This is a genomic window from Legionella brunensis (assembly GCF_001467025.1).
Lineage (GTDB): Bacteria > Pseudomonadota > Gammaproteobacteria > Legionellales > Legionellaceae > Tatlockia > Tatlockia brunensis.
Genome location: NZ_LNXV01000029.1, coordinates 58,304 through 142,869 on the forward strand (window position 1 = coordinate 58,304; position 84,566 = coordinate 142,869).

Genomic DNA, 84,566 nt, shown 5'->3' on the forward strand with positions numbered 1-84,566 from the left:
ATAAGGATGAACGCTTAAATAGCCTCACCCTTCTTGCAGCCCAAGGGGATTTTACTGAAGCCGGGGAATTAATGCTTTTTGTTACTAAAAGCCAAGTGGCTTTCCTTAAAAACATGATGGGAGAACAAGGGTATCTTGATACCAAACAAATGGCCGGTTCCTTTCAAATGTTGCGTGCCTACGATTTAATTTGGTCCAAAATGGTTCAAGACTACATGCACGGGATGCGGCGTGGGATGATTGATTTAACCGCTTGGAATGCGGATGCCACCCGAATGCCTTATAAAATGCACAGCGAATACCTTGAAAAACTGTTTTTAAACAATGATTTTGCAGAAGGCCGTTATACCGTGGAAGGAAAACCAGTGGCTGCTGAAAACATTCAGTTGCCACTTTTTGCAGTCAGTACCGAAAAAGATCACGTAGCGCCTTGGCAGTCTGTTTATAAAATTCACCTGATGACGAAGGGTGATATTACCTTCGTTCTTACCGGCGGCGGACATAATGCAGGGATTGTGAGTGAACCAGGTCATCCTGGGCGCTCTTATCGTGTTCATGAGAGCAAGAAAGGTGATGCTTACCTCAATCCTGCGAGTTGGCTTGCGATCGCAAAACAACAAGAAGGCTCCTGGTGGCAAGAATGGCATGATTGGTTAGTGCAGCAATCGGCTAAAAAACGCGTCCCTCCACTGGTCATGAATACCTCACTACCCGCTGCACCAGGTACTTATGTACTGCAGAAATAAAAGGGAAGAAAAATGGACAAGGAGTTTCTTGAGAATGTGACTTTTGATGAGCTTACGGTGGGCCGTCAAGCGAGTCTAAGTAAAACACTCACTCAAGACGACATCAATTTATTTGCTGCCATGTCAGGCGATGTGAATCCTGCTCATATGGATCCGGTGTTTGCCCAAAGCGATATTTTTCATGGTATTGTGGGTCATGGCATGTGGTCTGGCTCGCTGATTTCAACACTTCTTGGTACTGTTATACCTGGTCCAGGCACCATTTATCTTAAACAGGACATTCAATTTAAAAAGCCAGTGCGTTTAGGGGACACGATCACCATCACCATCATCGTCAAGGATAAGGGTGCGAATAAGCCCCGTGTGATTTTTAATTGCAAGGGTGTGAATCAGCACGGGGAAACGGTCATCGAGGGCTTGGCAACCGTGCTTGCGCCAACGAAAAAAGTACGGGTTGCACGGACTCATTTACCGTCTATAGAAATACATAACCACGATCGCTTCGAGGCGATAATCAAAGCGTGTCGCTGTATAGGTGCTGTTCGCACGGCCATTGTGCATCCGGTTAGTATGAGTGTCATGGAAGCGGTGAACGATGCGGTAAAAGCAGGGCTCATTATTCCCATTTTGATTGGCCCTTTGGTCAAAATGAAGACTGCAGCTCAAGAGGCAGGTATTGATTTATCACAGTGGGAAACGATTGATACGGAGCACAGCGATGCCGCAGCAAGCAAGGCTGCCGAATTGGCATCTTCCGGCGAGATTGATGCCATCATGAAAGGCTCATTAAGCACTCATGAATTAATGGGGGCTATTGTACCCACCGCCTCGGGCTTACGCACGCAACATCGTGTGAGTCACGCCTACGTCATGGATATCCCTTCTTACCACAAACCACTCATCATTACAGATGCTGCGATTAATATTGCCCCTACTGCCACCGACAAAGCGGACATTTGCCAAAACGCCATTAATCTTTGGCGAGTATTGTTTGGCGAGGACAAGAAGCCCAAAGTAGCCATCCTGGCCGCCATCGAAACCGTCAACCCTAAGATGCAAGCCACGGTTGATGCTTCTATTTTATGCAAAATGGCTGACCGAGGACAGATAAATGATGGCATTCTTGACGGTCCCTTGGCTTTTGATAATGCGATTAACAAGGAGGCAGCCAAAGAAAAAGGGATTATTTCTCTCGTGGCAGGCGATCCGGATATTCTTTTGGTTCCTGAAATCGAGTCTGGGAATATTTTGGCCAAGCAATTGACTTTTTTAGGTCATGCGGATGCTGCCGGAATTGTTTTGGGTGCTCGTGTTCCAATCATTCTGGTGAGCCGAGCAGACTCACTTCGAACGCGGCTTTTCTCTTGTTCCCTGGCTGTTAAGCTGGCGGCAGCTCGAAAGGAAGGACGAATCAAATGACTGCAATCAAAGCAGCCAGTATTCTTGTGATTAATGTGGGCTCTTCCAGCGTCAAATTTCAGCTTTTTTCAAGACAATTAAACCCGCAACTTTTAGCTCAAGGGAAGGTAACTGATATTGGCGGGAGACCTTCCTTTATAGCCACCGATGCCATGCTAAACCCGGAGAATAAGCTGGCTGACAAAAAAATACTTTCTGATAATTGCTCGCACGAAGAGGCTTTACGCCGTATTTTGGATTGGCTTGAGGAGTGGAGTGAACAGTGGCAGATGACTGCAGTTGCTCATCGCATTGTGCATGGTGGAACCCTCTTTAAAAGCAGTGTGCTAATCAATCCACACGTCATGCAGAAATTATGGGCATTAGCCCCATTGGCTCCTTTACACCAACCCCATAATCTCAAAGCCATTGAGTTCATCGGTACTCTGAAACCAGAGGTACTTCAAATTGCTTGTTTTGATACAGCGTTTCATGCCCATCATAAGGCTTTGTTCACCGAGTATGCATTGCCACAAAAGATAAGGGAACAAGGTGTTCGTCGTTATGGGTTTCATGGATTATCGTATGAATGGATTGTTCACACCTTGCGGCGATATGAGCCGTCATTGACTGAGGGACGGCTTATTGCAGCCCATCTTGGCAATGGAGCGAGTTTGTGTGCCATACACCGTGGAATAAGCGTTGATACGACGATGGGCATGACAGCCCTGGATGGATTACCCATGGGAACTCGTTGTGGGAGTCTAGATGCCGGAGCTGTGACGTTTATGATGCGTAATCTAGGTTTGTCTATCAATGAGATTGAGTCCCTTCTTTACAATGAATCAGGGCTTCTTGGTTTATCGAGCCTAAGCAATGATGTCAAAACCTTGCAAGACAGCAAAGATGCAAAGGCTCAATTTGCATTAGAGTATTTCTGTCTTAAAGCTGCCCAATTCATGGGGATGATGGCAGTAACCCTAGGTGGGGTGGATGCCATCGTGTTTACGGGCGGTATTGGTGAGAACTCAGCCTTTGTGCGAAGCACTATCTTGCGTCATGTGACATTTCTTAAGCCTTTTGAAACACGGGTTGTTGCAGCCAATGAAGAACGCATGATGGCAATTCATGCCATGTCACTTCTTGAACGTCAAACGGGAGTAAAAGCTGATGGAGAATAAAAAAGGATTGATTGTTGGAATTGCCAATGAGCACTCCATCGCTTGGGGTTGTGCCAAAGTATTACATGAAGCGGGTGCTGAACTAGCCATCACTTATCAAAATGAGAAAACCAAGGGTTATGTACAGCCTTTGGCTGAAAAAGTGTCATCTCCTATTGTTATGCCTTTGGACGTGACGGATAAGGAACAATTTGATGCCCTATTTCAGAAAATAAAAGACTGCTGGGGTCGTCTTGATTTTGTTATCCATGCGATTGCCTTTGCACCAAAAACTGATTTACAAGGTCGTGTTGTCGATTGCTCGAAAGATGGCTTCATGATGGCGATGGATATTTCTTGTCATTCGCTCATCCGATTGGCAAAAGCCGCTGAACCACTGATGGTCGATGGAGGGAGTATTATGACCATGAGTTATTATGGTGCTGAAAAAGTGGTTAAAAATTACAATCTCATGGGACCTGTTAAAGCGGCTTTAGAAACCTCTGTGCGCTATCTCGCCATGGAACTTGGCAGTAAAAAGATTCGAGTCAATGCCATTTCTCCAGGGCCAATAAGCACTCGTGCGGCCTCAGGTTTAGCTGATTTTGATAAGCTGATGGAACAGGCGGCAAAGGAAGCGCCCTTGCATCAGCTGGTTACAATAGAGGACATTGGTGAAACAGCCTCTTTTTTGGTATCCAATAAAGCCGCCTCCATTACCGGTCAGATCCTTTATGTGGATGGCGGTTATAATATCAAGGCCTAATAAACCAAAAGTAACTCCAAATTGACGCTTAGTTATTTACATGTATTGCCCGCCATTGATATCAAAATTAGCACCCGTGATAAAGCCACTTTGTTCATCAGCAAGAAAAGCGACGACCCGAGCAATTTCTTCAGGCTGCCCTATTCGTCCAACTGGAATTTGGGCAACGATTGCTTCTAAAATATCATCTCTCATGGAGGCGAGCATCTCCGTTTTAATATAACCAGGGGAGACCGTATTCACCGTGATCCCTTTCTTTGCGACTTCTTGCGCGAGACTTTTGGTGAATCCGTAGAGTGCTGATTTACTGGCAGCATAATTACATTGCCCAAATTGACCTCTGCGTCCATTAACTGAAGAAATCGTGATAATACGCCCATAACCATTATCCAGCATGTTGGATAATGCGGTTTTCGTCATATTAAAAACGCTATTTAAATTAGCATTAATGACTTCTTGCCATTGTTCCGGTGTCATTTTTTTCAAGCTGGTATCATGGGTAATGCCTGCATTATTAACTAGAACGTCAATTTTGCCGTACTTCTCTATCACCAAATCCGTTAATTTTTCACAATCATTGAAGGAAGAAATATCCGCATAGGCAATGTCGATATCAAATCCTTGCGTGGATTGTTTTTTCTGCCATTCTCTTGCTAATTCGTGATGGCCATGTTTGAAGTAGCAAGCAATCACTTGATAATTGAGGTTTTGCATTTCTTGACATATGGCTGTTCCAATGCCACCAGTTCCTCCCGTTACTAAAGCAATTCGTTTATTCACCTTCCTTCCTCCTTGATTTGGTTATTTAATTATTTAACGAGTTCAACGTCCTCTGCTTGCGGCCCTTTTTGTCCTTTGCCTACTTTAAACAGAACGGTTGCCCCTTCGGGAAGGGTTTTAAAACCGCTACTTTGTATGGCACTGAAATGGACAAAATAATCCTTGCCACTACTTTCAATAAAGCCAAAGCCCTTGCCTTCATTAAACCATTTTACTTTACCGCGAATTTTATTTGTCATTTTGGTTTTTTCCCTGATGATTTTAGTGCTTTATAGTGTCATGCTACATGATTCTCTGTGTCAATAGTCAGTATTTTAGCTCAGCAATCCTGGATTTTTTTATTCTTTCTAAGTCATGGGGTTTTAAAACCAAAAGACATAATCAAAAGAACTGAGGAGAATTATTGCTTGTCGCATCCCTTTCTCAATTAATTGAATCAGAGGGCTTAGTTTCTTCTTCCATCTTTTTCAATGAAACAACTTTATCACACTGAATCTCAATGGTATTTATTTTACGTGTTGATACACCCCAGCATCTTATCCTTTTTCCATCTATATTCATTGATAGGATATGAATAATCAAATTTTTTCCATAGGTGTTATCTATTTTAATATCTTGAGTATTACTTGTTTTTGTAGTAATTCTCCCAATTGAATTTCCATTACGATGGAACTCTATTAATATCTCGATATTGGATAAAGATACATTTTTTATTTTGGAATCTTTATGATATTTAATATGATAGGATTCCATGCCTGCATAGGCGTTTATTTCTGTGAAGAAAAAAATAACAGTAAGAATAACCTTAAAAAGGCTCATTTTTTCTATTTTAGACAGTCTGATATGCTTCATGCGAGTCATGCCCCCTTATTTTTTTGATATTCCAATAAAAATTTTCATGTGCCCCAGTTCTATAAAGTTAATATTAATCCTTCTTCTGCGTACATATAATCCCTCCAAGTTTAGACTACACAAAACAAATTTTTGAGGGGCAATGAACGTAAGTCTGATTCAGAGTATCCTTTGACAATATATAACCCAATCATTAATGCATCGTATTCTACTCCTCTGTTCTGCGTCACTGCAAAAATGTGCAGTGACGCAGAAAACCAACCTTGATTTTACCCAGTAAAATCAACACATTCAGTCATTTTGTCCTGGCGCGATTCACGCGTCAGGACAAAATTCTTCTCCTTAAACCCTTGCGCAGCAAGCACCGCTTTGATAGTTTTAAATAAAGCATAACTGATGAGCTGGTGCGATTCCGGCGAAACGTCTTCTGACGTCTTATGCAACGCCACTTCATTCCCTAACTCTGTGGCTGGACGTTTAGTCGGGAAAACCATCTAGGAATCTCTGTCATCCGGCAGGGCAACTCCCTCGGGAGTTTAAGTCAATTTATTTCAATTTGACCATGGACTTGTGATAAGGCCCATTGTCTTGTCATTTTTATTAATCAACTAATAAGGAGAAAACACCGACACAAAAAACTGCTGTAAACAGGCGAGATCGTTTGCCATATAACGATTGTTTTGCCCCCCTACTTCGAGCTTACGGCTTTTGCCGGGTTTCATCTTTGAGTGAGCCGCTCGACCAACACTAAACCAGAGACAGGGCAAATGAATTTTCGGATTGGACGATGAGAAAATATTCCTTACGACAAACAGCCAACCGTTATTTACAACTTGATAATAACGGCAGCTACAGAGAGAGAAAACAACGGGCTTACGTCATTCAAAAAATGATAGATGATTTATTTCGTATTGGTGATGTACCTAAATCATGGAATAACTTGGAACAAGAGCATATCAAAAAACTGGTTGAGCATTGGAGAAAATACCATCTGAAAGATGCAACCATCATGCGTCACATGACCATCATTAGAAACTATTTACAGAGTATCGATTGCCCAATACCTAATATAGATAACAAATCATTGCAATTAAACCGTCAAAGACTATCAGGCCAACGCTTAGACTGGAAGCCCAATATCTGGGAATCATTCACTGATAGTACCTCTCAATTAATCATGGCATTGCAAACACAATTCGGATTAACTTTTAGTGAAACATTCCACATCAAACCCGGTATCCATATCAAAGAACAAAAACTCTGGATTACCCGTGATATCGCATTTAACTCTGCTGACAGGATGATTCCCATCAGAAATGAAGTGCAAAAACAAATTCTGTCTGATTTAAACCAACTAACTAATGGTATCAGCCTGATACACTTTTTGGGCTATAAACAAATCCGGTCAGATTGGCACAATACCCTTGCAAAACATGACTTACCAGCAAAAAAATCCTGGCGTTATCTTTATGCCAAGCAAATGTATGAATATCTGCTGCCACTTCTAGGTAACTACCAAACCTACTTGCTCCTACACGATGAAATGGGCATTAAATCTCGAAACACACTATGGTCATACCTGCATGAGTAAATCAAAACTAAAAAACGCACTTTATTCGATAAATGGATGTCTAAAGGATCTCAAAGGATACTCCTACGCCAGCAAGGCAGACATGCGTCATATTCTTAATCGTTGTATTAAAGATCTGCACGAACATGGGTTAATGGTCGCGCATATCAAAGGTTTAAAACCCAAACATATTCATGTCTTAGTTGAGCACTGGAAAAATCAGGGTAAAAACCCTGCCACCATCAAAAATTACATGGCTAAATTACGGAAGGTGTCCGTCCTACTAAATAAACCAGAGCTCGTCAAACCAAGCAATGATCATTATCAAATTAGTCGGCGCAGTTATGCTCCAACCTATAATAAAGCCATTAAAGATGTCGATTTTTCCAAATGCAATGACCCAATGATACGCTTATCGCTAGAAGCGCAGTATCTTTTTGGTCTGCGGCGTGAAGAATCAATGAAACTGGTCATTAGTGAAGCCTGGCAAGGAAATCATTTAGTCATCAAGCCCAGCTGGACCAAAGGCGGTATAGGGAGAACTCTTGATATTATTAGTAATGAACAAAGACAATGGTTAGAGAAAGCCTTTCGTCAAATTCCACACAATCAATCATTAATCCCCAAAGGTAAAACCTATAAACAGCATCTAAGACGATACCAAACTGAGACAGAAAAGATGGGATTAAAAAACTGCCATGGCTTACGCCACGCCTATGCCCAAAGGCGTTATCATGAACTCACCAGTCAATTATCTCCAGACAATAAACCATTTAAATGCCCTATTGAAGGAGGCATCCCATCGAAACATTTACCTGAAAATCAAAAAGAAATAGATCGCAAAGCCCGGGAAATTATAAGCCTTGAGATGGGCCATTCTCGTATCGCTATAGTCAGGGTCTACTTAGGCTGACCCCTTTTGTTTTTAGCATTTCAATACACAATTGCATTTTATAGTGTGGCACAGGATGCCATGAAGCTATAAATTCCCCAATGATTTCAAAACCAGCTTTTTTATAAACATGAACCGCACGCTCATTAGCGATCTCAGGATCTATAAGCACTATTTTGGCATCAGAAAATTGACTTAAGATAAATTCATGAATCATCTTTACGGACAATCCCTTACCGATATAATCCAATCTGCAAATGAATAAATCTAGTGTAACTGCACCATCAGGATATTCTTCTGATTTCTCTATTTCAGAAGTAATTAAATAAGCGAAGGGGATTTCATTATCATAGGCTATCCAATGAGTAGCCCACGGTTCCCCATCGTTCAAAAATTCATGAATGTCTTTTATTGTATTACTTAAACCATCTCCATGAAGCCATTCATTAATATGTGGCTGACTAATCCAATCAAGAACAAGGTTTTCTTGTGTTTTACTCACTGGTTTAAAATGAAATCTGTTCTCATTATTCATGTTCATAATTGATTAAACTCAAATAGTTGGGATAAAACTTTGACTTGTACTTCTGTTATTCACGAATATTTATAATGCCAACGCTGCATTTATATTCCCAAACCTTAATCATTGAATACTTCCGGCATGTTTATTTAAGCGCATTATAATCCTTATAAATTTCATGCAAAACCTCTTTTACATCAGTGCCTTTAATTGGCCAACATAAGGTTTTCCAAAATGCCCATCCTAAAGCTCGTATCCAGGTATCATTATCCAGTTGAACTGCATTTTTAAACACACCCCGTTCTTCACTGGAAAAAAAATTCCATGCTATCACCAAATCACATGCTGGATCGCCTATAGCAATCTGGCCAAAATCTATAATCGCTTGCAATCTTCCACTATGTACCAAAATATTTCCAACCGCTATATCTCCGTGAACCCAAACAGGACTCAAGCGCCATTCAGAAGAAAGTGCATCTTGCCATAATGATACTGCAAGACTTTGTTCATGAGCGTTTTTAATTTTAGGAATTGCAAGTCGCATTTCATGATCATAGGCCTTCAATGAACCTCCCCGATAAAAATTATGTGCACCAGCCTGAGGCCCACCTGTAGCATCTAAAGATTGAAGTTCGTTTAAACAGTTACCCAATGTTTCCGCAAAACACTTTATATCATGAATATTCTGTCTTGAAGCAGATTCCCCTTCAATCCAGCGATTGATACTCCAATGCCATGGATAAGCTGGTGATGGTTTTCCTAGTGCAATAGGTTGCGTGATTTGAAATGAGAGCTGTTTGGAGAGCCATGGCAACCATTGATATTCTTTTTCTATTTGTGGCTCATACTGCTTATCGCTAGGCAAACGAATCACCATTTCCTCACCTAAGTGAAACGTTCGATTATCCCAACCACTTTGAGCAACTGGATGAATAGTCAGTGATTGCCATTGTGGAAATTGCTCAGTAATCAGTTTTTCGACTAAGTGAATGTTAATTTTGACTTTATCCATTAAGGCGGCCTCTATTGCTTCTTTATTGTAGATTTTCGATGCAACTTGTGCGTGATTCCAGCATGCTCAAAATCAAACTCAAATTTAAAACCTAATTTTTCCATAACTCGCAATGATGAATAATTACTGTGTGCTGTAAAACAAATAGTACTGGCCAAATTTAAATGCTTTTCAGCATAATCCAATGATGCTTGCCCCATTTCAAACGCTAAACCTTTTCCCCAGTAGATTTGGGCTATTTGATAAGTTAACTCAACTTCTTCTTTTTCATTTAATACAAATGTCTTTAATCCAGCTCTCCCAACAAAGCCATGGGTTTCCTTGTCATACCACATCCAGGGAGCAAAACCATATTGATTGTAATGCGTCATATCCGATTCCAAACGATTTAAAGCCTGGCCTTCATTGTATGAAACACCATAACATTGAATAAACTCAAGATTTGAAAGCATTATTGCATAGTCTTCGTGACAAGCTACTTGGGGAATAAATGCAATAAGCCGAGAGGTTTCTATGATTGGTTTATTAACTCCAAAATGCAAAAAAGCTTTCTTACCAATAGCCTGACACAATTCACTCTTGGCATTGGCATATTCAATCGTATTGTCATGGATTTTGCTCAAATTGAGCTTAAGTGCTTCATACTCTTTAGCAATACCGGGGTAAACGCGCAAATAATCGCGAAACAACAGATGCTTCGCATACCAAGAAGATGGATAATTAACTAAATGAATCTGATGCGTGCGCTCACCATATTCATTATCTTTTTGGAAATAACGCCGGTGTGGAAAAACTGTTTCAAAAACTTGATTATACCGATAACCCAAGGATTCAATTTTTTGGATATCCTCAGAAGTAAATTCACTCAAAGACTTAACACCAATTAAAATATCAATCACTGGTTTTGCATAAATGCCAGAAATAGCTGTACTGCCAATATGCTCAACTTGGGTTATATTCTTGATACCCAATTGCAATAACTGTTGTTTTTCAATGCTAAATGCTGCTATCCACGCAGGATTATGAGGGAGTAAGGTAATCATATGCTATGTTTTGTATTTAATAACAACCAATATTGGGCTATCTTAGCATATGTCTTAAAAGTGCATTAAAAATATTCATCTTACCGAGGAAAAAATGATTGTGATAAAAAAGCTAGACGAATTGTATATAGATGAACTGTCATCCTATCTCAATCATTATCAAGAAACGACTATGTTCATTAGGAACAATTTGTATTACTCAGGTATAACTTACCAAGATGAGCCATTTCACGGAGAGTATTATGGTTCCTTCGAGAACAACCAACTTAATGGAGTTTTAGCTCATTATTGGAATGGTAATGTGATGATGCAGGCTGAAAATTTTACTGCGTTATCAGCATTAGTTGAAAAATTTAAACTTAAAAGGACAAGGTTAATTGCCGGAATACTAGGTGAAGACTCTCAAGCCAATGTTGTCATTGATAAGCTGGACTTACAATCATCCCTATTCGCTATTAATTATCAGGAAAAATTATTCTCACTTAATCTTGAAAAAATGATTACACCTCAAGTAATTCATTCATATAGCTGCACACTCAAACCAGTGCAGGATTGTGAAATGGATGTCATCAAAGAATGGCTTATCGCCTATCATATAGAAGCACTTGGAGACGATGCTAACAATCCCAAACTTGAAGAATCCATTATTAATGAAATTCAAGATAAACAGCTTAGTCAAAATCGTTGGGTTTTATTTGTAAATAATGCACCCCTTTCACTGTGTGGATTCAATGCCCATTTACCTGATATTGTGCAGCTAGGTCCGGTATATACCCCTCCCTCTTTAAGAAATAAAGGTTTTGCCAGGGCCGCTGTGTATCTTTGTTTAAAGCAAGCTGCTATGAAGAAAGTCAAAAGAGCTATTTTGTTCACCAATGATAATTCTGCTATACGCGCTTATAAAGCCCTTGGCTTTCAAGAAATTGGAAAATATCGATTGGCCTTATTAAAATAAATATTTTCAATTTTTCATTAGTTCGATCACTAGACCACCATGTATCATGATATAGGGATATAGGGATATAGGGATATAGGGATATAGGGATATAGGGATAATAGGTTTATTTTATGTTCTTCATCAAGAAAGTTAACTATTTTGGTTTTCATAATTTCCTCCAGTGCTACACATTACTTACATCTAAACCAATGTGATTTAACACTTGATTACTTCTATTATGAATTAACACTGAATTGGAGAAAATTATACCATGCTTTCAATTGAGCTCATTTAATATCAACAAGAAAAAATCCTTGCTTTCGAGTACTAGCTTGATAATCTGAAAGCAACACAACTGATGAGTCAGCGCAATTCTGACGAAACCTATAGGTCTTGTGATATGCCATCTTGTTCCCTAATTCCATGGCAAAGTGTTTAGCAGGGAAACCCCATCAGGAGTTGTCTTTACGGCTTTGCGCCCGAGGAGTGCTTCGAGCACATCATCATTAATAACCAGGTAAATCAACCGATGTTTCGGTGATCTTTTTTGCATAACCCAATTGGGATGAATTATCCCTTTGGGGCTAATCCTCCCTATCCCAAGGAGCTACCATGCAACAACAGGAACCAGCACATCTTGAGATTGAACATTTGCTATTTGAACTGAATTGTTGTGTCAATGATTTAAGTCGCCATCGACTCCAAATCAATCCTCATGACATTCAGCAAGCAGAGTTAAGTTTGCACAAATTGGAATCCCTGATTTCCTTTGTCAAACAGTTTGATACTCAACGAATTGCTTGTTAATTGAAGCAAATTAAGTCTTATCCGCATAACAGAAAACCACCTGCCTATGCGGATGTTTTTCTGTTATGCGGCTCACATTTAACAATAACAGGAGAATACAATGACTGCATCTTTAAACCGCGTTCAATTAATCGGTAATCTCGGCGCTGATCCTAAAAGCATCACCGGAAAAGACGGACAATCTTTTGTCACTGCCACTTTGGCTACCAATGAATCATTCAAAAAAAATGATGAATGGCAAACCAGAGTGGAATGGCATCAACTGGTGCTTTTTGGAAAACTTACCAAAGTAGCTGAATATTTAAAGAAAGGTTCACAAGTATACCTTGAAGGTAAACTGCGTTCTAATCAATGGACTGACAATGAAGGTAAGACACATCAAACCTTAAGCGTCGTCGTCAATCATATCCAGCTACTCAGTCACTCCAAATCTGCTGATGAATCTAGCAACAAGACCGCAGAGCACCACATGGCGCAAATGCGTGAAATGTTGCAAACCGATTCAGAAGAAATTCCGTTTTAATCATACCCTACCACGGGAGCAAGCTCCTGTGTGGGATTGCTCCCTTAATACAAGGAGATAATCCCATGGACACCCCTTCAATCTACGTCGCGTGTTTAGCCTCATACAACAATGCCATCCTGCATGGTGTTTGGATAGATGCCACACAAAGCGAAGATGACATTATGGAAGAAATCTGGGAAATGCTGGATAACAGCCCTGAACCCAATGCTGAAGAATACGCCATACACGATTATGAAGGATTCGGCAGCATCAAAATCCATGAGTACGAATCAATATGCAATATTGTTGGGTACGCATCATTTATTAAAGAGCATGGGGAACTGGGCTTAGCCCTTCTCTGTGATTATTCGATAGATGAAGCACAAACTATGTTGGAGGAGCATTATCAAGGTTGTTATGATTCAGAGGTTGATTTTTCCAGGCAGTTATTTGATGACTGTTATGCCCATCAAATACCGGATAATTTGATCTGCTATTTTGATTTTGAGGCTTTTGCTCGGGATCTTTTTATTAGTGATTATTGTTCGGTAGAGTTTGGTGGACAGGCATATATTTTTTCAAGCTATTAAGCCCCTCTTTGGGGCTTCTTTTCTACTACTTTAAACTCTAAAATCCCTTTGGAACTTCTATTAGGTTTTAAACAAGTATTATAGCCCGTTGATTCAATGTTACAATAATCGATTATTTAACTCAAAATGAACTAAAATGGGTTCTGGTGTATTTATAATTTTATCCGCAATACTCCATGCAGCATGGAATACATTTGCCAAACGCAATTCAACACCCTATTACGAAGTATTGGGAATTATGAGTTTTGCAACTGTATTTTCGCTTCTATTTATTCCTTTTTTCTCTGGCCCATTGTTTGAAACATCTGATTCCTTTTTATGGGCACTAACCTCTGGTTTATTTGAAGGCGGCTATATAATCACATTAGCTATAAGTCTAAGTCAGTCTTCGCTTGGGAAAGCCTACATTATTATGCGAGGAAGCGCCATGGTAATTGTCTGGTTTATCTCAGCATGCTTCCTTGGTGAAAATATAAATTTATTTAGCATCATTGGTGTATCCTCTGTTCTTTTTGGATTGATACTAACAAGCAAAACTTTTAACCCTGATCAATCAAGACAACTATTATTTCCTATTCTATGTGGCATCTGCATTGCTGGTTATCATTTATGCTATGGTCGTTCTTTAGTATATGGTGCAAACCCAGCAGCGCTCTTTTCTGCAGCTTTATGGATTGCTTTGCCCTGTGTTTTTCTTTTGATGAAGAAAAAACAAAGACAAACATTCAAAGAACAAGTTAAATCCAATTGGAAAATGACTTCTCTAGGAGGAATTATAAGCGCATTATCTTTCTTGCTATTTTTAATAGGATTGCGTCATGCTGAAGCTGGTCTAGCCCTTACTCTTCGTAATACCTCAGTAGTATTTGCGCAAATATTTGCTTATTTTATTGGTGAAAAGATTTCCCAATATCAGTGGATTGGAGCTTTACTGGTAGCTTTTGGTGCTAGCTTAATATATCCATACTAAAAGTGAATGAGTCCATTGATCATTTGTCATCCATAAGTTGACAAAAAATTTCCTTAAATAACTCTATAGAGTTATTTACACTAGCACTTAGCTGTAGTAGATAAGCATTTTCATTATCCCACCAAAGAGCATCATGTGGCCCATAACAATTATTAACACTGGCAATGTATATATTGCTGGAAATCATATCACTCTTCGGGTTTAGGACAGTTAAATTAAAATTACTGTATCCACTAAATGAATTCATATTGGGCAATCTAGAAAGTGGTGGTTTCTTTATTGGAAAAGAGGCTTTATTAAAAACACGAAACCATGCAATTTGGCTTTTCTTTCCATTCTTCGGAAACATAACCAGTTGAATCTCTTCTATTTGATCTTTATTGCCATAAATAATTTGACTATCGGCAATAAAATCCAAATTTAGATAGTTTAAATACTTTAGATTGTGATCTGGCTTGCTTCCACTAAGGATATTATGCATTGGCCATCTTAAATTCCATAAACTTGAAGGTGGTTTATATTCATTTCTATTAATGCATGCATTTTCTACGCAGTTGTTGTAGCGTGACCAATACGATAGTTCAAAAAAGCTCTTTTCTAAGATTTCACTTGATGATGAAAGAGGAGAAAAAAATTTACAAAGTTCTAAGAACTCCTCATCCTTTAAATTTCCTTCAAGTAGACGAAGTTCAATATTAGTCCCATGGGATAAAAAACTTAACGTTTTCGATTTCGAATAATCATAACCAATCCAACAAATACTTTCCTGATTCAAAACGTGGGGGTTCATTTCCCAAACCCAATGATCGTATAAAGCAGCGTGATCTAATGTTGATAAAGGTCCAAAGTCATACAAAAATTGCTTACATCTTAAGAGAGCATTTTTATATTTCACCAAGAAGTAATAAGAGGAAAAATGAGCAGAACACCAAGCAGACCATTTTCTAAATTGATAATGACTTGGTTGTTCATTATACGGAATATCCTCTTCCCTAAGTATAAAATTAGATAAAACTGCCTCATCTGAATTGGGTATCAAAATAACAAAATTTACTTTTTCTTGAGCTAGAATAGGTGTGATTTGATGCAATAAATTCATTTCATAATTCCAAGCATATTCAGATTAGTTATCTATAATTTGGCGGGGGGTAACTAATTCAAATAATTGTTAGATTGAATGTTCATTTTCTGCCCCTTTCGTTTCATTTATTTTCTCATTACTCATAAAAAAACCCGTTATTGATGCCCTTACGTGATTACCGGCTGCATTTTCTACTTTTTTTATGCAGTGCAGAATATTATTTTTAAAAATAACCAACCTATTGGGTTTTGGGACAATATAATATCCAACTCCATCATCAGCATATTTATTCAATTCAGCGCTGTTTAGATGGTATCCTACTTTTTTCTTCTTATTATTGATTAACGTCACTTCAGGATAATCGAAATCAAGTTGAGGAGTAGGATTTATTAGTAGTTCAGCTCCCCAATTTATGTCCCAAGTTGGATGGCAGTAATATACATATGCTCCTGAAATTTTGTACTTACCATCTGTATGCCAAGAAAGTCCTGAGCCTCTAGGATATAGATAAGGTCTAGCATAGAAAAAATCCCAATCTCTATCCTTAAAACCAATTAAATGAGAATAATCAGAAGATCTTGCAATTAATTCATTTATAAATAAATCAATGGTTGTGTCTGTAGGGTAAATTTGCTCTGTTGTGCAAGCTTCCGGCCTAGGATGAGAAATAGTGACGCTGCCCCATAAAGGAGAGCCATCCTCAAGATTAAAAGCATTTACCCATCTAGAAGAGTGAACAAACTTGAATTTTTCAGTTTGAATAAAATTCCAAATTTTTTCAAAAGATGGTTGCTCTAGAAAGTCATCAATGACCGCGAGAACATCATTGTTAAAAACTAATTTCATATCAATATAAAACTATCAAAGGAGATACTTATATCTCCTTTATTTACCAAGGCATATATTCATCTTTATCTTCGTCGGCATCAATTCTATTAGAATAATATACGTTCATAACATCTCCTTATTAATATCCTTGAATAACAGTTCGGATTATAATTTCATTATTTCACCAAAACAATCACATTAAGGAGTGTTTTTTTACACTATGATCCATATAAACCCTCAAAATGATTATTTATCTCATATTTTGTTTATATTTAGATCAACAAATCGCTGCTATTCACTAATTGGCAAAATAAATTCATCATAGTGATTTGATCGACGTTACTTGGTACAGAATCCAGCAACGCTGGAGAATAAACCACAATTGCCATACATTGTGCTCTTGATACCGCAACATTAATGCGATTCTTATCAAAAAGAAAATTTAATCCGCGAGGCGACTCGTTAGCACTGCTTGCGCACATGCTTAGGAACACAACAGGCGCTTCTTGACCTTGGAATTTATCTACACTCCCTACCCTAGCCTGATCCCCAAGAGCCCCTTTGAGTTTATTGACCTGATAATTATATGGAGCAACAAACAATATATCTTTCCAATCAATTATTCTTTGTTGACCGTTTTTAGCATTAAAAGTCCTTCCCAACAATTCATGAGCCAAAACAACAATTTGTTCTACTTCTTCATCACTAGCTTGCGTATTACCTTCATGCATCACAGGTACAGTGATTATTCCAGCTTCCTTGTTCAATACACTATGATACCCGGCAGGTACAGTTATCAATTGCTCATCGTTCTCTGGAGCGGTTTCCAATTTGCCCTCATATATAGCTTCGCTAATGAAGTGGTTTACAGCCGAGTGCATACGGTATGTTGTTCCCAAAAATACACCCATGGAATCAGGTATAGTTGGGGTAGAATGTAACAGATAATCCAAAATCGATAAGCCACTGTCCTCTGGATGGCTTCCTTGTGAAGGCTGACCTAATTGCATCTGATCCCCCATTAAGATGATATTGGAAGTTGATCGACTCATAGCAATTAAATTGGCAACACTAACTTGTCCTGCTTCATCAATAAACAGATAATCAAAGGCATTTTCAAGATCATCTCTGGAAAAACCCCAAGCAGTAGTTCCTACAACACAGCCTGCCTGCAAAAAGCCAGCAATATCTTTATTTTCCAACACACTAATCTTCAAATCATCAATAGCTGGGTCAGTATTACTTGCACAAGCAAAATATCCCGTAATTCCCTCTTTATGGCAGTATTGAGCAGTGCTAATTAATAAATTATTAATCGCTTTATGGCTATTGGAAGATATGCCTACTCTTTTACCTCGTTTAATCAATTCAGAAATTAAATGTTTACCCGTGTATGTCTTACCAGCTCCTGGTGGTCCCTGTATCGTCAGATAACTGTTATCCAGATTAATAACTGCCTGAATGATTTCATTCAATCGTTGTTTCGGATCATGGCTAGGAGCGATTGGCTGACCTGAATTATGTCCTTTGATTCTAGGGATAGATTTACCCAGAAAATCAACTATAGCTGTTTGTGTAAGCGCTCCTTTTAAAAACTCCTCCGCCTGTTTTGTAATTGCTTGAGGTATTGGGTCAGGCTTAATATATTCATTCGGAATCAAAGTAATCGGGCTATCAGGCTCATTTTTTATCTGCAATGCAATAATCCCATGCTCCAAATCACTGCCTTCTGCATGGTAAGCCGCTTTAATGTTTTTACCATCTGGAGTCTCATTCCCTAACAAATAGTAATCTTTTGCATTACCCTTGAATTCCTGAGTTGGATCAAATGAATATTCATAGACTAAATTACGAGCTTTGGGTGTTGGCTTATAAGGTAGTTTTTCAGTTCTATGACAAAAGGCCAGGCAATCAATATCATCTAGTAATTCTTCTTCACTTAACCCTAATCGATCAAACAGACGCCAAAACACAGGTTTTGATTCACGTCTATGAAATTCGATTGACCATGCCATCACAGTATTAATTTTAGATAATTGTTCCTGCCCCTTATTTTTCAATTGCGCAGCTCGTGCTAGCAAATTATCGCGAAGTTTAATACTTTCATTAACTTCTTCTTTAATTTCCGGCTCAACTAATTCTGTTTTACCAAGGAAGCAAATGCCGCTGGATTTCTGCTTGTCTCTTAACCAGACTACTAACTCCTGAGTAGAATTACAGTCATCAATATTGTAAGAACGAATATCATTTAATACCTTGGAGGTTTGCCAGGTATCACCGTCAGGATTTTCTCGCCACCGTTCGTAAAAAACAACCGAATCTCCTCCAGAACCTACCTCCGTATCTCGTTTGGCACGGTACAAATGCTCAACATTTTTAATCGAATAACGTGGTTCGCCTATTAGTAAAGCACCTTTTACAATTTTATATAAATCAACGAATACTTCATTGCGTAGTAACTGATCAACTTCATATTCACACACACCATATCTGCCCATTAGTTTACGACAAGCTGTAATTTCATAGCTGGCATAATGGTATATGTGCATGGATGGATCTTGTTGCCATCGTTGATAAGTCCATTCAATAAATGCTCTGAAACTCTCTTTTTCCTGATCTCTATCATGCGCCCAAAAATCCATGTACTGACGCTGGTTATTATCGTCAAAATAAGTCACACCCCAAAGATACTCCAAACCTCCATCTTCCAGAGGGAATCCTTCAATATCAAAAAAGATATCATTTTTGGATAGTGGGGGTAGTAAAGCCAATCCCTGCTTTTGTCCATCATCATTATCGATTAACTGGTAAGCTGGTATTTCTTTTCCAATACTCTCTTTTTGGATTTTGGCTTGAGCTTTTAGCCGCTCAAATACTTCAGGTTTTATGCCTTTTACAGTGTTACCATTTGCTTCGGCTAAAGCAGTCATGGTATTGATGCCGGCTTTATTCAATTTCTTGATTTGTCCTGAAGTAATGGTAGCGACCTGAATTAAGTGATCGGCTTTTAATAGCAGACTTTCGGCATATGTGCTCCATCTCCCCCAGCCTCTTGATGAGGCTGGATCTGGACATTTAGTTGGCTCAAAATGTAGATGTTCAGATAAAAATTTATGTTTAAGATTCTGGTAGAAATAAAAATTATCATTAAGTCTAAATCGTTTTTGTTCCTTGTTACCTAGAATAATAGTGATATGCTCAGCCTTCGTTTGCTGCATTACACCAAGCATTTCAGCATAACAACATAATTGCACTAGAAAATAAGCCTTAACTGACTTTGCTAATTTGGTATCCCAAATTTCATAACAATAATCTCCAAAAGTACTTTTACCTGGGATCTTAATTAAAAAATCTGCATACCCCCTAAACGGTAACAATTCCAAGTGAGCCTGATAAATAACATCTACCCCATTTTTCATAGCATCTATAGTGGCTTTGTATGAATCAGCTCGCTTGTGCAAATTAGCAATTGTTAACCCTTTAGTTTCAAACGCAGCTAATACTTCTGATTCATGTTGATTTCCCATGTCGTGCAAAACATTCATCAACTCATCGCTTTCATCAGCAGGGGGTATTAAATCAGGATGTATGAGTGCGAAATGTTCCATCCATGAAGCAAAGGGGCTCTCCATAAACTGTGTTAGATCTGATGGTGAGAATACAATTTGCTTGGATTCAAGATACATTTGGTCTCCACCCTGATTTGATTAATGAGTTGTTTTACTAAATTTGGAAAATGTATAAAAGATCACAATGAAATAACATTATATTATAGAGTATGACATAGAGTGTTGTGATTGGATGTAAAGTTGGCCAAGATTTAGAGAATACCCAATGTTACTTTGATATCAATGAATGTCTATCAATTACATTTCAAAACTGGTACCAAAATAGGTACCAAATTTTTACAATTTTTGACTTATGATTTGTAACCCATTGATTTTACAATGCCGCTGCGCGGAATCGAACCGCAGACCTTTTGATTACGAATCAAGTGCTCTACCAACTGAGCTACAACGGCGATGAATTTATTATACCGGGGGAATGTTGTGGTGCAAGCCTCTTAAGAGACTTGCTTTTGTGTTAGGACGACGCCGATGGTCCAGTCAGTGTTTTGGTTTGCTGCCATTAAGTGAACGGTTTGTTGGGGTTGTAAACCGTAGCCATCTACCATCAGAGCATAGTAGTAAGATGGGAAGAGGCAGAAACCATAGAGGTAATCGTTTCCAGGGTATTGGGCAGCTAAAGTAGACCATTGTTGACGGCAAACTTGTGAATCGCCTTGTTCAAGTAGATCTTGATTAGTAAATTCGTTCTGGAATTGAAACGGTTTGCTTTTGGCAAGCTCAGACATTCCACCGATTGCATACCAGTTATTGACTTGATTCGCAGCTATTGCAGGTTGCACCACATGATTAACTTTATGCACAGCATTCATCAAAGAAGATACGTCGCTTTCGCAGGAGTAAGCATCGCCCGCTGCAAACTCCCCTGTAGGAAGCTCGTAATTATTGGCAAAACAAGTAGAGTCATCGAGAAATTGGTGAGCAACTTCTGTTTGTCCCAATCCTAAAAAGCTATGAATAAAAAGCGTAAGGTGACGGCCATAAAGATCAAATTGTCGTATATCCTGAGAATTAATTCCTTCCGTTTTTTGTACAGGGAATATAATTTGAACCGAAGCACCGCCCATATCCATGACACCTGCCAAATCCTGCTCACTCGAGGACAGCACACCCAGTTGATAGTTGACAGAAAGCCAACCAAATAAGCCTTCTTCAGTACCAGTAATAGTTTTTGCTTTTTGCAGTTGCCATCCTGATTGATTAGCAAACCATTGTTGCAGAATGCTATAAAATTGTTGTTGTTTTGGTTGGGGCAGTAAACGCATACCCGCTGTGGCATAAAAATAAACAGGTAAATTGCTTTCAGGAGCACCAGAAAATAAGGTGGTTAAATAAGCATCGATAGTAGCAGCATTAGGTTCGATGGTTGCAAAGCCCGGTTTGATTTTTTTAGACCAAACTTCAGCAATATTAATTGGGCTTTTCGTATTATCTAAATCATAGGAGTAAATATGAATTCGTGAACCTGTACTTCCAGCATCCACTACAACTAGACATTGATGTTGCTGGCAATTAGTCGCTGCATTAGCGCTAAAGGTAATAAGAACCGCTATCAAAGACACCACAAAAGCAAGTGCGCGCATAGGTACCACAATAAAAAAGTAAAGTGGCCACATGATACATTATGTATATTTTGTTGTCAATAAGACCTCCAAAAGAACAATTGTTATTCACTTATGACTTATAAAAACAAACTGGTTCAATATGGCCCCTATCGTTTGGCAATTGTACTGACACCATACCACAATCGGCTGTATTGAATAAGGCAATTTTCTGCTGCTTAAATATGCGTAACGTTTCTTTATGCGGAAAATGATAGCGGTTATCAAAACCTGCTGAAATCAGTGCAAATTGCGGCGCTATTTGTTTGATGAATGACACAGACGAAGAGGTTTTACTACCATGATGAGGTACTACTAACACGTTAGCAGTCAACTGCTTTTTATACCTTGTCACTAGATAATCTTCTGCTAAGCGTTCAATATCTCCTGTTAGAAGCACTCTTTTCCCCTGGCTTTCAATTTGTAAGATACAAGAATTATTATTTTTATTTTTAAAATTCTTATTAATTGCTAAAAATCGAAAATGAACCCCATCCCAATCCCACTCAGAATAGTGATGGCAATTTTTACCACGATGATAAAAAGCAACATTATTCACTAATAATTCGTTAATTTTATAGTTTTCTTCTAAAGACGCGAGACCACCACGATGGTCTAAATCAGGATGACTAATGATTACTTTATCAATTTTTTTAACACCTAAGGTATTAAGAAAAGGGATGATCGCTAATTTTGCCATATCACTTCCTTGATAAAATTTGACCCCCGTGTCGTAAATAAGCAGATGGTTTGTCGTTCTCACAACAATCGCTAATCCTTGCCCCACATCCAATACATTCACTTGAGCCCTCCCCTGTTTCACACTCGTATACCCAGGGAAAAGTGCTGCAATGGTTAACACTATAGTTGCGGGAAGCATCGTTTTGATAGGGAAAAATAAAAGAATAAGCATTACTAACATTAGTCCCAAAGGCGACAGTACGCTGACAAATGAAAAATTTAAGTTTAGTAGAGAAAGCGAATCGATCCACTTTAAATAATAAAGCAAAGTTTTAATAGCCCAATCAACAGGAACAAACAACAAGGAACTATTCCACCACTGAGCTATAACCAGGATAACTAAAGACAAAGGAACAATAACCAACTCAACCAATGGGATAGCCAATAAATTAGCAATAAAACCATTCACAGCCCCATAAGAAAACCAAAATAATGTCAGTGGCATTAAGCCAAAAAGACAAACAAGTTGTAAGCTGATATTTTTCTTAATCCCAGTGACAGATAAGCGTTGACTGCCAAGAAATAAACTCGCTACTGCCAGAAAAGATAAATAAAATCCAGGTGACAAAATATCGTGAGGCTCTAATAACAACACGGCAAATAAAGAATAACGCCAAGCTTGCCAAGACGTGTATCGATGGTTTAAAAAATTTTTTAGCAATAAGAAGAAGCAGGCAAACATTGCTCGTTGCGAGGATGCCGCAAAACCTGCCATCACAGCATAAATAAGTGCCATAAAAAAACTGGCAATGCTGGCAGCCTGTGCAGCAGGATAATAAAGACACAACCGCTTACTTCGAGTCCAGAACCATCTCATTAATGCAAAACTTAAACCAGCCACTAAACCAATGTGCGATCCTGAGATGACCATCAAATGTGTAGTACCAGTTCGCCGAAATAACTCCCATTGTGCTTTATCAAGATGGTTAGTTAGCCCTAATGTTAGCGCTTCAAAAATACCTAAAGTATCAGTGGAAGGCATCAGTTTCCCTACATTAGAGGCAAGATGCTCGCGAGTGCTCAACAAGCTCTTTGGGCTCTTGAGTGTAACGAGTTGCTTTGAATGGTAGGGTTTAATATAACCTGTCCAGGTAATATGGCGCGCATTTAACCAACTGACAAAATCAAAGCTGCCAGGATTACCCAAATTAACCGGTTTCTTAAGCTTTGCCTCAAAATGCCAATGATCACCTACCTTAAATTTTGGACAATGAGTATAACAAGACAATAGGATGGTTGATCTAGCTGGTTTATTATCAAAACGCTCTACCTGAAATTGAAATTGTGATTTAGAAAAACCATTCGTCGGAATGGAGACAATTTCCCCCTCTAAAATAGCCTTTGGAATCACACGTACATTAGAAGGCATAGTGATATCAGCAATCCACCACCCATGTGCCAAACTCCATAAAATAGCAGCAAAAAACCAGCAAGGCAGAGTCCATCGTGGCCTAACAATAAAGCTCATGACAAGGAACATAAGAGAATAGAGCGATTTGGAATAAGCAAATGCTATCCCTGCAAAAAAACAAAGAATTTCCATATTTTATTTGGACTTACTGCAATAAACGCTTACTTTATCGAAATGGTTATCAATATACAATTCTCAGGCAAGCAAAATACTTCTTCAATCTAATTTAATGATGTGATTTCATCATTTTCATGAACTAACTCCATCACATTGTCCATTTACTAATCATTCCTTAATTTTAATTTGATAAAATTCTTGGCATAAATAGCCCGGGTGAAGATATGAAAGTTAAAATTCAGAACATTATTGGGATAGGTAATAAAGGAGAGTTCAATTCAAGTCACGCATTAGCCAGTGGTGATCTGCCTTCTCGTTTACTTTCTCACCTTAAGAATTTAATTGCTTATACGGCAAAAATGCATCTTAAGGTTTTAGCCGAAGGAGCCGATTATGAGCTTATTACCCGACTTACATTAAACGAGTTCAGCTTATATACAAATGAGCGTCCCCTTAGTTTATCGGAATATAAGGCAATCATCTCCGAAATTTCTGCTTACTCAAAAATGCTTCCTCCCAATATTCATTTAGTCCTGGCCTCCTTACCCATTTTATGGTCAGATGGGGAAATTCATAATACAGTTTTACATATACAATCGCCAAGAAAAAAAAATGGTACTCCACTAATTCATCATCTTGATAAAAAAATACCTGACCGTTTTGATCCCAAATATATAAAAGACAGTCCAAAATATCCTCTTTATCGTGAAAATTTTATTGATAGTGAAGCTTATTTAGATATCTATCTGACCCATGAAGGATTATATCAATTATTAGAAAAATCTGATTATTACAATTCGGAGCATTCACCCAATCTATTGTTAGGCGACACACACGTCAGAGTAAATGATATTAATCAACATCGAGGTGCACTTCGGATTAAAACTTCATCGGGAGAAGTCCTTTTGATCACAGTTGAAATCTGTGTTGAGCATAATGAAACAAATCGATTAGGAATTTCTGATACAAAAAGTTTGATACAAAAACTTACCTTAGCTGGAAAAAAAGTACCCTCCATAGGAAACCATGTCCTTACCTCCAATAATGTTGAAATAGTTAAAGAAAATCTGACTGCCACGGTTATCCAGGCAGATCCTAAAAACCCTCCGACAAAGTACAGAGAAACTGCAAGAGAAACTCTCGATAATCCCATTTTTGGTAACAGTTGGTGCTTGTTTACTTATCACCCTAAAAAAGTTAAGCCAATTAAGCAAAAAAATTTAGAAAGAGAGTTGGTAGTTTTTGATAATGTTGGAGATGAGATTGATAATAGCAGTGCGCCCACATAAAATAAAAAAATCCTTTTTATACTTATTTTCTATAAGTGTTGCCTGTTCTCTACATAAAATTACATTACCAATGAAGCTTTTTCCTCTGATTCGCAAGCCTTTTGGATTTCTTGCAGAAGCGTTTCTGTAGTACAATGACTCTGGAATCCTGTTTTGAAAAAATAGAATCCTGTACCGCGATTTATCACTAAACTGTGATCTTTATTTCCAAGAATCCCTTCAACTCGAGCCTTTATCTTATCTATAGGCAATAAAGCTAATTCAGCTGTTAAATATTTAATTTCATTTGCTTTTATTTTAGCTTTGATATCTCCTAAATTGCGGAGTTTATCGGCATACGTTTCTAAAGCATCGATCGCCCCAGTTATCTCAGGAGGAAGAGGTATTTTTTCAGCCTCAGCAAGTTTAATTTCTCCCCTTTGAATGAGGCTTTGTGGCACATCGGCAAAAATATCATGTTCGGCTATATTCTCATAGGGAAGCTTATAAACCGTTAGGAATTTAATTTCACCGTTTACAATTTCCGCGGAATGAAGCAGATGACGCGCCAAGAAATTAACAGCATTTTCACGGTTACTGAATTTTACTATGCCGCAATTATTTTCATAATATTCAATGCCATCACCTACCATTCGAAGACCTGTAGAATGAAAACCCCAATTGCTTACCAGGAAATTAAAATTGAGGGTAGTCTTATCATCCAACTGTTTTAAAAAATTCCAGAGAGCTTGGCGAATTTTTACTTCTTGGCTAACCCAAAAATACCAACCCACTCGCCTGAAAAGAATATCAGCAAAAGTCCAGTTAGTTTTCCACGAACTATATAGTTTTTTATCGGATGCAGAAGACAATTGATCCAATAATCCCTTTGAAGCCAATCGTCCATAACGATGACTATGTCCCCAGCAAAATCCACTGAAATCAGACCCTTTGAAAGGATCATTTGATTGATTAAAGGGAATGAAGTGAGTTGCATATTGTTTTGCAAGCTGAGAAAAATGATCATCTTGGTAATAAAGATCATATGATTCAATTTGCTTTTTCGCAGTCTTCTTAATATCTGTTAAAATGACACTAATTTGCTTTAATATTACGTCATCGGAATTTAGATGGTCTTTTTTTATTGCTCTGATTCCATTATAGACCTTGTTTAACTGCAACAGATCATATTCCTTCCGTAATTCAAACATTGACTTATTGGAGAAAGACTTGCTTTTAAGGTAACTGATAAAGCTAGGTTCATTCGCTGCTTTTTCCAATTCTTTTAGTGATCTTTTCAATTGCGCAGCCAAGGCTTTACTTTTGAGTTTTTTGGTAAGTGTATAACAATCAGAGTAATGCATTTTTTGAGAAGTTTGTATTAATTTGCCTCATTATAACAAAATTAACTTAATCTTTAATGAAGATAATGTCTGGCTCTTTTTTTACTGCGAAAACTTATTAAAAAAACTAGCAATATCAAATCGATTCCAATAGGATAAGATTAGTCTACGGTGAAAAGGACGTTTCTCCATGATTATTTCAGCTTTAAATGAGAGTGACAAAGACACACGAGTTGCCATTACGCCTAATGCGGTAAAGCATTACCTAAAAATGGGATTAGAAGTTACCTTGGAGTCCAATGCAGGCCAAGCCTCAGGTTTTAGCAATGCCGACTACCAAGAAGCTGGGGCTACTATTGTAGCTGATAGAAAATCCTTGTTGGCTAATACAAATATTATTGTCTGCGTGAATGAACCTACCACCAAAGAACTAACTGGCATTAGACCTAAAACTCTTATTATTGGGCATTTTGATAATGAGCCGACAGGTGAATTATTGACCTGGGGTTGTAAGGAAAAAATTAGCCTTTTTTCAATGAATCTTATACCACGAATCAGCCGTGCCCAGAGTATGGACAGTTTATCTTCACAAGCAAACTTGGCAGGCTATCGTGCTGTACTTGAGGCAGTTGTTCACTTTAAACGAGCAATCCCAATGATGATGACCGCTGCAGGTATGATTCATCCCGCTAAAGTGCTTATTCTTGGTGCCGGTGTTGCAGGCCTTCAAGCAATAGCCACAGCAAAACGTTTAGGCGCAGTTGTTTATGCTTTTGATGTTCGCCGCGCAGCGAAAGAGCAAGTCGAAAGTTTAGGTGCCGAGTTTATTGAAGTGAGCATAGAGCAGGATGCAGAAACAAGTGGAGGCTATGCTGGGGAAACTAGTGAGGAATATAAGCGCCTGCAAGCAGAGCTCATTGATCAATATGCAAGACAAACTGATATCACCATTTCTACGGCATTAATTCCTGGCAAAAAGGCTCCTATCTTAATCACAAAAAACACTGTAACAGCAATGAAACCTGGTTCAGTGGTTGTGGATTTGGCCACCTCTCGGGGCGGAAACTGTGAGCTAAGTGAAAAAGATAAAATTATTAAACATGGTGAGGTTACTGTCATTGGCTATAGTAATCTTGCAGGATTGATACCTGCGACAGCTAGCGAATTATACGCAACCAATTTAGTAAATCTGCTTCGCCTTTTAGCACCAGCATCTGCAGAAATTTCTTTTAATGCGAATGATGAAATCATTAAACAAGCCATGCTTTGTCACGATGGTCAGTATCTCCCATTTCAAATGGTCAAGGAAACACAACATGCCTAATATCAATACGCTTGGTAATCCTTATATCGCGATTCTTACTATTTTTGTGCTCGCTTGTTTTGTTGGTTATTACGTGGTTTGGAAAGTAACCCCAGCACTTCACACACCTTTGATGTCAGTAACTAATGCCATCTCGAGTATCATTATTCTCGGTGCCTTAATCGCAGCAGGAGCTCAGCTTACAGGTACCATTACTTTGCTAGGTGGATTAGGAATTTTTATTACTGCGATTAATATTTTTGGTGGTTTTGTGGTCACTCAGCGCATGCTACGCATGTATAAGAAATAACCTTAAAATCAGTATAAAAAAGAAGGGGATTTTACGATTCGATAGCTTTTTGATCAGGCTAGTAGAGTTATAAACAGGCCCTGGAATTTTAGGATAAACCTCTACAGGAAAAGCTTATGACTTCTTTGTTTCCATTTTTATATTTAGTCGCTGCTGTATGTTTTATTATGGCCCTTAAAGGTCTTGCAAGCCCCGCAACATCACGTCGCGGTAACTTATTGGGAATTTTGGGGATGGCTATTGCCATTGGCTCAACCCTGATGATACCTTCCGTCCACCATCATTGGTTACTCATTAGTCTAATCATTGCCGGGGGAATTGTAGGCACTATTATTGCCCTTAAAATTCATATGACCGCCATACCCCAATTAGTGGCCGGATTTCACTCTCTAGTTGGTCTTGCTGCCGTTCTTGTTGCTTTTTGTGCTTTTCTATCACCCATCTCTTTTCACATTGGCACTCCTGGCGCGATTGAAAAAGCCAGTTTAATAGAAATGAGCCTAGGACTTATTATCGGAGCAATTACCTTTTCCGGCTCAATAATCGCGTTCTTAAAGTTACAAGGGTTAATGTCCGGGAAACCAGTTCGCTATCCCGGTCAAAAAATAGGAAATCTAATCCTTGCAATTGTTATCGTTGCTCTTTTTATTTATTTTGTGATTAACCAACCCCTCCATGCCTTTATTTTAATGGCAGCACTTTCATTCCTGATTGGTATTTTATTAATTATTCCCATCGGTGGCGCCGATATGCCTGTAGTTATCTCCATGTTAAACTCCTACTCAGGTTGGGCAGCTGCAGGCATAGGATTTACGTTAAGCAATCATCTGTTAGTAATTACAGGCGCTTTAGTAGGTGCAAGCGGGGCTATTTTGAGTTATATCATGTGTGTTGGGATGAACCGCTCGATTATTAACGTTATCTTCGGTGGCATCAAAGGGGTTGATGCTAATACTGCCGCGGCGCATCATGACAATCAACAAATTCATCAAGCAAATGGCGAAGATGCAGCCTTTCTTTTAAGTAATGCCAAAGACGTCATTATTGTCCCAGGCTATGGAATGGCGGTAGCGCACGCGCAACATGCAGTAAAAGAACTGGTGGATGCGCTAGAAAAACGCGATATTCGCGTTCGCTTCGCAATTCATCCAGTAGCTGGCCGTATGCCTGGGCATATGAACGTACTTTTAGCAGAAGCGAATATTCCTTACGATAGAGTATTTGAACAAAGTGAAATCAATCGCGATTTTGCTACATCCGATGTTGCTTTTGTCATTGGCGCTAATGATATTACAAACCCAGCAGCCAAAACCGACCCTAGCTCACCAATCTATGGCATGCCTGTATTAGAAGTAGAGAAAGCTAAAACGGTCTTGTTTGTGAAACGCAGCCTCTCTCCAGGATACGCTGGAGTTGAAAATGATCTTTTCTTCCGTGATAACACTTATATGCTTTTTGGCGATGCTAAAATGATGACAGAATCAATCGCTAAAGCATTAGGAGAAATCTAATTTTCTCGCGATACCTGCATGCGCCTCTATGAGGCGCTAATACACAGTAAATCCATATCTAAATCATAAGATCGATAACAATAATTGTATTCAGATAGCCATTTTATCAGTAAAAATCTCCTAATTTTTTAATTAAAATTCACTATAAATAATCATTTAAAACAGACACTTATCTCCTTTATTTTTTAAAATTTTTAGCGCCTTTAAAACCCAATTGCTACAAATTACTCCCACCAATAACAAAAAAAAATCATTTGATTTTTATAAGCTTTTTTATATATTTCGAGATATTTCTTCCTGTTTGCCATGACAAAAAAATAAGGGTATCTTAATTGCTTTTTCACGAGGAGATCTTTATGTTACGAAAGCTAGGTTATAGCTTGTTTTGCGCTGGTGCATTATTTAGTGCAAACGTCTTGGCTGTGACTCATAACCTTACTGCAGGGCTCAGCATGGAATATGAATTACCGCCTAACGAGCCTCAAGAATTCGTAAATGCTTGGTTCTGGACCATTACTTCCACTTGTACTATTCACACCCATGATACGATCGATAATATTTTTGTTGAAGTTTTAAAAAAATCCGGGAAAGTTAACGACATTAGCCTTTCAAAAGGGGATACCCTCATAGTGTCTGTTCACGATGGCGATAAGGTCATCATTACTGCTGAATCTGGCGGTAAAGTGAAGTTAATTAATCAAGGCAACAGCACTGTTTCAGCCAGTTGTTCTACCTAATCTAAAAATGCAGGGGAATTAAATTCCCTTGCATCTATCTGCTAGTGCTCACGAGTTGCAGAAAAATGAATCTTAGGATAGCGCTCTTCTGCCATTGTTAAATTAACTCTCGTAGGTGCCAGATACATTAAAGAATCACTACCATCCAATGCCAAATAATCGTAAGCTTTAGTACGAAATTCAGACATTGCTTTATCGTCTTCTGAGTATACCCAACGAGCACAGCTTATATTCACTGTTTCATAGATACAATCGACTTTGTACTCATGCTTCAAACGATGAGCCACTACATCAAACTGCAATACCCCTACTGCACCTAAAATTAATTGATTACTATTTAATGGACGAAATACCTGCGTTGCCCCCTCTTCGGACAGTTCAATTAACCCTTTTAGCAAAGCTTTGCTTTTTAAAGGATCCTTAAGACGTACTAAACGGAACAGCTCCGGTGCAAAATTGGGAATACCCGTAAATTTTAATGTCTCTCCCTGAGTAAAGGTATCGCCAATACGAATAGTCCCATGGTTGTGCAAGCCAATAATGTCGCCAGCCATAGCCATTTCTGCATGCGCCCTATCTCCTGCCATAAAAGTTAAAGCATTGGCAATTTGTACTTCTTTACCAATTCGTAAATGGGATAACTTCATCCCTTTTCTAAAAGTACCGGAGCAAATACGTAAAAAGGCAATGCGATCACGGTGCTTAGGATCCATATTAGCCTGTATTTTAAATACAAAGCCGCTAAAGGCCTCTTCTTCGGGATTCACTTTTCTTTCTACAGTGGCCCGAGACATAGGGCCTGGCGCATACTCTGCAAAATCATCCAAAAGTTCCTTGATACCAAAGTTATTGATTGCAGAGCCAAAATATACTGGAGTTAATTTACCAGAGAGATAATCTTGTAGATTAAATTCATGCGATGCCCCTTTAACCAGTTCAATTTCATCGCGTAACTCTTGCGCAATCTCTCCTAATAATTCATCCAATTGAGGATTATTTAACCCTTTAATTGCCTGGGCATCCTGTTTTTGGGTATTTTTCCCCGGTTGATATAAATAAACCGTGTCTTGATACAAATGGTAAATACCCTTGAAACGCTTACCCATTCCTACAGGCCAGGTGACCGGTGCACATTGAATCCCAAGAACCGTTTCAACTTCATCTAATAAACTAATAGGCTCGCGGCCTTCACGATCTAATTTATTGATAAATGTCATGATCGGCGTATCGCGTAAACGACAGACTTCCATTAGCTTTACTGTACGTTCTTCAACCCCTTTAGCAACGTCGATAACCATTAGAGCAGAATCAACTGCAGTCAATGTACGATAGGTGTCCTCAGAGAAATCTTCGTGACCTGGTGTATCAAGCAAGTTCATTACGTGATTATTGTGAATAAACTGCATCACTGATGTAGTAATAGAAATTCCTCTTTCTTTTTCCATTTCCATCCAGTCAGACGTAGCATGCCTATCGGCTTTTCGCCCTTTAACTGTACCAGCAAGCTGAATTGCTCCTCCGAATAATAACAGCTTTTCAGTTACGGTGGTTTTACCCGCATCCGGGTGAGAAATGATGGCGAAAGTTCGCCGTTTGCAAAAATCCTGGTAAAAATCAGACATAAGAACCTGCTAGAGCACAGAATAGTGTGCATTTTAAGGGAAACAGTCAAAACAGACAATTTTACTATGGAATATAGTTGCTAGAAAATACCTCTTCAATGGTAATTTCTAAATGCTTGTCATGACCTATATAAACTGCGCTCACTATAACCTTAAATTCTAAAACGCAGTTAAAATAAATTACAAATTATATTTGTAGGTTTTCAGCAATATCCTCTCGAATGGTTTGCGTGAACTCATTCATAGCCGCCATTTCTTTAGATGTTTTAAATAAACCCCATGCAGTTAAACCACCGGTCAAAAGACCTAGTGAACCACAAACGCTTACAGTTGTAACTGCAGCCATTTCACCAGCAACAAGACCGCTAATAAAAGCCCCAGGACCTGACCACAAGCCAGCCACATAACCGACGCCAAACCCGATTACTCCAGCTAAAAAGGTCACTAAAACTGCAGCACTGAAAGTAAAAATGGCATTTATAATATTGGGGTGTTCTCCCTCGAGAATGACCTGACATTCTTGCTCAAATTTACTGAGCGCTCTATCAATTTGTCGCACTTGAGAAGCTTTGCCTAAGGCTTTCTCTAAATGGGTTATTTTCTTAGTGATTGCCTCTAGCTTTTCTTGAGGCAAGTTTGCCAACTCAAGTAATAGCTTTTCCTTGGCTTCTTCAAAAACTGACTCTTGTCTCTCAGTAGACTGATTTACCTCTCGCTTCAGCTCCGGTATTAATAAAGTTAATAAATCGTCTGCTCCGTGCGTATTTTTTGCTGAAGTTACAATCGTGTTTTGAAATGTTATACCGACTTTTTCAAGCTCTTTCTCTATCGCTTCCAATTTGGTGGCAGCATCTTCCTGACAAAGATCTGCTTTAGTCCCTACTAAAATTATAGGTGCTTCTGCATTTACACCCCTAAAAATATTTATTTCTTCTTTTATGGATTGTAGCGTCTCCTCAGTCACAGCTTGACTTAAATCAACACAATAAAGGGCTAATTCTTTATTTTGGTAGGAGTCTTTGCGCATATTCACAAAGTGGTTTTTTCTTCCACTAGGATCCCATATTCGTAAATAGGTTTGTGCCTCTTTAAATTTATAAGTCAGTAAACCAACACCTACTGTTTGTTTAGGTTGACCATTGACTCTTCTTTGAGCAAGACGCATTGCAAGCTGTGTTTTACCAGAACCAGCTTCACCCATCATGACAATTTTTAAGTCGCGCATTTTTAGCTCCCCCAATTTTTGCGCACATTTTACTACGATTTCCTTAAGAATTACTTAATAATACATTTAAGAATTGAATAGCTATTTTATAGGCATGAAAAAGACCAATAAGGACACGCAAACCGAGTTTTCAAAAAAGGTACTGGAACTCATTAAAGCTATTCCAAAAGGAAAAGTTGCTACCTATGGGTTGATAGCAGGGCTTGCTGGAAATCGACAAGGGGCTCGAGGAGTAGGCTGGCTTCTTCATTCTTGTGCCCAAAGTCACAATCTTCCATGGCAACGAGTGATAAAATCAAATGGGCAGCTTTCTTTTCCTTTACTAAGCAATACTTATTCCCTCCAAAAAAACCTTTTAGAAAGCGAAGGGGTTACTGTTCTAAATGGTCGTGTAGACCTAAAAGAATATCTCTGGGAATTCAATACAAAATAACGAATTAATTTGAGCCTCAAGACCCAAATTAATTCGAGTCCAACACTTTATATACGATGAGAAGCTGAGGAACACTCATCCAAAGCATCAGCAAAGCCTTTAACAATACTTGCGATGGGACGCGTAACCAAGCTAATTAGACTTAATAGAGGATTAATAACCGCAGAAATTAAAGCAGAAATCGCAGTTAGGAAATGCTGGCCAGCCTCACCAAGCTCATTTTTTGTATGCCCGTCGATTAGACCTGAAGTACTTTGTTGATTATGTGACCAAATATGAAAAGCTTTAAGCAGTGATGCTAAGGTATTTGTGACACTAATAAGTACATCCAATAAAAATACTGGGGCTAAACACACATCAATGACAGGATTTAAGAGATAAGAGGTGAAATCTGAATATTTATAGTTCGTAGATTGAATGGGTTTAAAAACTGTAAAAAACCGATTTTTTGGCCCTACAAATGACCCTTTTTCTTTAGACAAGAAAATATTGTTTTCACTAGTAAAAACCGTATGCAGAATTTCCGCCATAATATACTCCTTAAATTATTGTTTATTCAATGATTAGCGTACTTAATCCAATCATTTTATAGGATTTTCTCAACTCTTAAGCAGGGATTAACTTGAGGTAGCTTGAAATCGGCGGATTTTAACTAGGAAAGCTTAAGGAAATATTAAATTGATTATCAAAATCAGTTGAATTTTGCGGTAATGAAAACTCTGGTTGACATAGACTCTATGTTAGAAATTAATTTATTGATAATTTTTTCACTATATAAACAAGCCTCATTGGCAACTAACACTTCAAGCCGATGATCAAAATGAACTGGGTCAAGCTTATAGGCTTGCTCCAGAAAAACTCCAGGCTTGGATTGAAAAAAATTAGCGAAGGTATTAACCAAATAATTCAGACCAAAACTACTTTCGACCTCTTCTTTTATTAATTCTAAAGCACTTTGTATTTTTATCTCACAAAAAACCATCTTTTGCAGTAACTCTTGCTGCATCCATACAAAATTACGAACCTTGCCTATAGAGATCTTAGCTCCCTTGTCAAATAAAAAAAGAAGAACTTGAAGCGGATTAGTGACACTTCGTGTTTCAGATATCATTTCGTTCAAGAGCGAGGGTATAAAGACATTGGGGTATGCTTCATAAAGAACTTCCAATACGTTATGACAATTCCCCAATACAGCTGCCCTAAAAGCTTTCCTCACTGCAAATAGCGTTAAATTCTTCTCTAATAGTATTTGCAAAATAGCAACCTCTCCATGAGAAGCAGCAATTTCAATGAGATAATTATAAAAGATAATTTCTTCAGCAGGGATATCTGCAAAATAGGTATGCAAACACTTAACAATGTTCACGTGCCCCCTATATGTGGCAATGACCAGTGCATCTTTAATCAATGCAAATGATATACAGGAATGCTGTTCTAGAAGAAATTTGAACAAATTAAAATGACCCAAAATTGCTGCCAACTCAAATAGATGAGTAGGATAATTATTTATGGATGAAGTTTCGGTAAGTTGGCTTGGGATACCATTAGTAATTTGCCTTAATTCACGTTCAGACTGATTACAAACAACAGCCCAAAAAAGACGATTTTTAGGCTCCTCCTTCAATGAAAGCAAATAAAGAATATCCAAAACTGATTGCTGTTGATGTAAACAGATAAAATCGATCAAACAAGAAGAGACACCGTAAGGTTCCTCGAAAAGCTCATAACCATATTTTTGATGACGGTCCTCGTATAAAAGCTCCTCTCCAAAAACATCCCAAAGATTTAGATCGAGTACTTCATTTAAATGGAGCTCATTCTTATTAAGGAATACGTGTAGCAGAGCTGTATTTCCTGTTAAGGCAGCAGCAGTAATTTTTAACTCACGATCGGATAGTAATCTACTAGTTTTAGAGATATACAGTTCATTTTCTTTTAGGCGCTGGTATTCTTTTTTTGTGGCGCCAACCAAATGAAGATAGGTCATTTTCCATGAGTCTCCATTAAGCTCTTTACGTTTTATAGCTTGTATCGCCTTCGAACTAAATTCATTCTCGCAGCGTGATTTCCAAAATACTTGATCATTCGTTATTTCATACCAATGCTTACAAGTCGAAGCAATCTGCAAAACAATATAGGAAGGAAGCTTTTCAAAAATTAACAAAAGTACTTCTTTAGGCAAATCATTTATTGACATCATGCCCCCGGCTCATTGTTAGTACTAATCTAATCTATTGCTTGATCATCAGCAATTTTGATATTTATTTATATGCAAGCCACAATGAGAATTCATTGCTGATTTGGGTGAGTAAAGTAAATAAACGGCTGATTTGCGGCACTAATAATCCTGAATCTGCTCGTTTTAAATCAAAATCTAAACTACTTGCTCGATTAGAAACCCAATCTATTGCTCAACTTAGTTGAAAGTTATAACAATGATTCAACAACGATAGATAAATCTCTTTTTTTAGAAAGATATGTTTAGTTAATTTTACAATAAAATACGATATGGATTAGACTCAATGTCTAATCCATGGACCATTCTCATTCGCTATTACATTTTATTCGGCGATTAAGCAATCAAAATAAGTTCTTCTCGGCATTCAAAATAATCTGCTACTTTTGCTGCTGTCGCTTTTTCCAGATTATTAGGTTGCCAATGAGGCGACTTATCTTTATCCACTAATAAAGCCCTAATTCCTTCGTAAAAATCTGGCTCTCGCATAAACTGGTTTACAATACAATAATCCATAGAAATACATTCGGCCATCGACATTGTTTTTGCTTTTTGAATTTGAGCTAAGGTAACTTTAAGACTTAGTGGTGCTTTGTGGCGTAAACTATTTAGTATTGTCACTGCCCACTCATCTCCTTGTTCTTGTAATGCAGTAAAGATTTCTTCAACAGTAGAAAAAGAAAAGCAACGGCTGATTGCTGCTTGTTGTGAATGAATTGCGGCCTTCTCTTTGGGCATTGCAAACTGGTTCAAACAAGCATCAACTTCCTCATGGGCATTGTTAGATAGATCAGTATTGGCCAAAGCCTCGATACACTCCTGGATTTTAGCCGAAGGAATTATCTGTTTTATCAAACCTAAAGCATAGGCATCTTGCGCTTGAAGTCGATTTCCTGTTAACCCCAAATAAATACCTGTGGCATCAGGACAACGAGCCAGTAAATAACTTGCTCCGATATCGGGAAAAAAACCAATACTTGTTTCGGGCATCGCAAAAATGAAACGCTCTGTAGCAACAGGATGAGAACCATGAAGCGAAACTCCGACACCACCTCCCATGGTAATGCCATCCATTAGTGAAATATAAGGTTTACTGAAACGATGGATATAATGGTTTAAACGATATTCATGCCAAAAAAACTGCATTTGCTCTGGATTCTTACTCAATCCAGCGGCATATAACCAACGCACATCACCACCCGCACAAAATGCTTTTTCACCCTCACCTTGAACTACCACTGCATGAATTGCCGCATCTTTTTCCCACAAGAGAAGCTGTTGTTGCAATGCTTTGATCATGTCCAAAGTTAATGCATTTAAAGCCTGCGGACGATTTAGGGTTACTAACCCCAAATGTCTTTCACGGGCGAAAACAATGTCTGAAGTCATACCTACTCTCCTTTAAAGTCCGCCCGACGTTTTGCTAAAAATGCAGCAACTCCTTCATGTTTATCGGCTGTAGCACAAACTTTGGCGAAATGGATCGCTTCAAGATGCAAAGCATCTGTTAATGAGAGGTCATAACCATGATCAATCACTTCCATCACGCTAGTCACCGCCAAAGGAGCCATTGACAATATTGTGTTTAGGGTACGTTTGCCATGCTCAAGCAATGCTTCAGGCTCAACCAATTCAGTAACTAATCCCCAATTCAAGGCAGTTTCAGCATTGATAAAGCGGCCTGTTAAACATAAATCCATTGCTCGGCCTTTACCAACTAACCGTGCCAAACGTTGTGTACCCCCATAACCAGGAATAACACCTAACTTCACCTCAGGCTGGCCAAACTGCGCAGCAGTAGAGGCAATTCTTATTGTTGCAGAGATAGCAAGCTCACAACCACCACCAAATGCAAAACCATTCACAGCAGCAAGGGATGGTTTACCTAAAGTTTCCAACTGTCTAAATACATCCTGTCCTTCACAAGCGAATTGATAACCTGTTTGGGCATTGCATTCCGCCAAACGAGAAATATCTGCACCAGCGCAAAACGCTTTGCCAGAGCCAGTTAATAAGAGCGCTTTAATTTTTGTATTCTCTTTAGCTGATGAAAAAATTTCTCTTAAAGCTTGGAGAACATCAGAATTTAATGCATTCAGTTTCTCTGGGCGGTTTAAGGTTAAGGTCAATATGCCATTATTATCCAACTCTTTTTCAATCAAATTCATGCAAAACTCCTGTTAATTCATGTTATTAAAAAATTGAAAACAAATCCTTACTGGGGTCTTTGTACAATTCGCTAGCTTTTGGCCAAGATAGTAGAGTTGTAAATAGACCCTAATCAATCACATAGTTCTCGTCTAAGGTTGCTTTAGCAATAATTTCGCGCATAATTTCGTTAGTGCCCTCAAGAATCTGGTGCACTCTCAGGTCACGGAAAATACGCTCAATTTGATAATCATGAAGATAACCATATCCTCCATGCAATTGCATCGCTTTATCACTGATGCGAAAAGCAACATCTGTAGCTAATCGTTTAGCCATAGCACAATACATGGGTGCATGAGGATCATTTTTATCGAGAGCATCGGCTGCACGATAAACCATCAATCGTGCTGCTTCAAAATCCGTTAACATATCGGCAAAATAAAAACGCAAAGCCTGCATTTGTGTGAGCGGTTTACCGAATTGCTTACGCTCATGAAGATATTGTTGAGTCAGTCGTAAACAGGCTGTGGCACCACCCAAAGAACAGGCAGCGATATTAACCCGCCCACCATTTAAGGCATTTAAGGCTATTTTAAATCCCATACCCTCATCCCCGACACGATTTGCAACGGGCACACGGCAATTTTCAAAATAGACCATGCAAGTAGGTTGATTATGCCAACCCAACTTTCTTTCGAGCTTGCCAAAACTTAAACCTGGGGTGTTTTTTTCAATGAGAAGACAAGAGATACCATGGTGTGATTCATCTCCAGTTCTTACCATGCACAAATATACATCACTGACACTGCCACCCGAAATGAACGCTTTTGCACCATTTAAAAGGTAATAATTACCCTCTTTGACCGCTCGGGTTTTTAAAGAGGCTGCATCAGAACCCGATTCAGGCTCAGTTAAACAATAACTTGCAAACGCATCCATAGATGCTAATCGAGGGGCCCAAGTAGTTCGTAAAGGCTCCTGTGCATAGCGATCAACCAAAGAAGTAACCATGTTATGAATGGACAGGTAAGCGCTGGTACTCACACAGCCCGCAGCCAGTTGCTCAAAAATTATTGCTGCATCAAGACGTTTTAAATTAGCTCCCCCGATATCCTCAGCCGCAACAATGCCTGCCATACCCAACGTTGCTGCCTCACGCATTACGTCGATAGGGAAATGATTATGTTCGTCCCAAGCTGCCGCATTAGGGGCTAATTTATTGCGTGCAAATTCAGCAGCCATATCCCGAAAAGCAATATGCTCTTCACTGAATTTAAAATCCATAGCTTTCCTTAACTTAACTAAAATAGTTTAAACCATAACACATATTGTGCTGGTCAAACGAGTACAGTGACTAGAAAATTTACCAGGGGCGTGTTCTCAATTGCTTTATGATATATCTATCTGATGGCGTATTACAGCGCCCTTCTTCGCAAAGATAAAACATCAAATAAAGTGTTAACGCTAGTTTACTAAGAATGCTATTATTGCCAATTTTTCGCGTCCATTAAATAAAAAAAAGAAAGACGTATGGAAACTACGGGACAAGCTGCACCCTTTCATGCAAAAGCTCTTCATGTGTTAAAAGATTGTTTTGGTTTTGATGCCTTTCGTCATCCTCAAGAAGAAATCATTCATGATCTCATCACTGGAAAAGACTTGCTCGTACTCATGCCTACAGGTGGTGGCAAATCGCTGTGTTATCAAATTCCTGCATTGGTGCGACCAGGTATTGCTATCGTCGTTTCGCCTTTAATTGCTCTGATGGAAGACCAGGTCGCAGCCTTAAAATTACAAGGAATTCGTGCCGCCTATTACAATTCGTCTCTAACCAGCGAAGAAGCAAGACAGGTTCTTGGGCAGCTTCACACCAATGAACTTGATCTACTTTATATTGCCCCAGAACGTTTAATGAGTACCTCTTTTTTAGAGCGTTTACAAGAATGCAATCTTGCTTTATTTGCTATTGATGAGGCTCATTGTATTTCGCAATGGGGGCATGATTTTCGCCCAGAATATGCCACATTAGGCTTACTAAAAACTCAGTTTCCTGAAACTCCAATCATTGCTCTTACTGCTACAGCCGATCAGCAAACACGGCAAGATATCATTAAAAAATTAAATTATGCGCCCAAGCAATTCATTGCTTCCTTCAATCGCCCAAATATTCACTATACCGTTGTTATTAAAAATAATCCGATAAAGCAATTGCAGCAGTTTTTACAAACACAGAACCAGCAATCAGGCATTATTTACTGTGGCACGCGCAACGAAGTCGAGCGAGTAGCAGTTAAATTACAAGAGTTGGGGATAAGGGCAAGGGCATATCATGCTGGTCTTGCTTACAATGAACGGCGTGAGGTTCAAAGCTTATTTCGTCATGATCGCATCGACATTGTGGTTGCAACGCTAGCATTTGGTATGGGGATTGATAAACCCAATGTACGATTTGTAGTGCACTATGACTTACCTAAAAACATTGAAAGTTATTATCAAGAAACAGGTCGAGCCGGCCGAGATGGCTTACCTGCCCTAGCGCTATTATTTTACGACCCTGCTGATAGTGGGCGTTTACGTGGTTGGATCGCGACCACTTCAAATGAGGCTCAACAACGCATTGAAACGAACAAATTAAACCATATGCTTGCCTTTGCAGAAGCAACCCACTGCCGTCGTCAAATTTTGCTGCGCTATTTTGATGAACCAATGGAAAATCTCTGTAGTTACTGTGATATTTGCGACAATCCACCACAAACAATCGATGCCACTGAAGACGCACAAAAACTACTTTCATGTATTTATCGATTGCAGCAAAGTTACGGCATGATTTATACCATTGAGGTTCTTCGTGGAAGTACAGCCGAAAAAATTCAAAAAGGCGGCCACCATCAACTAAGTACCTTTGGTATTGGTAAAAATAAACCAGCTAGTTATTGGAAACAATTAGCTTGGCAATTGATTCACCGTGATTATTGCTATCAGGATGTTAACCAGTTTAATGTTCTTCGTCTTACTAAAAAGGCAATTGCCATACTAAAAAATCAGGAAAGAGTTTCACTGTCTCTCCCTCAAGTTGATTTAAAAGCGAAATCGATTAAAACCAAGGAACGTGAGAGTTTTGCTACAGCTAATAGTCCGTTATTTGAGGTATTACGTGCTCTGCGACGTAAACTCGCCGATGAAGAAAATAAACCACCTTTTATGATTTTTAGCGATACCACTTTACATCAGATGGTCAGGGATAAGCCCCAAAACGTGGATGAGCTGCTCAACATCTCTGGTGTTGGTCAGCACAAACTCAATCATTATGGCTTGCACTTTTTGAAAGCCTTGCGGGAATATGAGGAAGCTTAACCGCTATCAACTTACAATTTTCTCCTGCAATAGCAGGAGAAAAGCATTCATGAGTTAATGGGCATGGCAACCAATTTTCAAATGCACTTGATAATATTTACTCTTATTTCCTTCAATAAAACCTCGAGTTTCCATAACTTCATACCAGTCTAATTTTCCATAGTCTTTAGCAGCTTGTGCAATAGCATTATTAATAGCATCTTCAATGCCATCTTCTGAAGAACCTACTAATTCTATTACCTGATAAACACGATTATTCATTTTCACTCCTTGAAATAGTTACACCTCATCATCCTGATCAACATTAGTCTAGACGAATTCCAACTATTTAACACATAAATTTAACAATAGGTAGTTTTTAAATTAAAAAGGGAAACTACCAACTTAGCTTTTTGTCCTAAATCCAAGTAAGTTTCTGCTCCTAAAGGAAGTGGAAAATTGGTAAATCCATGACCAACTCCTTTTATTTGAATGACTGGAATCCCGCAACTTTGTGCAAAACGATCTAGTACAGGTTGAATCAAAGAAGTTCCATCAGGCTCAGTACCGCCAATAAAATCACCCAGTAAAATAGCCCGAGCATTTTTAAACAAATTAGCTTGCGATAAATGCGTTAACATTCTGTCAACACGATAACCCCGCTCTGCAATCTCCTCTAGAAAAATGATTTTATTCTCACTATTAATTTGCCAATTTGTCCCAATACTTGCTTGAATTAACGATAAATTACCGCCAATCACCGTACTTTCAATCCTCGTATTCTTGGTCGCGCAAGCATTAAGAGGGGTTCCATCGAACTCTACTGTCATAGCATCTCCAAATAATAATGCTTTTAACGCAGCAATGGATTCAGGAGAAAACTTATCTACGGCTAAGGCTCCATGGATGCTTGGCCATTGCCATTTAGTTTGAAAATACAGATGTAATGCAGTCACGTCACTCATGCCGATAAAAATTTTAGACGTGGCAGGAGGAGTCATTTTGCTCAACTCAGGGATTAGTCGCATACTGCCATAGCCACCACGTGCACAAATAATAGCTTTCGTTTGTGGATTCTCAAGAGCTCTTTTTAGCGAAGCAAAACGAACTTCATCACTATTAGCACATAGCAAATCCTCACCAAAAATAGCTTCATCGATCAAACAATGGAGTCCCCAAGAGACTAATAACTCCCTAAGATCTTGCAAATGCTTATGGGAACAACGGGACGCGGGGGCAATAATCTCAACACTGTCCCCTGGTTTTAAAATGGGGAGTTTCTGCATTTTTGATTGTCCTCATTGGTAAAGTCAATACCTACGTTATAGACCCCATGGGCAAGCCGCGGGGATGAGCAAAACCCATCGAATTCCCGCGGCTTGACCACTGGATCCAAAAGCTTGCTATAATCCTTGGTCTCGCCAAAGAAATTCACAACCTCCGTGCTAATCAAGACTGCATTTGTTGTTGTGCTTTGGCAATTGCCTTGCGGATCATTTGTGCTTCTTGCGATTGCTCTGGAGCTAACTTTAATAAATGTTGCCAATAATTAATTGCTTGCTGGTAATCATGTGTCATATAAGCATCCATTGCTAACATCGCCAGAGCATCAGGCTGATCCGGATTTTTTTGCAATAGCTCTTTGAACAGGCTTCTGATAGGTTCATCAAATTGCTGCTGATTAAGTTGCCAAAGACTTTGTGCATAGTTCACAGTAGTAGCCTCATCTGCAGGATTTAATTGGTGTGCTTTCGCAAAGGCATCACGCGCCTGAATCCATTGTTCTTGACTCGTATATAATCGGCCTAGCAAATACCAGCCTCGCGCGCTCTCTGGTTCAACCTGCAAGCGGGCCTTCAATTTCTCAATAATTTGTCCAGGGCTTTTTATCGACTGAAGAACAGCCTGCACTTGTTTTTGCTTTTCTTGTTGATTTAGAAAATGCTGCCACTCAGCCATTGCGCCCCAATACCAATAAGCAGCGGTAGTAGCCAGCATTGTCAGTGGTATTAACAAAAAAAACACCCTTTTTGACTGACGAAAAGGATATAAAATTACAGGAATTGCTAGTAATACTAGCAGAATAAGACAGGTCAATAACCACCATTTACTCATGTGAACTTCGCTTTAGACAAGTACGCCAAAAAATAAACAAACCCACACACAAAAAAAGAGCGGGGCCAAACCACAATAGCGCCGTTAACGGTTTTACTGGTGGCTTAAATAAAATAAAATCACCATAGCGAGCAGTTAAATAATCAATAATTTCGCTATCAGCCTTCCCTTCCTTGACTAAATTATACACTTGCTCACGTAAATCTTTAGCAAGGCTCGCATTGGAGTCGGCCAAATCTTGGTTTTGACAAACCAGGCAACGTAATTCTTTTAATAAATATGAAAACTGGGCCTCTTGTTTAGCCGTATCAAGGGGATAAAAGGAATTTGCCATCAGTATTGTCGGTACTACCCACATGCCAACTACAAGCAAGCAAGTTCTAAAGCTTCTCATGCTTCCTCCAGCAATAATTTCATTTGCGGTAAAAATTCTGCACTCCAAGCTTTTTCATCCAAAATACCAACATGTCTATAACGAATTACCCCTTTTTTATCAATTAAAAATGTTTCCGGAGCACCGTAAACACCTAGATCAATAGCAAGTTTTCCCTCATGGTCCTCTCCAATAGCACGGTAAGGATTACCCCATTCATTTAGCCAGCGTTTTGCATTGTTCGTATCATCTTTGTAATTTAAACCGTAAATGGGGACACCTTCACGTGAAAGTCTCATCAAAAAAACTTGCTCTTCAACGCAAGCTGAGCACCAGCTCGCCCACACATTGAGCAAAACCACCTGCCCGCGAAAGATTTCAGGAGTCAATAATTGTTCATTTCCCAATGTCGTTAATTGAAAGTCCGGAAGTAATTTACCAATTTGCGCAGAGGGCAAGGTTTGCGGCTCAAGCGATAAGCCCCGCCAGAGAAAAACCACCAGTGCAGCAAAAATTATCAATGGAAATAATCGCCAGAATTTCATGCAGTAACCTCAGGTGTAATACTAGCAGTTTGACGTCTTTGGTAATAACGTCTATCGCTTAAAGCAAATAATCCTCCTGCCAAAATCATAAAGCCTCCCCCCCATATCCAGCGAATAAAGGGTTTATAATAGAGGCGAACTGACCAGGCTTTGTCATCTAATGGCTCGCCTAATGCTATATAAATATCCCTAAAGGGACTAACATCAATTGCTGACTCAGTCATTGCCATCTGCCCAACATTATAAATTCTTTTCTCCGGGTAGATGACTGTTATTTTATTGCCATGTTGAACTTCAAAACGAGCTTGCGTACCGTGGTAGTTTGGGCCTTTTAAAGTGGATTCATTTATAAATTTCACTTCATAACTGGCAAGTTGTGCTTTATCACCAGGTGCCATTTTTATATCGTCCTGAATGCCGTAATTACTTGAAATGCAGATGCCAATGACCGTCACCGCCACACCGCAATGAGCAATTATCATTCCCCAAAAACCTTGTCCCAAACTTAAAATCCCACGTTGTCTGGCACGAAGCATAATTAATTTCAAAGTACTAAAGATGACCCAAAAAGCCAGAATTAATCCTAATAAAGCAGAAAGATTAATTACCTTGGTCAAACTGCATAAAAGAGCTAGGGAGCAAAGTACGCTTGCCACTAATACACTGCGCAATCGCAGCGTTATTTTGTGTAAACTATCTTGTTGCCAATTTAAATGAATTCCCACGCCCATCAAAATTAGTAATGGGATCATTAAAGGAATAAAAACAGAATTGAAATACGGAGCGCCAACAGATAATTTTCCAAGGCCAAGTCCGTCAATCAGCAGTGGATATACAGTTCCCATTAATACTGTAAGCATCATGACTGCCAGAAAAACATTGTTCAAGAGTAATGCACTTTCTCGAGAAAGTACGGAGGGATTATCACGTTTTTGTAGGGTCTGTGCTCTTGTGGCAAACAAGAGTAAGGAGCCCCCTATAACCATGAATAAGAAACACAAAATAAATAAGCCACGTTTTGGATCTACGGCAAAAGCATGCACGGATGTCAGAACACCTGAGCGAACTAAGAACGTGCCAATAAGACTAAGTGAGAACGCTGTAATCGCCAAGAGAAGAGTCCAGGCTTTAAATTGGTGTCTTTGCTCACTAACAGCAAGCGAGTGTAGCAGTGCTGTCCCAACAAGCCAAGGCATAAATGAAGCATTCTCCACCGGATCCCAAAACCACCAACCTCCCCAGCCCAACTCACGATAAGCCCACCAACTTCCCAGAGTAATACCAGCTGTCAAACAACACCACGCAGCTAAAGTCCAGGGTCTTGTCCACTTTGCCCACGTAGTTTCCACTCGACCGACCCAAAGCGCTGCAATGGCAAATGCAAAAGCCACTGAAAAGCCAACATAGCCCATATAGAGCATGGGAGGATGAAATAAAAAGCCCGGATCCTGCAGTAAGGGATTTAAATCCCGACCTTGTGTTTGCAATAATTGAAATTGCCGTGCGAATGGATTAGATGTTGATAGTAGAAAAAGAATAAACCCTATACTCACCCAACCAAGAACTACCAATACACGAGCACGCATGGCCTTGTCGAGTGTTGAGCTGAAAAAACTGACAGCAAGCATCCATAAACTTAAAATGGCAACCCACAATAGCATTGAGCCCTCATGCCCACCCCATACTGCACACACTTTATAAAACCAAGGCAAAGAGACACTAGAGTTAGTTAAGACGTAAATAACACTAAAGTCATCACGTAAAAAACAAAGCGTAAGAGAAATATAAGCAAGAGCAATAAAAATAAATTGACCACAAGCATACAAAGGAGCGGAAGCTATCCACTGTATGTTATTACGCCACAAACCAAAGATTGGAATAACTGCCAGCAATACAGCAAAAACCAAACCTAATATCAAAGAAAATAAACCAATCTCAGCAATCATGCGTTTCTCTTTTCATCTTGTGATACCGCTTTAGCCAAGGCATCTTTTACTTCTGGAGGCATATAATTGGCATCGTGTTTTGCGAGTACTTCTGTAGCCACAAAATGATGGTTATCAGTCAATTTACCCAGTGCAACAATACCCTGCTCCTCACGAAAAAGATCTGGCAAAATCCCGCGATAGTTAACAGTCACAGTCTGTTTAAAATCTGTTAATTTAAATTCTACAGATAAATCATTAGTTGCGCGCATAATACTATTCTTTACAACCATCCCTCCTAAACGGATGTTATGCTCTTTAGGGGCTTCTCCGCTTACAATTTGGGTAGGTGTGTAAAATAAACTAATATTTTGTCTTAAAGTATATAAAACCAGACCTGTCACTACTCCTAAAACAGAGACAATAAACAACAATAAAAAAATTTTACGCTGACGTATGGGGTTCATTCTTGTCTCTTAAACCATTGCTGCAATTTCTTAATAGTTCGCAAATGCTGCGACTTGATGCCCAGTATATGCATTACCAAAACAGCACAAACCAATCCATATGCAGGCCATACGTAAATAGCATATCCGCCCATACTCCACCATTGGGTCAATTGACTCATACTTCTCCCCTCTCGAACATAGCCTTCACCCATTGTTGCCTACGCTCACGTAGTAAAAGCTCATTTCTGGCCTTGTGAAGAATAATCCAAAGGCAATAAAGCATAAAACCAATTAGAGTCAACAATAATGGATATAACATGGGAGTGGCAATTTTTGGTTTTGCAAATACCGATAAGGTTGATCCTTGATGCAGCGTATTCCACCAATAGACTGAATAATGAATGATCGGTAAATCAATTAAACCAACTAAAGTAAGCACAGCCGCGACTTTATCGCCTTGCTCCTTGTCCTGGAAAGAATTTTTAACAGCTAAAATAGCCAAATATAAAAAGAGTAAAATCAGCTCTGAGGTCAATCGAGCATCCCAAATCCACCAAGTGCCCCACATGGGTTTACCCCAAATACTGCCTGTAACTAACGCAAGAAACGCCATGGAAGCACCAAGTTGGGCAGCCAGTCCCAGTATTAAACCTGCCATTTTAATGCGCCAAACGAGTAAAAGAATTGCTAGAAATCCCATCCAGCTATATAGCGCCATGGATAAAAAAGCACTGGGTACATGGACATAAATAATGCGAAAGGCATCGCCTTGCTGATAATCAGGAGGGGCAAAAACCAACCCCCAAATCATCCCCAAAACTAAAAACACCCATGCACTGACACCTAGCCAACTAAGCCACGTCTTAGTGCGCTGATAAAATGTTTTAGGTGAAGCCATTTGGTATAGAAATTTCCACATAACAAAGTTAAATTCATCTAATGAGTATTAGGCTGTCTTTTCCAAGTCCAATGAACAATCATTACTTCGTTCTGAACGACAACCAGACGTTATAAAAAAACCGCGATTTTATCATAATATTAGTCAGCAAGGCTAATTCGAATAACCGTAGCAATAGCAAAAGGTAAAAAGGCTGTCGCTAAAACTGATATTGCAGCCAATAATGTCAGGTAGCCAGCAACCGGAAATCCATGCATTACGGCGGTCAAGCTGCCACTACCAAAAATCATAATAGGTACAGTTAAAGGTAATAAAACTAATGCCATCAATACTCCCTTTCCAGCACTAAAAGCAGCAGCAAGCCCACATAAAAAAAGGATAGCTGGAGTTCCTGCAATAAGACTGATAATTAAGACAGCTGTTTCATAAGGAGTTAGGTTAAATAATAAGGCTAATAAAGGGCAAAAAATCAACATAGGCAGCAAGTTCAGCAGCCAATGGACGAACAATTTAGCACTGACAATAAGACTCAAGGGGTAACCAGAAATCAACCATTGCTCTATTACACCATCTTCATGATCTTGCTGAAAAAGTCCTGCTGAAGACAACAACATTGCTAATAACATCGCTATCCAAACTACTCCGGGAGCAATAACACGCATCGTTGAGGCTTCAGGGGGCATAGTTAATGGAAAAAAGACTGTTACCATTAAAAAGAACAATACGGAATGAAGCAAGAGCCGTGGCTGGCGAAGATGAAGCAATGCCTCTCGCTGAAACTGTCGCTTGAAAAGAATCGTTAGATTGACCATATCTATATCCACTTTGGCAAATGAATTATAACGAGATATGTCTGAATCATAGACAATACTCCAGACAATCTATTTTACTTGAAGGTAAATTTTGATGGGATGTCAAAATAATCTGCCCCCCCTGGTAAAGATGATTTTCAAGAGTCTGCATAAATCGGTTAATTGCCTCTTTATCCAAGGCAACTAAAGGCTCATCCAATAGCCATAAACGCGCATTAGTCATTACTATACGTAATAACCCCACACGGCGACGTTGTCCCGCAGATAGATGAGCACTAATTTCATCGCGTAAGCCGTGCAAACCAAAATCTTTAAGTAGTGCGCTCAGATCAATATCCCGGCGTCCCCAATGCATGTCAAAAAAGCAATTTTCCTCTACGGTCAATAAAGGGTTGATGCCAGTTCTATGTCCCACATAGCAAAGTTGTTGCTGATACGCGGTGAGATTATTCATTATCGGTTGTCCCTCATAATGAATTTCACCCTCTAAAGGATTTAAAAGACCTGCCAATAACCTAAGTAAAGTCGTTTTCCCGGCACCATTACTACCTCGTAAATGCAATAATTGCCCTGCTTTTAACGTAAATGTCACTTGACTAAGCAAAGGTTTATCTTGGTAGTCAAAACCAAGGGCACGGATTTCAAGCATAAAAAGTAGCTAAAATTAAAAGAGGCAGACTATCTACAATTGGCATTTCTGGCAAGAGAATTTCCTTATAACTCAATCAAAAATGGGTTTTATGAATTGCTAGACTTATCTTTTTCAAGACTATCTCTCCAAGCCATTTCTTCAGACTCAGTTAGGAAAATTTCTTTATCCGTTCTTTTTGTATTTAGATTTTCTCTATCGCCCATATGTTTTGAACCTGCTAAATTACTTGGCTTAGCTTGAATTTTATTTATTTTCTCCACTGCCTGTGGCTGAGGGTTTTGATATATTTTCATGACCAGTCCTTTTTTAAACACTCATACATTAAGTATAGTTATTACAATATTAGTGTCTTTGCCTTTCTTTAACATGGTGTTTTTCTTTCTTGGTAACTCAAATTAATACAGATTAGTTCTAGAAGCGCTTTATTTTCACTGGAAAAAACTTGCACCATAGTGCGGTCATAGCGATAATCGTTTCTTTTCATTAGCTAAGGTAGATGATGGCGTTCTTATCTGAATATGGTTTATTTCTATTAAAAGCATTGACTCTAGTAATCGCCGTATTATTAACTTTTGCCGGTATTGCTGCTTTAAGTCGTAAGCCCAAATCCAAACTGGAAATAACCTCGCTCAATAAACAATATGAAGAAACTAAACAACGAATGTCTCATGATGTAAAAAATCATAAACCTGAAAAGAAGAAGAAAAAAAGCAAAGATGAAAAATCATCGCTTTATGTAATCGACTTTCATGGCGATATAAAAGCAAGTGAAGCAGAGCAACTTCGGGAGGCAGTTACCGCAATTCTTGCTATTGCTGAGCCCAAAGATGAGATTGTTGTACGTTTAGAAAGCCCAGGAGGAGCAGTCAATGCCTATGGCCTCGCTGCTTCGCAATTACAACGAATACGCGATAAAAATATTCCACTTACTGTGTGTATCGATAAAATGGCTGCAAGCGGTGGTTATTTAATGGCCTGTGTTGCTAATACAATAATTGCAGCGCCTTTTGCGATCATTGGTTCCATTGGTGTTGTCGCACAATTACCCAATTTTCATCGTTGGTTGAAAAAAAATGATATTGATGTTGAGTTGTTAACCGCTGGCGAATTTAAGCGTACTTTGACTATTTTTGGCGAAAACACTGAAAAAGGCCGTGAAAAATTCCAGGAAGATATAGAAAAGATTCATCAAGCGTTTAGAGCTTATGTATTAGCCAATCGCCCTCAATTGGACATTGATAAAGTTGCGACTGGCGAACATTGGCTGGCAAAAGAAGCGTTCGAATTAAAACTTGTCGATAAACTAATAACTAGTGATGATTATCTTACAGAAAAAATGACTGATTTTAATGCTTTCAAAATCGCAGTTCATGGTAAAAAATCTCTGGCAGAAAAAATGCTCAAACCAGTTATGAAATTAGTGCATCCCTGGGCTTAATTTCCGCAAGCCGGGTTAGCTTGTCTTCACCCGGCGCCACACCCCATCTGTACAGCCCATTAATCTGCATAACAAACGTATAAACTGTGTTTTTTATTGACACTTTTATGGGTATTCAGTATGATATAGCCACTCAAATTTTGGGATAACTCATCATGCGTCCAGTCAAAATTGTTATTTATGATCAAACACAGATTCAATCCTGGGAAAACGAATTACCCACCCTAAAAAAAGCAATTGATACAGCCTCACAAACAGTGCTAAGAGAAAAACAAACGTTAGAACCGCTTAATCTTCGTCTGTTGACTCTTGATAATGAGATAAATTCTATACAACTACAAATTTTGACTATACAAAGCGAATTAGAGAGACGTCACCATCACCATCATCATGAACATAATGGTCATCACCATAGTCACCCCTCACATAATCATGGTAATATTTTTGAGGGCTTTGCTGACGCAGTTTCAGAACTTAACTTACTACAATTACAAAATCAGCTAAATGTAGTAAAAATACAACGCGGTGAATTGAAAAAAACTATTCAATCTCATCTTGATGAAATTAAACGGGCTGAATCAATCATTGGCGAAACCAGCTCAAAGATAGCGTGGACGGAGGATCACATTAAAGCAGGCAAACAATTTTTAGAAACATTGACCAATAATCCTGCTGAGCTAGTAGAACAGTTACATGAAAAAATACTAAAAACATTTGAAAAATATAGCAATACTCATCCGGCAGGTGTTTCACCACAAGTTCGTTTTTGCCTGTTAAATATTCAAGCTAAACTTGCAGGACTACTTACACCGCCTACATTTGAACTGATTACTCCTTCACCGATTCAAGTAAACCAAATTTACTATCTTCGTCTTTGCGCATTTCTTTGGGACATGTATTATCGTGTAGAGCGAGGAGATAACGATTATCCGTTCAGCGATTTACTGGCCAATCTACTTAAAGCAACACATATACTTGAGAATGGCGATTTGCCAGACCATTTACAAACAGGGCAGTCAGCAAATGTTCACTTCAGTCAAGTAAAAAATAACAATCCATATTTTCAAGATTTAACTGATTACGAATTACTAGCGTATGAAAAACAAATTTTCGACCAAGAAATTTCTCATACGAAAACCAGACTATATCGGCAAAATGCACTTCAGATTCATATCGGCAAAGCAGTAAGCTTAATTGAATTAGAAATTGCAAACAAAAAATCAAAAAAGGAACCCGTCGATTATCATTTTTATACACAGGTCATTCGTGACTTTAACAAAATTCTCTTTCAGGGTTCTGATCCAAGTTTAGTTGATCATTTAGCATTACTTGCTGAGCATGCTTCAGGTTCTTCTTCACTTGGTAAAAAAATCGGCGGTGCGTTGCTTGTTGTCGCAGGACTACTACTTATTGCAGCAAGTGTTGTAGGATTAGTCGCGACATTTGGCAGCAGCGCATTTCTTAGTGCTTTTGGTCTAGCGCTTGCTCTTAGTCTGCTCTCAACATCGACAATTGCTGGTACTGGTCTAACTTTTTTTGGTGGGCGTACGTTTAAAGGTGGCATGCAACAAGGTTTGTCTAAAGAACTACATAATATTCATGATGATTTGCAAAATCCAGAGGTAGCACATACCCAACCACAATACGGCTAGTTTCTGATTAAGGCGTGTACTCAATTGCTTATGAAGCAGAAATTTGAATAATCTGCAGCTGGAGAATTAATTGAGGACACTCCTCCTAACTTCATACTTGATTATTTGTTAAAAAGGACTAAAGTCGAGGTATAATTACTATTAATAATCGCTAATTAATCAATATGGAGTAAATCATGAGTGACTTTAAATCAAAGCTTCCTGATTTTAAGGAAATTACATCAATAGCCGGTAAACTTTTTAAAGATGTTAAAAAAAGCGTCTCAGAAATTATTGACGATTATAAAAAGAAACGCGAGCAGCCTGATACGGGGGATGTGGTAAGTTCCAGCCCTAAAAAAGCTAAAACTGAAGAAGAAGTCGCTGTAGCTGCAAAAAAAACAACTGAGACCGGGGAAGAAGAAGTTACCACTGTTGCTACAGCCAAGAAAAGCAAAACGGCCAAACCTCAATCAGAAGCTTCTGAGACTCAAGATTCTGATCAACAAGAGTAGCCAATAGACCTCTTTCAAAGCTCTACTGCCTTAGGTTATTGCATTTAAGTGATAAGGTGCCCGGATTCTCATGTTACTCCGTGTACAACGTGGCCATGCAGCACATCGCTGTACTTTTCTGCTGCCAAGTTTTAAAGAGGTCCAATATCACTAACTATGCACGATCAGGACGGGTCAAACCATATTTACGCATTTTTTCAACTAAAGTAGTACGTCGCATGTTAAGATAATTAGCTGCATGGGCCACCACCCAATCAGATTCGTTCAATGCTTGGCTAATAAGCGCAAGCTCTGTCTTTACTAAATGTTCCTTTAAATCGATTCCATCACTAGTAATTGCGTCTGGACTTAATATTTCCAATAGAGTTTCCCGTTCGCTATTCAAAACTCCTTGTATTAACAACTTGCTATCTTTTCTAAAACGTCTGGGCAAATCCTCGAAATCTACAATCCCATTAGGAAACAAAATGGATAAGCGCTCAACAAGATTGGCTAGCTCTCGTACATTTCCCGGCCAGCTATAGCAACTCAACGCATCTAGAGCCGCAGGCATAAGACGAACACCAGGCCTGTTTTCGCCTTCAATACGAGAGACAAGTTCGTTTAACAACAAAGGCAAATCTTCACGCCTGGCACGTAAAGGAGGCATATCAATAGGAAAAACATTTAAACGATAAAATAAGTCCTCTCGAAATGTCCCTTCACTAATTGCCTCCTCCAGATTACGATGAGTAGCAGCAATAATCCTAACGTTAACATCAATGCTCTTGTTGCTGCCGACCCGTTCAAAACAGCGCTCTTGTAATACACGCAATAATTTGACTTGCATTGCTAAAGGCATATCCCCTATTTCATCAAGAAATAAAGTTCCACCATTTGCTAATTCAAACCGTCCCTGGCGAGCGGTAATCGCACCAGTAAACGCTCCTTTCTCATGTCCAAACAACTCACTTTCTAACAATTCCGCCGGAATAGCTCCACAATTAATAGGAATAAACGGCTTATTATGTCGTGATGAAAAAGCATGAATATTCCTTGCTACAACTTCCTTACCTGTACCTGATTCACCAAGAATTAATACACTCGCTTCAGTATCTGCAACCTGAGCAATCAATTTACGAACTTGGCGGATAGAATCACTGTTACCTACCAAACTACGAAATAAAGGCGTACGCTTTTTGTTGTATTTTTCAGCCAATAGTGTTTCATTAGCAATCTGGCATTTATGCAAAGCTTCGAGCATTTGAGCATACGTAAAAGGAAAACAGAGATTTGCAAGCACATTACTTACAGAATAATGAGTTTCAGGAAAAGGTGAATCGATAAGGATGATCGGCAATTGTGGCACTATCGTCCTCACATCATTGAGGAACTCAAAGGTATTTTCATAAGATTCTTGCGCCCCAACTACAATTGAATGAACATTCTTAAAAGAGAAAGTTTGCCAATTCAAATAATTAGCTTGAATACAAGTTTCGCCAACAAAATTTAAAATCGTGGTGAGCTTATGAGAACGTTCTTTATTATCATCAATAATGAAAATAGTTTCATTGCGACTCATAGCTCTATCCCTACATCCAGCTTGCCTAATCTGAGTATTGGTTACCAACCAATATACTGTCAAATAAATGACGATTTATTTTATCAGTGTCATAAATAACAAGTCCTAGCGATTGCAGTCAATAGACTCAAAAGCATTACACAACACCCCAAAACATAATTTTTGATTGCCAATTGCTTTAGTAGCCGCAATATGTTTTTGAATAGAGAATCGACGAACATCCAGATAACCCATGCGACGACAAAATGAAAACGCTGCCTTACGTCCGCAACCGCGATGACCATCATAGCACCAATCAACACGATAATTATTAAAACGAGGGTAGACAAAGCGTCTTAAGCGATAATGATAAGCCTTAGGGGGATTATGAGACATGTTTGATACACAACGGATGGTTTTAAACCCATTGCAATGCCAACCTTTACATCTTAAATTGCAGAATAAATAATTCGTTAAACCCACATTATTATCGATAATCTGCTGGTCCGCTCGCTCATAACCCATGAGCCGACAATAGCGATTGGCGACCACAGATCCACACTTACCATCTAACATGCAATAATTTAAACGTTCACCATGGTATTTCGGCATCCAAAAATTTCTATAGAAATCATTACTGCGCGCTCCCATACTCAAATTACTCAAGAGCAAGCAAGCTATAGTCACCAAACCCATTCGTGAAAAAAAAGTCATTATTACAATCCGTTAGCAGCTTTTATGACATGTTAGCCTATGCCCGACAGCAAAAAAAGAGGCAAAACTCCCCTTCGATAATTTTTTGACAGACCGCTGATCATTTAGGTCTAATTCACAACGAACTATTGTCAACTAATAGCTCAATTCAACGTTTTGTTCCCCTAATAGATCGCCAAGAATCATTAACAAATTATCAGTTGGCGTCACTCGCCACTGCTGACCCAAATTTAAAGCAGCAGTGGCGGTTTGACTTGCATAACGAATCTGCACGACACATTCACCCTGATGAGCTTTTAATATGGATTGCAGTGAAGAAATCACCTCATTATCTTTAGGCGATAAGGCAAGGGCAATACATTTGGCAAATCGCGTACGTGCATCTTCAATACTGTAAAGTTGATTAGCAGTCATCTTAACGCCACCACTATACTCATCGGGTGCGATTTCCCCTTCAACAACAAGCATTTGCCCCACTTGTATGTTTGTTTGTTGAGCTTCATAGACCTCGGAAAAAACCACAACATCCAATTTATTAGTGGCATCTTCAACGCCAATAATTGTCAATTTTTTTCCTCGCTTAGTCATGACCCTTCGTAATGTTGTGACCAAACCACATATGCATGTTTTTTTTAAAACACTGGGATTAAGTCTGGCAATAGGAGTAACAAAGGCTTTGAACTCTTGAGAGTACTGCTTTGCTGGATGTCCAGTAATATAAAGTCCTAGCGTTTCTTTTTCACCATTTAGCCGCATTGTGTCTGGCCATGGTTTGCATTCGACATAATCTTCTTGATTAACCGTTTCTTCCAATATTGAAAACAAATCCGTCTGGCCACTATTTTGATTTTGGTGAGTTTTATCGGCTACCTTTAAAGCTTTATCAAGCGAAGTGAATAACACGGAGCGCTCTATACCCCAACAATCCATTGCACCACTTTTGATTAAAGCCTCCAACACTCGACGATTTACTTTACGCAAATCCATTCTTTGACAAAAACTAAATAAACCCGAATAAACCCCTCCACTTATTCTTTCTTCCACGATGTAGTTAATTGCCGTTTCCCCTACCCCTTTGATCGCCCCCAAACCGTAGAGAATTGTTTTGTCATCAGCTACAGTAAATTGGTAATGGGACTGGTTAATTGCGGGCGGTAAAACATTTAATTGCATTTGCACGCATTCATCTATAAAGGTGACTACTTTATCAGTATTATCCATATCCGAAGACATGACCGCGGCCATAAATGCAGCTGGAAAATGTGCCTTTAACCAAGCCGTTTGATAAGCAACTAGTGCATAAGCCGCAGAGTGAGATTTATTAAATCCATAGCCAGCAAACTTCTCCATTAAGTCAAAAATATGCGTAGCAACCTGTTCATCAACACCACGTGCTGTCGCACCTTCAGTAAAAATGACTCGTTGTTTGGCCATTTCCTCAGGCTTTTTCTTACCCATGGCTCGTCGCAATAAGTCCGCTCCCCCGAGCGTATAATTTGCTAAAACCTGGGCGATTTGCATCACTTGTTCTTGGTAAAGAATAACCCCATAGGTAGGCTTTAAAATAGGTTCCAAGTCTGGATGGGGATACTCAACCTTAGCACGCCCATGTTTTCTGTCAATAAAGTCATCTACCATCCCTGATTGGAGAGGACCTGGTCTAAAAAGAGCAACCAATGCAATTATATCTTCAAAACAATCTGGCTGGAGGCGATGAATTAACTCTTTCATGCCACGGGATTCCAGCTGGAAAACTGCTGTAGTTTGGCAAGCCATTAATAGCTCAAAACTTTTTTTATCGTCTGTAGGAATGAGAGAGATATCAATTGGCAGCTCGCCTTGGGCAACCCTTTGTTTATTGATAATTGCCAAAGCCCAATCAATGATGGTTAACGTTCGCAGTCCCAAGAAGTCAAACTTCACTAAACCTGCAGCCTCTACATCATCTTTGTCAAATTGACTAACTAATTGGGTCGAACCTTGTTCACAATAAATTGCAGTAAAATCAGTTAATTTTGAAGGTGCAATCACTACGCCACCAGCATGTTTACCTGCATTTCGAGTAATACCTTCAAGTTTTAATGCTAAATCAATTAACTCTTTGACTTCCTCTTCGTCTTGATAACGTCGTTTTAATTCTTCTTCATCCTCGAGCGCTTTGTTCAAAGTCATTCCTATTTCAAAAGGAATTAATTTCGCTATCTTATCGACAAAACCATAAGGATGACCCAGAACCCGCCCCACATCGCGTACCACTGCCTTTGCAGCCATCGTACCGAAAGTAATAATTTGTGAAACACTTTGTCGTCCATATTTCTCAGCAACATATTCAATAACCCTATCTCGCCCCTCCATGCAAAAATCAATATCGAAGTCAGGCATCGAAACCCGCTCAGGATTTAAGAAACGCTCGAATAGCAATTCATAGAGTAGTGGATCCAAGTCGGTTATTTTTAATGCGTAAGCAACCAAAGAACCTGCTCCAGAACCTCTTCCAGGACCGACTGGGACACCATTTTGTTTTGCCCACTGAATAAAATCTGCCACGATAAGGAAATAACCGGGAAACCCCATGGTATTAATTACGTCTAACTCAACCTGCAGTCTTTTATCATAAGGAGAGCGTAAACTTGTTATAGTCTCTGGAGATTGATCACGAAAAATTTGCTGTAGACGTTCTTCAAGACCCTGCTTGGATAACTCTGAAAGATAACCTTCTACTGTAGACCCTTCTGGAATAGGGAAATTAGGCAAATAATTATTGCCTAAATCAAGTTTAACGGTACATCGTTTGGCTATTTCAACCGTATTTTCCAGGGCTTGCGGTAAATCTTTAAATAGCTCAATCATCTCTTGCGCGGAGCGAAGGTATTGTTGTGGGCTGTATAGCTGGTTTCGTCTGGGATCCGCCAAAGTGTAGCCTTCGTGAATGCACACTCGCGCTTCATGTGCTTCATAATCTTCTTTTTGGAGAAAACGCACATCGTTAGTGGCAACTAAAGGTAAATTTAGCTCCTCCGCCAAACGTACCACGCGTTCATTATATTCGATCTCATCAACTCGCCCTGTTCTTTGTATTTCCAAATAAAAACGATTAGGAAAAATATCCATAAAGGATTTAGCCAATGCATAAGCACTTGTTTCATCATTTGCTAGTAAGGCCTTCCCTATGGCACCGAATCGTCCTCCTGATAAGGCAATTAACCCTTCTGCATGTTCATTAATCCAATGAGATTGAATTCTTGGTTGGCCTTGGTATTGGCCTTCCTGATAAGCCTTGGACACCAAACAGGTTAAATTTCGATACCCTATTTCATTTTGGCATAATAGAACAAGCGAGGTAACCTGTTCAGGGTTAGCGGGATCATAGCAAGGTAAATCACTTCCTAAAATCGGTTTAATACCTGCTTCCAATGCTGCCTTGAAAACTTTCACCGCAGCAAAGAGATTGCAATAGTCAGTAATTGCTATTGCATTCATACCCTTATTAGCAAGTGACTTCATAAGCGGCTTGATACGCACTAAACCGTCTACCATGGAAAACTCTGTGTGTACCCGCAAATGAACAAAACGCGCTTGCATAATGTGAAAACTTTTACTCAAGAGAATGAGTGAACTGTACCGAAGTCAGTTGTTGAGAGCAAGTACGAAATTGGTGACTTTTCTATAAAAAAGCAGCTATGCTCAAGTAGCCTGGCTGCAGCGAACTTAAATAAAAAATCATCTATTTTGGCTCTGTACTTTATTGATTTGTCATTTATTTACAAGTCTATATCCCCTACTCTAGAATAATTTTTAAGAATCAGGTCTAAATTTAGGGACATGAAAAATTGAGGAAAAAAAACTACTACTCTTGGGTGATAAATTACTCAAGGCTGGCTGCAATGCGGTTGATAAAATTGCCCAACCTCTATTTGATCATTTGATTTAACGTTCTTTTCATATAAATTATCAATTAATGATAATTTTATTTTTCTAACCAATAATTATGCCTGGCTTAAAAATTGTATCAATAAAAACTACGTAGAATATCTTTCTTCCATGTAACCGGAACACGATGCCATTCTCTGGGATGCGATTACCAAAGACAGTACTGTTATGCCAGTGTTTGAAGATACCCGACTAAACTTCAATATCGATCATGGATTTACCATTATTAAAAGCAATGAAACACAAGAAGAGCATTTTAATTTTGCAACCACCCGAAACAACTATCAAATAAATGACTTTTACTTGCATCATCAGGAAATTCTGGAACGCTTTATCCTTTATTTTAAAGATAAAGCTCAAAAAATTATTGATATTGCCTGACGCATGCAATCAGCTTGAAAGAACTTGGTTTAATTAAAAACTCGCTTGCAAAGAAGAGTTTTATAGAGAAATCGATTACTTCATAGAAAACACACAGATTAAAACCATCCACCTCTCAGCGAGTGGCAAAAATCTTGATGTAAACTATACCTTAGCTCATACAGGTTATTATTTCCTGCAAGGATTAAGCTATAAACAAATAGCAAATCAGATAATTGAAGGTAATTATAGATCTGTAAGCCATCGCATTACCGCCAAGTACTTATTACTCACTCCCATCTTCTTATTTGCGTTTTGTATATGAAAATTTACCGTTCGTTGCGAAATGCCCAATAGTTTAGCTATCGCATCAATTCGCATATTTTGTGCGGTCAACTTAAGACATTGTTGTTCACGTTTGGTTAATTTCACTGCGAACTTTGAATCCTCTAACAAGAATTGTCTCAGATAATGGAAATAGCATTGGCTTATTGCCAACCAAGCATATTGCTTCTCTTGCCAGTGATCCAAACCCGTTTCGTGAATGCGTTGGTGCAAAACCAGGACAACAAAGTCACCATTTGGCCCATGCAAAGGAATGCATAATCCTTGATGAATGCCAAAATCTTTGGATTCTTGGCGCATACGTAGCTCACGCTTATTCTTGGCACTCGTAAGTTGACAGTCTATATCCCAAAAAATTGGCATCAGCCCCTGCTCCATCGACTCAAGAGTTCTATCAATATCCGCATAATTTTCTCCGAGATAATGCTCATGCCAAGCTCGAAGTTGAGGTGTTACCCAATCGTAAACCAACTTATTACCACTTTTGGTATGTTGCTTATAGTACGTAAAGGCAAGACTTGTGATTCCTTGGCCATAAAAATAGCTTATTACAAGTTGATTTAAATGCTCTATTGACTTTGCAGAAACAAATTTTGAGCAAATTTCATGCATTTTTTTATCCATAACCTGTTATTAAAGACAGGTTTTCAACCCATGTTGTCCTGTTATTATACATATAATTTAATTTATATTCATTGCCACTTGTAAATCCTTAAGACCGCCCAGGCGATGAAAAAATGTGAATGCAGGAGAAAACATGCGAAAACTAACAACAATGATTTTACTGCTGCCTGGAACAGCTATCAGTGCAACAATGACTAATAATATTCATGGGGTGGGACCTAATGGTTCAGTTAAACCCTATATTTGCATTCAAAATGAATCAGGAAATGTCACTTTAAAACTAGCCCCTGGACAATCCGGTGATGCAAATAAAGCCTCAGGAAATCCTTATTATGCTGGAGCAACCTTGCGATATGATGGTTGTGAATCATCTAACAGTTATCTTGGTTATGTTGGCTTTAATATCAGTAACTCTGGTAATAATTCAATCAGCAGCTACTCTGCCCCTACGGGCGTTCATGTTATTTACGAAAAACCAAGCATCAGCAGTCAAGGTCTTGTGGGTGGAGCAATTACTTACACGCCGATCGAAACAAATACACAATTCTCCCCGGCTAAAACACCTAAATCATGGCAGTTTGCTGGCTTTAATTTGTCAGGCTTGGAATTTGGCAAAGTCATTGATCCTATAGTCATACCCAACCTTTCAATCAAAGATAGTGCTAGCGGTAATTCAGACTTAAAAGACACGCAATCACTGATTAATATAGGTATGAATACCGTGCGTATCCCGATAAGCTGGGGCTATGTACAGTTGGATGGAGCTGGCAAAGGAACTTTAAATCTTGCTTACTACAACAATTTTATAAAGCCTCTCCTGCAAACGCTTACTCAAGCAAAAGTTCATACGATTGTCGACCTACACGCCTATATGCGATATTCCAAATTTGGTGAACAATATTCCGGCTGTGGCCAATCAGGCCCCTGCCCCGACGGCACATTAAATTTGGACGAAAAAGCTTATGAGTCAGTTTGGGGACAATTAGCCACCCTAATGCAAAACGATCCAGCCGTTAATAAAGACTACTTATTATTGGATTTAATGAATGAGCCTGTGGATGTTCCTGGCGAGAAAGTATTTACTATTCAATCCTCTATCATCAAGCTATTACGTGGCCAAAAATTTACTGGCTATATCCTGATTGAAGGTAATAGCTGGTCAGGACTTCATTCCTGGACAACTCACCAATGGAACGGTAAAGATGGTCAACGTTATAGCAATGCAGATTTATTTAGTCGCGATAATTTTGCTAAAGCAGGCATAACTGACCTGTCAAAAATACTGATTAATGTTCATCAGTATCTCGATAGCAATTATAGCGGTACCCATGATAATTGTTTGCAGGATTTAACGACCACTGGTGCTAATGGCTTTAATTTGAATGCTTTTATCGATTATTTGCAAGAAAATCGCCTAAAAGCCATCATTACTGAATTTGGTACCGGCAGAAATGCCAGTAGTTGTAGTTCTCCCTTACGTCAGTTTTTACAATACTTACAGGATAATTCCGCTCAAGGTAAAGATTATGGTTTTGCCGGCTGGACAATTTGGTCAACAGGTCATGGATGGGGAGATTATAATTTACGGGTAAAACCAAATTCTTATCAGATAAATATTATCAAGGAATTTTTATAAGTTCTAATCCATGCTAAGAGCAACCTTAGCATGGATTCATTTTATCAAACCTTATGGGCTTGCTCTAAGGACTCTTCCTCCACTGCTTGTTTAGTCTTCTCACTGCCCTGAACCAAAGTTCCTAAGCGCGCTTTATAATTCATGGTACTTTCTTTCCCACAAGTTTTTTTAATAAAATCTTCCTCAATATCTTTAGCGATATAAACCGTATTATCCTTCTGAAATAGCTTCGTTTTATTTTTGTACCCCATAGCATCGCTAAAAGCGCGAGCCTCCTCCGGGGTATTAAAAGTCAATTGCATCGAATAATCGACGACCCCGCGGGTATCCTGCCGTATAGCAGTATCTCTATACTCAATATATGGCGTTTTCGATATTGGTTTTTCAGAGGCAGTCTGTGCTTTTTCTTTGCAGATATTCTGCAATTCGTTTAATTTGGGGCGAGGCAATTTATCATGATTCGGTGAGCTAATTTTTGGTGGACTCATATCTGCCTTCATTATTTTAGCAAATGCTTGCGCAGTAAGATAAACCTCTCCCTCCTTCTGAAATAATTGCTTTCTATCATTGACAGCTATTAAATTTGTAAATTGTCTCGCCTGATTAGCATCACGAAAAGTGAGCTTAGTCATATAAGGTTGTGATTCTTTATCACGATAAGTAACATTAAAATTACCAGTTGTCGCTGTAACATTGCTGAAAACAGGATTCGTTGCCAATTTCGATATTACTGCAGCTTGATCCAGAGCAGCTTGTTTATCTAAAGCTTCCTCTTTTTCTTTTTTATCTTTATCAAATTTTTTAATAAAAGCCTGGTCACAAACATTCATATTCGGTAATGACTGCAATTTAGTTGTTTTATCAGTTGAAATCACTGCATCTACACTAATACCACTACCATCTCTCAAGAATGCACTGTTGTCTTCGCTATGCTCGTAAGCAAGATTACTGTTCAGTGTCCCAAGTTCGGTTGGTAAGGCTGACTTACCCGCATTCATATCTCCGCCAACCACAACTTCAACACCGTGGTTATCCTCAAGAGCACTAATCTCCTTCATTAACTCTTTTAAATTGACACGAGGACAGCGCGTTGATTTCTCGCTTTCAGCATGAACATCCACTAATACACGTTTTTTACCATCCTCTCCTGTCACTAGGCCAATTAATACTTGTCCTTGAGGTGGAGTGGTCCCTTCATATTTTTTTTGTAATTTAGCCACATCATCCTGTAACTTTTTCTCCTCAAGACTGAAGCTAGCTGTAGGGTCAGCATTCCCCTTACGATAGAAAATCAGGTTACCAAACTCATGAGTACCATTTTTGGCATACTTCATCCCTAGCTCTTGTTTAGGATCTAAATACTTCTCAATTGCCGCAATAAACTTATCTTGCTCACCATGAGGTAGCTCTTGTAGCATCCCATTGTCAATGACACCTTCATTCATCTTTTGCGCAATCGCATAAGCTTCCATTTCCAGCCCTTTGGACAACTCATTAGGTGATTTACCTACCCCATTATCTTTATCAAGATTCCAGATAAGTGTTTTGCCAAAAAGAGATGGGTGATGATCTGAATGGAGCTCTTGATCTTGCGTTACAGTAGACTGATCTTTCGTAATCCTAGTAGTTATTGACTTAGCCATTCCTTCAACCTAAATAATTACACTGAGTTTAATTATAATCACTTTTTGAGTACGAAAAGGTTAGTCTTTATGATTTTTTAACAAAAAAACCTCTCTTCAGCCTATTTTTCTTTGCCCTAAAAAACCAATCCCCAAAATTTCTGGTTTAACTATAATAAAATTGTACAAATATTGTTCTTACTAAATTGTAGTCCAATACTACTCGCATTTATAGGATCTGCTGTCATGATGAAAGTAATAAATCTGATGACCGATCTACATTATAAAAATGTCTCTGAAAAGGGGGTCTGTGCAGGATTAACATTAATGTGGGTGCAAGCCTGGTTAAGTGGTCCAGAGGAAGAAACTAAATTTTTTAATCGGTTAAATACAATTATCAACTCAAATAAGAGTAACAAAGATTTAATCAAAGAAATCGAAGCCGTTAGAAAAAAGATTAAAGCAGGTATACCCACCAAGAAGTTAACCACTCAAGAATATGATTTATTGGAAATCATTGCTTTCCTTGATGGTATTCAACTTTACCAAAAACCTTCAAAATATTCGGGATTCTTACTCGATCAACATTTAACCCAAGTAGACATTGAAACCATATCAATGATCACCGCTTCGGACATAATAAAAAATCGGGGCAATTTAAAAAAAATATTTAGTGAGCCAGGAGCCTACGATAAACAAGAATTAGAAGCCTACTTGGATGATCTTTGTGATATCATTGCTGATGAATATGATAAATTGGCCATTTCAATTAGCTCTGGTCAACACCGTTTTGGACTTCGCTTTGATAAACCTTCCAATCAATGGATTATGGTTGAGCAGACACTTTTGGGAGAGAAGATTGAGCATTATAAATTTGATACTGCAGACCTAGCTTCTTTCATAAAGGGAGTTTTCTCTACAAACGATAACATTATTTTTAATATTGATATTTTTGCAACGAATAACCAACTCCCCTCCAACACTGTAATAGAAAAATTAAACCAATTTAGAGAGCAACATCTAAATGAGTTTGATGAACAAAGAGCACAAAAAGAACCTTCTCATAGCAAAATGACAATAGCTCATATTGCAGCTTATTATGGGCATCTTGATTATTTGAAAAAATATAACCAACTTAAAATCCCTCTTGATAAGGCCACAAGCGAGGGATATATCCCCCTTCATTTTGCAGCAAGAAGTAATCAACTCGATGCCATGGATCTTCTTCTGCAATCGACTAGTGCTTTAGACATCGCTGCGAACGATAAAGTAACCGCAGCTTATATTGCTGCAGAAGAAAGCTTTACAGAAATGTTTTGTAAAATTATGGCCCGTGGAGCCAATATTCTTCAAACAGGGCCCGATAATAAATCAGCTCTTGATCTAGCTTTGGAGAATAAGCAAATGAGTCTGATTTTAGCCATTCTTACCAATATAGGCCATCGTGATTTAACCAAAAATCAATTAAACCAATTGCAGCGATACAGAAAGGAATTGCTACATGAATGTATCAAAGTTACTAATAATCTTGATAGAGATAATCAAACCAAATATCTAATTGATATTAGGGATAGCAATAATGCTTTGGGATTTATTTTCAATCATCATAAACCTAGTCATAATCCCTATAAATTATTTAAGCAGGCAATTAATACCAAAACTGATGAGATGATAGAAATTTCAAAAACTTTTGGGGAAATTCTTTCCACCCCAAGACTTTACTAATCGTGTCTTATTTTGCAGTTTAGTTATTCATTGTTATTCTTACCCTTTTCATCGAAGCAAGTTCTTTTACATCATGAAGAAATATCTTTGGACCGCTTTAAAGGCACGCTTACTGTACATTCATGCAAATGAAGGCAAACCATTTAACTGGCTATTTTTACCTGGGGGGCCTGGCCTAGGTTCAGAATCATTAAGTCAACTAACAGCAAGTCTTAAACTACCGGGTACTATTTGGCATCTCGATTTGCCGGGTGACGGTTCCAATACCACATCGGATGACAGTCATTATTTCTCACGATGGGCAGACGCACTTATTGAAGCTGTCAGCTCTTTGGACAATGTGATTTTAGCTGCACACTCAACAGGAGGAATGTATGCCTTATCAATTGCAGAACTAGAAGGCTTACTTACAGGCTTAGTATTAATGGACTCCGCTCCTGACGCATCCTGGCAAACTATTTTTATGGAGTATGTCAGCAAACATCCTATTGATTATCTTGAGCAATTGCAGACACAGTATACTAAAAACCCTGCTAATGACATTCTAAAAAAAATGACGGTTGCTTCCGCCCCCTATTTGTTTACAAGCGCTGGATTAGAAAAAGGAATTTCTGCTCTGAAACATTTACCCTTTAATTACAAAACCTGTGAATGGTCTGCTCAGCATTTTGATTTAGACTACAAAGCCCAATGGATCCCACAAACGATACCAACCTTGATATTCGCAGGAGATAGTGATCGCATAACTCCTTTAAAATTATTTACTCGATTAGAAACATTTAAAAGAAACAATATTCTCATAAGAGAAATCAGCAATGCAGGTCATTATCCCTGGATTGATAATTCCGATGAAATCCATCTTCTCTTTAGAGAATATTGCTCACTGTTATAAGGCCCTAACTTTAAAGGGACTTCATCAAAATTTTAGCTTGCTAATATTACTACTAGCATAGCTTTCTCGTGACGCTATACTATTCATATCACCGCTCTCGGAAGAAGAGTAAATAGTTTCACCCGCGCTATTTTTCGTGGCACTTTCATGAAAGAATACTGTATAGCCTTGTCTTGAGCGGTTAACTTTCTTAGTAGCACTATCCATATGAGTCGTCAATTCAGGAAACTTGGCTTTGACAGCATTAAGTCCCGCAATTAACTTACTTTCGAAAGTACCAGGTCCTTTGGGGATTAATAGTCGCTCAAAGATGTATTGATTAGCATGTTCAAAATTCCTTGTTGAAATTTCTCCATGAGCAAACCGTTTCACTTGTACTCTATGGATAACGTCAGCCACAATTGTAAAAAATTCTTCCTTATGACTATCAAAATCTTGATCCCCATGCTCACTTTTTAGTTTCTCCAATTTGCCATTACAGTCTTGAACAGCAATTTCTATGGCTTCAGTCAATTTCTCATCAGTAAATCGTTTTTTAGTAAAATCGTATTTCTGCCAAAACTCATACCATTCAGGTTGGCGGTGACCCGCACCATTAAGGTATTGAAATCCTGATTTAAATTCATCGATTACTTGCGCTAATAAGGGCATTATTTGATCCTCTTGATAAAAAAAGAGCTATATTACCCTAAGCTTGGTGAGGATCAAAAGCATCTCGCACAGCATCTGCAAAAAGGTTGCTGGCCAATACTAAAATAAACATCAAGACGAAAGCCGATATCATTGGCCACCAGACGATAGGCTCTCTTGCCAATTCTAAACGTGCGCCATTAATCATATTGCCCCAGCTGATTGTCATCGGTGACACTCCCACACCAACATAAGAAAGAACGGCTTCAGCCAAAACAAGGAAACTAAAGTCTAAAACTAACGTAATTAATACAATATGCATCACATTGGGTAAAAGATGCTTTCGTATGATAGTCATAGAACTGCTTCCTAGAGCCCGTGCAGCGGTCACATAATCAATCTCTCTTAATTTCAAAGTTTCAGCGCGTAACAAACGACACAAACTAGTCCAGCTGGTAACGCCAAGGATTAAACAAAGTGCAAATAAACGGCCATCAGCACTTTTACTTAGCGTTGCAAATTGCTGTGGATGATTTGCAATATAGGTTTGCATGGATAAGACTGAAGCAGTAATTAAAAGCACACCGGGAATCGAGCTTAGTGTCGTATAAATATACTGTATGACATCGTCCATCCACCCACCAAAATAGCCTGCAGCAATACCAAAAAATAATGCCAACGGCAGCATAAATAATGTTGTCAGGATGCCTATTACAAGACCTGTACGAATACTTTTAACGGTATAATAAAAAATATCTTGTCCAATTTTTCCTGTACCCAACAGATGGAAGTCGCGAGATAACCAATAGCTTGCAAGTGCTATAAACAAACAAAGAAAAAAAGTAAACAACACACCTGTACCTGATTTACCGGGCAGAATTATCAATTCTTTTTTAAGTATCGAGTAAATTACTACCAACGTCCCCCATAACAACAAGCTCACCAAAGAAACAACTATTAGTGTCCGAAGTAGAATCCGCATAATTCTCTGGTTTCTATCATAATTATTTTTTATGGTATTGGAGACATACTTTAAGCGAGGATACACTTGTTGCACTTTGTCATTCACAAGCATTGTTTCAACACTATATACATTGAGCGCTAAAGGAGCGGAATAAGTTTTTTCATAGACTGCGCCAAGAGGCATTAATATTTTATCTAACATTGAATCATTTTGGCCTGGAGGTGCGTTCTTAATTTCAGTAGAAGATTGATTTAAGTGGATAGAATCCAACACACCAATGACTAAAAAAAATAATAATACAACACCGGCACTAACCGCTAAAGGCCTTTGCGAAATCCGCTTAAAGGCCATTCTAATGTGTTTTTTGCGTAAACTGAAAAGAGTTATCAAAATACTAATAACCAACACCCCCAAAAAACACTTGTCAGTCCATAATAACTCCATAGCTAATTAAACCTCACTCGAGGGTCCACCAAGGTGTATGAAATATCGGTCAATATCAAGCCAACGATGTAAAGGATAGATCCTAAAAAAACCATTGCTCTTACGATAGCAAAATCTTGTTGCTGGATAGCATCAATAATGTAGCTTCCAAGACCCGGAACACCAAAAAAAGACTCTAACACCAAACTTCCCATAAATAGTGAGGGAATTAAAACAACTATCCCGGTGAGAATAGGTAGCATTGCATTTTTTAATACATGGCGAAATAGTACTCGCACTTCAGATAACCCTTTCGCTCGTGCAGTTTTTACATAATCTCGATTCATTTCCTCTAAAAACAAGCTGCGATACCATCTTGCCCCGGACCCCACCCCGGCAAGAACAGCAACCAGGACAGGCAATACTATAAATTTAATACTGTCCAAACCATTATCATAGCCAGAGATAGGAACTAGACGCAGAACTTTACCGAACAGATATTGCCCACCAATAATATAAAATAAACTGGAAATCGACATGAGGATGATACAAAAAACCACGCCACTCAAATCAAGATACGTGGCACGGAAAAAGGCCATTGCCATCGCAAAAATAATATCAGCTATCATCCCCAAGATAAGAATTGGAAGAGCTATCGCAAGACTTGGCCACATGCGATGAGAAATGTCATAACTAATATCACGACCAGCATCAGAAACACCAAAATCAAACGCAAATAGTTTAAGCGATTTTTGGAAAAAAAGAGTTTTCGTAAATTGTCGAAGACCCGACTCTTCTGCATTATAAAATAAGGGTAAGTTGTAACCATGTTGCACTTTCCATTGGATAATAGCAGCTGGTTTTACATGCTTCTCACCTAACTGCATGCGAGCCATATCATCAGGAGTGTTCACCATAAAAAATAAGGCAAACGTAATGATGTTAATTCCCAATAAAATTGGGATTGCATACAAGATTCGACGCAATAGATACTGAATCATGTTTTTACTCTCGGCGCACTTTGTTGTTCTTTTCGGTAATAGGCCAGCAATAGCGGTAATACCAGCAAGACAACGAATAAAAATAATAAGCCGATGGGCCATAGGACAGGCTTGTTCCACTGTTCACGCAATTGGTTGCGTTTTGCCACATCAATGGCCATGTATTTCAAGCCATTAACACCAATTATATTAGGCTTTGTCGGTGATACCCATTGTTGGCTCAAGATTAACGTTTGGGTATTAATTCCCCATGCCCAAGGAGCATCATGCCTGACCATCGCAACCATTTGATCAATTAATTTTTGTCGTTCCAAGTCGTTACTACGATTCTTCATTCGCTCAAACAAGCGATCATAATTAGGGTTTTCATAATTGGCAGCATTTTCACCATTATGTTTGACTTTACCATTAGCTCCGTAAAGCATGAATAGAAAGTTTTCAGGATCTGGATAATCCGCATTCCATCCCCAACTAAAGATTTGAGCATTTCCTGTTCGCATTTTGTCTTGAAAGCGATTGTATTGCGTGGCACGAATATTTAAATCGATACCAATACGGGCAAATTGCTTACGCATCCAATCAAGCAAAGACTTATCATCAGGCCCTCCCGCAAGAGGAGCATCATAATGTAAAATTAAGGCCTTACCTGTTTTGGGATCAATCCCCCCAGGATAACCCGCCGCACGCATCAGATGTCTTGCCTCATGAATTGAACGTCTTTTAGGTTTGCCATTTTCCCATCGGTAAACATAAGGATTTATTCCTTCGATACCCTCTTTATAACCAAAAATCCCAGGGGGAATTGGCCCTTGTGCAGCTTGACCTCGCCCGTTGTAAAAAATAGCAATATTTTCATCAAAATTAACTGCAATCGAAATAGCAAGCCGCAATTTTCGCGCCCTCTCACTGCGGCCACCAACTATAGGGTCCAACATATTAAAACCTAAATAATAGATAGTTGGATCCGTTGTTTGCGTTAAACGTATCTTTTTAGCCTCCATACTTGAAGTTAACGTGGGCGTCCCTATAGAACTTATTTGGATCGCTTGATCAAAACTATCCGTGCTAATTCCTGATAAATCATAATAACCCTGCAAAAATTTATTCCAGCGAGGAATTGATTCTTTTTCTAACGTATAAATGGCTTGATTAATTAAAGGCAGTGGTTTGCCAGCATATTGCAAATAGCCAGCATCTTGATCTTCTTTTGAGCCATTCGCTGGGAATAAGTCATGACGGAAGTTTGGATTTTTTGTGAGAACCATACGTCGATTGGGATTGTTTTCACTGAGGATAAATGGGCCAGTTCCTAGGGGATACCAATCAAAACTTAAATTTTTATCATCCATCCCGGGTTGGGAATAAAAACGATCTGCCTCCCAAGGAACTGGTGCAAAAAACGGCATCGCCAACCAAAACATGAATTGAGAGTATTGACTATTTAGTGTGATTTCAAAAGTATAATCATCAATTTTGCGAAGACCTGCCATGGGATATTTTCTTAAATCAAGAAAACCATGTTGTTGTGCATTATCTGGCAAACTCTTAGCAAAATCACGAAATCCTACAATGTGTTCACTCATTAAGCCATAAATAGGTGAGTTAACGGCCGGACTTGCCAAACGCTTAATTTGATAGATGTAATCATCGACGGTTAATTCCCGTGTTCCAGTCTTTTTAAAGTCTGATAACTTACTAATATCATGATCATTGAGATAGTCTTCAGATAAATTAAGGTATAAATATTCACCTTCTTTGTTTTTAGCAAAGGCTGGATGTGGCTGAAAATAGATACCAGACTTGATACGAACGGTATAAACAGAAAAAGCAATTTCATCTTTTGGATCGTGAACAATTTGATTAAATTTAGTAAGATAGCGCACGGTAGGCATTGTCGTGGCAATCAAAGGCACTAGGGTATAAGGTCTAATAAAATAATCATACTGAAGAATGGGTTCATAAATTTGCGAAATGAATTGGTATTCATTGCTTGAATAAGATTTAGCAGGATCAAGTGTTTTGGGTTGTTCGGCAAAAGATGAATAATAAATTTTTTCTGAAGCATCGTCATCAGGATAGGGATTATTAAAAATCCAACTGCTTGCATGAGAAGTAACAGCTGTACTTAGCAATAAAACAAGTATTCGCCCTAATCTGCCAAGTATTACCAAAATATAAATCCCTAACAATTAATAGACTTCTTTCTAAACACTACTGAGGCAGGAATTGCCTCAGTAGTGTTTAGAAAGAAGTCTAATGTAAATTAGTATGATGGTAGCCACAATATTTTTAGTCAAGTAAGCAAAGCGAGAAATTCATCCTCACTCAATACCCTAACTCCAAGCTCCATGGCTTTATCAAGCTTGGAACCAGCTTCATTTCCTGCCACAACATAATCTGTTTTACCCGAAACGCTGCCTGAAACCTTAGCACCAACCGACAATAAGCGAGCTTTGGCATCCTCACGCCCCATCACTGATAAAGTGCCTGTAAGCACCATTGTCTTACCATAAAAAGGATGCTGGTCATCCAGACGTTTACGTTCCTCATGAGGCCAATGAACTCCACAGGTTAATAATTTATTGATGACTTCATAATTATGAGCTTGTGCAAAAAAGTGTACTACATGATAAGCGCAAACTGGGCCAATATCTTTTAGTGACATTAACTGCTCAACCGAAGCAGCTTTTAAAGAGGCAATATCGGGAAATTCTGACGCTAGAACCCGTGCACTTACTTCCCCAACTTCGCGAATACCCAAAGCATATAAAAAGCGGGGAAACGTTGTTTTTTTGCTTTTCTCAATTGCTGCCAGTAAATTTTCTGCAGATTTTTTCCCCATGCGAGGAAGATCAGTAATGGCTTGCAAATCAAGATTATAAAGATCCGATATATCTTTCACTAACCGCTCTTCGACTAGTTGATCAATTAGAGCAGCCCCTAAACCGTCAATTGCCATAGCCTTACGTGAGGCGAAATGCCAAAGCATCCTCTTAAGTTGTGCACTGCAAAACAAACCTCCTGTACAACGTGCAACGGCCTCTCCTTCTTCGCGAATCACATCTGCATTACAAACCGGGCAATGGGTTGGTAAATGAATGGCTTTCGTTTCTAACGGGCGCTTCTCAAGAACAACCGAGACAACCTCAGGAATAACATCGCCTGCTCGACGAATAATCACCGTATCACCAATGCGAATGTCTTTACGCTGAATTTCATCCATATTATGTAATGTAGCATTACTTACCGTAACACCTGCAACGCTTACTGGCTTTAAGCGGGCGACAGGGGTTATCGCACCCGTACGACCTACTTGAAAATCGACAGCCATTAACTCTGTCATTTCTTCGCTAGCTGGAAATTTATGGGCACAGGCAAAGCGAGGAGCACGGGCTACATACCCTAATTCACGCTGTAAATCGATATTATCTATTTTATAAACAACGCCATCAATCTCATAAGGTAAATCCATACGCTGTTTTAGCATGGCTTGATAAAATGAAAGACAACCTTGTAAACCAATTGCTTTTTTGGTTTCGCTAGAAACTCTGAAACCCCAACTTTTCAAAAGCTCCAATTGCCCAAACTGGCTATCCGGCAATTGAAAATCCTCACAAGCGCCAATTCCATAAAAATAGATTGCTAGTGGTCTGGATGCCGTAATTGCAGCATTTAATTGCCGCAAACTACCAGCTGCTGCATTGCGTGGGTTAGCAAAAGTCTTTTCACCAGTTACTCTTGCTCTAGCATTGTAGGCTTCAAAACCAGCCTTTGGTATATAAACCTCCCCACGAATTTCAATTAACTTAGGCGGATTATCGGTAAGTATTTTCAAAGGCACAGCCGCGATCGTTTTGATATTATTAGTAATATTTTCTCCGACTGCACCATCGCCACGAGTTGCAGCATAAGCCAATAAACCATCTTTATAAGTTAAGTTAACGGCCAGACCATCCAATTTTGGCTCACAAGTAAATAATAAGTGCTCTTCTTGCTCATCAAGTTTGTCTGCAACCCGCTTCATGAATGCCTGTAGTTCTTCTGTGGAAAACACGTTAGCCAATGACAGCATTGGTTTTACATGGATAGCCTCTTCAAAAGCACCGGCAGGACTAACACCCACACGTTGACTTGGGGAATCAGGAGTAATGTATTGAGGGTTTTCATTCTCAAGGGTCTGCAATTCTTTAAAACAACGATCATATTCAACATCGGGTACAAGAGGAGCATCCAGCACATAATAATGATAATCATATAATCTGATTTGATCGCGCAAGCTATTGATTTTTTTAAGCGTAATATCTTGACTCATCCACTAGAGTCCCTTAATTAAAATAAGCAGTTTAGCATTATCTCCTCATTTGCAAATACCTGAATAGTAACTTTTCTGTGAGAAAAAACTACCCTCTTGCTGACAGAAGTAAGGGTATGTTATAGATATTCTCTTGGGTTTAGACAAGGACGAAAATAAATGGACTTACAACGTTTTTTTGCCTGCCTTATTTTATTGATTGCCTCTTCCTGTGGTTATTCTGCTACCGTAGGAGAAAATGTAGGCATCGCGTTTGTGCATGGCACCAATGATCACCGTGAAGATGCTGATGGCGGCTATTGGAAAAGGGGGTTTATTGATTCTTTAGCAAAAGCCCTACCCAATTCTGATAACAATATCGTGCTAGCCTGTGATTTTACTCATTACATGTGGCATGAAAGTGCCGCAGGTTGCGTTGCCAATCAACTTTTAGAATTTATCAATAAGAAACAAATTACTAAGTTAATTGTTTATACCCATTCTAATGGTGCAAACGTAATCCGCTGGATTTTATCTAATCCAAGCTATGATAATCGCTATATGACTTTAAGCAAAAAAATAAACCAAGTCATTGCTTTAGCTCCATCCAGTGGCGGTACACCTTTAGCCGATGAGGTGATGGATGGTCATAGTTTTGAATCAAAAGTGGGATGGTTGCTTGGCTATAAAAATGATTCAGTCAAACAGCAACGCGTCGGTGACATGGCACTTTATAATGCGGAAATATTATTTGGAACCAGTGGTCGTCCCTCACTTCCTGTACCATTTCGCGTTGTCGTTGGTACTGATGTGACAGCTTCACCAATTTCAAAAGCCAGTTATTGTAATGGCTACCTACTTAATACTGGTTTGAAAATTACACAAATTTACTTAGAGGACTGCTCTGATGGTTTTTTAAACTGCAGCTCACAATCCCTTGCAGGTAAAATTTGGTTCTATGATTGGCAAAAAACAAATGATCAAATTCCTTTAAGCCATAATCAAAGCAGACATTCTTGCTTTAATTTCGAACAAGTTCTTCGCAAAGATTTGCTTGCACAAGGAGCGTTGCAATGAGATCAAAATATCTAATACTTTTAACAACGGTATGGTTTACTCAATCACTAGCAATCACCCTACCAAGCCAAACTATCTATTCTTATGAGTGTAAGCAATGTGAGAGCTTGTCTCATGATGATTTAAATTCAAGTTGGCCAACGGATGATAACAATTTAGAAGAAAAGGTAATGCATCAACAATCTAGCCGTAAATATCAAATTAAAGCAACACCACAGCAATTAAAGAATGGCATTGCCATTCATACTCAAGCACCCGGCGCAGTCATTCATGTTTCTTCAACCAATTCAACATTAACTGCCAGCCCCAATTTTTATATTAAAAATAGTCAAGGGAAACAATTTAGTCTGCAAGAGGCTTCCAGTTTATTTTCAAAAAATGAAGCTTTAAAGGACACGGCTTTTGCGGGGCAGCTTTTGGCGCTTCAATTAAAACCAGAGCTAGGAGCCGGCAAATTTATTATTAGTAGTTCTCAATCAATAGATAGCAACGGCTCTTTTATTATTCAAGTTTACGATAAAAATGCCCCAACCTACCTGAACATTGAAACAGATAAAGCTCGCTACCATTATGGCGATAAGTTGCAAGTTACTATTAAACTAAGCGATGATGAATTCAATTACCCAATAGATGACATCAGCGCAACACTGGTAAATCCCAATGGTGAAGTCACATCGTTAAATCTCGAACAACTCAGTAACAATCTTTATCAGGCTCAGATAGATTTATTATCGGATAAAAATGCCCAAGGTGAAAATTGGTATGTGGCTGTTGAAACTTCAACGCAGATAGCGGATGAAATCATTACTCGTCAGGCTCATACAGCTTTTTCTTATGTGATTCCTTCAGCCACTATCCACAAAATCAGAGCATTGCAAAATGAGCCTTTGTCTTTTTATGCAAAAGTTGAAGTGGCAACCGGCAGTCGTTATGCTTTAGAAGCGGTGCTTTTTGGCAGCGATTCCGAGGGAAAAATACATCCTATTACCGCGGTACAATCAGCAACCTGGTTATCCCAGGGAAAACACACCATCAACTTTGCATTTGATTCTAATCTAAAAACTGGTTATAAAGCGCCCTATTACCTTGGTTATCTTCACCTGATCGATTTTGGCCAGTTGAAACCTGTATACGAATACAATACACCCATCGAATTAACAACTTTAGGATAGTATGATTTCTTTTTCTTCTTTCTCTTTAATCGAGGGCATAGTCTTAGCACTTGCCCTCCAATTTTTTCTAGTAGTGTGGATAATTGTACGCCAAGCCAAGCAACGCTCTGTCACTGAAAGTCAATTTGAAAAAATACAACAATTATTCACTTCTCTACTTCACCAGCTGCATCTTGATTTGCAGCAATCCTACCAGTCCAGCCAACATCATGTTCAAGAAAAAATTTCCCAAGGACAGTTAGCGAGCCAGCAGTTAATTAGTGACACTGTACAACGCCACATGACAGATGTAAGAGAGCAAATGAATCATAGCTTCAAACAACATGCAAGCTCTCTCACCTCTCATTTGCAATCACTCACTGAGGAAATTAGGAACCATCTGCACAGCCTCACTCAACAAGTTAATCACAAACTCACAGAAGGGTTTGAAAAGACCTCTTCAACATTTACCGATGTAGTCAGACGCTTAACTATTATTGATGAAGCTCAGAAAAAAATTACAGAGCTATCCACTCATGTTGTTAGTTTGCAAGATGTGTTAGTAGATAAACGAGCTCGAGGGGCTTTTGGTGAAGTGCAATTAGCAACACTTATTGGAAATGTCTTACCAAGCACTCACTATCGCATGCAATACACCCTAAGCAATCAAAAAAGAGCGGATTGCATTCTATTTTTACCAGACCCAACTGGTAACGTGGTGATTGATGCTAAATTCCCGCTAGAAACCTATCAAAAATTAATGAATACCGAGGCAGCTTCAGCAGAGAGAAAATCGTTACAGCAGCAGTTTCGACAAGATTTGCAAAAACATATAAAAGACATTGCTGAAAAATATATCATTCCTAATGAAACAGCCGATGGTGCTGTCATGTTTATTCCAGCAGAAGCTATTTTTGCAGAGATCCATGCCAATTACCCCGAGATTGTTGCTCTTTCACAACGCTTAAAGGTTTGGTTAGTGTCACCCAGCACGCTGATGGCTGTATTAACCACCGCCAAAGCTGTTTTGAAAGATGACGAAACACGAAAACACGTGCACATTATTCAAAAACATTTGCACGCGCTCGCTGACGATTTCCAACGCTTTGAGAAACGTATGGATAAATTATCCAAGCATATCGACTTGGCACACCAGGATGTCAGTGAGGTTAATACTTCCGCTAAAAAAATAACACAACGTTTTCAAAAGATTGAATCTGTGGATTTAGATTTACAAGAGCTTACCAATAATGTTCCTGTATTGGAAGAAAACTAGCGTCCTGTTGACAATTGAGGACGCGAAGCGAAAATGAAACTGAGCTCTCAATTCTCAACAAATCCTAATGACAGGGTGAATTATATACCTGGATATAACCAATTTTTTATCCTTAAATTAAATACAAATGCCATCGATTCACTCAACAGGATCGCAACTATATAGGTTAATTTATGAGAATTAGGAATATTGTTGTTTTAGTAATGATCTTCTTTAGCAGCATTCATTTTTCTTTTGCCAAAATACAACAAACGAAACTGGAAGCCCCTTTATTTGATGATCTGGGCTCTATCGACTTCCCCATCTCCACCCAAGTTCCTCTTGCCCAACGCTTTTTTGATCAAGGGTTGATATTATATTACGGATTTGAATGGGGTGAAGCCATTCGCTCATTTAAAGCAGCAACAAAATTGGATCCTCATTGTGGTATGTGTTACTGGGGACTTGCTTTAGCACTAAGCTCAAAAATGAATGCCCCCATGTCTGGCTTAGAGTATAAAGAAGCAAGGGAGGCAATTCACAAAGCAGTTACATTAAAAGACTATGAAACACCAACTGAGCAAGCCTACATTAATGCCCTGGCACTTCGTTTTAAGCATCCACCCAAAGAACAAATCCCAGAAATGCTAAGTGCTTTTAGCTGCCATGATGCGAGCTCATCTTCTGATAAATCCTCACCTGAGGAAATAGCCGCTTATACGACAGCAATGAAAGCGTTGATAAAAAACTACCCTCTCGATAATCATGCTAAGGCACTCTATGCCTGGGCTTTATTTGAAACCATTGAGTGGAAATTTTGGGATATCGATGGAAAAATTAATCCAGTAACGCCTCAGATTATTGCAGTCTTAAAAGAGGCTCTTGCCAAAGATAAGAGGCATATTGGCGCCAATCATTATTACATTCACGTCATAGAAACTTCACCATACCCTGAAAAAGCCCTGGATAATGCCAATCTATTAACAACTCTTGTGCCAGGTTCTGAGCATTTGGTTCACATGCCAACACATATTTATATGCTTACAGGACTCTATCATGAAGGTAGTAATTCCAATTTACAGGCGATTGCAGCATTTAATAATTATAACAAAACTTGTCGTGCTCAAGGATTTGAGCCTGAAATTAATTACCTCTATCTCCATAATTATGATTTTTTAAGAACTACAGCAACCATGGAAGGGCGTAAGGCTCTCGCATTATCCGCTGCGTCAAGCCTAGTTGATAACCCCTTTCCCGATTGGTTGGCAAACGAATCGTCCCTGCAATGGTTCATACCCGTTCCTTATTATGTTAAAGCTCGTTTTGCCATGTGGAAAGAATTATTAAATGAGAAAAAACCACTCGATGAATATCAATATGCCCAAGGAATGTGGCATTACGCTCGCGGTATGGCATTCGTCCATCTTAACGATCAGATAGCAGCAAATAAGGAATTACATGCACTTGATAAGATAATTCAAGCAGGTCCTAATAATCAAAACCTGCAAGAAAATGGCATAACTCTTCTAAAAATTGCCCAGGCTGTCTTACAAGCCAATATCGCCAACGCAAAAAAAGACAAAGGGGCAACATTAAGTTATCTTCAAGTGGCAATGAAATTACAACAAAATATGCGTTACCATGAGCCTCCAGATTGGTATTTTCCTGTTAAAGAAATGCTTGCAGATGCCTATTTAAAATGGGGTCAGCCCAAGAAAGCAGTTACACTATATGAACAAGCTTTAAAACAATACCCCAAAAATGGATGGGCACTATTTGGTTTAACAAAAAGCTTGCGGCAACTGGGTAATACTTCCAAAGCCGAGCAAACTGAGAAAGCATTTCATGCGGCATGGAAGTATGCCGATATTCCAACCCCCGTATCGCTATTGGGGAATTAAAGGGCATCGAACCGACTATCGCTGAGGAAATGTCATTTCATAATAGACAGGTTCTGCTCCCACGTAACGGCCTGACTCTGCTTTTAAATGAATATCAATGGTTTGACAATCTTTCTCCGTATTACAAAGTGTAACGCGTAATCCGCATAAATTTGGTTTGAGCTCCCCTGCTGGCAAAACCATACACAGTCCATCTTTTGACTGGATTACATCAGGATCTTTAACCGATAAGAAGGGAAGATAAGTCTGACAATCTTGACTATCTTCAACAGTTGATGAATATAGGCGCTTTTCATGCGTATTTAATTTTATAACCGCAATAATGTCGCTGTCTTTCTCATAGATACTTTCAAGTGCTTTCTGACAAATATCCTGAGCAAAAGCAACATTTGCAATAAGGCATGAACAGCAAAAAGAATAAATCGTTGTTTTTATCATGACTTGCTCCGTATGATGATTTGCTCCGTATTTACTTATTATTGACTCTATACTAGAAAAAATCTGTCATGTCAGAGTATTATTGAAATCAAATGAAGCATTTGCAATGTATTTTATGTAGGTAATTGTCTTGTTTTTAAAAAATACTGAAAGCTTCGTAGGAAAAACTATGAGAGAATATTCTCAGCACCATGCGATTTTAGCCCCGGATGATTGCGATAAAATGCTAGATCTAAACTATAATTTAACAGTTCATTTAACCGGATAGAAGCTATGAAACAACTCACCCCCGCCCCAAAAAGACTTTATCGTTCACGTCGAGAGCGAATGATCGCGGGGGTTTGTGGAGGATTAGCTGAATATTTCGGTATGGATCCCACCATAATGAGACTAATTTTTGTTGTCCTCCTGCTTCTAGGTGGTTCAACTATTTTAGTCTATTTAATTATGTGGCTTGTTGTACCTCAAGAACCCTAATATAAACATCAGTCCAATTTGATTAATTGTCCTGCATTAATGCTCTTAATATTAATTTAACCAACAAAATGTATTATTATTGAACTTCAATTAATCGTAGTTTGGCTTTATGAAACTCAAAAACCCAGTTAACATTTTTTCTCTTCCTGAAGAGCTTCTGGTAGGTACATTTAGCTTTTTTAATGCCAAAACCCTGGGGCGTGTCGCTCAAGTCTGTGGCTTATTTAATCGCATTGCCAATGACAGTTGTTTGGATCTCGATAAAACTAGGCAAGCTCGGTTAAAAAATCAGCTGTGGGGTGAGTTAATGATGGCGGCACGTCATGATGATCTTGCTACGGTTAAAGCAATTCTTAAGAGAGGGATAATTGACCCTGCAGCTCAAGTACTCTTAAGTCTAAACAAAACACCCTTACTTGCCGCAATAGAAGGAAAAGCTTACAAAACAGCACGTTACCTCTGGGAAAATTACGATTTTGATCCTCAAGCCAAAGACTATTATAAAGAATCCCCTATCTCTACTCTTGAAAAACAATTACGAAGAACTCTGGAGAAGAAAGAGAGGACACAAATTCAATCTTTATTAAAAGAAATGAAAGAAGGCAAGGAACATCATAAATGCTTGGTTTGCTAAGATAAAAGTATTATTTATCAGCCATTTTTTGCCCGTTTGACATCAAAATAATCGTCAATAGCGCACAAAATACTGTACTAATATTCGTTGCCATAGCAAATAAAGGTTTACTCAGGGTTGCCAGACGCTTTGTATCCACACTGAGAATTATGACACGCCTGAGTAATCAAAGATTCCAAAGACAGCTTCTTTTTCTATTTGTACCTATGTTATTCTAAATAAACAAATATTATTGTTGGAATAAGTCATGCGGTTATTGTGTAGTTCATTCATTGCTACTGTATTCTTACTAGTCGTTTCTCTTAGTTTTGCAAAGACTACGGTTATTTGTGATGAATCAACCACTTTTATTCCAAAGTGCGATAAGATGAATTGTTGCGGTAGCATGGGAGGTATCAACTACTGTGATTCCTCAGCTGGTCGCTATGTTTGCAATAACGGCTATTATTCATCTTGCTACTGCACACGACATGCGGTAATGGATTTACAGAAAATCCAAGGTTGCTGTCTCTGGCAAGGAGGCGTTTTAACTGTTGATGATGCGACAGGAGCTGTGGTTTGTAACAATGGCGGTATCTCCGAAGTATGTAGTTTACAATCACCAACTGGGGGCTTTTCTACTTGGTAATTGTACAGATTGACTGTGACGTTGCGGCTGATGAAGTATTGTGAAGACCAGCCAGGGATTGAAATATAATTATGGTCTGGACAAGTGCTTTATCAGACTTCATAATTGTCCTTTTTATAGCCAAACCTCATGATACCACTTATAGAAATCAAACAACTTTATAAGTCTTATAATTCAGCAACCATACTCAATAGTGTCTCATTATCTGTTTATCATGGCGAGTTTTTAACCTTACTAGGTCCGTCTGGTTGTGGTAAAACAACACTACTACGAATGATTTCTGGCTTCGAACAACCGTCTGCAGGCCATATCTATATTAGCGGACAATGTGTAAATTCTTTACCTCCCCAGAAACGTGATGTACATACAGTATTCCAAAGCTATGCCCTCTTCCCTCATTTATCAGTTTATGAAAATGTTGCTTTTGCTTTACGTTGCAAAGGGATTAATGAAAAAGAGATTTCAGAGCGTGTGCAAGAAACCTTACGTCTTGTGCAATTAGAAGCTTTTTCAGCGCGAAACATTAAACAACTGAGTGGTGGGCAACAACAACGTGTAGCAATAGCTCGTGCCATCATCAATCGTCCACAAGTTCTATTACTTGATGAGCCTTTAAGCTCTTTGGACTATCGCTTGCGTAAAGACATGCAGTCTGAGTTAAAGCAGCTGCAAAAAACGCTCAATATGACTTTCATTTTCGTGACTCACGACCAAGAAGAAGCACTATCTATGTCAGACAGAATTGTTATCTTTAATCATGGCCATATTGAACAAATTGGTACCCCCCGAGAAGTTTATGAGACGCCCAAAAATCTTTACGTGGCCAAATTTATTGGTGAAGCCAATATTTTTGATATTGAAGTTGATGAAGTTTCTGATCAAACTCTATTGACTGAAATTGAATCAATTCCACTGCACTGTAAAAATACCAATCATTACAAGCCTGGCGATAAATTGCATCTGATTGTTCGTCCTGAAGATATTAGAGTTTGGAGTTTATCTGAAATAGAAGACTCCAAAGAAATGATACCCGGCAAGATAATCGATATCATTTATAAAGGCTCTACCGTTGATTTAAAGGTGGAGTTAGCTTCAGGCAAAATTATTAACGCATCAGAGTTTTTTGATGAAGATGATGATAAATTGGAGTATTCCCCCAATGAAACAGTTTGGGTGCATTGGCTAACAGGCTGGGAATTTTTATTGCCTCACGAGCCGCAATAACCTCAGGATACGACGTTGTTCCCAAACCCTGCGCAGGATGATAAGAATTTTGTGTGATCATAATTATGAAAGCTAAATCATTTTCAATTTCTTTAATTTATATCTGGCTTATTGTTTTTAGCTTAATACCACTCAGTTTGGTATTAATCGCCAGTTTTTTATCTAGAGATAGTGTTCATCTAGTAACAATGCCTTTTACATTAGAGAATTACTCCGCCTTGCTAACTCCCACCTTCGTAAAAATTTTTTTCCGTTCTTTATTCATTGCGTTGATTACAACAGGTGGTTGTCTACTTCTTGCTTATCCCTTTAGTTATTTGCTAGTTAAATCCAAGCACCAATCCTTACTCTTGTTACTTATTATTATTCCTTTTTGGACGAGCTCTTTAGTGCGTACCTACTCTTTGATTGCTATTCTTAAAGCAAAAGGAGTACTTAATACCCTTCTTTTGAATTTGCATCTTCTCGATAAGCCCCTTCCTCTACTGTATTCAAATTTTGCCGTCATTATTGGATTAATTTATAACTTATTTCCTTTTATGGTTTTGCCAATTTTTACCAATATGGAGCGCTTTGATTTCAGACTTATTGAGGCCGCCAAAGATCTAGGAGCAAGTAAATGGGATATCTTTTTCCGCGTCTTTTTACCAAATACTGCTAGTGGAATTGCAGCGGGATGCTTATTAGTATTGTTACCAGCAATGACATTATTCTACATTCCTAATGTCTTGGGAGGCGCTCGTTCAATTTTATTAGGCAATTTAATCCAAGATCAATTTCTTGTACTGGGAAACTGGCCCCAGGGCTCAGCAACCAGTATGATTTTAACGGCAATGCTATTACTCCTGCTCGTAATCTTTAGACGCCAAAACAGGGAGGGGTTACATTGAAAACATTTTCGCAAAAACTCTTTCTTTTTCTTGTTTATACAATGCTCTATTTGCCAATTTTGGTCTTGGTTATCTATTCGGTAAATAACGCAAAGTTCTCTTTACAATGGCATGGTTTTTCTATTCGCTGGTATAACGAACTTTTTCATGATCGTGGGTTATGGGCATCTTTCATTCATTCGGTTATCTTAGGGTTAAGTGCCTCAACGATTGCTACAACTGTAGGTTTGCTCACTTGTGTCAACTTGTTTTTATTTCGCAGTCGTCATCGCCAGTCACTGCATACAATATTATTACTATTAATTATTATCCCTGACCTTGTGCTGGGGGTAGCTTTATTAATATTTTTTAATGCTAGTAATATTCCTCTAGGCTTTTTTAGTCTACTAATAGCTCATATTACCTTTTGTATCCCGTTTGTTGTTTTAACAATTAATAGCCGCATTCATACGCTCGACCCTAACATTTACTTTAGTGCTCTGGATTTAGGGGCTACACGTTTTATTGCATTGACAAAAATTTTACTACCCTTGCTATGGCCAGCGGTCTTAAGCGCATTCTTACTTTGCTTCACCCTATCCTTTGATGATGTGATTATAAGCTACTTTGTTGCAGGACCTGATTTTAACATCCTACCTTTGACCATCTACTCGCTGGTAAGGGCAGGAGTTACACCCGAACTTAATGCGTTATGTACGATTACCATTGTAATATCAATGATAATGGTCATTCTTTCACATCGTTTATCAAGTCGAGCACCATGAATCGTATTTTCCTACTTCTTATTTTATCTCTTATATCAACCGCGTTATGTGCAGAACGCGTAGTCAATGTCTACGTATGGGGTGGAGAAATTCCGAAAAAAGTGATTCAGCAATTCGAACATGAAACTGGAATTACGGTTAATTTTTCCACTTATGACAGCAATGAGACGATGTATGCTAAATTAAAGGCAAGCAACAATAGCATTTATGATGTTATTTTGCCTTCTGCCTATTTTGTAGAACGAATGAAAAAACAAGGAATGCTCTCTTTTCTTGACCAAAGTCAATTACCTAATCTTAGCAATCTTGAGCCAAACTTTACTGAGAATGATTATGATCCTGGAAACCATTATAGTGTTCCGCTAATTTGGGGGGCCACAGGTATTTTCTATAATCAGACCTTTGTGAATACTCCTCCTAAGAAGTGGCAAGAGCTTTGGCAACCGCGTTGGCGAAAGCAGTTGATGTTATTGGACGATTCTCGAGAAATCTTTGCCATTGCATTAATGAGCCTGGGATTTAATCCTAATGACAAGAACCCTAAACACATAAAAGAAGCATTCCACCATTTATTACAATTGGTTCCTAATATTAAATTATTTGCTAGTGATAGTATTCAAGCCATTATGATTGACGAAGATGCAACAATCGGCTC

The 84,566-nt window shown here is 38.7% G+C and carries 79 protein-coding genes and 1 tRNA gene; 36 read left to right on the top strand and 44 right to left on the bottom strand.

The window, feature by feature from the left end; all coding sequences use genetic code 11:
• The 4 genes from Lbru_RS17810 to fabI form a co-directional block, all read left to right on the top strand.
• The coding region (locus Lbru_RS17810) for a PHA/PHB synthase family protein (protein ID WP_420795321.1) at nucleotides 1–746 on the top strand (746 nt) is incomplete at its 5' end.
• A 12-nt stretch (nucleotides 747–758) separates the two neighbouring features.
• On the top strand, nucleotides 759–2,165 hold the full coding sequence (locus Lbru_RS09035; RefSeq protein ID WP_058441832.1) for a bifunctional enoyl-CoA hydratase/phosphate acetyltransferase: 1,407 nt from the start codon (nucleotides 759–761) through the stop codon (nucleotides 2,163–2,165).
• The gene (locus tag Lbru_RS09040; protein WP_083500882.1) at nucleotides 2,162–3,325 is read left to right on the top strand and encodes an acetate/propionate family kinase; all 1,164 of its coding nucleotides are present in this window, start codon (nucleotides 2,162–2,164) and stop codon (nucleotides 3,323–3,325) included. Before Lbru_RS09035 ends, Lbru_RS09040 begins: the two co-directional genes overlap by 4 nt.
• Nucleotides 3,315–4,070, top strand: a complete 756-nt coding sequence (gene fabI / locus Lbru_RS09045) for an enoyl-ACP reductase FabI (RefSeq protein ID WP_058441833.1) — start codon at nucleotides 3,315–3,317, stop codon at nucleotides 4,068–4,070. The genes Lbru_RS09040 and fabI overlap by 11 nt, the downstream gene beginning before the upstream one ends.
• Before the next feature lie 36 nt (nucleotides 4,071–4,106).
• On the opposite strand, the gene phbB is transcribed toward fabI, so the two are convergent.
• The 4 genes from phbB to Lbru_RS09065 form a co-directional block, all read right to left on the bottom strand.
• On the bottom strand, nucleotides 4,107–4,850 hold the full coding sequence (phbB, locus tag Lbru_RS09050; protein WP_010652811.1) for an acetoacetyl-CoA reductase: 744 nt from the start codon (nucleotides 4,848–4,850) through the stop codon (nucleotides 4,107–4,109).
• Nucleotides 4,851–4,879: 29 nt separating this feature from the next.
• Entirely contained in the window at nucleotides 4,880–5,089 is a 210-nt protein-coding gene (locus tag Lbru_RS09055) for a cold-shock protein (protein WP_010652810.1), read from the bottom strand.
• 184 nt (nucleotides 5,090–5,273) lie between these two features.
• A complete protein-coding gene (locus tag Lbru_RS09060) occupies nucleotides 5,274–5,702 on the bottom strand; it encodes a hypothetical protein (protein ID WP_010652809.1) in 429 nt (142 codons plus the stop codon).
• Between the two features lie 269 nt (nucleotides 5,703–5,971).
• A complete protein-coding gene (locus tag Lbru_RS09065) occupies nucleotides 5,972–6,196 on the bottom strand; it encodes a hypothetical protein (RefSeq protein ID WP_010652808.1) in 225 nt (74 codons plus the stop codon).
• A gap of 293 nt (nucleotides 6,197–6,489) precedes the next feature.
• On the opposite strand from Lbru_RS09065, the gene Lbru_RS09070 reads away from it, so the two are divergent.
• Nucleotides 6,490–7,293, top strand: a complete 804-nt coding sequence (locus Lbru_RS09070; protein ID WP_010652807.1) for a phage integrase N-terminal domain-containing protein — start codon at nucleotides 6,490–6,492, stop codon at nucleotides 7,291–7,293.
• Complete coding sequence (locus Lbru_RS09075) at nucleotides 7,286–8,185, top strand: phage integrase N-terminal domain-containing protein (protein WP_010652806.1); 900 nt, start codon at nucleotides 7,286–7,288, stop codon at nucleotides 8,183–8,185. The genes Lbru_RS09070 and Lbru_RS09075 overlap by 8 nt, the downstream gene beginning before the upstream one ends.
• On the opposite strand, the gene Lbru_RS09080 is transcribed toward Lbru_RS09075, so the two are convergent.
• From Lbru_RS09080 to Lbru_RS16870, 3 genes are all read right to left on the bottom strand, one after another.
• The gene (locus tag Lbru_RS09080) at nucleotides 8,166–8,705 is read right to left on the bottom strand and encodes a GNAT family N-acetyltransferase (RefSeq protein ID WP_010652805.1); all 540 of its coding nucleotides are present in this window, start codon (nucleotides 8,703–8,705) and stop codon (nucleotides 8,166–8,168) included. The two genes, Lbru_RS09075 and Lbru_RS09080, sit on opposite strands and share 20 nt — an antisense overlap.
• A gap of 124 nt (nucleotides 8,706–8,829) precedes the next feature.
• Nucleotides 8,830–9,696, bottom strand: a complete 867-nt coding sequence (locus tag Lbru_RS09085) for an aminoglycoside phosphotransferase family protein (RefSeq protein ID WP_010652804.1) — start codon at nucleotides 9,694–9,696, stop codon at nucleotides 8,830–8,832.
• A gap of 11 nt (nucleotides 9,697–9,707) precedes the next feature.
• Entirely contained in the window at nucleotides 9,708–10,739 is a 1,032-nt protein-coding gene (locus tag Lbru_RS16870; RefSeq protein WP_010652803.1) for a bifunctional GrpB family protein/GNAT family N-acetyltransferase, read from the bottom strand.
• A gap of 94 nt (nucleotides 10,740–10,833) precedes the next feature.
• On the opposite strand from Lbru_RS16870, the gene Lbru_RS09095 reads away from it, so the two are divergent.
• The 5 genes from Lbru_RS09095 (at nucleotide 10,834) to Lbru_RS09115 (ending at nucleotide 14,548) form a co-directional block, all read left to right on the top strand.
• Entirely contained in the window at nucleotides 10,834–11,694 is an 861-nt protein-coding gene (locus Lbru_RS09095; RefSeq protein ID WP_010652802.1) for a GNAT family N-acetyltransferase, read from the top strand.
• Between the two features lie 594 nt (nucleotides 11,695–12,288).
• On the top strand, nucleotides 12,289–12,483 hold the full coding sequence (locus Lbru_RS09100; RefSeq protein ID WP_010652801.1) for a hypothetical protein: 195 nt from the start codon (nucleotides 12,289–12,291) through the stop codon (nucleotides 12,481–12,483).
• Between the two features lie 100 nt (nucleotides 12,484–12,583).
• A complete protein-coding gene (locus Lbru_RS09105; RefSeq protein WP_010652800.1) occupies nucleotides 12,584–13,006 on the top strand; it encodes a single-stranded DNA-binding protein in 423 nt (140 codons plus the stop codon).
• A gap of 65 nt (nucleotides 13,007–13,071) precedes the next feature.
• On the top strand, nucleotides 13,072–13,578 hold the full coding sequence (locus tag Lbru_RS09110) for an antirestriction protein ArdA (RefSeq protein ID WP_010652799.1): 507 nt from the start codon (nucleotides 13,072–13,074) through the stop codon (nucleotides 13,576–13,578).
• Nucleotides 13,579–13,714: 136 nt separating this feature from the next.
• Nucleotides 13,715–14,548, top strand: a complete 834-nt coding sequence (locus tag Lbru_RS09115; protein WP_010652798.1) for an EamA family transporter — start codon at nucleotides 13,715–13,717, stop codon at nucleotides 14,546–14,548.
• 19 nt (nucleotides 14,549–14,567) lie between these two features.
• On the opposite strand, the gene Lbru_RS09120 is transcribed toward Lbru_RS09115, so the two are convergent.
• From Lbru_RS09120 to Lbru_RS09145, 6 genes are all read right to left on the bottom strand, one after another.
• Entirely contained in the window at nucleotides 14,568–15,647 is a 1,080-nt protein-coding gene (locus Lbru_RS09120) for a hypothetical protein (protein ID WP_058441834.1), read from the bottom strand.
• 69 nt (nucleotides 15,648–15,716) lie between these two features.
• Complete coding sequence (locus Lbru_RS09125; protein ID WP_058441835.1) at nucleotides 15,717–16,475, bottom strand: 2OG-Fe(II) oxygenase; 759 nt, start codon at nucleotides 16,473–16,475, stop codon at nucleotides 15,717–15,719.
• A 254-nt stretch (nucleotides 16,476–16,729) separates the two neighbouring features.
• Complete coding sequence (locus tag Lbru_RS09130; protein WP_058441836.1) at nucleotides 16,730–20,143, bottom strand: TM0106 family RecB-like putative nuclease; 3,414 nt, start codon at nucleotides 20,141–20,143, stop codon at nucleotides 16,730–16,732.
• A 262-nt stretch (nucleotides 20,144–20,405) separates the two neighbouring features.
• Nucleotides 20,406–20,478, bottom strand: a tRNA-Thr gene (locus tag Lbru_RS09135).
• Between the two features lie 42 nt (nucleotides 20,479–20,520).
• The gene (locus Lbru_RS09140) at nucleotides 20,521–21,666 is read right to left on the bottom strand and encodes an acetate and sugar kinases/Hsc70/actin family protein (RefSeq protein WP_058442217.1); all 1,146 of its coding nucleotides are present in this window, start codon (nucleotides 21,664–21,666) and stop codon (nucleotides 20,521–20,523) included.
• A 91-nt stretch (nucleotides 21,667–21,757) separates the two neighbouring features.
• The gene (locus tag Lbru_RS09145) at nucleotides 21,758–23,968 is read right to left on the bottom strand and encodes a DNA internalization-related competence protein ComEC/Rec2 (protein WP_058441837.1); all 2,211 of its coding nucleotides are present in this window, start codon (nucleotides 23,966–23,968) and stop codon (nucleotides 21,758–21,760) included.
• A 209-nt stretch (nucleotides 23,969–24,177) separates the two neighbouring features.
• Between Lbru_RS09145 and Lbru_RS09150 the strand changes: the two genes are divergently transcribed.
• Nucleotides 24,178–25,242 carry a hypothetical protein gene (locus tag Lbru_RS09150; RefSeq protein ID WP_058441838.1) on the top strand — a complete coding sequence of 355 codons (1,065 nt, stop codon included), beginning with the start codon at nucleotides 24,178–24,180 and terminating at the stop codon, nucleotides 25,240–25,242.
• A 59-nt stretch (nucleotides 25,243–25,301) separates the two neighbouring features.
• Here Lbru_RS09150 and Lbru_RS09155 read toward each other — a convergent pair whose 3' ends face one another.
• Nucleotides 25,302–26,522 (bottom strand): hypothetical protein, encoded by a 1,221-nt coding sequence (locus Lbru_RS09155; protein ID WP_131793440.1) that lies wholly within the window; start codon nucleotides 26,520–26,522, stop codon nucleotides 25,302–25,304.
• A gap of 232 nt (nucleotides 26,523–26,754) precedes the next feature.
• Between Lbru_RS09155 and Lbru_RS09160 the strand changes: the two genes are divergently transcribed.
• The 4 genes from Lbru_RS09160 to Lbru_RS09175 all read left to right on the top strand — a co-directional run bounded on the left by Lbru_RS09160 (nucleotide 26,755) and on the right by Lbru_RS09175 (nucleotide 30,425).
• A complete protein-coding gene (locus Lbru_RS09160; RefSeq protein ID WP_058441840.1) occupies nucleotides 26,755–27,888 on the top strand; it encodes a Re/Si-specific NAD(P)(+) transhydrogenase subunit alpha in 1,134 nt (377 codons plus the stop codon).
• A complete protein-coding gene (locus tag Lbru_RS09165) occupies nucleotides 27,881–28,177 on the top strand; it encodes a proton-translocating transhydrogenase family protein (protein ID WP_058441841.1) in 297 nt (98 codons plus the stop codon). Before Lbru_RS09160 ends, Lbru_RS09165 begins: the two co-directional genes overlap by 8 nt.
• A 116-nt stretch (nucleotides 28,178–28,293) precedes the next feature.
• The gene (locus Lbru_RS09170) at nucleotides 28,294–29,688 is read left to right on the top strand and encodes an NAD(P)(+) transhydrogenase (Re/Si-specific) subunit beta (RefSeq protein WP_058441842.1); all 1,395 of its coding nucleotides are present in this window, start codon (nucleotides 28,294–28,296) and stop codon (nucleotides 29,686–29,688) included.
• Between the two features lie 356 nt (nucleotides 29,689–30,044).
• Nucleotides 30,045–30,425: a hypothetical protein gene (locus tag Lbru_RS09175; RefSeq protein ID WP_058441843.1), complete on the top strand. Its 381-nt coding sequence runs from the start codon at nucleotides 30,045–30,047 to the stop codon at nucleotides 30,423–30,425.
• A gap of 41 nt (nucleotides 30,426–30,466) precedes the next feature.
• Here the strand turns inward: Lbru_RS09175 and Lbru_RS09180 are convergent, their stop codons facing one another.
• Together Lbru_RS09180 and Lbru_RS09185 are read right to left on the bottom strand one after the other, a co-directional pair.
• Nucleotides 30,467–32,047, bottom strand: coding sequence for a peptide chain release factor 3 (locus tag Lbru_RS09180; protein WP_058441844.1), 1,581 nt, complete (start codon nucleotides 32,045–32,047; stop codon nucleotides 30,467–30,469).
• Between the two features lie 187 nt (nucleotides 32,048–32,234).
• Entirely contained in the window at nucleotides 32,235–33,272 is a 1,038-nt protein-coding gene (locus tag Lbru_RS09185) for a Rab family GTPase (RefSeq protein WP_058441845.1), read from the bottom strand.
• A gap of 94 nt (nucleotides 33,273–33,366) precedes the next feature.
• On the opposite strand from Lbru_RS09185, the gene Lbru_RS09190 reads away from it, so the two are divergent.
• The gene (locus Lbru_RS09190) at nucleotides 33,367–33,705 is read left to right on the top strand and encodes an MGMT family protein (RefSeq protein WP_058441846.1); all 339 of its coding nucleotides are present in this window, start codon (nucleotides 33,367–33,369) and stop codon (nucleotides 33,703–33,705) included.
• Between the two features lie 47 nt (nucleotides 33,706–33,752).
• On the opposite strand, the gene Lbru_RS09195 is transcribed toward Lbru_RS09190, so the two are convergent.
• The 5 genes from Lbru_RS09195 to Lbru_RS09220 form a co-directional block, all read right to left on the bottom strand.
• Nucleotides 33,753–34,235, bottom strand: a complete 483-nt coding sequence (locus Lbru_RS09195) for a hypothetical protein (RefSeq protein ID WP_058441847.1) — start codon at nucleotides 34,233–34,235, stop codon at nucleotides 33,753–33,755.
• A gap of 161 nt (nucleotides 34,236–34,396) precedes the next feature.
• Nucleotides 34,397–35,905 (bottom strand): F-box-like domain-containing protein, encoded by a 1,509-nt coding sequence (locus Lbru_RS09200; RefSeq protein ID WP_083500883.1) that lies wholly within the window; start codon nucleotides 35,903–35,905, stop codon nucleotides 34,397–34,399.
• 372 nt (nucleotides 35,906–36,277) lie between these two features.
• A complete protein-coding gene (locus Lbru_RS09210; protein WP_058441850.1) occupies nucleotides 36,278–37,330 on the bottom strand; it encodes an enoyl-CoA hydratase/isomerase family protein in 1,053 nt (350 codons plus the stop codon).
• 2 nt (nucleotides 37,331–37,332) lie between these two features.
• The gene (locus Lbru_RS09215; protein ID WP_058441851.1) at nucleotides 37,333–38,109 is read right to left on the bottom strand and encodes an enoyl-CoA hydratase/isomerase family protein; all 777 of its coding nucleotides are present in this window, start codon (nucleotides 38,107–38,109) and stop codon (nucleotides 37,333–37,335) included.
• A gap of 109 nt (nucleotides 38,110–38,218) precedes the next feature.
• On the bottom strand, nucleotides 38,219–39,373 hold the full coding sequence (locus tag Lbru_RS09220) for an acyl-CoA dehydrogenase family protein (RefSeq protein ID WP_058441852.1): 1,155 nt from the start codon (nucleotides 39,371–39,373) through the stop codon (nucleotides 38,219–38,221).
• Between the two features lie 246 nt (nucleotides 39,374–39,619).
• Between Lbru_RS09220 and recQ the strand changes: the two genes are divergently transcribed.
• Nucleotides 39,620–41,443 (top strand): DNA helicase RecQ, encoded by a 1,824-nt coding sequence (gene recQ / locus Lbru_RS09225; protein WP_058441853.1) that lies wholly within the window; start codon nucleotides 39,620–39,622, stop codon nucleotides 41,441–41,443.
• Between the two features lie 54 nt (nucleotides 41,444–41,497).
• On the opposite strand, the gene Lbru_RS09230 is transcribed toward recQ, so the two are convergent.
• The 12 genes from Lbru_RS09230 to Lbru_RS09285 all read right to left on the bottom strand — a co-directional run bounded on the left by Lbru_RS09230 (nucleotide 41,498) and on the right by Lbru_RS09285 (nucleotide 49,484).
• The gene (locus tag Lbru_RS09230) at nucleotides 41,498–41,704 is read right to left on the bottom strand and encodes a dodecin (protein WP_058441854.1); all 207 of its coding nucleotides are present in this window, start codon (nucleotides 41,702–41,704) and stop codon (nucleotides 41,498–41,500) included.
• An 80-nt stretch (nucleotides 41,705–41,784) separates the two neighbouring features.
• Complete coding sequence (locus tag Lbru_RS09235; protein ID WP_058441855.1) at nucleotides 41,785–42,708, bottom strand: S66 peptidase family protein; 924 nt, start codon at nucleotides 42,706–42,708, stop codon at nucleotides 41,785–41,787.
• A 163-nt stretch (nucleotides 42,709–42,871) separates the two neighbouring features.
• Complete coding sequence (locus Lbru_RS09240; RefSeq protein WP_058441856.1) at nucleotides 42,872–43,537, bottom strand: tetratricopeptide repeat protein; 666 nt, start codon at nucleotides 43,535–43,537, stop codon at nucleotides 42,872–42,874.
• Entirely contained in the window at nucleotides 43,530–43,931 is a 402-nt protein-coding gene (locus tag Lbru_RS09245; protein ID WP_058441857.1) for a cytochrome c-type biogenesis protein, read from the bottom strand. The genes Lbru_RS09240 and Lbru_RS09245 overlap by 8 nt, the downstream gene beginning before the upstream one ends.
• Nucleotides 43,928–44,455 (bottom strand): DsbE family thiol:disulfide interchange protein, encoded by a 528-nt coding sequence (locus Lbru_RS09250; protein WP_058441858.1) that lies wholly within the window; start codon nucleotides 44,453–44,455, stop codon nucleotides 43,928–43,930. The genes Lbru_RS09245 and Lbru_RS09250 overlap by 4 nt, the downstream gene beginning before the upstream one ends.
• On the bottom strand, nucleotides 44,452–46,401 hold the full coding sequence (locus Lbru_RS09255; RefSeq protein WP_058441859.1) for a heme lyase CcmF/NrfE family subunit: 1,950 nt from the start codon (nucleotides 46,399–46,401) through the stop codon (nucleotides 44,452–44,454). Before Lbru_RS09255 ends, Lbru_RS09250 begins: the two co-directional genes overlap by 4 nt.
• On the bottom strand, nucleotides 46,398–46,847 hold the full coding sequence (gene ccmE, locus Lbru_RS09260) for a cytochrome c maturation protein CcmE (protein WP_058441860.1): 450 nt from the start codon (nucleotides 46,845–46,847) through the stop codon (nucleotides 46,398–46,400). Before ccmE ends, Lbru_RS09255 begins: the two co-directional genes overlap by 4 nt.
• Nucleotides 46,844–47,008, bottom strand: coding sequence for a heme exporter protein CcmD (ccmD, locus tag Lbru_RS09265; protein ID WP_058441861.1), 165 nt, complete (start codon nucleotides 47,006–47,008; stop codon nucleotides 46,844–46,846). The genes ccmE and ccmD overlap by 4 nt, the downstream gene beginning before the upstream one ends.
• Complete coding sequence (gene ccmC / locus Lbru_RS09270) at nucleotides 47,005–47,748, bottom strand: heme ABC transporter permease CcmC (protein WP_058441862.1); 744 nt, start codon at nucleotides 47,746–47,748, stop codon at nucleotides 47,005–47,007. The genes ccmD and ccmC overlap by 4 nt, the downstream gene beginning before the upstream one ends.
• Before the next feature lie 119 nt (nucleotides 47,749–47,867).
• Nucleotides 47,868–48,539, bottom strand: a complete 672-nt coding sequence (gene ccmB, locus Lbru_RS09275; protein ID WP_058441863.1) for a heme exporter protein CcmB — start codon at nucleotides 48,537–48,539, stop codon at nucleotides 47,868–47,870.
• A gap of 46 nt (nucleotides 48,540–48,585) precedes the next feature.
• Complete coding sequence (gene ccmA / locus Lbru_RS09280; RefSeq protein WP_058441864.1) at nucleotides 48,586–49,188, bottom strand: cytochrome c biogenesis heme-transporting ATPase CcmA; 603 nt, start codon at nucleotides 49,186–49,188, stop codon at nucleotides 48,586–48,588.
• Between the two features lie 89 nt (nucleotides 49,189–49,277).
• Nucleotides 49,278–49,484: a hypothetical protein gene (locus Lbru_RS09285; protein ID WP_058441865.1), complete on the bottom strand. Its 207-nt coding sequence runs from the start codon at nucleotides 49,482–49,484 to the stop codon at nucleotides 49,278–49,280.
• A gap of 206 nt (nucleotides 49,485–49,690) precedes the next feature.
• On the opposite strand from Lbru_RS09285, the gene sohB reads away from it, so the two are divergent.
• The 3 genes from sohB (at nucleotide 49,691) to Lbru_RS16595 (ending at nucleotide 52,775) form a co-directional block, all read left to right on the top strand.
• Nucleotides 49,691–50,629, top strand: coding sequence for a protease SohB (sohB, locus tag Lbru_RS09290; protein ID WP_058441866.1), 939 nt, complete (start codon nucleotides 49,691–49,693; stop codon nucleotides 50,627–50,629).
• Between the two features lie 155 nt (nucleotides 50,630–50,784).
• On the top strand, nucleotides 50,785–52,281 hold the full coding sequence (locus tag Lbru_RS09295; RefSeq protein ID WP_058441867.1) for a hypothetical protein: 1,497 nt from the start codon (nucleotides 50,785–50,787) through the stop codon (nucleotides 52,279–52,281).
• Nucleotides 52,282–52,457: 176 nt separating this feature from the next.
• On the top strand, nucleotides 52,458–52,775 hold the full coding sequence (locus Lbru_RS16595) for a hypothetical protein (protein WP_065235451.1): 318 nt from the start codon (nucleotides 52,458–52,460) through the stop codon (nucleotides 52,773–52,775).
• A gap of 154 nt (nucleotides 52,776–52,929) precedes the next feature.
• Here Lbru_RS16595 and Lbru_RS09305 read toward each other — a convergent pair whose 3' ends face one another.
• The 3 genes from Lbru_RS09305 to dnaE form a co-directional block, all read right to left on the bottom strand.
• The gene (locus Lbru_RS09305) at nucleotides 52,930–54,336 is read right to left on the bottom strand and encodes a sigma-54 dependent transcriptional regulator (protein WP_058441868.1); all 1,407 of its coding nucleotides are present in this window, start codon (nucleotides 54,334–54,336) and stop codon (nucleotides 52,930–52,932) included.
• Between the two features lie 105 nt (nucleotides 54,337–54,441).
• Nucleotides 54,442–55,029, bottom strand: a complete 588-nt coding sequence (locus Lbru_RS09310; protein ID WP_058441869.1) for a hypothetical protein — start codon at nucleotides 55,027–55,029, stop codon at nucleotides 54,442–54,444.
• 135 nt (nucleotides 55,030–55,164) lie between these two features.
• Nucleotides 55,165–58,611 (bottom strand): DNA polymerase III subunit alpha, encoded by a 3,447-nt coding sequence (gene dnaE, locus Lbru_RS09315; RefSeq protein ID WP_058441870.1) that lies wholly within the window; start codon nucleotides 58,609–58,611, stop codon nucleotides 55,165–55,167.
• 516 nt (nucleotides 58,612–59,127) lie between these two features.
• Between dnaE and Lbru_RS09320 the strand changes: the two genes are divergently transcribed.
• Nucleotides 59,128–59,340, top strand: coding sequence for a hypothetical protein (locus Lbru_RS09320; RefSeq protein ID WP_058441871.1), 213 nt, complete (start codon nucleotides 59,128–59,130; stop codon nucleotides 59,338–59,340).
• Nucleotides 59,341–59,565: 225 nt separating this feature from the next.
• On the opposite strand, the gene Lbru_RS09325 is transcribed toward Lbru_RS09320, so the two are convergent.
• Nucleotides 59,566–60,276 carry a helix-turn-helix transcriptional regulator gene (locus Lbru_RS09325; RefSeq protein WP_058442218.1) on the bottom strand — a complete coding sequence of 237 codons (711 nt, stop codon included), beginning with the start codon at nucleotides 60,274–60,276 and terminating at the stop codon, nucleotides 59,566–59,568.
• A 145-nt stretch (nucleotides 60,277–60,421) separates the two neighbouring features.
• On the opposite strand from Lbru_RS09325, the gene Lbru_RS09330 reads away from it, so the two are divergent.
• Entirely contained in the window at nucleotides 60,422–61,924 is a 1,503-nt protein-coding gene (locus tag Lbru_RS09330; protein WP_058441872.1) for a glycoside hydrolase family 5 protein, read from the top strand.
• A 44-nt stretch (nucleotides 61,925–61,968) separates the two neighbouring features.
• Here Lbru_RS09330 and Lbru_RS09335 read toward each other — a convergent pair whose 3' ends face one another.
• On the bottom strand, nucleotides 61,969–63,567 hold the full coding sequence (locus tag Lbru_RS09335; RefSeq protein WP_058441873.1) for a hypothetical protein: 1,599 nt from the start codon (nucleotides 63,565–63,567) through the stop codon (nucleotides 61,969–61,971).
• A gap of 225 nt (nucleotides 63,568–63,792) precedes the next feature.
• On the opposite strand from Lbru_RS09335, the gene Lbru_RS09340 reads away from it, so the two are divergent.
• Both Lbru_RS09340 and Lbru_RS09345 read left to right on the top strand, forming a co-directional pair.
• Complete coding sequence (locus Lbru_RS09340) at nucleotides 63,793–65,271, top strand: ankyrin repeat domain-containing protein (protein ID WP_058441874.1); 1,479 nt, start codon at nucleotides 63,793–63,795, stop codon at nucleotides 65,269–65,271.
• Between the two features lie 73 nt (nucleotides 65,272–65,344).
• The gene (locus tag Lbru_RS09345) at nucleotides 65,345–66,163 is read left to right on the top strand and encodes an alpha/beta fold hydrolase (RefSeq protein WP_058441875.1); all 819 of its coding nucleotides are present in this window, start codon (nucleotides 65,345–65,347) and stop codon (nucleotides 66,161–66,163) included.
• 24 nt (nucleotides 66,164–66,187) lie between these two features.
• Here the strand turns inward: Lbru_RS09345 and Lbru_RS09350 are convergent, their stop codons facing one another.
• The 5 genes from Lbru_RS09350 to ligA all read right to left on the bottom strand — a co-directional run bounded on the left by Lbru_RS09350 (nucleotide 66,188) and on the right by ligA (nucleotide 73,493).
• Nucleotides 66,188–66,814, bottom strand: a complete 627-nt coding sequence (locus tag Lbru_RS09350) for a hypothetical protein (RefSeq protein WP_058441876.1) — start codon at nucleotides 66,812–66,814, stop codon at nucleotides 66,188–66,190.
• Between the two features lie 37 nt (nucleotides 66,815–66,851).
• Complete coding sequence (locus Lbru_RS09355; RefSeq protein WP_058441877.1) at nucleotides 66,852–68,201, bottom strand: ABC transporter permease; 1,350 nt, start codon at nucleotides 68,199–68,201, stop codon at nucleotides 66,852–66,854.
• 2 nt (nucleotides 68,202–68,203) lie between these two features.
• Complete coding sequence (locus Lbru_RS09360; RefSeq protein WP_058441878.1) at nucleotides 68,204–69,181, bottom strand: ABC transporter permease; 978 nt, start codon at nucleotides 69,179–69,181, stop codon at nucleotides 68,204–68,206.
• Complete coding sequence (locus tag Lbru_RS09365; protein WP_420795328.1) at nucleotides 69,178–71,073, bottom strand: ABC transporter substrate-binding protein; 1,896 nt, start codon at nucleotides 71,071–71,073, stop codon at nucleotides 69,178–69,180. The genes Lbru_RS09360 and Lbru_RS09365 overlap by 4 nt, the downstream gene beginning before the upstream one ends.
• 401 nt (nucleotides 71,074–71,474) lie before the next feature.
• Nucleotides 71,475–73,493 (bottom strand): NAD-dependent DNA ligase LigA, encoded by a 2,019-nt coding sequence (ligA, locus tag Lbru_RS09370; RefSeq protein ID WP_058441879.1) that lies wholly within the window; start codon nucleotides 73,491–73,493, stop codon nucleotides 71,475–71,477.
• A 159-nt stretch (nucleotides 73,494–73,652) separates the two neighbouring features.
• Here ligA and Lbru_RS09375 point away from each other — a divergent pair, with 159 nt between their 5' ends.
• The 4 genes from Lbru_RS09375 to Lbru_RS09390 all read left to right on the top strand — a co-directional run bounded on the left by Lbru_RS09375 (nucleotide 73,653) and on the right by Lbru_RS09390 (nucleotide 78,856).
• Nucleotides 73,653–74,549: a hypothetical protein gene (locus tag Lbru_RS09375; protein WP_058441880.1), complete on the top strand. Its 897-nt coding sequence runs from the start codon at nucleotides 73,653–73,655 to the stop codon at nucleotides 74,547–74,549.
• Nucleotides 74,546–75,721, top strand: a complete 1,176-nt coding sequence (locus Lbru_RS09380) for a DUF4785 domain-containing protein (RefSeq protein WP_058441881.1) — start codon at nucleotides 74,546–74,548, stop codon at nucleotides 75,719–75,721. The genes Lbru_RS09375 and Lbru_RS09380 overlap by 4 nt, the downstream gene beginning before the upstream one ends.
• Nucleotide 75,722: 1 nt before the next feature.
• A complete protein-coding gene (locus Lbru_RS09385) occupies nucleotides 75,723–76,976 on the top strand; it encodes a DNA recombination protein RmuC (protein ID WP_058441882.1) in 1,254 nt (417 codons plus the stop codon).
• A gap of 173 nt (nucleotides 76,977–77,149) precedes the next feature.
• Nucleotides 77,150–78,856 (top strand): tetratricopeptide repeat protein, encoded by a 1,707-nt coding sequence (locus tag Lbru_RS09390; protein ID WP_058441883.1) that lies wholly within the window; start codon nucleotides 77,150–77,152, stop codon nucleotides 78,854–78,856.
• Between the two features lie 15 nt (nucleotides 78,857–78,871).
• On the opposite strand, the gene Lbru_RS09395 is transcribed toward Lbru_RS09390, so the two are convergent.
• Nucleotides 78,872–79,294, bottom strand: a complete 423-nt coding sequence (locus tag Lbru_RS09395; protein WP_058441884.1) for a hypothetical protein — start codon at nucleotides 79,292–79,294, stop codon at nucleotides 78,872–78,874.
• 273 nt (nucleotides 79,295–79,567) lie between these two features.
• Here Lbru_RS09395 and Lbru_RS09400 point away from each other — a divergent pair, with 273 nt between their 5' ends.
• The 7 genes from Lbru_RS09400 to Lbru_RS09430 form a co-directional block, all read left to right on the top strand.
• Nucleotides 79,568–79,771, top strand: coding sequence for a PspC domain-containing protein (locus Lbru_RS09400; protein ID WP_058441885.1), 204 nt, complete (start codon nucleotides 79,568–79,570; stop codon nucleotides 79,769–79,771).
• 109 nt (nucleotides 79,772–79,880) lie between these two features.
• Entirely contained in the window at nucleotides 79,881–80,405 is a 525-nt protein-coding gene (locus Lbru_RS09405) for an F-box-like domain-containing protein (protein WP_058441886.1), read from the top strand.
• Nucleotides 80,406–80,652: 247 nt separating this feature from the next.
• Complete coding sequence (locus Lbru_RS09410) at nucleotides 80,653–81,033, top strand: hypothetical protein (protein ID WP_058441887.1); 381 nt, start codon at nucleotides 80,653–80,655, stop codon at nucleotides 81,031–81,033.
• A 129-nt stretch (nucleotides 81,034–81,162) separates the two neighbouring features.
• Nucleotides 81,163–82,257 (top strand): spermidine/putrescine ABC transporter ATP-binding protein PotA, encoded by a 1,095-nt coding sequence (gene potA, locus Lbru_RS09415; protein WP_058441888.1) that lies wholly within the window; start codon nucleotides 81,163–81,165, stop codon nucleotides 82,255–82,257.
• Nucleotides 82,258–82,322: 65 nt separating this feature from the next.
• Nucleotides 82,323–83,147, top strand: a complete 825-nt coding sequence (locus Lbru_RS09420; protein WP_058441889.1) for an ABC transporter permease — start codon at nucleotides 82,323–82,325, stop codon at nucleotides 83,145–83,147.
• Nucleotides 83,144–83,911, top strand: coding sequence for an ABC transporter permease subunit (locus tag Lbru_RS09425; RefSeq protein ID WP_058441890.1), 768 nt, complete (start codon nucleotides 83,144–83,146; stop codon nucleotides 83,909–83,911). The genes Lbru_RS09420 and Lbru_RS09425 overlap by 4 nt, the downstream gene beginning before the upstream one ends.
• A partial coding sequence (locus tag Lbru_RS09430) for an ABC transporter substrate-binding protein (RefSeq protein ID WP_157061509.1) occupies nucleotides 83,908–84,566 on the top strand: 659 nt, incomplete at its 3' end. The genes Lbru_RS09425 and Lbru_RS09430, both read left to right, overlap by 4 nt.

Coding starts and splice junctions, on each gene's coding strand:
- Lbru_RS09095 (WP_010652802.1), top strand. CDS start 10,834: ATGATTGTGATAAAAAAGCTAGACGAATTGTATATAGATGAACTGTCA.
- Lbru_RS09140 (WP_058442217.1), bottom strand. CDS start 21,666: ATGCGCGCACTTGCTTTTGTGGTGTCTTTGATAGCGGTTCTTATTACC.
- Lbru_RS09295 (WP_058441867.1), top strand. CDS start 50,785: ATGCGTCCAGTCAAAATTGTTATTTATGATCAAACACAGATTCAATCC.
- Lbru_RS09330 (WP_058441872.1), top strand. CDS start 60,422: ATGCGAAAACTAACAACAATGATTTTACTGCTGCCTGGAACAGCTATC.
- Lbru_RS09305 (WP_058441868.1), bottom strand. CDS start 54,336: ATGAGTCGCAATGAAACTATTTTCATTATTGATGATAATAAAGAACGT.
- Lbru_RS09405 (WP_058441886.1), top strand. CDS start 79,881: ATGAAACTCAAAAACCCAGTTAACATTTTTTCTCTTCCTGAAGAGCTT.
- Lbru_RS09055 (WP_010652810.1), bottom strand. CDS start 5,089: ATGACAAATAAAATTCGCGGTAAAGTAAAATGGTTTAATGAAGGCAAG.
- Lbru_RS09145 (WP_058441837.1), bottom strand. CDS start 23,968: ATGGAAATTCTTTGTTTTTTTGCAGGGATAGCATTTGCTTATTCCAAA.
- Lbru_RS09285 (WP_058441865.1), bottom strand. CDS start 49,484: ATGAAAATATATCAAAACCCTCAGCCACAGGCAGTGGAGAAAATAAAT.
- Lbru_RS09060 (WP_010652809.1), bottom strand. CDS start 5,702: ATGAAGCATATCAGACTGTCTAAAATAGAAAAAATGAGCCTTTTTAAG.
- Lbru_RS09200 (WP_083500883.1), bottom strand. CDS start 35,905: ATGATGTCAATAAATGATTTGCCTAAAGAAGTACTTTTGTTAATTTTT.
- Lbru_RS09220 (WP_058441852.1), bottom strand. CDS start 39,373: ATGGATTTTAAATTCAGTGAAGAGCATATTGCTTTTCGGGATATGGCT.
- Lbru_RS09310 (WP_058441869.1), bottom strand. CDS start 55,029: ATGACTTTTTTTTCACGAATGGGTTTGGTGACTATAGCTTGCTTGCTC.
- Lbru_RS09325 (WP_058442218.1), bottom strand. CDS start 60,276: ATGCATGAAATTTGCTCAAAATTTGTTTCTGCAAAGTCAATAGAGCAT.
- Lbru_RS09195 (WP_058441847.1), bottom strand. CDS start 34,235: ATGGCGGAAATTCTGCATACGGTTTTTACTAGTGAAAACAATATTTTC.
- Lbru_RS09120 (WP_058441834.1), bottom strand. CDS start 15,647: ATGAATTTATTGCATCAAATCACACCTATTCTAGCTCAAGAAAAAGTA.
- Lbru_RS09065 (WP_010652808.1), bottom strand. CDS start 6,196: ATGGTTTTCCCGACTAAACGTCCAGCCACAGAGTTAGGGAATGAAGTG.
- Lbru_RS09165 (WP_058441841.1), top strand. CDS start 27,881: ATGCCTAATATCAATACGCTTGGTAATCCTTATATCGCGATTCTTACT.
- ligA (WP_058441879.1), bottom strand. CDS start 73,493: ATGAGTCAAGATATTACGCTTAAAAAAATCAATAGCTTGCGCGATCAA.
- Lbru_RS09355 (WP_058441877.1), bottom strand. CDS start 68,201: ATGGAGTTATTATGGACTGACAAGTGTTTTTTGGGGGTGTTGGTTATT.
- Lbru_RS09365 (WP_420795328.1), bottom strand. CDS start 71,073: ATGCCTACCGTGCGCTATCTTACTAAATTTAATCAAATTGTTCACGAT.
- Lbru_RS09410 (WP_058441887.1), top strand. CDS start 80,653: ATGCGGTTATTGTGTAGTTCATTCATTGCTACTGTATTCTTACTAGTC.
- Lbru_RS09340 (WP_058441874.1), top strand. CDS start 63,793: ATGATGAAAGTAATAAATCTGATGACCGATCTACATTATAAAAATGTC.
- Lbru_RS09395 (WP_058441884.1), bottom strand. CDS start 79,294: ATGATAAAAACAACGATTTATTCTTTTTGCTGTTCATGCCTTATTGCA.
- Lbru_RS09190 (WP_058441846.1), top strand. CDS start 33,367: ATGAAAAAGACCAATAAGGACACGCAAACCGAGTTTTCAAAAAAGGTA.
- sohB (WP_058441866.1), top strand. CDS start 49,691: ATGGCGTTCTTATCTGAATATGGTTTATTTCTATTAAAAGCATTGACT.
- recQ (WP_058441853.1), top strand. CDS start 39,620: ATGGAAACTACGGGACAAGCTGCACCCTTTCATGCAAAAGCTCTTCAT.
- Lbru_RS09125 (WP_058441835.1), bottom strand. CDS start 16,475: ATGAAATTAGTTTTTAACAATGATGTTCTCGCGGTCATTGATGACTTT.
- fabI (WP_058441833.1), top strand. CDS start 3,315: ATGGAGAATAAAAAAGGATTGATTGTTGGAATTGCCAATGAGCACTCC.
- Lbru_RS16595 (WP_065235451.1), top strand. CDS start 52,458: ATGAGTGACTTTAAATCAAAGCTTCCTGATTTTAAGGAAATTACATCA.
- Lbru_RS09035 (WP_058441832.1), top strand. CDS start 759: ATGGACAAGGAGTTTCTTGAGAATGTGACTTTTGATGAGCTTACGGTG.
- Lbru_RS09255 (WP_058441859.1), bottom strand. CDS start 46,401: ATGATTGCTGAGATTGGTTTATTTTCTTTGATATTAGGTTTGGTTTTT.
- Lbru_RS09245 (WP_058441857.1), bottom strand. CDS start 43,931: ATGAGAAGCTTTAGAACTTGCTTGCTTGTAGTTGGCATGTGGGTAGTA.
- ccmA (WP_058441864.1), bottom strand. CDS start 49,188: ATGCTTGAAATCCGTGCCCTTGGTTTTGACTACCAAGATAAACCTTTG.
- Lbru_RS09115 (WP_010652798.1), top strand. CDS start 13,715: ATGGGTTCTGGTGTATTTATAATTTTATCCGCAATACTCCATGCAGCA.
- Lbru_RS09345 (WP_058441875.1), top strand. CDS start 65,345: ATGAAGAAATATCTTTGGACCGCTTTAAAGGCACGCTTACTGTACATT.
- Lbru_RS09215 (WP_058441851.1), bottom strand. CDS start 38,109: ATGAATTTGATTGAAAAAGAGTTGGATAATAATGGCATATTGACCTTA.
- Lbru_RS09070 (WP_010652807.1), top strand. CDS start 6,490: ATGAGAAAATATTCCTTACGACAAACAGCCAACCGTTATTTACAACTT.
- Lbru_RS09075 (WP_010652806.1), top strand. CDS start 7,286: ATGAGTAAATCAAAACTAAAAAACGCACTTTATTCGATAAATGGATGT.
- Lbru_RS09100 (WP_010652801.1), top strand. CDS start 12,289: ATGCAACAACAGGAACCAGCACATCTTGAGATTGAACATTTGCTATTT.
- ccmD (WP_058441861.1), bottom strand. CDS start 47,008: ATGAGTCAATTGACCCAATGGTGGAGTATGGGCGGATATGCTATTTAC.
- Lbru_RS09375 (WP_058441880.1), top strand. CDS start 73,653: ATGGACTTACAACGTTTTTTTGCCTGCCTTATTTTATTGATTGCCTCT.
- Lbru_RS09235 (WP_058441855.1), bottom strand. CDS start 42,708: ATGCAGAAACTCCCCATTTTAAAACCAGGGGACAGTGTTGAGATTATT.
- dnaE (WP_058441870.1), bottom strand. CDS start 58,611: ATGCAAGCGCGTTTTGTTCATTTGCGGGTACACACAGAGTTTTCCATG.
- Lbru_RS09105 (WP_010652800.1), top strand. CDS start 12,584: ATGACTGCATCTTTAAACCGCGTTCAATTAATCGGTAATCTCGGCGCT.
- Lbru_RS09400 (WP_058441885.1), top strand. CDS start 79,568: ATGAAACAACTCACCCCCGCCCCAAAAAGACTTTATCGTTCACGTCGA.
- Lbru_RS09130 (WP_058441836.1), bottom strand. CDS start 20,143: ATGTATCTTGAATCCAAGCAAATTGTATTCTCACCATCAGATCTAACA.
- Lbru_RS09335 (WP_058441873.1), bottom strand. CDS start 63,567: ATGGCTAAGTCAATAACTACTAGGATTACGAAAGATCAGTCTACTGTA.
- Lbru_RS16870 (WP_010652803.1), bottom strand. CDS start 10,739: ATGATTACCTTACTCCCTCATAATCCTGCGTGGATAGCAGCATTTAGC.
- ccmE (WP_058441860.1), bottom strand. CDS start 46,847: ATGAACCCCATACGTCAGCGTAAAATTTTTTTATTGTTGTTTATTGTC.
- Lbru_RS09170 (WP_058441842.1), top strand. CDS start 28,294: ATGACTTCTTTGTTTCCATTTTTATATTTAGTCGCTGCTGTATGTTTT.
- Lbru_RS09350 (WP_058441876.1), bottom strand. CDS start 66,814: ATGCCCTTATTAGCGCAAGTAATCGATGAATTTAAATCAGGATTTCAA.
- Lbru_RS09110 (WP_010652799.1), top strand. CDS start 13,072: ATGGACACCCCTTCAATCTACGTCGCGTGTTTAGCCTCATACAACAAT.
- ccmC (WP_058441862.1), bottom strand. CDS start 47,748: ATGTGGAAATTTCTATACCAAATGGCTTCACCTAAAACATTTTATCAG.
- Lbru_RS09360 (WP_058441878.1), bottom strand. CDS start 69,181: ATGATTCAGTATCTATTGCGTCGAATCTTGTATGCAATCCCAATTTTA.
- Lbru_RS09230 (WP_058441854.1), bottom strand. CDS start 41,704: ATGAATAATCGTGTTTATCAGGTAATAGAATTAGTAGGTTCTTCAGAA.
- Lbru_RS09160 (WP_058441840.1), top strand. CDS start 26,755: ATGATTATTTCAGCTTTAAATGAGAGTGACAAAGACACACGAGTTGCC.
- ccmB (WP_058441863.1), bottom strand. CDS start 48,539: ATGGTCAATCTAACGATTCTTTTCAAGCGACAGTTTCAGCGAGAGGCA.
- Lbru_RS09080 (WP_010652805.1), bottom strand. CDS start 8,705: ATGAACATGAATAATGAGAACAGATTTCATTTTAAACCAGTGAGTAAA.
- Lbru_RS09420 (WP_058441889.1), top strand. CDS start 82,323: ATGAAAGCTAAATCATTTTCAATTTCTTTAATTTATATCTGGCTTATT.
- potA (WP_058441888.1), top strand. CDS start 81,163: ATGATACCACTTATAGAAATCAAACAACTTTATAAGTCTTATAATTCA.
- Lbru_RS09185 (WP_058441845.1), bottom strand. CDS start 33,272: ATGCGCGACTTAAAAATTGTCATGATGGGTGAAGCTGGTTCTGGTAAA.
- Lbru_RS09180 (WP_058441844.1), bottom strand. CDS start 32,047: ATGTCTGATTTTTACCAGGATTTTTGCAAACGGCGAACTTTCGCCATC.
- Lbru_RS09385 (WP_058441882.1), top strand. CDS start 75,723: ATGATTTCTTTTTCTTCTTTCTCTTTAATCGAGGGCATAGTCTTAGCA.
- Lbru_RS09320 (WP_058441871.1), top strand. CDS start 59,128: ATGCCAGTGTTTGAAGATACCCGACTAAACTTCAATATCGATCATGGA.
- Lbru_RS09250 (WP_058441858.1), bottom strand. CDS start 44,455: ATGAAATTCTGGCGATTATTTCCATTGATAATTTTTGCTGCACTGGTG.
- Lbru_RS09210 (WP_058441850.1), bottom strand. CDS start 37,330: ATGACTTCAGACATTGTTTTCGCCCGTGAAAGACATTTGGGGTTAGTA.
- Lbru_RS09040 (WP_083500882.1), top strand. CDS start 2,162: ATGACTGCAATCAAAGCAGCCAGTATTCTTGTGATTAATGTGGGCTCT.
- Lbru_RS09150 (WP_058441838.1), top strand. CDS start 24,178: ATGAAAGTTAAAATTCAGAACATTATTGGGATAGGTAATAAAGGAGAG.
- Lbru_RS09085 (WP_010652804.1), bottom strand. CDS start 9,696: ATGGATAAAGTCAAAATTAACATTCACTTAGTCGAAAAACTGATTACT.
- Lbru_RS09390 (WP_058441883.1), top strand. CDS start 77,150: ATGAGAATTAGGAATATTGTTGTTTTAGTAATGATCTTCTTTAGCAGC.
- Lbru_RS09380 (WP_058441881.1), top strand. CDS start 74,546: ATGAGATCAAAATATCTAATACTTTTAACAACGGTATGGTTTACTCAA.
- Lbru_RS09240 (WP_058441856.1), bottom strand. CDS start 43,537: ATGAGTAAATGGTGGTTATTGACCTGTCTTATTCTGCTAGTATTACTA.
- Lbru_RS09175 (WP_058441843.1), top strand. CDS start 30,045: ATGTTACGAAAGCTAGGTTATAGCTTGTTTTGCGCTGGTGCATTATTT.